Below are 99,016 nucleotides of genomic sequence, written 5' to 3'. Positions count from 1 at the left end.
GCCGAGGAAGCACGGCGACGACTGCCTGCAGGAATTGCGCTGGCTCTACGACCGGCGCGATCTCGCAGAGGCCAAGGCTGATCTTGCCGCATGGCTTGCCAAATGGTCGGCCCGCTATCCGCGCCTGACAGGCTGGGCCGAGGATGCCATCGAACAAACCCTGACCTTCTTCAGGCTGCCGAGACANTTGGCCGTCGAGACCAATGAAAACTGGATGGAGGCCAACCGATACATCAACATGGACGACCTGCGCGAGCACAAGAAGCTCGCTCTGCCCCAAGCCGCATGACCAGCATCATGGCTGCCCCATTTTGCAGAACTTGACGCACACAACCTGGGAGGGATTGAGGGTGGGGGTATTCGTAGGGCGCAAGCCTCCGCTATGGTCCCTGTGCAAACCAATCCCAGCCCTACGGATATTTCCCCGGCTTTGGTGCGTAGATTTGCGGATCGAAGTCCAAATCCTTCGGCAGCGGCAGGCTCGAGCACTGCAGATGCATCTGGCGCGCCAACAGCCTTCGCTGCTGCTGCTCATGCTCCTTGATCGCCGCCACGAGACCCATGCTGTAGGGCCCCAGCACGACGCCGGCGGCCCATCCCGGATGCTCCTTCTCGCGCCGGTCGTAGTTCAAGGCATCCGTGCGGGCCTGCTGGCATTCCGGCGTCGCCCATTTCGGGTCTTGGGTCGAGAGCGAGGCTCCATACTGGACTGGAGACGATACGCACCCTGCCACCGTCGCGGTCAACGCGACGACCATTGCAATTCTCATCCGCAAGCCCCTCCTAATGTAGGACGCGACTACAAGACGATTCCAGCGGGAAAAAGGCAGCTTCAGGATGCGGATTTTGCAGGGCCGCTCACCCCAGCAGGTTGCGCGCCGTGCGCATGAAGATCTTCGAGCCGATCGGGATCAGATCGTCGGGAAAATCATAGTCGGGATTGTGCAATGACGGGGTGCGCTCGCCCGCGCCGAGGAAGAACATCGCCGACTTCGCCTTGTGGCCGAAAATGCCGAAATCCTCCGAGGCGCGCATCGGCAGGGCTTCCTCGCTGCGCGGCACACCCTCTTCGTCCAACGCGCGGTTGAGATGCTCCACCGCATCGGGCGCGTTGACGCTGGCGACGAAAATCTCATGATAATCGCAGTGCACGGAAAGACGGTGCTCGGCCGCGATCCTGGTGGCCAACGCTTCCGCCGCCGCGACCAGTTCCGCCATGCGCTCGTCGCGCCTTGTACGCAGCGTCGCCCACACCTCGGCGTAGCCGGGCGCGATGCCGAACACGGCCTCGCCCATCGTCGCATGGGTGACGGTGACCATGCTGAAATCATCGTCGGCAAAGGTGCCGCGCCCCAGTGCCGGAAGCGCCGGCATCAGTTGGCTGATCGCCGGCATCGGCGACACGCCGGTTTCGGGCATGGAGGAATGCGCGGTCTTGCCCTCCAGCACGATGCGGATGCCGCGCGAGGCGCAGTTGACCACGCCGGGCTTGAGCCGCACCTCGCCGAACGGCACGCCCGGCAGATTGTGCAGCGAGAAGGCGAAGTCCGGCGCGATCTCGCCAAAGCGTGGATCGGCGACGACGCCGGCGGCACCATTGCCGGTCTCCTCCGCCGGCTGGAACATCAAGACGACGCGGCCGCGCGCCGGCCGTTCTCGTCCGAGCTGACGGCCAAGTGCGGCCAGGATCGCGGTGTGGCCGTCATGGCCGCACATATGCGATTTTCCCGGCACCTGCGAGGCATGCTCGACGCCCGAAAGCTCCTCGATCGGCAGCGCATCGATCTCCGAGCGGAACAGCACTGTCGGTCCCGCCTGGCCGCTGTCATAGACCGCCGCCACGCCATGACCGCCGAGGCCGGTCAGTACCTTGTCCGGCCCTGTATCGGCGAGGAAGCTGACGACTTCCTTGGCGGTCTGTTCTTCCTCGTTGGAGATTTCAGGCCGCTGGTGCAGCTTGCGGCGCCATGCCGTCAGCTCGATGATATCGCGATTGGTGAGGGTCATGGTTGGGCTCCGCTTTGGTGCTGCAGGTTACACAAACACGATAGGGTTTTTCTCACGCCGTGCCATACTGATCAATTCCACTAGTCCATCTGCCTGTCTTGTGTGAGCGTAGATGACGACATCCCATGACCACCACACAACCCAGAGAATTTCCAGCTCCGCACTGAGGCCGTCGATCTCATCTCCGACATCCGGTGGCTTCTCCTGAAAAGCGCCGCGTGCTCGCCTGTGCGACATCTTTGCTTCCATCCACCCGAAGGAACGTTTCGGAGCAACAATGGCCAGGCGGTTTGCGTTTCTCTTGGTTCGCGACTTCACGCTGTCGCCGCTGTCGCTGTTCATCGACACGCTGCGGCTCGCCGGCGATGAAGGCGACCGCAGCCGCCGGATCGAGTTCGACTGGGAGATCGTCGGCGAGCGTGGCCTGCCGATCCGCGCGAGTTGCGGTGTCGAGTTGCTGCCGACCAAGGCGATCGGCAATCCGCAGGAGTTCGACAATGTCGTCGTGGTCGGCGGTCTGCTCGACACCAACCGCAGCCTCAGCTCCGAAAAGGAGGCCTTCCTGTTGCGGGCGGCCGAAAAGTGCGTGCCGCTGACGGCACTCTGCACCGGCAGCTTCGTGCTCGCGCGCTACGGCCTGCTCGATGGCTACAGTGCCGCCGTCAGCTGGTTCCATATCAAGGATTTCCGCAGCCAATTCCCTGATGTGAACGCCCATGCCGACAGCCTGTTTTCCGTCGATAGGGGCCGCTCGACCTGCGCCGGAGGCACGGGTGCGGCCGACCTTGCCGGCCATTTCGTGTCGCAGTTCATCGGCCGCAAGGCCGCGGAAAAAGCCGCCAAGATCCTCGTGCTCGACCGCATCCGCTCGAGCCTGGATGTGCAGCCCGTCGGCGATCTCTTTCCGGCCGCGTCGAGCCGAGCGGTGAAACGGGCGCTGCTTCTGATGGAAAGCAATCTCCAGGAGACGCTGTCGGTCGCCGAGATCGCGGGCCGGTTGCATTTATCCCGGCGCCAGCTTGAGCGGCTGTTCGGCGCCGAGCTCGGCATCGGCCCGATGGCCGCCTATCTTGCGCTGCGCGTACATCAGGCCAAGTCGCTGCTGGAGGGGAGCGACTTGGCAATCGGCGACATCGCCTACCGCTGCGGTTTTCCCAATGCCGGCCATTTCAGCCGTGTCTTCCGCCAGCAGACCGGCATCACGCCGACCCATCTCAGGCATCCGAACCGAATGTCCGGTGTCTTTGCCGACGCCAAGGGGAGCGGTCCCTAAGCCTATATTGGGGCGTGCGATCTCGCCGTTGGTATGATAATATCATACCAACCTGATAGGAGGGATCCATGTCCGCCACCGAAAAACGCACCTTCAGCCTGCCGGCCGAGCAGGCTGCTTTCATCGACCAGCTCGTTCGGTCCGGCACATACGCGACCAGCAGTGAAGTGATCCGCGCCGGTCTTCGCGCATTGCAGGAACGCGACGCCGCTGTGGAGCGCTGGCTGCGTGAGGAGGTCGCGCCGACCTATGATAGGTGGAAGGCAGACCCCTCCCAGGCCATCCCGGCCGACAAGTCTTTTGACAGCATCCGCGCACATCACGCAGCTCGCCTCAAGGGGAACGTGTGAAGCGCCGGCATGTTGTCCTTTTGCCGGAAAGCCCAGACGGACCTGTTATGGATATACGATACGGTCGCTCACGCATCCGGCAACCTCACCGCCCTTCGCTACATCGAGCGGATCGAGCGATTTTGCCTGGGTCTCGACTATGCCTCGGAACGCGGAACCGTAAGGGATGATGTGCGGCCGGGGCTTCGCATCGTTGGCTTCGAGCGCCGCCTGACTGTGGCCTTCACCGTAGAAGGCGACCAGGTGGTGATTCTCAGGGTGTTCTACGGCGGCGTCAACTGGGAGGACGAGTTGGCGCCTATCGCTCCGTGAACGCCCGCGCGAACGAGTCCAGCATCGGCCGCGCCAGATATTCGAGGAAGGTTCGGTCGCCGGTACTGATAAACGCCTCGACCGGCGTTCCCGGGTAAAGCTGCTCGGCTTTCACGCCCTGCGGCAGCGTGTCGGTGATCTTCAGCGTGGCGCGGAAATACGCCTCATGCGTGGTTTCATCGATCAGCCGGTCGGCGGAAATTTGCGTCACCGTAGCCGGGACCTCAGGGGTGAGGCGCGCGTTCAGGGCGGACAGCCTGAGCTTCGCCGGCTGGCCGACGCGAACCAGATCCACGTCCTTCGGCCGCAGCTTCGCGTCGACGATGAGGCCCGACGCGGTCGGCAGGATCTCCATGATCTTCTGCCCCGGCGCAATCACGCTGCCTTTGGAGTTGTAGGTCGACGATACCACGATGCCGGCTGCCGGCGCCTTGATCGTCGTGCGCCCCAGCACCGCCTCGGCTGCGGTGATCTGTTCGCCGATGTCGGCCAGGCTGGTGCGGACCTCGTCGAGCTTGGTCAGCGCGTCCTCTACGCGTTGCGTCGTCGCCCGCTCGATCTGCGCCTGGGCTTCGACGATCTGCGTCTTGGTCGCTGCGATATCCGCCTCCAGCGCGCCGGCCTGGCCGACCAGATCGGCCTCGCTGCGCAGAAGCTGCGAATATTCGCTGCGGTTGGTGAGACCCTTGTCGAGCAGGCCGGTCTTGATGCCGAGTTCTTTCTTCACGATCTCGGCCTGTTGCTGGATGGCCAGTTTCTGCGCGTCCAGTCCCAGCGCCGACTCACGATGCATGGCGACGCGCTGCGCCAGGATCGACTGCTCGGAGCGGAACCGGGCGAGCCTGGCCTCGAACTCCTTCTGCTGTTCGTGCACCAGATTGTCGAAATCCCTCTGGAACGGCGCGGGTGCTGCTTCGGCGATCGGCGCCAGCCTGTCCGATCCGTCGCGCTCGGCCTCCAGCCGCGCGGCACTTGCCCTGAGCGCGATCGACTGTCTGGTCAGCCGGTTGAGGTCGGCCTCGGCCGCCGTGCGGTCGAGGAGGACCAGCGGTTCGCCTTGTTGCACGCGGTCGCCTTCATGCACCAGCAACTGCTCGATGATGCCGCCCTCGGGGTGCTGGATGAGGATGTTGCCGCCCGTTGCCGAGATCGTGCCGGAGGTGATCACCGCGCCGGAGAGCGGCGCGTTCGCCGCCCAATAGCCGAAGCAGCCGACGAAGAGCGCTATGGCCACGTAGCCGACGACGGCCATGCGGCGGAAGTCGGTGCGCGGTCGACCTTCGAAGGCGAGGCTCTGCTGCATCATCGTCTATGACCCGAAGCGGACGCTGTGCGGGCGCACGGTCGGCACGAACGAGCCTGTCACCACCGCGCTCCCGGCCTTGCCGGCCGCCGGTTGCCTCAGCACCTCGCTCGCAGGGCCGAAAGCTTCGAGCATGCCGTTGCGCAGGACCATGACGCGGTCGCAGGCCGCGGCGATCGAAGGGCGATGCGTGATGACGACTGTCGTGACGCTTACACTTCGCGCGGCCGAAAGCATCCCTTCGAGCGCCGCCTCCCCACTGCCGTCGAGATGGGCGTTGGGCTCGTCCAGCACCAGCATGCGTGGCTTGCCGTAGAAGGCGCGCGCCAGCCCTATCCGCTGGCGCTCGCCGCCCGACAGCACGGTATGCGACGGGCCTATCATGGTCTGATAGCCGTCGCGCAGCGTGAGAATCAGCTCATGCGCCTCGGCGCGCCTGGCCGCTTCGACGATCGCGGCGTCATCGGCGTTGGGTTCGAAGCGGGCGACATTTTGCGCGATCGATCCCGGGAAAAGCTCCACCTCCTGCGCGAGATAGCCGATATGCCTGCCAAGCTGGGTTTCGCCCCAGCTCCTCAGGTCGGCGCCGTCGACCCTGACCGCGCCGCCGGTCGGCTGCAGCGCGCCCACAAGCAATTTCGCCAGCGTCGATTTGCCGGCCCCGCTCGGGCCGACGATCGCCACCGCTTCGCCGGCGCCGATGGCAAAATTCAACCGCTTGAGGATGGGCTCCGTGCCGAAAGCCGCAGTCGGCGCGATGAAGAACAGATCCTGCACCGAAATCGCGCCCAATGGATCGGGCAGTGCGAGCTTGCGCCCCTGCGCTGGTTGCGCCGCAAGGGCGGTGTCCAGCCGCTTCCAGCATCGCTTGGCGTCGACGATCTGCCGCCAGGATCCGATCAGCTGGTCGAGCGGCTGCAGCGCGCGCGACGACACCAGCGACGAAGCGAAGATCATGCCGGCGGTCATCTGCCCTTGTAGCACCAGCCACGCGCCGGCGCCGAGGATCGCCAGTTGCAGCATCATGCGCAGCGCCCGCGACGTCGCGCTGAAGATCGCATTGGCGCTTCCGGAACGGTCATGCAGGGTCAGCGCCTCAGCAACGTGCCGTCCCCAGACCGCGGCGGCATTTTGCACCATGCCCATGGCGCGCAGCGTGTCGGTGTTGCGGGCGAAGGCCTGCTCCGCCTGGCTGGCCACCGCCGAGCGTTCCGCCGACATGGCATCGTTCCTGCCGATGGCAAGCTGGTTGGCCACGACCAAGAGAAACAGCAGCACGGCGCCGGCGAGCGTCAGCCAGAACAGGACGGGATGGATGAAATAGAGCAAGGCCAGGAAGACGGGCGCAAACGGCAGGTCGAACAACACCGCCACGCCGCGCGACCTGATGAAGGCGCAAGTCGTGGCAAGGTCGTTCAGCGGCGACAGCCCGCTGCCGGCATGTCTGGCGCCAAGCGAGGCGGCGAATGTCCGCGCGCCCAGTTTCTGGTCGACGGTGGCCGCAACACGTTGCGCGTAGACGGCGCGGACCGCGTCCAGCAGGCCGAGGAAGGCGAGCGCGAGGACCGCCATGGCCGAGAGATAAAGCAGCGTCTCGACGCTGGAGGACGGCAACACCCGGTCATAGACCTGCAGCAGATAGAGCGGGATCACCAGGAGCAGGATGTTGATCAGCAACGAAAAGATGCCGATATCGGCGATGCCGCGCAGGAAAACCGGGCGCAGGCCGATGGCCGCATCGCTGAGTGGCGCGCGGTCCCGTGACATCTAGACGGCGTGCTCGGCTGTCGTGCTCAGATGGCTCTGCTGCAAATCGTTCAGCGTATAGGCGTGGATATAGTCGATCTTCATTTGCGCGGGCGTCGCCAGATGGTCGGGCGGCGCGCCGGCTTGACCGCCGACCGCAAGGTCGACCAGCATATACATGGGCTTGTTCATATCGGACGGCGTCGCCGCTTCCGCGACCTGGACGCCATCATAGGTCCAGACCAGCTTGTCCGGCGTCCACAACAGGCCATAGGTGTGATAGCCGTCGGTGTTGGAGACATTCACCGTCGACCCGACCGTGGTGTGGGTTCCCGTCTCATTTGTGTGCGCGGTCATGAGAAGCGCATTCGGGTTCTGCCCATACATTTCGATCACGTCGAGTTCCGGGGGCCATGAACCGTCTTCGGGCAGAAGCCAGAAGGCCGGCCACGCGCCGGCATTTTCCGGGAGATCGGCCCGCATTTCGAAATAGCCATAGGTCTGCGAGAAGGTGTCGTGCGTCGTCAGTATGCCGGAAGTGTATTCGTAATTGTTGATCAGCGGCTTGATGTCGTCGGGCGCATGCGCCGCGGTTATGGTGAGCACGCCGCTTGCGACGCTGAACGGATGGACCGAGCTGGTCGGCGCATAATTGGCGTCGATATACCATTGCAGCTCGCCGTTCTGGGGCTGCGAGCTGCCGTTCTGCGCCCCCCACCAGAAATTGGAATCCCAGATGCCGCTCTGGCCGTTCCACAGGCTCAGCGTGTTGAAATCGTCGTTGAAGGACAGCGTCATGCCGGTCTTGTCGATCGGCAGCTCGAACTGGCCGGGCTGAAACTTGTCGATCGTGGTGTTGTGGAACACCAGCACCTCGCTCGAGCCGAGGTTCAGCTGCACGTTCGATCCCACCTGGACCATATTGGCGTGGACGGCCTCGAACGAGGTGAAGGCATAGCCGTTGAGGCGCACCGTGTCGGTCGCGCCGAAATCGGAGATAAGGTCGCTGCCATTGCCCTTGGTGATGATGAAGGTGTCGGCGCCGGCGCCGCCGATCAGCACGTCATTGCCCTTGCCGCCGTCCAGCGTCTGGCTGCCAGCGCCGCCCGTTATGATGTTGTCCTGAGCATTGCCGAAGGCATAGTGGCCGTCGCCGGTGACGACGAGGTTCTCGAAATTGGCGGGCAGCTTGTAGCTCATCCAGGTATCGATCGTGTCGACGCCCGCGCCGTAGTTCTCGACCGCTTTGTTGATCGTCGAATAGAGATGGTAATAGTCGTCGCCCGCGCCGCCATACATGGTGACCTTGACGTTGGTGTCGCCCCAGAAGGAATCGTTGCCCGAGGTGCCGTAGCGGTAAGGCGCGCCTCCAGTCGCCGAGAACCAATGGGTGGAAGCGCCGGTATAGGGAAGTGGAATGCCTTTGGCGTTGAGGACTGTGGTCATTCCGACACTCCTTGCGCGTGCTGCCTTGGTCGTTCGACAACCTTCGAGCGACCATTCGGATCAACTCTTAAATTGATCCGTCGTTCCAGGGAATCATTCTATAGTACACCAAGGAGATCGTCGCCCATCATTTAATAGATAATGCCGAAGGCGTTAAGCTGATCCTAATACAACTTTGTAGGAGAGACTTACAATTTTAATAAATTGTGAGATCCGCGCCGAAAGGTTAGGCAACCTGTCAATGATTCATGCAATTTGACGCGACACGACCGCCTGCCTGAGGCGGCGACTCGAAGTCGCGGGCGGATGGCTGCCGGCAAAGGGCTCAAGAAAATTTGACAGGCTATGTCGGACCGGGTGAGGTTCACCCGTCCTTGGGGCATCGAACAACGAAACCACAAAGGATACCGAAGAGATGCCAAGCACCGTACGTTTGCACCGCGTTCTGACGACCAGCCCGGAGAAGGTCTACCGCGCATTCACAGAAGCCGACGCGCTGGCGAAATGGCTTCCGCCGAACGGCTTCACTTGCACCGTGCACAGCTTCGACGCGAAAGTCGGTGGCGCCTTCAAGATGTCGTTCCGAAACTTCACGACGGGCGGCAGCCATTCCTTCGGCGGCGAATATCTCGAACTCGTTCCCGGCGAGCGCCTGCGCTACACCGACAGGTTCGACGACCCCAATTTGCCCGGCCAGATCGAAGTGACCGTGCTCCTGAAGAAAGTGTCGGTCGGCACGGAACTCGACATCACCCAGGCCGGCATTCCGGACGTTATTCCGGCCGAAGCCTGCTATCTCGGCTGGCAGGAGTCGCTGCGCAATCTGGCAAAGCTCGTCGAACCCGAGATCAATCAGTAGAGCCCACCGGATCGGCGGCGCCGCCCAGCCAGTCCGCGCCGCCGACAATGCCGAGCCGAGGACTCATCCCTCACGGCCCGGTGCAGATCGGCAACGGTTGTGGCGGCGGTGGCGGGTTGTCCTTGGCGTATTGCGCGATGATCGGCTCAAGGCTCTTTCGCGGCCAGAATTTCGGCTTGCCGATCTCCTTCAGGCAGGACGCATTCCAATAGGCGCCCGATTTACCAACGGCGGTGATGTCGCGCGATTCCGGGTAGATATAGAGCGTCGTCGGATTGCCCTTCACCATCGAAATGATCTGGTCGGCGTCGGACGGCGACCAGCTGGTGCAGCCATTGCTGCGGCCGCCGGCATAATCCACCAGCTTGCCGTATGGCACGAAGCCGTCATGGTCGGCATAGGAGCTGTTCGGGTTCTTGCGCAGGCACATGCCGCGCAACAGCCGCGCCGCGTGGCCACCGATCACCCGCTGCCTGGCATTCGCCGTCTCCCCCTCACCGTCGAACTGGATGAAGGTGCGCAGCAGCGCCTGGTCCTTTTTTGCGCCGATGCGGTAAAAACCCTTGAATGAGGTCTTTGCCTCGCCGGTCATATAGGCGCCACCGGTCGTCAAGGACGAGTCCAGGGCATTGCCGAAGTTTTTCGCGCAGCGTTTGCCGTTGGAGAAATCGACCACGCCTTTCAAATTGCGGCCGCCCCCATGGCCCGACGAGATCGCCCTGAACGACTGCTTGGCCTCGCAAATGACGTAGTAGCGCCGCCCCAGCACGCCATTGCCGAGATCGCCGGGGCGCGTCGCATCCATGGCGAAATAGCAGCCATTGTGGACCGCGCCTTGCGCGACCTTCTTCAGGTAAAGCGCGCGCGCCCGCTCCAGCACCACTTGCGAAATCTCGCCGTCGTCATTGCCGACATGGGCCTGCAGCCAGGCCGGTATATCGGAGGACGCGGCAAAAGACCGGGCAGACATCGTCAAGGCGATGCCGGCGATGGCGAGGAGGCCAAAGACAAAGACAGCCAGAGATTTCAACCGCACCGGACAACCCTCCCGCCCGAACCGTTCTGCGATTCTCGGAAACCCATCATAAATCGTCGCGCGCCGATCGGCGAAACACATCTTGTTCAGAACCGCGCAAGCAAGTCAGGTAGCTGCCTGTTCGCCTTTCAGAGCGCCAGGCTGCCCTGTTCCGCCTCCGCGGCATTGGGGTCGCCCGGCGCCGTCGCCCAGGCGAGCTCGACCAGCGTCACCGTGCGGCGGCCGGTGCCGTCGAGCTGGCAGACGATGAGGCCCTGCTCCTCGATATAGGTGAGCAGCCGCCGGGCGCGCCGCAGCGAATGCGAGCCGTAGGCGCGCGCGATCGCCGCGTCGCTCGGGCACGGCCAGCCCTCCTTGGCGGCGCGGGCGATCATCATGAACACGCCCTGCATGTCCTCGGGCAGCAGCGAGGCGCGCACGGAAACGTCCTGCCAGGCGTCATCTCCTGCCATGTCGGCGCCGAGCCCGGCGCGGGCACGCGTCAGCATGCGACGGAATTCTGAGAGGTCCGGCACCACCGAAGCGAGGCCTTCGATGCGGCAGCGGACGACGAACTCCTGATAAAGCACGCCGATGACGCGGAAACCCGCATCGGGCTGCGCCAGGATGGCGCGCAGGACACGGTCCACCCGCTCTCGCCGGTCGGCGATATCCTCGGCGCTTACCGCCGGTTCCGCAGGTTCCGGGCGGATCTCCATCGCCGCAGACTTCGCCGCCATCAGCTGGTCGAGCAAATCGGGCGACGCCATCCGGCGCGGCGCGCGCATCGTCTCGGGCGGCGGCGCTGCCAGGATGATGGCCCGTGCGTCCTCGAGCGCTGTTTCCGGCATTGCCATCAGCCGCGGCGTACCGTTGCGCGGGCTGGTCTCGGTCTGGCCGATGCGCACGCCGAGCGGGCGGCGCGACAGCGCCGGTCCCAGCGCCATGAAGTGCCCGCGCTCCAGATCGCGAAACGCCTCCGCCTGGCGCCGTTCCATGCCCAGAAGGTCGGCGGCGCGCGCCATGTCGATATCGAGGAAGGTACGGCCCATGAGGAAGTTGGACGCCTCCGCCGCGACATTCTTGGCGAGCTTTGCCAGCCGCTGCGTGGCGATGATGCCGGCAAGGCCGCGCTTGCGGCCGCGGCACATCAGATTGGTCATGGCGCCGAGCGAGAGCTTTCGCGCCTCGTCGGACACTTCGCCTGCCACGGCGGGCGCGAACAGCTGCGCTTCGTCGACCACCACCAGCATCGGATACCAATGCTCGCGGGCAACCTCGAACAACCCGCCGAGAAAGGCAGCGGCGCGGCGCATCTGGTTCTCGGCATCGAGCCCTTCGAGATTGAGCACGGTGGAGACGCGATGGATGCGCGCCCGCTCGCCGGCTGCCTGCAGGCCACGCTCCGTATGCTCCTCGGCATCGATGACCAGATGGCCGTAATGGTCGCCCAGCGAGACGAAATCGCCTTCCGGGTCGATGATGGTCTGCTGCACCCAGGGCGCGCTCTGCTCCAGTAGCCGGCGCAAAAGGTGCGATTTGCCGGAGCCGGAATTGCCTTGCACCAGAAGCCGGGTGGCCAGCAGCTCCTCAAGGTCGAGCGCCGCCGACGCACCCGCCGTCGTCTGTCCCATCTCGATGGCTACGGTCATGTCACGACTCTCCTTGCGGACAGGGCTTATCAACCCGGCCGCGAGCCGTCGAGCGCGCCATGGCAACTCGCCCGCTGTTCCACACCTATGCTGCCAAAGCGCCACACATCAGCCCATCTGCCCAAAGGGAAGGCACGTCAAGCGGAGTTGACCGGCGGCAGAAGCGGCGCTTCCAGCCCGTCGAAGGGATCGCGCCAGGCATCGATGGCTTCGAGCCGGCGATACCAACCCAGAACAGAGGGATAGTCCGCCAGCGGCAGGCCGGCTGCATCGTTGAACGGCAAAAAAGTCGCCATGCGGAAATCGGCATAGGAAAGCGACTTGCCCACAAGCCATGGCCGCTTGGCGAGCTCCGCCTCGAGAATCGCTGCCGCGATGCGGAACTCCGCTAGCCCCTCCTCGACCTTGCCCTGGTCGACAGGCCCAATCCCGTAGCGCTGCTTGGTTCCGCGCTCGAAATGCACGGTGTCGCAGGCCCGGACGAAATTTTCCTTGCCCCAGCTCAGCCAGCGGATCATGTCGGGTTGGTCGCCGCCGCCGCGCCAGAAATCCGAACCCGCTTCGCGCGACAGAAGGCAGGCTATGGCGTCGGCTTCCCACAGGCTGCCGCCCGGCCATGCCAATATCGGCAGGGTAAGATTGGGATTGAGCTGACGAAACCGCTCAGCCTGCCCGGGCGCCATGGGTGCCGCAAACTCACACTCGACCTTGGCCTGCAGATGACGTGCAGTTGCAACCGCGAGGCGCGGATTGGGATTGCGGCTGAAGTACAGTTTCATGTCCGGTCCTGGATGCTGTGGGCTCGATCCTATCAAACACGCAAACGTGCCATCTCGGCAATCTGGTCGGACCACGATTCCGCTGGCACACGCCGTCGTTCGGCGTATTATTTCCTTCGGGAGAGGGTTCTTGGCAGGAGGAAGCCATGAACGTAGTGCAGAGCGTACCTGTCATCGACGTGACAACCCAGAACCTTGTTTCCTCTGCGCTTTTCAGATTCCGCGCCGGCGATACCGTCTCGACCAGGGCGGCGCTCGACGCTATCCGCCGCATGGATCCAACCTGTGTCGACAGCGACGACGATCTCGTCGAACTCGTCGTCATGGCGGCAATTGGTAAGACCATGGCGGTCGTGTTCGACCACCGCTCCCGCTAGCCCTGTGGGACGAACCTGTGCCGTTCAACTCGCTTGAGCTCGAGTGGATCGGTTGGCGAGCTTTTACAACTGCAGCCCGGGAGGCGCACGTCTTCGTGCGCGAAGGCCGGCAATAGCATAAGCGGGCAAGACTCAGATCCCCAAGGGATGCGGCATGTAGCCGACGAAGCCGCCGATCTTCCAGTGGCCCGCCACCTTCCTGCAGAAATACAGCGTCTGCCATTTCAGCTTGTCGACGCTGCCATCGGCCTTGGCCACCGAGCCGTTGAACTTCTTGTGCAGCACGGCGCGGTCGCCATCGACGTCGATGTCGCGCATGTTGGTGACGCGAAACAGCGCCTCGCGCAGCGGCTCGGCGAATCTGGCCGCCGCCGTCTCCTTGGCCTGGCGCAGCCATTCGTCGCGATAGACGGCAAGGCTCGGGAATTGCAGACGCCAGGCGTCGGCATCGCTGAGGAAATGCGCATGCATGCCGAAGAAGCTGTCGGCGAGGAAATCATCCTCGACCATCGACCAGTCCTGACCGATAAAGGCGTCGATGTCGCGCCGCACCAGCATTTCCCAGAGCGCGTGACGATCGGCATCGCCCTCTGGAAACGGGTTCTTGTCGAAGGTCATTGAAATCTCCTGTCGGGAAAATGCGACGCGCAAGATGCTGGCGAGCCTGCGATAAAGCAACACGCGTTTGGAAAAATGTTGCTTTCCAAAAAGCCCCCTATGAGGATCACCGGGACAGGCGTAGAGCGGTCGTCGAAAACGGGGCGCGGCCCGCCATTCTGAACAGGAGTTTCCTTTGCCTAAAGAGTGTTTTGGAACATCCCACGTGCCGCTGTCGCCGGCCGTGCGCGCCGGGGATTTCGTCTACATCTCAGGTCAGGTGCCGGTCGACAGCGACCGCATCGTGGTCAAGGGCGGCATCACCGAGCAGACCGAGCAGGTGCTGCAGAATGTGAAGGCGGCACTCGCGCTGGCCGGTTGCACCATGGACGATGTCGTCAAGACCACGGTCTGGCTCGAGGACGCGCGCGACTTCGGCGCCTTCAATGCCGTCTACGCCAAGCACTTCCCGAAGAATCCGCCGGCCCGCACCACGGTCGAATCGCGGCTGATGATCGACATCAAGATCGAGGTCGAAGCCGTCGCCTACCGGCCGGTTTGACCAGCCGGGGCATGATCCCGAAAAGTGGAGACGGGGTTTTCTCGGACAAACGGAAATCGTTTTGTCCAGAGATCATGCCCCAAAACGAAGAGAGGCAGGCGCCGATGCAGTTCGATCTCCTGATCAAGGGCGGCCGCCTGATCGATCCGGCCTCGGGCCTGGACGCGCCGCGCGATGTCGCCGTTGCGGGCGGACGCATCGTGGCCATCGAGGCGGCGATCGATGCCGAGCACGCCACCAAGATAGTCGACGCTCGTGATTGCATCGTCACGCCCGGCCTCATCGACCTGCATAGCCATGTCTATTGGGGCGGCACCTCGCTGGGCGTCGACGCCGACCGGCTGGCGGCCAAGAGCGGCACCACGACCTTCATCGATGCCGGCAGCGCCGGCGCCGGCAATTTTCTGGGCTTTCGCCGCCATGTCATCGAGCGCTCGAAGGTGCGCATCCTGGCCTATGTCAACATCTCCTTTGCCGGCATATTCGGCTTCTCGCAAAGCGTCTCTGTCGGCGAATGCAGCGATCTCAGGCTCTGCGAGCCACGCGAGACGGTGGCCGCGGTGCGCGAGCACGCCGGTGTCGTCGTCGGCGTAAAAGTGCGCTCCGGCAAGCATGCCGGCGGCACCAGCGGCATCGCGCCGGTGGACCTCGCGCTGGAAGCCGCCGACCGGGCCGGCCTGCCGCTGATGGCGCATATAGACGAGCCGCCGCCCGGCCGTTCCGAGGTGCTGCCGCGCCTGCGCAAGGGTGACATCCTCACGCACTGTTTTCGCCCGTTCCCCAACGCGCCGGTCTTCGCCTCCGGCGCGGTGCGGCCGGACATGCGGCTGGCCCGCGAACGCGGCGTCATCTTCGACATCGGCCACGGCATGGGATCGTTCGACTTCGCCGTGGCGAAAGCGATGCTGGCCGAGGGCCTCGCGCCCGACGTCATCTCCAGCGACGTGCATCTCTATTGCGTCGACGGTCCGGCCTTCGACATACTGGTCTGCATGTCGAAGCTAATGGCGCTGGGCATGCCGCTGGTCGAGGTGCTGCGCGCCGCCACGCAAAGGCCAGCCGAGGCGATCGCCAGGCCGGAGCTTGGGACGTTGAAAGTTGGCGGTGTCGGCGATGTCGCGGTGCTGAGACTGCGCCCCGGGCGCTTTACCTTCGTCGATGCGGTCGGTGCGGCGCTGATCGCGGATCAGCGGCTGGTCTCAGAAGGCATTGTTATCGGCGGTGTCTGGTGGCCGAACGAAGCGCCCGACCACAACGAGACCGAGCGCTTCGCGCCGCATGCGGCACATACGCATGTCGAGGTCGCGGCACGGCATTTCGGGCGTGGATAATCTCCCTCCTTGAGGGGGAGATGGCCGGCAGGCCAGAGGGGGTCGGTTCGACCGGACGCGACCTTCCTTGCCGAGAATGAAGGTCAGCGCTCCACGCGTGGCGACCCCCTCTGTCGCCTTCGGCGACATCTCCCCCTCGAGGGGGGAGGAGATCGCTAGCGCCCTGCGTTACTCACCGCCCCAAACACCGGCGTCGCAATCCCTTCCATCCGCGCCTTGATCTGCAGCGCCACATATTTCGAGTAAAACCGCGACAGCGCCAGATTGCCGCCGTGGAACCACAGCGCGTCCTGCGCCGTCGGCTTCCACATGTTGCGCAGCTCGCCTTGCCAAGGACCGGGATCGCCCTTGACGCCGGAGCCGAGGCCCCAGCATGGCCCGACCTTGTCGGCGACCTCGCGCGAGACGATGGCCGCCACGGTCTCGTTCATCGACTGGTAGCCGGTACAGGCGACGATCGCATCGACGGCCAGCTCGCTGCGGTCGTCGAACAGGATGCCGGTCGGCGTCAATGAACTGATGCCGACGCCGCTCTTCACTTTGATCTCGCCATTGATGATCAGTTCGCAGGCGCCGACATCGATGTAGTAGCCGGAGCCGGTGCGGTAGGCCTTCATCAACAGCCCGGTCTCGTCCTCCCCGAAATCGATGGCGAAGCCGGCGGCGCGTAGCTGGTCGTAGAAGTCTGCGTCGCGTGCCTTGATCACCTCGTAAAGATCCCGCTGGCCCTTGGGTACAAGCGCGAACGGCGTGGACGCGACGATCAGGTCGGCCTTGTCGGTGCTGATGCCGCGCGCCAAAGCCTTTTCCGAGAAGATCTCGAAGCCGACTTCCATCAGAGTGTCGGATTTCACCACTGTCGTCGGCGACCGCTGGATCATGGTGACGTCTGCGCCGCTCTCCCAGAGGTCGACGCTGACATCGTGCCCCGAGCTTGCCGCGCCGATGACAGCGACACGTCTGCCGCGGAATTTCTCGCCGCTTGCATACTGGCTGGAATGCAGGAGTTCGCCCTTGAAGGTCTCGGCGCCGGGCAGCGCGATCTGGCGTGGCGGGCCATAGGCGCCGGTGGCAAAGACAATGTGCTTCGGCTTCAGCGTGATCTGCCGGCCGACGCGGTCGACCACCACAGTCCACACCTTCTCGGCCTCGTCATAGCTGGCGCTGAGGCATTTGGTGGCGACCCAGTAGTTGAGCTCCATCACCCTGGTGTACATCTCCAGCCAGTCGCCCATCTTGTCCTTGGGCGTGAACACCGGCCAGTTCTCCGGGAACGGAATGTAGGGCAGATGGTCGTACCAGACCGGATCGTGGAGCACGAGCGAGCGATAACGGTTGCGCCAGGAATCGCCGGGGCGCGCATTTTTCTCGATGATGATGGTGGGCACACCGAGCTGCCTCAGCCGCGCGCCGAGCATGATGCCGCCCTGCCCGCCGCCGATCACCAGGCAATAGGGCTGCTCGGTGGCGCCGAGGTCGCGCGTCTCGCGCGCCCGCGCCTCCGCCCAGGTTTCGCGCTTCGGATCGGCCTTGTGACGGATACCAAGCGGCCGCGCCGGTCCCTTTTGTTCCTCGAACCCCTTGAGCTCACGCACCGCCGTGAACAAGGTCCGGCAGCGGCCGTCCGTAAGGCGCACAATCCCTTCGCCCCGCGCGACCGCCGTTTCGAACGTGAACCAGGCCTCGACGGTGCCCTCATCCGAGGTCGCCTCGCCGGACAGCGTCCAGTGTGAGGGCTTCGTTTCCGCCAGCGTCGCTTGCAGCATGTCGCGGATCTCATCGCGGCCTTCCATCGTGGTGATGTTCCAGGTGAAAGCCAGCAGATCGCGCCAGTAGCAATCCTCGACGAACAGGTTGGCGGCCGCCTCGGCGTCATCAGCTTCCAGCGCCCGTGCAAGCGCGCAAAGCCATGTCGCCGCCTGTTTCGATGGTGCCATGTCGAGCATCTGTTTTTCCCTCGTTTTGCGTTCCCATTGTTTCGAAAGACGGAGCCGCCGCAAGAGGGGTCGCGATATCATGGCGTCGGTTTCTAGCGGCCCGGAACGGAGCCATCTCCCGGAAATCTTTATAGGAATTTTATATCTTTCCTCCCGGCCCCGTCTCGAACCTTTATGGCGATCGGGTCCATATTCCATCTCGAGCAAAACGCTGCGGACGCCGTGACCCCAGAGTTACGGCGGGCCGTTCTCATGGAATTTCTGGCTCGCCAGTCGCTGGCGCCAAATACAAGCAGAAGCAAGGACCAACACAAATGGACATCGTCGTCATCGGGATCGAGGTTTTGTTCTTCGGTCTTTCCCTCGCCTACATCAAAGCTTGCGACGCTCTTTAAGCGGAAGGATCGCACCATGCTTGTCGATTACATCCTCGGTGGCGGCGTGACCTTGTTCCTGCTCGTCTACCTGACATACGCCCTCGTTCGCCCAGAACGCTTCTGAAGCAAGGCACGGAAACCCATGACACTCAACGGATGGATACAGATCCTGGTTTATTGCGGGATCGTCGTTTTGCTGGTGAAGCCGCTCGGCGGCTACATGTACCGCGTCTTCAATGGCGATCGCACCTTTCTCTCGCCCATACTCGGGCCCGTTGAGCGCGGCCTCTACCGCATTTCGGGAACCAGCGAGCGCGAGGAGCAGCACTGGACGACCTACGCGGCAGGAATCATCTTCTTCAGCCTTGCCAGCTTCCTGGTGCTGTACTTTCTGCAACGCCTGCAGGGCGTCCTGCCTTACAATCCGGCCGGGATGGCATCGGTCGAACCCAATCTCGCCTTCAACACTGCCGTCAGCTTCGTCACCAACACCAACTGGCAGAATTACGGCGGCGAAAGCACGTTGTCCTACCTCGTGCAGATGGCCGGCCTGACTGTTCAGAACTTCATGTCCGCCGCCGTCGGCATTGCCATTGCGGTGGCGCTGATCCGCGGCTTCGCCCGCGCCTCGGCCAAATCGATCGGCAATTTCTGGGTCGATATGACCCGCTGCACGCTCTACATCCTGCTGCCGCTCAGCATCGTGCTCACCCTTGTCTATGTCTGGCTCGGCATGCCGCAGACGCTCGGGCCTTATGTCGACGCCACCACGCTGGAGGGCGCCAAGCAGACGCTCGCCCTTGGGCCGGTCGCCTCGCAGGTCGCCATCAAGATGCTCGGCACCAATGGCGGCGGCTTCTTCAACGCCAATGCCGCGCATCCTTTCGAAAACCCCGACGCCATCTCCAACATGATCCAGATGGTGACGATCTTCGCGCTGGGTGCTGCACTCACCAACGTCTTCGGCCGCATGGTCGGCAACCAGCGCCAGGGCTGGGCGATCCTGGCCACGATGGGTGTGCTGTTCATCGCTGGCGTCGTTATCTGCTACTGGGCGGAAGCCGCGGGCAATCCGCTGGTCCATGCGTTGGGCGTCGACGGCGCCAACATGGAAGGCAAGGAGAGCCGCTTCGGCATTGCCGCTTCGGCACTATTCGCCGTCATCACCACGGCTGCGAGCTGCGGTGCGGTGAACGCCATGCATGACTCGTTCACAGCACTTGGCGGCCTGATCCCGATGCTCAACATGCAGCTCGGCGAAGTCATCGTCGGCGGCGTCGGCGCCGGCTTCTACGGCATCGTCATGTTCATCGTCATCACCGTGTTCGTCGCCGGCCTGATGGTTGGCCGCACGCCCGAATATCTCGGCAAGAAGATCGAGGCCAAGGAGGTCAAGATGGCAATGCTCGCCATCCTCGCTCTGCCGTTGGTCATGCTGGTCTTCACGGCAATAGCGGTCGTGCTGCCAAGCGCCGTCGCCTCGAAGGCCAATGGCGGTCCGCATGGCTTCTCCGAGGTTCTTTATGCCTACACTTCGGCGGCGGCCAACAACGGCTCGGCCTTTGGCGGCCTTTCCGGCAACACGCCCTGGTACAACGTCACGCTCGGCATCTCCATGTGGGTGGGTCGCTTCTTCGTCATCATTCCAGCGCTTGCCATTGCCGGCTCGCTAGCGACGAAGAAGACGGTTCCGGCTTCCGCCGGCACCTTCCCGACCGACGGCCCGCTGTTCGTCGGCCTGCTCGTCGGCGTCATCCTGATCGTCGTCGGCCTGACCTTCTTCCCGGCACTGGCGATCGGACCGATCGTCGAGCACCTGGCTGCCATCAACGGCCAGACATTCTGAGGCTTGTCATGTCCTGGTTCTACCCAAAACGCATGAAGGCCCGGCCGCGAGCCGGCCCACGAGCCGGCAATGAGGGGGAGGAAACGCCCCCTCCCTTCCCCGGCGTGTCCACCTTCCTCGGCATTGCGGCAGTCATGATCGTGATCTGGCTGCTGGCCTATGGTCCGCCGCCCCTCTTTTCGGCATCCGATCGGTCGGTGCCGGCCAACAGTTCAGATACTGGAGCCACCAAATGAGCCAGTCCAAATCCGCGAGCATCATGGATGCCCGCATCCTGTGGCCGGCCATCGGCGGCGCCTTCAGGAAACTCGACCCCCGCACGCTGGTCAGGAACCCGGTGATGTTCGTCGTCGCCATCGTCTCGCTTCTTACCACGGTCCTGTTCGTCAAGGATCTCGCCACCGGCGGCGGCGATTTCGGCTTTACGCTGCAGATCATCATCTGGCTGTGGTTCACCGTGCTGTTCGCCAACTTCGCCGAGGCCGTCGCCGAAGGCCGCGGCAAGGCGCATGCCGATTCGCTGCGCAAGGCGCGCACCGAAACCCAGGCCAAGCTGCTTGCCGGCGAAGACCGCTCCAGGTTCAAGCTGGTGCCCGGCACCAGCCTGAAGGTTGGCGACATCGTGCTGGTCGAAGCCGGCGACATCATCCCGTCCGACGGTGAAGTGATCGAAGGCGTGGCCTCGGTCAACGAGGCGGCAATCACCGGCGAGTCCGCACCCGTCATTCGCGAATCCGGCGGCGACCGTTCGGCGGTCACCGGCGGCACGCAGGTTCTGTCCGACTGGATTCGCGTGCGCATATCAGCCGCCTCCGGCCACACCTTCCTCGACCGCATGATCTCGCTGGTCGAGGGTGCCTCGCGCCAGAAGACGCCCAACGAGATCGCGCTCAACATCCTGCTCCTCGGCATGACGCTGATCTTCGTGCTGGCCACCGCCACGATCCCGAGCTTTGCCTCCTATTCCGGCGGCTATATCCCGGTGACGGTGCTGGTCGCGCTGTTCGTCACCTTGATCCCGACCACCATCGGCGCCCTGCTGTCGGCCATCGGCATTGCCGGCATGGACCGCCTGGTGCGCTTCAACGTGCTGGCCATGTCCGGCCGTGCCGTCGAAGCGGCGGGCGACGTCGATACGCTTTTGCTCGATAAGACCGGCACCATCACGCTCGGCAACCGCCAGGCCACCGAATTCCGCCCGGTCAAGGGCGTCACCGAACAGGAACTGGCCGATGCCGCGCAGCTCGCCTCGCTCGCCGACGAGACGCCTGAGGGACGCTCGATCGTCGTGCTGGCCAAGGAGAAATACGCCATCCGCGCCCGTGACATGGCAACCTTGCATGCCAGCTTCGTGCCCTTCACCGCGCAGACCCGGATGAGCGGCGTCGACATCGATGGCTCGTCGGTGCGCAAGGGCGCCGTCGATTCGGTTCTCGCCTATGTCAGCCAGTCGACATCGGCCACTCACGGCACGCGCCCCGGCAGCGACACCGTCAAGGATCTCCAGGCGATCGCCGACGAGATCGCCAAGTCGGGCGGCACGCCGCTGGCCGTCGAGCGTGACGGCCGCCTGCTCGGCGTCGTCCACCTCAAGGACATCGTCAAGGGTGGTATCCGCGAGCGCTTTGCCGAACTGCGCAAAATGGGCATCCGCACCGTGATGATCACCGGCGACAATCCGATGACTGCGGCGGCGATCGCAGCCGAAGCCGGCGTCGACGATTTCCTCGCCCAGGCCACGCCCGAGGACAAGCTGAAGCTGATCCGCGACGAACAGGCCAAGGGCAAGCTGGTCGCCATGTGCGGTGACGGCACCAACGACGCGCCGGCCTTGGCGCAGGCCGACGTCGGCGTCGCCATGAACACCGGCACGGTTGCCGCCCGCGAGGCCGGCAACATGATCGACCTCGATAGTGACCCGACCAAGCTGATCGAGATCGTCGAGATCGGCAAGGCGCTGCTGATGACGCGCGGCTCGCTGACGACCTTCTCGATCGCCAACGACGTCGCCAAATACTTCGCCATCATCCCGGCCATGTTTGCCGTCTTCTACGTTGCGCCGGGACATACAATCGGCCCCCTGCAAGCGCTCAACATCATGCACTTGGCGACGCCGCAGAGCGCCATCCTGTCGGCCATCATCTTCAACGCGCTGATCATCATCGCTCTGATCCCGCTGTCGCTTAAAGGCGTCAAATACCGCGCCATCGGCGCCGGCGCGCTGCTCAGCCGCAATCTGCTGGTCTACGGCCTCGGCGGCATCATCGTTCCCTTCGTCGGTATCAAGGCGATCGACATGATCGTCACCGGCCTCGGCCTCGCTTAAGGAAATACGTCCATGCTCACTCAGATAAGACCCGCTGTTATCATGATCGTCTTTTTCACCGTTTTGACCGGCCTGATCTATCCCCTGGGCATGACCGGCATCGCCCAGGCGCTGTTTCCGCACCAGGCCAATGGCAGCTTGATCGAGAAAAACGGCACGGTCATCGGCTCCGAACTGATCGGCCAGGGCTTTGCCGACGACAAGTATTTCCATGGCCGCCCCTCGGCTGCCGGCGACGGATACAACGCCGCAGCGTCCAGCGGCTCCAATCTCGGTCCAACCAACCCCAAGCTGATCGACCGCATCAAGGGCGATGTTGCAAAGCTGAAGGCGGAGAACCCGAACCGGCCGGTGCCGATGGATCTGGTGACGACGTCCGGCAGCGGCCTCGATCCCGCCATCAGCCCGGACGCCGCCTATTTCCAGGTCGCTCGGGTGGCTAAGGCCAGGGGCTTCGACGAAGCCAAGGTCAAGGCGCTTGTCGACAGCCATGTCGAAGGCCGCGAACTCGGCTTCCTCGGCGAGCCGGTCGTCAATGTGCTGGCGCTCAACCTGGCACTGGACGATACCAAGCAGTGAGAGACAATCTCTGAAGCCAGGGGCCGGGGATCGACACGATCCTCGGCGCCGTTCATGATCGAGCCTGATGCCGGACGCCAGAAGCAACGATACCAGACCCTCTCCGGACGCGCTGCTCGAGCATGCGGAACGGGAAGAGCGCGGCCGTCTGCGGATATTTCTCGGCGCTGCCCCCGGCGTCGGCAAGACCTATGAAATGCTGATGGCCGGCCGCGCCAGGCTGGCTGACGGCGTCGACGTAGTGGTCGGCGTCGTGGAGACCCACGGCCGCAAGGAAACACTGGCGCTGGTCGAAGGCTACGAGGTGATCCCGCGCCAGAAGGTCGACTACAGAGGCCGCGTGCTGGACGAGATGGACATCGATGCCATTCTCGCCCGCCGGCCGGCGCTGGTGCTCGTCGACGAACTCGCCCACACCAATGCGCCCGGCAGCCGCCACCCCAAGCGCTATCTCGACGTCCAGGAAATCCTGACGCGCGGCATCGATGTCTACACCACGCTCAACATCCAGCATGTCGAGAGCCTGAATGACGTGGTGGCGCAGATCACCCGGGTCAGGGTGCGCGAAACGGTCCCGGACTCCATCATCGACCAGGCCGATGACATCGAGATCATCGACCTCACGCCCGACGACCTGATCAAGCGGCTGAAAGAGGGCAAGGTCTATTTCCCCAACACTGCCCAGCGCGCAGTCGAAAACTATTTCTCGCCGGGCAATCTGACCGCGCTTCGGGAATTGGCGCTGCGCCGCACCGCCCAGCGCGTCGACGAGCAGTTGCTCAACCACATGCAGTCGCACGCGATTCCCGGCCCTTGGGCGGCGGGCGAAAGGGTGCTCGTCTGCGTCGATGCGCGTCCGGGCGGAGCGTCTCGTGTCCGCTATGCGCGCCGGCTGGCCGACCGGCTGCGCGCACCGTGGACGGCGCTGCATGTCGACACGCCGCGTTCGGCCGCCATGTCGGAGGAAGACAAGGACCGGCTGGCCACGCTCTTGCGCCTGGCCGAGCAGCTCGGCGCCGAGGTGACGACCATTCCGGGCCAGAACGTCGCCCAGGACATCGTCCGCCACGCCACAGTGAACAATTTCACCCATATCGTCGTCGGCAGGCCGACCCGCTCGCGCTGGCGCGAACTGATCGAGGGTTCGCTCACCTACGATCTGATCCGCAATGCCGGCGATATCAGCGTCCATGTCATTTCAGGAACGGAGCGCGACAACGAGGCCACGTCGAGGGTCAAGGCGGCGGCCGAGCAGACGCCATTTCAAATCTGGCCTTATCTTTTCTCGACCGTCTATGTCGCCGGCGCGCTTGCCGTCAGCGCCGTCCTCGATCAGTTCCTCGACGTTCGCAACCTTGCCAGCGTGCTGCTGCTGGCGGTGCTGACATCGGCAGTGACCTTTGGCCTGTGGCCGGCGCTGTACGCCTGTTTCCTCAGCGCCATTGCCTTCAACTTCTTCTTTCTCGAGCCGCGCTACACGATGACGATCCGCGATCCGGAGAGCATCGTTGCCTTCGCCGTCTNCCGTCTTCCTCGTCGTTGCCGTCATCGCCAGCAATCTGACGGCGCGTGTGCAGCGTCAGGCAGCCGCCGCCCGTTCACGCGCCCGGGCGACCGAGGACATCTACCTCTTTTCCAAGAAACTCGCCGGCGCGGGCACGCTCGACGACGTTTTGTGGGCCACCGCGTTCCAGATCGCCTCGATGCTGAAGCTGCGCGTGGTGCTGCTTTTGCCGGAAGAAGGCACGATCACCGTCAAGGCCGGTTATCCCCCCGACGACACGCTGGCCGAGGCCGACATCGCGGCTGCACGCTGGGCTTGGGAACACAACCGGGCTGCCGGCCGTGGCGCCGATACCCTGCCCGGGGCAAAACGGCTCTACCTGCCCTTGCGGACCGGCCGTACCGCCATCGGCGTCGTCGGCCTCGACAATGACAAGCAGGGGCCGCTGTTGACGCCCGAGCAACAGCGCCTGCTCGACGCGCTGGCCGACCAGGCGGCGGTTGCCATCGAGCGCATCCAGCTGGTCGCCGATGTCGATCGCGCCAGGCTGGCGGCCGAGGCCGACCGCTTGCGCTCGGCACTGCTGACGTCGATCTCGCATGATCTGAAGACGCCGCTGGCGGCCATCATGGGCGCGGCCGGCACGCTCAGGGAATTTGCGCCGGCACTGCCCGAGAACGATCGGGCCGAGCTGCTGACCACCGTGCTCGACGAGTCCGAACGGCTGAACCGCTTCATTGCCAATCTGCTCGACATGACCAAGATTGAATCCGGCGCCATGGAGCCGAATTTTGCTCTCCACTATGTCGGCGATGTCGTCGGCTCGGCCTTGCAGCGGGCGCGCAAGATCACTGCCGGGCACAAGACCGAGGTTGATATTCCGGCCGACCTGCCGATGCTGAAGCTTGATCCCGTGCTGTTCGAACAAATGCTGTTCAATCTGCTCGACAATGCCGCGAAATACGCGCCACAGGGATCGACAATCCGGCTGCAGGGCTGGGCCGACAATGGCTCCGTCGCGCTGCAGATCATGGATGAGGGACCGGGCATTCCGTCCGCCGACCTGGAGCGCGTCTTCGACAGCTTCTACCGGGTGCGCAAGCGCGATCAGGTCCAGGCCGGCACCGGGCTCGGCCTGTCAATCTGCCGGGGCTTCATCGAGGCGATGGGCGGCACGATCATGGCGGCGAACCGCAGCGATCGCCCGGGCGCAGTCTTCACAATCCGCATGCCGAGGTTGGTACAATCGTCCGATACGGACGTATCAGGTGTGGACGAGCAAGCATCTGGTGATCCGGCATGACAAATTCCAACGTCAGCATACTGGTCGTCGATGACGAGCCGCCGATCCGCAAACTGCTGCGCGTCGGCCTCGGCAGCCAGGGTTATGCGGTCAGCGAAGCGCCCAACGCCAACGCTGCGATCGAACTCGTCGATGCACAAAAGCCGGATCTGATCCTGCTCGATCTCGGCCTGCCCGGCATGGGCGGCCTCGACCTCCTGCGCAAATGGCGCGGCGACGGCCTCGACGTGCCCGTGGTCATCCTGTCCAGCCGCACCGACGAAGCCGGCATCGTCGCGGCGCTCGAACTCGGCGCTGACGACTACATCACCAAGCCGTTCGGCATGAACGAGCTGGTCGCCCGCATCCGCGTCGCGCTGCGCCACAAATTCCACCAGCAGGGCGAAAAGCCGGTGTTCCACACCGGCGATCTCAGCGTCGACCTGGTCAAGCGCATCGTCAAGGTCGAAGGCAAGGAGATAAAGCTCTCCCCCAAGGAGTACGACATATTGCGCATTATGGTGCAGCATGCCGGCAAGGTGCTGACCCACCATTTCCTTCTGAAGCAGGTGTGGGGCGATTCGACCGACGTGCAGTATCTCAGGGTCTATGTCCGCCAGCTCCGGCAGAAGATCGAAAAATCACCCGACCAGCCGCGCTACATCACCACCGAGACCGGCGTGGGGTACCGGCTGCGCGAGGTTGAGTAGCCGCGCGCTCGCTGCTCAGTCCGCCGAGAGTTCCGCGGTCCGTGCCAGTGCGCCGCCGAATCCGTTGAGCGGGATGGTGAAACTCACCGCTTGACCGGTGTCGGCCGCGAAGGCGTCGATCTTCAGCGTGGTGGCTGCCTTGAGCAGCGGCGTGACGCTGGCATCGAACGCCACCGGCACCAGGCAGCCGACGGCCTGGCAGGTGTTGAACGGCAGGCTGCCTTCCAGCTTCTGGTCGTCGATGGTCAGGCTGACGCCTTTGGCGAGCGCCAGGCCGAACGGCAGCGCCAGCGTTCCGGCGGCATCCTCGCCGCTCTTGCTCGACAGCTCGATGGCCAGCAGGCGCTGGTTGGACTGCTTGTTGAACTGCTGATGCGACAGGCTGCAAACCTTGGCCGTGCCGGTTACCTGGCAATTGACCGTCCAGTCGCCATGTGTCTCGGACAGCGCCGAGGCGCCGCCAGGCAATGTCGGGCCGGCAGCAGGGGCGGGCGCTGCGGCGGCAGGCGCCGCCTTGTCGGTCTTGGTTTGCGCCGCGACTGCCACCGGGCCAAGAATACAGATGCTGCCCAGTAGCGCCGCGAAATATACTTGCCTGCTTTTCATCAATATGCTCCCGATTGTGCCTCGAGTCAGCCGCGATTGAGGCCGAGATCCGCGCCCGATAGAGCGGTCAATCGATCTTTTCTGTCAAGTGCGGCCGGGCCGCTTCCTCAGGGATTTCGCCAACCCGTGGCAGATCGGCCCATGGCAGACCGGCCCATGGCAGATCGAGACGAACGCCCTATATAGAGAGGAGGTTATATCTGTACGGGAATGAACTGATGTCGACGCTTCGCCTATCGACAGTTCTCATGTCGGCAATGCTGGCGGCGGCAACGCTCGCCGGCATCATGCAATCTGCTGCGGCTCAATCCGTCAATCCCAGCGCCAACCGGCTGATCCAGCAGAACCAGCTGCAGCAATTGCGCAACAGCCTGCAGCGGCAGCAGTTCCAGCAACAGCAGCAGCAATATCGCGAGCAGGACCGTCGGATCGTGCCGCAGCCGCGCCCCGAAGTGCCCGTCGTCCGGCAAGCTTGTCCGATTCAGATCGTCAACAACCAGATTGTGCGTGTTTGCCGTTGATATCGGTCGCTTGCGATTTACTTAGTCGACTTATTTACTAAAAATGCTCATTGCCTCGCGGGCATATCAGGGTTTGCAGGCGGCGTGCGGCGGTGCGCCCGCCGACCGGATTTTCAGCACATGGCGACGACGAAGAAAAAGGCGGTACGCAAGGCAAGGCGAGGCGAACGCATTCGCCAGGTCGCCGCCATTCCCTTTCGTCTGGACGTTTCAGGCAATTTCGAAGTGATGCTGGTGACGTCGCGAGCGACGAAGCGCTTTATCGTGCCCAAGGGCTGGCCGATGAAAGGAAAGAGCGGGCGCAAGGCCGCCACCATCGAGGCGCGCGAAGAAGCCGGCGTGCTCGGCAAGACCCGCAAGGCGCCGGCCGGCAGCTATTCCTATTGGAAACGGCTGGAGCACAATTTCGTGCGCGTCGACGTCGTCGTCTATCTGTTGGAGGTGTCCGAGGAACTGGCCAACTGGCAGGAGGCCAAGAGCCGCCAGCGGGCATGGCTCAAGCCGCAGGACGCGGCGTTGCTCATCGATGAGCCGGATCTCTCGACGCTGATGGCCAACCTGGCGCCGCCTCAGCCGGCAGTGCCGGACCCGGCCTGACCAACCTCACTTGCCCTCGTCCCCTTCAGCGGGACCCTCATCCCCCTCAGCGGGAAATGGCCGCAGCGGCGTGCCCGTATAGGCCCACAGCCATTCGCGCGGCAGCGGCCCTTTGTTGCGCTCGCTTTGCTGCGACTGTTCCCATGCATGCGCCAGGATGCCCACCGAGCGCGAGAGCACGAACAGGCCGCGCGTCAACGGCGGCGGAAAGCCGAGCTCGCCATAGATGACGGCGGTGGCGCCGTCGATGTTGAGCGGTATTTTCTTCCCCTTGCGCCGTGCCACCTCTGATTCGACGGCCTCGGCGATGTCGGCAAAGCGTCCGCTGACGACGCCGCGCGCGGCAAACTCGCGCGTCACTGCGATCAGGCGCGGCGCGCGCGGATCGACCGGGTGGAAGCGATGGCCAAATCCCGGCACATAGCCTTTCTCCTCGGCGAAGAAACGGTCGAGCCGTGCGGCTACGGCTTGGTCCAGCGCAACACCCTGGTCAAGTGCCACGGCAATGTCGCCATAGAAGGACAGCGCCTGTTCGCCGGCGCCGCCATGCACGTCACCCAGCACGTTGACGGCGGACGCCATGGCGCTGTTGATGCCGACGCCGCAGGTGATGGCCATGCGTGCAATGGCGATCGACGGCGCCTGCGGCCCGTGATCGACGGCCGCCCCCAGCGCAATGCCGAGCAGCGCCGCCTGCTCCTTGCTCGGCAATTCGCCGCGCAGCATCAGCCAGATCGTTGCCGGGAAGCTGACGCGGCCGATCAGCTCCTGGATTTCATAGCCGCGCAGCCGGATGATGCCGGGGCTCATCTCGATGATGCCGGTCTGCCACCATTCCTCGCCGCGCTCGCGGCCGGTTTTTCTCTCGCTCACGCGCTTCTCCTGGCGCGCGGCGGCAGGGTGGAAAAAACCTCGTCCATATGCTCACCCAGCACCGGTGGCGGCAGGACCGGCAAGGGTGCCGCGCCATCGACCATGAAGCCGCCGCGCACCACGGTCAGCGGCTGCGCCATGCCGGGCAGGCCCTGGAAACGCGTGGTCATGTCGCGCTCGACCACCTGGCGCTCGCCAAGCACCTGCGGGATCGTCAGCACCCGGCCCGCCGGAACGCCGGCGCGGTTGAACTTTTCTTCCCAGGCAGCCGCCGAGGCGCTCGCAAGCGCTGTCTCGATCAGCCCTTTCAAGGAGGCGCGGTTCTGCTTGCGCGTCTCGCGCTCGGCAAAGCGCGGATCGTCGGCCAGTTCCGGCTGGCCGATCAGCCGGCAAAGCGTGACGAACTGCTCCTGCTTGTTGGCGGCGATGTTGAGCAGGCCGTCGCCGGTGCGAAACGCGCCGGAGGGCGCAGCCGTCATGTTCTCATTGCCCATCGGCTGCGGCTCGACACCGGCGGTCAAATAGTTGGACACCGGCCAGCCCAGCGCCGACAGCGTGCATTCGAGCATCGAGACATCGAGAAACGCGCCCTCGCCCGAGGTCTTCTGCTTGACCAGCGCCGCGGCGATTGCGAAGGCCCCGACCAGCCCGCCCAGCGTGTCGGCGACGGGATAGCCGACCCGCAAGGGTGCTGTCTCCGGCGTGCCGGTGATGCTCATGATACCGGACAGCCCCTGGATGATCTGGTCGTAGGCCGGATTGTCGCGCATCGGCCCGCTCTGGCCGAAACCGGAAATGGCGCAATAGACGAGACCGGGGCGGACCGCTTTCAGCACCTCATAGCCGAGACCCAGCCGCCCCATCACGCCCGGTCGAAAATTCTCGACCAGCGCGTCGGCCGAGGCGACGAGATCGAGGAAGCGTTCGCGGTCGGCTTCGCTTTTGAGATCCAGCACCACCGATCGCTTGCCGGCATTCTGCGCCAGGAACGACGCGCCCATGCCGGCTTTGTTGAGCGCCGGCGAGGCGCCAAGCTGGCGCGCCAGATCGCCGCCTTGCGGCGTCTCGACCTTGATGACATCGGCGCCGAGCAGCGCCAGCTGATAGGCACAATAAGGGCCCGCCAGCACATTGGTCAGGTCGAGGATGCGGATGCCGGCAAGCAGATCGGTCATGATGCTCCAGGTTGCTCAGGCATCGCCCGGCACATGCTCCGGTCCGCGACGGCGCCGGTGCTCGATGAAGGCCCAGATATGCGGCCCGGCTAGGCCGATGAAGGCGAGGATCAGCAGCACCAGCGACAGCTTGTGGGTGTAGAACACCGACCAGTCGCCGTTCGAGATCGTCATCGCCCGGCGGAACTGCGTTTCGGCGAGCGGCCCCAGGATCATGCCGATGATGACCGGCGCTGTCGGGAAATCGAAGCGCCGCATCAGGAAGCCGGCGGCCCCCAGGAGATAGAGGATGACGAGGTCGATCGGCGATTGCGAGATGCCGTAGGTGCCGACGGTGGCGAACACCAGGATGCCGGCATAGAGCTGCGGCGCCGGGATTTTCAACAGCCGTACCCACAGCCCGATCAGCGGCAGGTTGAGGACGACCAGGATGACGTTGGCGATGAACAGGCTGGCGATCAGGCCCCAGACCAGATCGGCCTGCGTCGTCAACAGCAGCGGTCCCGGATTGATGCCGTAGCTCTGGAAGGCCGACAGCATGATTGCGGCGGTCGCCGAGGTCGGCAGGCCAAGGGTGAGCATCGGCACCAGCACGCCGGCGGCAGACGCATTGTTGGCGGCTTCCGGTCCGGCAACGCCCTCGATGGCGCCGACCGTGCCGAACTCCTCCTTGTGCTTCGACAGCTTCTTTTCGATGGCGTAGGACAGGAAGGTCGGGATCTCGGCGCCTCCGGCAGGCATGGCGCCGATCGGGAAGCCGATGAAAGCGCCGCGCAGCCATGGCTTCCACGAGCGCCCCCATTCGGCCGCGGTCATGTAGAGCGAGCCCTTGAGCGGCACGATCTCGTCCTTGCCGGCATAGCGGCGCGAGGCCATGTAGAGCGTCTCGCCGACGGCAAACAGGCCGACCGCGGCAATGATGACATCGACGCCATCGAGCAGTTCGTTCATGCCGAAGGTGAAGCGCGGCTGTCCCGTCTGCAGGTCGACGCCAATCATGCCGATGACGAAACCGATGAACAGGCTGGTGAGGCCGCGCACGGAGGACGAGCCGAGCACCGCCGACACCGTGATGAAGGCAAGCACCATCAGCGAGAAATATTCGGCCGGCCCGAAGGCGAGCGCGAACTTCACCACCACCGGGGCCAGGAAGGCGACGCCCATCGTGCCGATGGTGCCGGCGACGAAGGAGCCGATCGCCGAGGTCGCCAGTGCCGCGCCGCCGCGACCCGAGCGGGCCATCCTGTTGCCTTCCAGCGCGGTGACGATGGTGGCGCTTTCGCCCGGCGTGTTGAGCAGGATCGAGGTCGTCGAGCCGCCATACATGGCGCCGTAATAGATGCCAGCAAACAGGATGAAGGACGCCTCCGGCGCCACCTGGTAGGTGATCGGCAGCAGCAGCGCGATGGTCAGCGCCGGCCCGAGGCCGGGCAGCACGCCGATGGCCGTGCCGAGCGTGGTGCCGACCAGGCACCACAGCAGGTTCATCGGCGAGAAAGCGACGGAAAATCCGTGGGCGAGATGGCCGAGCGTCTCCATGGCGTCAGCCCCTCGCAGTGGCGATGATCGCGTCGATCACCGTGTTCAGCTGGTTTTCGATGAAGCCGGCGCCAATGTTGACGCCGAGCGCCCTGGCAAAGCCGAAATAGGCGGCAAGCGCCAGGATCAGGCCGGTCAGCGCATCGCGCAGCGTGTGCTTGCTGCCGAAGCCATAACAGACGAGCACGAACATGATGACCGAGGCGGCGGTGAAGCCGAGCGGCTGGATCAGCACCAGATTGGCGACCAGGCCGGCAACGACGATGCCCATGGCCTTCCAGTCGGTCGGCGTTTCCTTTTCCTCCTGCGGCTGCCAGCCGCCGCGCAGCGCGGCGACGATGAGCAGCAGCGAAAGCACGATCATGCCTGTCATGGTGATGTAGGGGAAGACGGTCGGCCCGACCTTGGAATAGAGCGGCGAAACCGGGATCGCCAGGGTCTGCCACGCCACGGCCGCGGCACAGGCGAGAAGCCCGATGCCGATCAACAATTCGGGCATGGCAAGGCGCGGGGGCGCCGGCTGCTGGTCGCTGGTGCTCATCGATGTCCTCCCGAGATGGCCGGCATCCTCCCGCCGGCCGCATCCGCAGTTTCACTCCCAGCGCATGATATGTCCATCTCGCAGGCTAATGTCGGAAGGGGCGGCCGTGGCCGCCCCTGAAGACATCAGGCGAGGCCGAGATCCTTGAGGATCGCGGTGATGCGGGCGGTGTCGTCGACGAGGAATTTCGCATAATCGTCGCCGGTCAGAAGGATGGGGGTCCAGTTGCGGTTCTTGCATTCGGCTGCCCAGGCATCGCTCTTGGCCATGGTCTCGATCATCGTGACCATCGCCGCCTTGTCGGCGTCGGAGACGCCTGGCGGTGCGAATACGCCGCGCCAGTTGAACAGTTCGACGTCGATGCCGGCTTCCTTCATCGTCGGTGCGTCGATGCCGTCCTGGCGCTTGTCGGCGGAGATCGCCAACAGCCGAAGCGCGCCCGCCTTGACCTGCTCGGAGAACTCGCCGAAGCCGGAAATGCCGGCTGCCACCTGGTTGCCGAGCAGCGCCGACAGCGCCTCGCCGCCGCCGGCGAAAGGCACATAGGAGAGGTTGGTTGCCGGAACGCCGACCGTCTTGGCGATCAGCCCGAACAGGATGTGGTCGGAGCCGCCGGCCGAGCCGCCGGCCACGGGAACCTTGGTCGGATCCGCTTTGAGCGCGGCGACGAAATCGCCGGCCGTCTTGAACGGCGAATCCGCCGGCACCACCAGCGCCTCGAACTCGCCGGTGAGGCGGGCGATGGGCGTCACTTCGGAAAGGTTGTTGGCCGATTTGTTGGCGATGATGGCGCCGACCATGACCATGCCGGCCACCATCAGCGAATTGCCCTTGCCCTTCCACTGGCTGATGAACTGCGGCAGGCCGACAGTGCCGCCGGCGCCGCCGACATTGGTGATCTGCGAGCCGGAGATCAGTTTTTCACTGCGCAGCACCTGGTCGATGGTGCGCCCCGTCTGGTCCCAGCCGCCGCCGGGCGCGGCCGGCACGAAGATCTGGATCTGCGGTGCATCCTGAGCGAAAGCGGGCGTCAAATGCGTTGCGACGAATCCGGCAGCGCCTGCGGCCGCGGTGCTCATCAAAAATCTGCGTCTGTTCAGCATGGGATTCCTCCAAATCACGACACCTCCTCCGGTGCCTGCCAGAAACGTAGCCTGAAAACAGACCCGCTCGGCAAAAATTCATGCCGATTTCGGTACGTTCTGTCAACAGGAACGCTGTTCTACTAGACAGAACCATGGATGTGCGGCACAGTCGCTTCGGTCGGCCTTTGTCCGAGCAGGTAAACTGGGATGAAACTGTTCATGAGATGACCGAAGCGCGATCCCAGCCCTTACAGGTAGATGGCGTCGCCGCACTCGACCGTGCGATCGCCATTCTCGATGCGTTCGCGACCGCCGACCGCTCGCTCAGCCTGGCCGAGATCGCGGCGCGCACCGGGCTCTACAAAAGCACCATTTTGAGGCTGGCGAACTCGTTGCTGCGCGGGCAGTTGCTGGAGCGGCTCGACGATGGCCGCTACCGCATCGGACCTGCCACCTTCAGGCTTGGCGCGCTTTACCAGCGGTCGGTCGTGGCGGTCGACATCCTGCTGCCGATCATGCGTGATCTCGCCGAGCGGAGTTGGGAAAGCGTCGCCTTCTATGTCCGCTCCGGCGACGCCCGCACCTGTCTCTACCGCGTCGAGTCCAAGCACCCGATCCGCTACACGATCCGGGAAGGTGACCTGCTGCCGTTGCTCGCCGGCTCTGGCGGCCGCGTGCTGGCAGCGTTTTCGGGCCAGCCGGGCGAACCCTACGAGACCATCCGCAAGGCCTGCCACTATCTGTCGATCGGCGACCGCGACCCGGAGACGGCGGGCGTCTCGGTGCCGGTGTTCGGACCGGGCCGCGTTCTGCTCGGCGCCTTGACGCTCGCCGGCCCGTCGACACGCGTCGATACGGCGTTCCTGCGCCGCATGACACCGGACCTGCTGGAGGCCGCCGCTCGCGCCACCCGCGCCTTCGGCGAGGATGGCTCGATGCTGGAGCAGGCAGCGCGCCTAGCCGGCGCTGAAACCGTGATCGGCCTCAGTTCGCCTTGACCAGCACCACGCGGCGGTTCTTGGCGCGGCCGGTTTCGTCATCATTGCTGGCGACGGGCGCCATCATGCCGGCGCCGGCGGCGGTCAGCCGGCCGCCATCGATGCCGTATTTCGAGACCAGCGCCGCCTTTACCGACTGCGCCCGCCGCGACGACAGATCGATATTGTAGTCGAAGGCGCCCTGGTTGTCGGTATGACCGACGACGATCACCGCCATGCCGGGCTCGTTGGTCAGAAGCGTCGAGATCTCCTTCAGCGTCGGTTCCGATTCCGGCTTGATGTCGGCCTTGTCGGTGTCGAAGAAGATGCCGTAGAGCGAGATGGAGCCGGTGGCCGACAGCGAATCCGCCATCTTGGCCGCTTCGACCACCACCATCTTCTTGTCGCGCGCCTTGGGCTCCAGCACCTGAACGACGGCGATGGTGCGGCCGTTGAGTTCCTTGCAGTAGAGGTCGTCGATCAGCGAATAGGCCTGAACCGTGACATAGGCGTCGCCGCCATCCTGCGGCACCTTGGCGGCGAAGAAGCGCTGGTCGTTGATACCGGTGGTTACCGCACAGGCGCCATTGGAAAAGGCCGCGTCCTTGACGTCGCTTTCATGGAAGAAATACATCATCAGGCTCATGTCGCCGCCGCCACCGCTCGACGACCGGTCGGCGGCGCCGCCGCACTCTTCCTTCTTGCATTCGAACAGGACTTCCCCGCCGGCGGCCGCGATCACATCCTGATAGTTGCGCAGCACTTCGAGCGGGGAGCGCTCGGCCGGCAGCACATAGGCGATGCGGGTCAGCGCGCCTTCGACCTCGGCCTTCTTGTCCGGCGCGAACACACGGTTGTTCATCGTGTCACGGGCATCCGGATCGGCGCTCGGCTTCAGCGGCGACAGCGGCACTGTAAAATCGGTATAGGCGAATTTTTCGTAGGAGACGATGAACGACCCCTCATAGCGCTTGGCCAGATGATTGTCGGCACCGCCCTCGATGTCGGCGGTCGGCACCGTCGCATCGGCGCCCGCCAGTTGCACGGCCGCCAGGAGCAGCAGCCCCGCCCAGAAAAGCTTCAGAAGTATCGCATTGATCGCACGCATGGTCGGCTCCCCCAAAGAGCAATTCCAGGAAAAGTGTGAGCGGTTTTCCCACAGGAATTGCGTAGCTAGATTAGAATAGCCAACCCTAGCAGAACGTGGAAATTGCGTCGATGAAGCGCTTCACACCCGCCGTTCGAGCAGGATCGTCGGCCCATCGTGATAAGTGGTTTCCAAGACCTTGGTGTAGCCGCACTTTGCCGCGACGTTCAACGAGCCGGTGTTTTCCGGATCGATGATGCAGACGGTTCTCGCGCCGGCAAAGGTTTCGTCGCCCCAGGCCAGGGCCCTTCTGACGACTTCGCTGGCAAGACCCTTGCCATGCGCTTGCGGCGCCAGCGCCCAGCCGGCTTCCGGAATGCCCTCGAGCGACGGCTCGATGTCGCGCTTCAGATCGTGGAATCCGGCCTCGCCGATGAAGCGACCGCTGGCCTTGTCCTCGACCGCCCAGAAGCCGTAGCCGAGCAGCGACCACAGGCCGGCATGCCGCAGGAACCGCATCCAGCTTTCCTCCCGCGTCCGCGGCTTGCCGCCGATGAAACGGGTGGTGACGGGGTCGGCCCACATGACAGCATAGTTGTCGAAGTCTTCGATCCGGTGCGCCCGCATGATGGTCCGTTCCGTTTCGAGAACCGGGACGCCGGCTGTTTTTGGACTGCCCATGAAACTCTGCCTCCGTTGACGGTCAGCGCTTAGCAAACCAGCGCGCCCGGACAAGGGCCAAGCCGGATCATCATTCAGCCAGGGAAGCTTCCGAACGGCCTGGCGCGACCAGGCGGTCGAAGCGAACAGCGTCGGCTTACTTTCAGCCGTGCCAGACCATCTTCATGTAGAGCCCACCGCGCCGCAATTCGTCCAGCATCTGGTCGAGCCGCTTCTGCCTGGTGTCGCTGCGTTTGGCGCGGGCGACCCAGCCGAGATAATCGTTCTTCTGGTAGTCCGGCCGCGCCTCGTAGGCCGCTGTCAGTCCTTTTTCGGTCAGGGCGATGCGGATGTCGTCCGGCATCGGGTACAGGGCGCGCTTCAGTCCGGTCATTTCAGAAAACCCCAGCTGTCAGGATGGCGACGCCGATGGTCCAACCCAGATCCGCCTCTGGGAATTCTGCCGAACGATGCTACCTTTCGCAACCGGTCCGGCAAGGGCCGGTCTCGATACCGCCAATGGGAGGAGAACGCCATGGACACCACCGATCTCGTGCTTGCCATTTTCCATCATCTGCTGGTGTTCTCGCTGGCCGGCATCATTGGCGCCGAATTTGTCCTGATCCGCGGCGACCTCTCCGCCGCCACGCTGAAGCGGCTTGCCGGCATCGACCGCCACTACGGCATCCTCGCGATGTCGATCATCATCGTCGGCATCGGCCGCGTCGTCTACGGCCTGAAGGGCTGGGAGTTCTATGTCTACAACTGGGTGTTTTGGACCAAGATGGCGGCATTCGGCATCGTTGGCCTGCTGTCGATCATCCCGACCATCCGCTTCATCTCCTGGAACCGGCAAGCCAGTGCAAATCCCGGCTTTCAGGTGCCGGTTGCGGAACTCGCCTCGGTGAAGACCTATGTGCGCGCCGAAGCCTTCATCTTCCTGCTGATCCCGATCTTCGCGGCGGCGATGGCGCGCGGCTACGATTATTGAAGCAACGCCAACACCAAACCCATCTCCTCCGGGCATACTCCCCACTGATCGCCATGGTTGCGCACGACTGTATTTTGCAGTTTGCGTCAGGCGACAATCTGTTAGCTTGCCTTTGTTGCACCCTCGCTGCCTGACCTGCACAGCGATCGGAGATTGATATCCTGGGAGGAGAATTACGATGAGGAAAATTGTAGCCGCCCTGGCCGCCGCCGCGGCCGTCACGCTTTATTCGTTCACCGCCAGCGCACAGACCTATCCCGAGCGCACCATCACCGTCGTCGTGCCGTTTGCGGCCGGCGGTCCGACCGACACGGTTACGCGGCTCGTCGCCGAAGCCATGTCGAAGGATCTCGGCCAGCAGATCATCGTCGAAAATGTCGGCGGCGCCGGCGGCACGCTGGGCGCCGGCCGCGTCGCCAACGCCGACCCGGATGGCTACACGCTGCTCCTCCATCACATCGGCATGGCGACCAGCGCGACCCTCTACAGAAAACTCGCCTACGACACGCTGAACGCCTTCGAGTATGTCGGCCTCGTCACCGAGGTGCCGATGGCCATCGTCGCCCGCAAGGACCTGGAGCCGGCCGACCTGAAAGGGCTGGTCGAATACGCCAAGACCAACAAGGACACCATCACCGTCGCCAATGCCGGCATCGGCGCTGCCTCGCATCTGTGCGGCATGCTGTTCATGAGCGCCATCGGCACGCCGCTGGTCACCGTGCCCTACAAGGGCACCGGTCCGGCCATGACCGACCTTCTCGGCGGCCAGGTCGACATTATGTGCGACCAGACCACCAACACCACCAAGCAGATCCAGGGCGGCACGATCAAGGCCTATGCCGTCACCACGCCGGAGCGCCTCGACGTGCTGAAGGACGTGCCGACGACCATCGAAGCCGGCCTGCCCGCGGTGCAGGTCGGCATCTGGCACGGCCTCTATGCGCCGAAGGGCACGCCGGCCGAGATCACCGGCCGACTGTCGAAATCGCTCCAGGTCGCGCTGAAGGACCCCAACGTCATCGCCCGCTTCGCCGAACTCGGCACCAAGCCGTCGTCCGAGGCCGACGCGACGCCGGCAGCGCTGAAGGCCAAGCTGGAAGGCGAGATCATGCGCTGGAAGCCGATCATCGAAGCCGCCGGCCAATACGCCGACTGAGGCTTGAACGGGGCGCTGCCGGCGCCCCGTTTTCGCTTCGACGTCCGTTTTCACATTTGCAACGGCAAGCCCGTTGCAAGGGTCAGGGGAGGACCGCCATGAAACCTTTCGCCATCGACAGGGCAAACGGCCTGTGCGCCGCGCTGTTCATCTTTTTCGGCGCCTTTTTCGCGATACAATCGCTCGGCCTCGAAATCGGCACCGCCTTCCGCATGGGACCGGGCTATTTCCCGCTGGTGCTGGCGATCGTGCTGATCGTGCTCGGCGCCATCATCCTCGTCCAGGCGGTGCGCGTCGAGGGCGAGCCGATCGGCCCCATTGCGTGGCGCGGCATGCTGTTCATCCTGCCGGCGCCGATCTTTTTCGGCATGACCGTGCGCGGCCTCGGCTTCGTCCCGTCGATCTTCCTGACGGCGTTGATCGCCTCTTTTGCCAGCGCCCGCATGAAGCCGCTGACGGCACTTCTGCTGTCGGCCGGCCTGACGCTGTTTTCGGTGCTGGTCTTCAGCTACGCGCTCGGGCTGCCATTCCAGCGCTTCGGCCCCTGGTTGCCCCAATGGCTGGCATTGTGAGGCGCTGAGATGGACCTCCTCAGGAACCTCGAACTCGGCTTTTCGACGGCCACCACGCCGGCCAATCTGGGTTTTTGCCTCATCGGCGTTCTGCTCGGCACGCTGATCGGCGTCCTGCCCGGCATCGGCGCCACCGCAACCATCGCCATGCTGCTGCCGATCACCTTCCAGATCGGCGACCCGGTCTCGTCCCTCATCATGCTGGCCGGCATCTACTACGGCGCCCAGTATGGCGGTTCGACCACCGCCATTCTCATCAACATGCCCGGCGAATCCTCCTCGGCCGTGACCGCCATCGACGGCTACCAGATGGCCAGGAACGGTCGCGCCGGGGCGGCTCTGGCGATCGCCGCGATCGGCTCGTTCTTCGCCGGCACGGTGTCGACCTTTCTCGTCGCCGTCTTTGCCCCGCCGCTGACGGCAATAGCCCTGCAATTCGGCGCGGCCGAATATTTTTCGCTGATGATCGTCGGCCTCGTCTCGTCCATCGCGCTCGCCCACGGCTCGATCGTCAAGGCGCTGGCGATGGTCGTGCTCGGCCTGCTGCTCGGCATTGTCGGCACCGACATCTACACCGGCACGCCGCGCTTCACGCTCGGCATCCGCGAATATGCCGACGGGCTGAACTTCGTCGCGGTGGCGGTCGGCGTCTTCGGCGTTGCCGAGATCCTGCGCAATCTCGAAAACGAGCACGAGCGCTCGGTGATGATCAAAAAGGTCTCCGGCCTGATGCCGACCCGCGACGACTTCAAGGCGATGGCCGCGCCCATCGTGCGCGGCACGATCATCGGTTCGGCGCTCGGCATCCTGCCCGGCGGCGGCGCGGTGCTTGCGGCCTTTGCCTCCTACACGGTCGAAAAGCGCGTGTCGAAACACCCGGAGGAGTTCGGCAAGGGCGCCATCCCCGGCGTCGCCGGACCGGAATCGGCCAACAATGCCGGCGCCCAGACCTCCTTCATTCCGATGCTGACGCTGGGCATTCCGGCCAATCCGGTCATGGCGCTGATGATCGGCGCCATGATCATCCAGGGCATCGTGCCCGGCCCCAATGTCGCGATCGAGCAGCCGGCGCTGTTCTGGGGCATCATCGCCTCGATGTGGATCGGCAATCTGATGCTGATCGTGCTGAACCTGCCGCTGATCGGGCTGTGGGTGAAGCTGCTGACGATCCCCTATTATGTGCTCTTCCCGATCATCATGGCGTTCTGCTCGATCGGCGTTTACAGCGTCAACACCAACGCCTTCGATCTCTACGCAGTCGCCTTCTTCGGCCTGCTCGGCTACATCCTGACCAAGCTGCGCTGCGAACCCGCACCCCTGCTGCTCGGCTTCGTGCTCGGCCCGCTGCTCGAGGAAAACCTGCGCCGCGCCATGATCCTGTCGCGCGGCGACCCCTCGACCTTCGTGACGCGGCCGATCAGCGCCGGCCTGCTGCTCGTCGCACTGGCCGTGCTCGTCGTCGTCTTCCTGCCGTCGGTCAAGAAGAAGCGCGAAGAGGTGTTCGTGGAGGAAAGCTAGTTGTCGGGACGCCGGGCGCCGCGATTTCCACGAGCGGCGCCGGCACGTCTGTCGTCTTCACCTCGGCCTTGCAGAGATCGGCGATGACGCAGGCCGGGCAATCGGGCTTGCGCGCCTTGCAGACATAGCGGCCATGCAGGATCAGCCAGTGATGCGCATGGCGCATATACTCGTCCGGGATGATCCGCAGCAGCCCTTGCTCGACCTGTTCGGGCGTCTTGCCTGGCGCCAGGCCGAGGCGGTTGCCGATGCGGAAAATATGGGTGTCGACCGCCATCGTGTGCTGGCCGAACGCCATGTTGAGCACGACATTGGCGGTCTTGCGCCCGACCCCCGGCAGCTTGACCAACTCATCGCGCTCGCTGGGCACCTCGCCGCCGTAATCGCGTATCAGCGCCTCCGAGAGCGCCACGACATTCTTGGCCTTGTTGCGCCAGAGTCCGATGGTGCGGATGTACTCGCCGACCCTGGCTCCGCCCAGCGCCAGCATCTTTTCAGGTGTGTCGGCGACCTTGAACAACGCCCGCGTCGCCTTGTTGACGCCGGCATCGGTCGCCTGCGCCGACAGCACCACGGCCACCAGCAGCGTGAAGGCGTTGACGTGCTCGAGCTCGCCCTTCGGCTCGGGCCGCTGCACCGAAAACCGCCGGAAGATCTCATGCACCTCGGCGGCGCTGTAGAGCGAACGGAGCCGCACCGGCCGCGGTCGCGGCTTGGCATTCGAGCCGTCGCACCGCCCGGGCGGCAGTTCACTTTTGGATAGGGAAAGATTTTTGGACTTGGGGCTGGCCATTCCCTTCCTATAATATCCTGGGATGAGCGACACAAACGCCTCGTTTCAGGCCGACGAGCCATTCTTCCAGGCGCTGCTGACACCGCACCGCTCGCTGGGCCGCACCGGCTTTGCCGTGCTGATGGGCGCGCTGCTGTTCGGCTGGGTGGTGACCGGGGCGTTTTTCCTGTCGCGCGGCGCCTGGCCGGTGTTCGGCTTCTTCGGCCTCGACGTCATCGCCGTCTACGTCGCCTTCCGCGCCAACTATCGCGCCGCCCGTGCCCGCGAGGAAGTGTCGGTGTCGCGCACCAGCCTCGACATCCGCAAGAGGGCGCCCTCGGGAAAGTCGGAAGCGCATCGCTTCAACCCGTTCTGGGCGCGCTTTTCCGTCGCTCGCCATGCCGAGATCGGCATCACCAGGATGACGGTGGAAGCACAAGGACAGAATGTGCCGATCGGATCATTCCTGGACCCAGACTCCCGCGAGAGTTTTGCTGTGGCCTTTTCGCGGGCACTGACAAAAGCCAGGACGCGCTAGAGCCGCCGCATTAGAACCGGTAGCGTAAAATCCTGCCGACCTTGCGCAATGCGGGAATGTGTCTCCACAGTCCGATGAACAGTTTCGCGGACCAGCCCATGTGCGCGGTGCGTTCGGCGCTGTAGGCCGAGATGTCATCGACAAAGCGCAGCTTCGGAACGGCACGCTCCAGTACCTGCGGGTCGTCGATCGCCCAGTGAACCTCGGCGCCCGTCGCCCTGATGGTCGGATTGAGGCGCAGCATCTTCAGGCCGAAGTGGCTGTAGGCGTCGAACATCAGCTCGCCGCCGGCAAGATGCGCGACAAGGCGGGACAGCAGCCGTGGCCCCTCCTCTACCGGGAGATAAGGCGTCAACCCCTCCATCACCACGACGGCCGGACGATTGCGCGGCACTTCTGCCAGCCAGTCTGGGTCGGTTACCGAAGAGCCGACGAGGTGGTAGTGGTCCCGGGACGGGTAAAGCTTGCGCCGGAGCGCGATGACATCCGGAAAATCGACATCGAACCACTCCACGCCTTCGGGTGGATCGACACGGAAAATGCGCGTATCGAGCCCGCAGCCGAGATGCAGCACGATGGCGCCGGGATTTCTGGCGATGAAGTCCTGAACGCGGACATCATACGTCTTGGCCCGGATCGCCAGGCCGATGCCGAGATTGGTGTCGACCTTGAGGCGCGAGAAATCATAGTCGATCTTGCGCACGGCCTCGTCGGCGAAGCGATCCCCGAGCAGCGAATGCGGCAGCCGGCTTTCCAGTGCCTTGCCATAAAGCGTCATCAGCAAGGTCTCCCTTGCTCCGCTCAGATTCACCCTTTCGCCGGCCATTGGCATCTCCCGGGGCGCAATCCAGTATTTATCTGGGAACAGGCGGCAACAAGGCAAGTTTCGGGTGGTTGCAAGGGGCGGAAAGACCGATATTCGCGGTCAAGGAGATATTGCCATGAACGCCCAGATGACCATGAATACGCAGATGAAACCGACAGCGATCCTGCAGCACGACATCACCCCCAACGGCAGCGACTACGAGGTCGTGCGCCGCGCCATCGAGAAGATCAGCCTCGACTATCGCGACCAGCCCTCGCTGGAAGCCTTGGCCGCTGATGTCGGCGAGACACCCACGGGCCTGCAAAAGCTGTTCACCCGCTGGGCCGGCCTGTCGCCAAAAGCCTTCCTGCAGGCGGTCACCCTCGACCATGCCCGCAAACTGCTCGATTCCGGCATGCCGCTCCTCGAAACATCGTTCGAACTCGGCATGTCCGGCCCCGGCCGGCTGCACGATTTGTTCGTCACCCACGAGGCGATGTCGCCGGGCGACTACAAGACGCGCGGCGCTGGCCTGACCATCCGCTACGGCTACCACATCTCGCCCTTCGGCATCGCCCTGATCATGGTCACCGACCGTGGCCTTGCGGGGCTCGCCTTCAACGATCCGGGCGGCGAGCGGGCGGCTTTCGCCGACATGTCGGGCCGCTGGCCGAACGCCACCTATGTCGAGGACATGAGCGCCACCCAGCCCTATGCGGCGCGCATCTTCGATCCGACATTGTGGCGCGCCGACCAGCCGCTGCGCGTGGTGATGATCGGCTCCGACTTCCAGCTGCGCGTCTGGGACGCGCTGCTCAGGATCCCGATGGGCAAGGCCTGCACTTATTCTTCGATCGCCTCCAGGATCGGCGCGCCAAACGCCAGCCGGGCGGTGGGGGCGGCGGTCGGCGCCAACCCATTGTCCTTCGTCGTCCCTTGCCATCGGGCGCTGGGCAAGTCCGGCGCACTCACCGGCTACCACTGGGGCCTGACCCGCAAACGCGCCATCCTCGGTTGGGAAGCGGGCCAGACCGCGTCCTGAAGCTGCCCGCATCAAACAACACCGGCGAAATCCCTTCGCCGGTGTTTTTCTTTGCGAGCTCCCGGCGCAAAACATCCGCACGCTCTGGCAAGCCGCCGGCTTACAGGTTAGCTTCCCGCGCATTCCGCAGGAGGCTTTCTTGATCATCGTTGTCGGCTCGATCAACCTCGACCTTATCGCCAATGTCGACCGCCTGCCTTCGCCGGGCGAGACGGTCCGCGGCTCCGGCTTCACCACCGCGCCCGGCGGCAAGGGCGCCAACCAGGCGCTGGCTGCGGCGCGCGCCGGCGCCAAGGTGCGCATGGTCGGCGCCGTCGGCAAGGACAATTTCGCCACTGAGGCGCTGGCTTTGCTGGTGGCCGGCAAGGTCGATCTCTCCGGCGTCGGCCAGAGCTTCGCCTCCACCGGCACGGCGCTGATCCTCGTCGGCGCCGATGGCGAGAATGTCATCGCCGTCGTGCCGGGCGCCAATGATTCGGTGCTGCCCGGCGATCTCGCCAAGGCTTTCCTTGCGAAGGGCGACGTCGTCCTGCTGCAGCACGAGATCCCGTTGCAGACTGTCGATGCAGCGCTTGACGCCGCACGCGCCGCCGCCGCGGTCACCGTGCTCAACACCGCGCCGTTCCGTAGCGAGGCGGCAGCGTTGCTCGGCAAGGCCGACTACGCCGTCGCCAACGAAACCGAATTCGACCTTTACGGCGAGGCGCTGTCGCTGAAAGGCCGCGACCGCCCGGCGCGCATGCGCGACTTCGCCCGCAAGACCGGCCGCACCATCGTCGTCACGCTCGGCGGCGACGGCGTGCTGGCGGCGACACCGGACGATTTCCTGACCGTGCCGGCGCTGAAGATCACCCCGGTCGACACCGTCGGGGCCGGCGATACTTTTTGCGGTTATCTCGCTGCCGGGCTGGCGTCCAACCTGCCGCTGGAGCAGGCTCTCACCCGCGCCGCAGCCGCCGGCTCGCTCGCCTGCCTGAAGCCCGGCGCCCAGCCGGCCATCCCGCTGGCCGAGGATGTGGACACCGCCCTGCGCAACAACGCCGGATGACAGCCCTGCGCCCCGCAACGAAGCACGCCGTGCCCCCCGCCGGCGACATCTGCCGGATGTCCGCTGTCGACCTGGCCGAGGCGATCCGGCTGCGCCGCCTGTCCGTGCGCGAGTTGGTCGCCGCATTCCTCGACCGCATCGACGCGGTAAACCCGCTGGTCAATGCCATCGTCTCGTTGCGCGAGCGCTCCGACATCCTGCGCGAGGCCGACGCGGCGGACGCGCATCTAGCGCAAGGCGGGCCGGCCGGCTCGCTGTTTGGCCTGCCGATGGCGATAAAAGACCTCGCCATGACGCGCGGCTTGAGGACCAGTTTCGGCTCGCCGATCTTCGCCGATTTCGTGCCGCAGGAGGATGATTTCTTCGTCGAGCGCATCCGCAAGGCCGGCGGCATCATCATCGGCAAGACCAACGTTCCCGAATTCGGGCTGGGATCCAACACCTACAATAATGTTTTCGGACCGACGCTGAACGCGTTCGATCCGGCGCTGACCGCCGGCGGCTCGAGCGGCGGCGCAGCCGTCGCCCTTGCGCTCGACATGGTTCCGGTCGCCGACGGCAGCGATTTCGGCGGCTCGCTGCGCAATCCGGCGGCGTGGAACAATGTCTATGGCTTCCGCCCGTCGCAGGGCCTTGTCCCCGGCGGGCCGGATCTTGAAGTCTTTCATGCCCAGATGGGCATAGACGGGCCGATGGGCCGCAGCATCAGCGACATGGCGCTGCTGCTCGACGTGCAGGCGGGCTACCATCCGCATGCGCCCTTGTCCTGGGAAAAGCCTGGTTCATTCCTCGAAGGGCTGGCAACGCCGGCAAGCGGCGGCCGCGTCGGCTGGCTCGGTGATCTCGGCGGTCACCTGCCGGTGGAGCCTGGCATCCTCGATCTGTGCGAGGCCGCACTCGGCCGCTTCGCGGAGGCATCCTTCCTGACCGAGCCCTTGCTGCCGGATTTCGATTTCGAGGCACTGTGGCAAGCCTTCGTGACGCTGCGGCAGGCGAGCAGCGGCTCGGCGCTGAAAGTCCATTATGACGACCCGCACAAGCGCGCCCTGCTGAAGCCGGAAGCCGTCTGGGAGGTGGAGAACGCCATGCGGCTGACGGCGCCGCAGATCCGCGCGGCCTCGGTCATCCGCACCTCCTGGCACCGGACGCTGCTGTCGCTGTTCGAGCACTTCGATCTCATCGCGCTGCCGACGGCGCAGGTCTTTCCTTTCGAAGTCGGCACGCATTGGCCAAGTGAGGTCGCCGGACGGACGATGGACAGCTATCATCGCTGGATGCAGGTTTCGGCCTTCGCCACGCTCGGCGGCTGTCCGGCGCTCAACGTGCCCGTCGGCTTCGACGACAAAGGCCGCCCCTTGGGCATGCAGCTGATCGGCCGGCCGCGCGGCGACCTCGCCGTGCTCAGGGCCGGAGCGGCCTATGAGGCGACCCTGCCTTGGCAGGTGGGGGCGTCCTGACGCGAGGGGCGGCACGGTCTGCGACCGGCTTGCACCAGCCCCGCCGCCATGCATTGATTGCAGCCAGCCGCCTAAGCGCATCCTCGAGGAAATCCCCATGTCGCTGGAACTCTACGCCGCCTATGTCCTTGCCTGCATCGTCATCATCCTGGTGCCCGGTCCGACTGTCACGCTGATCATCGCCAACAGCATCCGCCACGGCGCGCGCGCCGGGCTTGCCAATGTCGCCGGCACGCAGGCCGGGCTTGCCATCATGATCGCCATCGTCGGCATCGGCCTCAACACGCTGATCGCGGGCATGGGCCACTGGTTCGAATGGGTGCGTCTGATCGGCGCCGCCTATCTGATCTGGATGGGCGTGCAGATGTTCCGCGCCAAGGGCACGCTGAACGCCGACGGCACGGCGAGAAAGCCGCGTGGCGGCTTCTTCCTGCAGGGTCTGCTGGTGGCGCTCAGCAACCCCAAGACCCTGGTGTTCTTCGGCGCCTTCTTCCCGCAATTCATCGCCCCGCAGGGCAATTACACCCTGCAGATCGTCGTCATGGCCCTCACCGCCATGATCTTCGCCGCCGTCTCGGATTCCACCTATGCTCTCGCCGCCAGCCGCGCCGGCCGCCTGCTCTCGGCCAGCCGCATCAAGCTGATGTCCAGGATCAGCGGCAGCTTTCTGGTCGGCGGCGGCCTGTGGCTAGCTTTTTCGAAGGCGAAGTAACAACCGTGGACGGTCGTTTCCAACGGCAGAATGAGCCCGTACGTGAAGGCTGATTGAAAGTCAGTCTCCACGCCACCACATGACTTTGTGCTGGGGATTCTTTCAAATGTCATGGACTTATAGGGATTTGAAAAGGAACGCGCCCGGCGTGGTCCTGATCGTCGCCATGTTCGCGATGATGGTTCCTTCGGCGCTCTACAAATGGACGAATGATGCGAGCCCCATCCGGTCAGTCGAGCCAATCCACGCAACGGTCAAAAGCGCCCAATCGGACCACGACCACACCCTTTATCTGGTTTCGCTCGAAAGCGGTTCGTCCATTCTTGTCGATGACGACCGGCCGCATCTGATCGGCGCGACGGCAAACATGGAGCGCGTCACGCGCGAGAATGGAATGGTCTTCTATCGATTTGCAAAGTGAACGGCGGCGGCGCCTTCCTTCTCCCCTGTGGGAGAAGGTGGATCGGCGCGATAGCGCCGAGACGGATGAGGGGTGTTCCAGCGGAGTGAGACGTGGGCGTTCCCTGGAACACCCCACATCCGTCGCCTTCGGCGACACCGCCCGGGGGCGAGCCACTTGTCTCGCCCCGTCCCTTCGGAACCCACAATGGGGAGAAAGGAAAGACAGAGCTAAAGCCGAGCCAACCGCTCCACCAGAAGCGCGAAAAAGGCGTCATGGTCGATGTCGCGCATCACCATGGCGTTCTTCGGCCGCTTGGTCACGCCCCACCAGTCGATCACGGTCATGCCCATGGTGAGTTCGGAGGTGGTTTCGACGGTGACGTTGCAGTTGCGGCCCTTGAACAGCTCCGGCTTCAACAGATACGCGATGACGCAGGGGTCGTGCAGCGGGCCGCCATCGGTGCCGTATTTCTCCTCGTCGAAGCGCTCGAAGAACTCCAGCATCTCGGCCGTCGCGGTGCCGACCCGGGTGCCGAGCTGGCGGATGGCCTGCGTGCGCTTGGCCGTGGTCAGCGCCTTGTGGGTGACGTCGAGCGGCATCATGACGATCGGAATGCCGGATTTGAACACCAGGTCGGCGGCTTGCGGATCGACATAGATGTTGAATTCTGCGGTCGGCGTGACATTGCCGCCTTCGAAGAAACCGCCGCCCATCAGTACGATTTCCTTGATGCGCGGCGCGATCTTCGGCTCACGGATCAGCGCCAGCGCGACATTGGTGAGAGGGCCGAGCGCGCACAGCGTGATCGTGCCGGCCTCTTCCTTCATCAGCGTCTCGACGATGAAGTCGACCGCATACTGGCCCTGCAGCTTCATCTTCGGATCGGGCAGTTGCGGGCCGTTGAGGCCGGTCTTGCCATGCACTTCCTCGGCGGTGACCAGCTCGCGCGCCAACGGGCGGATGGCGCCTGCATAGACCTTGATGTCGGGCCGGCCGGCCAGTTCGCAGATTTTCCTGGCGTTCTTTTCGGTCAATTTCAGCGGCACGTTGCCGGCAACAGCAGAGATGCCGACGATCTCCAGCTCGGCGCTGCCGAGCGCCAGCAATATGGCGACGGCATCGTCCTGGCCGGGATCCGTGTCGATGATGATCTTGCGGGTCTGGGGCATTTCATTTCCTTATGCGGGGGAGTCTTTTTGGCGGGGGTGTTCGGCGGCTTGAACTTGGCCGCAGCGCGGACCATATCAAGACCATCGGGAAAAATGCCATCCGGGTTTTTCCAGTTTATGTCGCTCCAAAGAGGACAGTGTAACATGAGCCGAATGACGCCCTTCTCCAGCCCGCTTCTTCTTGGTTTCGATGCCATGGAAAAGACCCTGGAACGACTGGCGAAATCCGGTGACAGTTATCCTCCCTACAACATCGAGCGCCTCAGCGGTGCTGACGGCAAGGCCGAAAGGCTGCGCATTACGCTGGCTGTCGCGGGTTTCGCCGAAAGCGATCTCGATGTCACCACGGAGGAAAACCAGTTGGTCGTGCGCGGCCGTCAAACCGACGACACCGAGCGCGAATTCCTCCATCGCGGCATCGCCGCGCGCCAGTTCCAGCGCTGTTTCGTGCTGGCCGACGGCATGCGGGTGATCGCAGCGGAACTGAAGAACGGCCTTTTGTCGATCGATCTCGATCGGCCGGATACCGAACGGCTGGTACGGAAAATAAATATATCGGTGAAAGACTGATCTTTACCGATGGCTCTCATGCGGGATGGCCTTGAGCGGCGTCCTCGCGCCAAGGAGGCTTGAAATGACCAGAACTGACGAAACCATCACCATGACCAGCGGCGAATTCGCCCATCTCGGCGAAGGCTCGGTCGCTTATCTCCGCAAGGTCTCGAGCGACGAGCTGCTCGGGCGCTTCCCCAACCTCGGCGAAATAGCGCCTGGTATGGTCCTGTGGGCCCTGTTTGCCGCCAACGGCCAGCCGATCCTGCTTTCGGATGCGAAAGACCGGGCTTTGGCCGGCGCCATGGAAAACGACCTGACCACTGTCGCCATTCACTAAGGCGACTGCTGGCGGTTGAAATGGAGAGGGCCGCCTTCGGCGGCCCCTGGAAGACTTAAATCCGAAGAACTTCAGGCGGCGTGCGAGGCCTGCGTGTCCGAAAGCAGTGCGTGGATGGCGACCGCGTCGCGCGTGCCTCTGATCTTGGCCACCGTGTCGGCGTCGCGCAAAACCCTGGCGATGCGCGACAGTGCCTTGAGGTGATCGGCGCCGGCGCCTTCCGGGGCCAGCAGCAAAAACACCAGATCGACCGGCTGGTCATCCAAGGCCTCGAAATCGACCGGCGTCTCCAGCCGGGCAAAGACGCCGGCGATGCGCTTCACCCCGGCGAGCTTGCCGTGCGGAATGGCGATGCCGTTGCCGACGCCGGTGGAGCCCAGCCGTTCGCGCTGCAGGATGGTGTCGAACACTTCGCGCTCCGGAATGCCGGAAATCGCCGCCGCTCTCTCGGACAGCAACTGCAGAAGCTGCTTTTTGGAGTTCGCCTTCAACGCCGGCAAGATCGCCGGAACGTTGAGAAGATCGCTCAGATCCATATTTGAAATCCCTTATTCGCCTGCCGTCGCCAGTCCTCGCCCCTCGCGCGGCTGGCTATTATCCCTGTGCGACCATTGCCGTCACCTGTGCGACCATTGTCGTTGTCGTCACGCCTGTGCGACTTTGGTCGTCGACGGGTCGATCCAGCCGATATTTCCGTCCGGCCGCCGATAGACGATGTTGAGGTGGTCGTTTCCGGCGTTGCGGAATACGAAAACCGGGCTGTCCTTGGTGTCGAGTTCGATAACCGCCGACGCCACCGACATGGTCTGCAGCGTCATGGTTGATTCGGCGACGATGGCCGGGGCGTAGTCCTCCGGAATGTCCTCATCGTCATCGGTCAGCGGCGCCATTACCGTATAGGCGATGTCGGTGATTTCGCCATTTCCATTGCCTGAATTGTGCGATTTCAGACGGCGTTTGTAGCGCCGCAGCCTGGTTTCGAGGCGGTCCGCGGCCGCCTCGAAGGCAAGTGTCGGATCCTGAGAATCGCCGGTTGCCTGCAGCGAAGCGCCGGAATCCAGCCTGATCATGCAATCGGCCGAGTAACGCGACCCCGATTTGATGACCGTGACGTGCCCTGAAAAACCGCGATCGAAATATTTTCCAATCGCCTCGCCGACACGATCGGTAATGCGCGTACGCAACGCATCGCCGATATCCATGTGTTTACCCGATATGCGCAATTTCATCTGAAAACTGACCTTCCTTGCTCAGGCTTCAAACTGGCCAGAGTTTATACTCGTGATCCGTGCGCACAAGCTTTGCGGCGTCAACTCGCGCCGATTTTAGATCCGAACTTTCCGGTTGATCACAATCCGCCTTCTTGGCCGTCCCGTGGCCTTCATCGTGACGGACCATCCGCATGCGGGCCGCGAGCCCGTCTCATGCGGGCGGGCTTCTAGACACTTCATTGCAGCTTGTCAATTAATGCATGTCGCCCAGAAGTGCGCTGCGGTTCTGGGACAACGACATGCATCAAAACAAAGACTTAAAGCGCGTCGTATGAATCCGTTTCAGCGCGATGCGCTTTAAGGTCGGAAAGTTGTGGAATCCAGCCATAGCAAAAGCCTTGCCGGGCAAGCAGACCTAGCGCCCCGCGCTCGCCAGAGCGCGCTTTTCACGCCGCCGCTGCACCGACGAGGGAATATTCATACCCTCCCGGTACTTGGCCACCGTGCGCCGGGCAATATCGACGCCGCTTTCCTTCAACATATCGACGATTGCGTCATCGGACAGCACATCGGCGGGCTTTTCCTCGTCGATCAGCTGCTTGATGCGGTCGCGCACCGCTTCCGAGGAATGCGCATCACCGCCGCCCGACGCCGCGATCGAAGCCGTGAAGAAATAACGCAGCTCGAACACGCCACGCGGCGTCAGCATGTATTTGTTGGCCGTCACCCGGCTGACGGTCGATTCATGCATGCCGATGGCATCGGCCACCGTGCGCAGGTTGAGCGGCCTGAGCTGGCGCACGCCATGGACGAGAAAAGCGTCCTGCTGGCGCACGATTTCCGACGCCACTTTCAGGATCGTCTTTGCCCGCTGGTCGAGGCTCCGCGTCAGCCAGTTGGCATTCTGCAGGCATTCGGCCAGGAAATCCTTCTCCGCCTGATTCTTCGCATGCGGCGAGACCTGGGCGAAATAGATGTGATCGACCAGCACGCGCGGCAGCGTCTCGGCATTGAGCTCGACCGTCCAGCTACCGTCATTGGCGGCACGGACTTCGACATCGGCGACGATGGCATCGCTGGCGCCGCCTGAAAATGCCGTGCCCGGACGCGGATCGAGCGCGCGGATTTCGGCCAGCATGTCGAGAAGATCCTCCTCGTCAACCTCGCAAAGCCGCTTCAGCGTCTGGAAATCGCGCCGCGCCAGGAGTTCGAGGTTGCCGATCAGCGTTTTCATCGCCGGATCGAGACGATCGCGCATGGCAAGTTGCAGCGACAGGCATTCGGCAAGGTCGCGCGCAAACAGGCCGACCGGCTCGAATGTGTGGCAGGCTGCCAGCACCTTGGCCACCACCGCCTGATCGGCGCCGAGCCGTTTGGCGATCTCGGCGGGATCGGCGCGCAGATAGCCGGCCTCGTCCAGGCCGTCGGCCAGTTCGGCTGCGATCAGCCTTGCGGCCGGATCGGCAAAGGCAAGCGCGATCTGCTCGCCGACATGCTGGCGCAGCGTGATCGCCGCGGCGGCCATGTCGCCGACGTCGAAGCCTTCGGAAGAACCGGACGAACTATTGCCGGTGGCCGACTTCCACTGCGCCGTCAGGTCCGGACCGAGCCGCTCGCTGGTGCCGGGATCGTCGGGGAACAGATTTTCCAGCGAGCTGTCGAGCTTGTCGGAGATCGCTTCGGCGCTCCACGCCGTCTCGTTTTCGAACCAGTCGCCATCGGCGGCAGGCTCAGGAGCGGCATCGCCCTTCTGCACCTGGTCGCTTGCGGCGTCATCCTGGGGCTCGGCGCGCTCCAGCAGCGGATTGCGCTCGATCTCGTCGTCGATGAAGTGGTCGAGCTCGACATGGGTGAGCTGCAACAGCCTGATCGACTGCATCAGCTGCGGCGTCATCACCAGCGACTGGGATTGTCGTAGCTGTAGTTTCGCCGCCAACGCCATGGTTCGGTTTCAAACGCCCTTCTGCACCCGGAAGCCTACACATCAGAAGCTGCCGGAAAATGAATTTTTCCGACCTTCCATAGAAACTGGCCCGGCTTTTGCTTGTCAAGGCGAACGACGGCAAAAGGCCCCTACCGAAGCATTATCTCACGCAAAATCGGAGAAAAAAGCCCGGCGGGGCGGCAAAAATCACGTCAGGAAACAAATTTCACGCTCAGAGCGTGAAACCTTCGCCGAGGTAGAGCCGGCGCACATCGGGGTTCGCCACCACCTCGTCGGCACGGCCATGAGTCAGCACCTGGCCGGCATGGATGATGTAGGCGCGGTCGATGAGGCCGAGCGTTTCGCGCACATTGTGGTCGGTAATCAGCACGCCGATGCCGCGCGCCGTTAGATGACGAACCAGCTGCTGGATGTCGGCGACGGCAATCGGGTCGATGCCGGCGAACGGCTCGTCGAGCAGCATGTAGGCCGGGCGCGTCGCCAAAGCTCGGGCGATCTCAAGACGCCGCCGCTCGCCACCCGACAGCGACATGGACGGCGACTTCCGCAGATGGCTGATGTGAAATTCCTCGAGCAGTTCGTCGAGATTGCGCTCGCGCACCTTGCGGTCCTTCTCAACCACTTCGAGCACGGCGCGGATGTTCTGCTCGACATTCAGGCCGCGGAAGATCGAGGCTTCCTGCGGCAAATAGCCGATGCCGAGGCGGGCGCGGCGGTACATCGGCATCGAGGTGACGTCGAAACCGTCGATCTCGATCGTGCCCTCATCGACCGGCACCAGGCCGGTGACCATGTAGAAACAGGTGGTCTTGCCGGCGCCGTTCGGCCCGAGCAGCCCGACAGCCTCGCCGGCGCGCACGCCGATGGTGACACCGCTGACCACCTTGCGGCCCTTGTAGCTCTTGGTCAGACCCTTGGCGATCAGGGTGCCCTTGAACTTCGAGGAATCAACGGTGACTGTGGCCGGTGCTGCAAGTTTACTGGCCGCCCGTCCCGGAAGGCGGGTCAGCAGCGAAGACACGCCAGTCATTCGGGCTTCGGGGCCTCGGATTTCGGTGGCGGCGTCATCGACATGATGACGCGCCCGCCGCAGCCATCGACCTGAGCAAGGCCGCTTTTCATCTGCACGGTGAGCTTGCAGCCCTTGAGGACGTTGGGTCCTTGGGACAAGACGACCTCCTTGCCCGACAGAACAAGCACCTGCGTCTTCATGTCGAACGTGGCGTTGTCGCCGGTGGCGATCTGGTCATTCGACTTGATGTAGACTTTGTTCTTGACCACCAGATGGTCGATATTGGCCGAACCGGTCATCGCCGAAGCGCCGGCGGCAGCACCTTTGGCGGCGTTGGGGTCCTTGACGTAGTAGACCTCCATGCTGCCGGCCTTGAGCAGCGTCGGCCCTTGCGTGACGGTGACGTTGCCGCTGAACAGCGCCATGCTGTCGGCCTGGCGGACCTCAAGTTTGTCGCTCTCGATCTGGATCGGCTGGTCGCCCGACAGTTTGAGCCCGGATTGGCTGCTGGCGCTGGACTGAGCCCACGACGGCGCCATACCCAGCAACAGCAAGGCCGAAGCTGCGGCGACAAGCCGTGCCGAATTACTGGGACGCATTCGTTTCTCCGCTCTTTGCCTCTGCCGCCTTCATAGTGGCCGGATCGATGTGAACGCTTACCTTGTTCTCGAAAACGATGACCTTGCCATTGTCTTCGACCGACATTGAACCCGCGGTGATCCGCGAGCCGTTACGGCTGACATCGACCGCATCACCTGTCTTCATAGAGCCTTTGCCCATATCGAGGAAGACCGATTTGAAGATGGCAGCGACGCCGTCGGTGGTGGTGACGGTAACGTCGCTGGTCATGTCCATCGTGTTGGCGTTTCTGTTGTAGATCCCGCGCTTGGCGTCGACGGTCGCCACATTGTCGGCCGTCAGCGGCAATTTGGCATGGATGCCTTCGAGTTCGATGATGTCCTGCTTGCCGACATCCTGGATGGCGCGCAAGGCCGTCAGCGAATAGGGCAGCTTGTCCTTGGTGAAGCCGTTGAGCTTCGGATTGGCCATCACCAGCTTGCCATCCGCGAAAGCGGTGCCGTCTGCCTGTATCGAAATGTTGATCGGCGCCGCCAGATAGGAATAGACCGGAAACGCAACCGCGATCCCGGCGGCAAGCACCGGCACGGCGAACTTAAGCACGCGCACGCGGCGCGAGTGGCGCTGGGCGCGGTCGAAGGCGTCGCCGCGCGTACCCGCTGGCGCCGGGGGCGCCAAGGCCGCATCGGCATTGGTCGGTTCGTTCGATCGCGCAAGCATGACTGACTTCTAATAAACCCTTGTCCGCCAAAACACCTGCTATAGGTGGGTTGCCGGCCCCCGCAAGCAAGCACAAGCGGAGGAAAACCGCAAAAATGTGACGGCCGCTGTTTCACAGACGGAACTCAGGCGACACAATTTCGTCACTTCATAGCAGAAACGAACGCGCCGCGTCATTTTTTCCTGAAATGCCTCCGTCGTGAAGGTCGCTTCGTCGCAGGCTCTTGAGGAAGAGGTAGCCGGGCGCGGACGCTTGCTTTAAAAGCATCGCTTCCCACCGACTGTGAGGCAGACCATGGCACTGAGAGCCGACGACCTGATCGACCGCCGCCGCTTGCGGCGCAAGCTGACCTTCTGGCGCGGCGCCGCCATTGCCATCGTGGCCCTTGGGGTGATTGCGCTTGCAAGCTGGTTCTATGGGGGCGACCTCGGCGGTTCTTCCGTCGACCACATCGCCAAGGTCAGGATCGAAGGCACCATCACCGAGGACGAGGAACTGATCAAGCGGCTGGAAACCATCCGCACATCCCCGCAGGTCAAGGGCGTCATCCTGGCGATCGATTCGCCCGGCGGCACCACGGTCGGCGGCGAATCTATCTACGAGGAGGTGCGCAAGCTTGCCGCCGACAAGCCGGTGGTGGCCGAGGTCGGCACGCTGGCCGCATCGGCCGGCTACATGATCGCCAGTGCCAGCGACCATATCGTTGCCCGCAAGACGTCGATCGTCGGCTCGATCGGTGTGCTCATCCAGTATCCCGATGTCAGCGGTCTGATGGACAAGGTCGGCATCAAGCTCGAGGAAGTGAAATCCTCGCCGCTGAAGGCATCGCCCTCGCCCTTCAAGCCGACCAATGAAGACGAGCGAGCCATGGTCCGCAAGCTCATCCTCGACAGCTATGACTGGTTCGTCGGCATCGTCGCCGAGCGCCGCAAAATGACCCGCGATCAGGCACTGGCCCTTGCCGACGGCTCGATCTTCACCGGCCGCCAGGGCCTTGCCAACGGTCTGATCGACGCTGTCGGCGGCGAGAGCGTGGCGATCGACTGGCTGGCGACCAAGGGTGTCGACGCCAAGCTCAAGGTGGTGGAATGGAAGGACACCGAGCGGCGTGGCGGCTTCCTGTTCTCGAAAGCAATAGCGCGCAGCGTCGGCAGCGCGCTCGGCCTGTCGGAGGCCGGCAGCAACGTGCTTCACGAAATTGGCGCCGATCGCTTGTTTCTTGACGGTCTCGTTTCCGTCTGGCACCCTTGATCTGCCGGTTGGGGCGAGTAAAAAAGCAAATAAAATCATCCTGATAATTTGACCGCAGCGCTTTCACGGGGACCTTTCTGATGATCAAATCCGAGCTTGTGCAGATCATTGCCACCCGCAACCCGCATCTTTTCCTCCGCGACGTCGAAAACATCGTGGGAGCGATCTTCGACGAGATCACCGATGCCCTGGCGGAAGGCAATCGGGTCGAGTTGCGTGGCTTCGGCGCTTTTTCGGTGAAGAATCGCCCTGCCCGCACCGGCCGCAACCCGCGCACCGGCGAATCCGTCGAGGTCGAGGAGAAGTGGGTGCCGTTCTTCAAGACCGGAAAGGAATTGCGTGAAAGGCTGAATGGCGGCAAGTAGGCGCGGACCAACGCGCCGGCGTTATCAAGGCCTGCCTTCTCCAGGGAATTTCTATGTTGAACCGCTTCATACTTATCGTGGTCTTCGTGCCGCTCGCCGTCATCCTGATTGCGCTGGCCGTCGCCAACCGCGAGCTGGTCGCCTTCACGCTCGACCCGTTCAACCCCGGCAATCCGAAACTGACGCTGACCTTGCCGCTGTTCATCTTCCTGTTCGTGGCGCTCGCCATCGGCATGGTCGTCGGCAGCCTGGCGACCTGGGTCAAGCAGGGCCGCTACCGCAAGCTGGCGCGCCAGCGCGGCGTCGAGGCCGAGAATTTGCGCCAGGCGGTCAGCAGGGTACCCGCCGCACCGCAAGGCTCGGGCCAGGGGCCGGCGCTGCCGAAGCCAACGGCCTGAAGCCGGCGCTTTTATCTTCGCGGAGTTTTGCATGCTGACCATTTCGGCCGACGCTGTCGACCAGGCGCTGACCTTTCCCGGGCTGGTCGAGACATTGCGCGCGGCCTTCCGCGAGGGTGCTGTGCAACCCGTCCGCCATCATCACGGGGTCGAGCGGCCCGACGGTGCCACATCCACGCTGCTTTTGATGCCGGCGTGGACCGACTTCCATGCGGCCGGCACGTCGGTCGGGGGTCATATCGGCGTCAAGATCGTCACCGTATCGCCCGACAACAACGCCATCGGCAAACCGGCGGTAATGGGGCTCTACCTCCTGCTCAACGGCGCCACCGGCGAGCCCGAAGCGCTGATCGACGGCCAACGGCTGACACAGTGGCGCACCGCTTGCGCCTCGGCGGTGGCGGCCTCCTATCTCGCCCGCGAGGACGCATCGCGGCTTCTGGTGGTCGGCGCCGGCGCGCTGTCGCCGTTCCTCGCCAAGGCGCACTCCGCGGTGCGGCCGATCAAGACCATCCGCATCTGGAACCGCACGCCCGCCAATGCCGAAAAGGTCGCGGCTGATTTGCGCGCGGACGGTTTCAACGCCGAGGCCGCAAGCGATCTCGACGCCGAACTCGCCGAGGCCGACATCGTCTCATCGGCGACGATCACGACGACGCCGCTGGTCAAGGGTGCGCTGCTCAAGCCGGGCGCGCATGTCGATCTGGTCGGCGGCTTCACGCCGACCATGCGCGAGAGCGACGACGACGCGATCGCGCGCGCCCGCGTCTATGTCGACACCCGCGCCGGCGCCACCAAGGAAGCCGGCGACATCGTCCAGCCGCTCGCCTCCGGCGTGCTGAAGCCGGAAGCCATCGTCGCCGATCTGAATGAGCTGGCGCGCGGGGAAAAACAGGGCCGGCAGAGCCCCACTGAGGTCACGCTGTTCAAGTCGGTCGGCGCCGCGCTTGAGGACCTTGCCGCCGGCATTGCCGTCTACAACGCGCTCAAGCAGTAGCGTCTGCGCCGGTTCTGCGATCGAACTTCCTGATCGCTTCCGCGCTGACCGGGGTGAAGAAGTTCACCAGATTGCCATCGGGATCGCGCAGCAGCAGCGACCGGTTACCCCATGGCATCGTCGTCGGCGTCTGTACGAAATCGCCGATAATTTTCGCCAGCCTGCTGTACTCAGCATCAACATCGGCGACGCGAAACTCGATGATCGCTGAGCGATTGGCGGCCGGCTGCGCCACATCAGTTCCGAACAGGGCCAGCGTGCGGGTGCTGCCGATCGCCAGTGTGCAGGACGGCGTTGCCAGTTCGGCGAAATCGTCTGTGAACCAGGTTGCGGTAAGCCCGGTGATCGTGTCGTAGAATGCCACCAAGGGCTTGATCTGATCGGTAATGATGCGGATCGAGACGAAGTCCATCTTATTCTCCTGGGGCAAGCGCGACGCTATCTGAAGACAATCGCTTGTCGCACAAGGCTGCTGACAACTTGGTGTCAGCAGCCTTGTCACGGTGCCTTGCCGATCCGGCGGCTGGATGCTTCAGCCTGCCTTCATGGCAGCGCCCATCGCCTCGGCGATCAGCGCGAAATCATGCGCCGTAATTTCGAACAGGCCAAAGCGCAGTTGATAACCCCAGTTCGATTTGCCCGCGGTGAAGTCGAGCTGCTCGAGCAGCGGCTTGATCGGCGCCTCCTCGGCCTTGGCCCATTCGACATCCCTGCGGAACGGCGTGAAGCCACCGCCCATGTCGCCCTGGTAAGGCTCGCCTTCGCGCACGGTGCCGATTGCCGTGAAAGCCTGCAGGCCGTCCTTCTCGCGCAGAATTGTGGTCGGCGAGTAGTAGATGATGCCGTCGCCGGGCTTGATGCGGCGCAAAGGTGCCGCCTTGCCGTGGTTGACCTGCATGAAGCCGGCCTCGCGGCCGCGCCGGACATGTTCGGCGGAAGCGACCGCGATCCAGTGGGCACTCATTTCTGTTCTCCATTGGCCTGTTCCCCATTGGCCTGTTCTCCGTCGTTCAGCCAGTAGACGCGCAGCCGGTGCTCGTCGGGATCGAGCGCAACGAAGGTGCGGCCGAAGTCCATGTCGGTCGGCGTCTGCAGAATGGTCAAGCCGCGTCCTGCCCAGTCCGTGTAAGCGGCGTCCACCGCATCAGGCCGGTCCAACGCGACGACGAGCTCCGCACCGCCGCCCGCGGCTGCGGCCGCCGGCTCCACCGTGTGGCGCGACCACAGGCCGAGCTTGAAGCCATTGTCGAGCACGAACAGCACGAAGGTCGGCGACGTCTCCACCGGCTGGCGTCCCAGCAGCGCACCGTAGAAGGCGCCGCTCCGTTCCGGGCTGTCGACATAAAGGATGACGAAATTGGGGGTGTTCATGTCTGCTCTCCAGGGTTTCGATTGGAGGAGCATAGGTGACCCCACTGTCAGATTCTGGCAGCAGCGGCTTGCGAGGGCGTAGAAAGGAGCATTAAGCGCCGGGCTGGCGCTTCGGTGCGTCCAGCGTCGCGCGCCATTCCTTCAGCAGCGCCTGCCGACGACGTGGATAGCGGATATCCGTGGTGTTGAGCCCCGACATCCGGTCGGCGCGAAAATGTCTGAAATCCTGCCGCGTCTCGCACCAGGCCACCACCACCCGCACCTTGTCGAAAAAGCCGAGCGCGAATGGCCAGATCAAGCGCTCGGAGGCGGCGCCGCCGGCATCGCGGTAAAGAAAGCCGAGTTTTCTCTCGTTGCGGATCCCCTGGCGCACCAGGCCAAGGTCGATGCTTTCGACAGCATCGCCGTGCGGCCCGACCAAAAGCGCGGTCGCATCGAGGTCCTCGCGCAGATCATCCGGCAGCACAGCGGCGATCTTGGCCAGCGCGTCGGTGGCGGCGGCCGACAGCCGCTTGTCCGGTTGTCTGGCAACCCAACGCGATCCCAGAACGATGGCCTCGATCTCCTCGTCGATGAACATCAGTGGCGGCAGCATGAAGCCGGGTTTCAGCACATAGCCCAGCCCAGCCTCGCCCTCGATCGGCGCGCCTTGCCCCTGCAGCGTGGCAATGTCGCGGTAGAGCGTTCGGATCGAAACGTCCATCTCGCCGGCAAGCGTGCGACCGCTCACCGGCCGGCGATGCCGGCGCAGGATCTGGATCAGGTCGAGCAGGCGTTCGGAACGGGACATGATTCGAGATTTGCCTGTTTCCTCAGCGAGGTCCACCACCTCAGACATTCGCACGCTGGACCATTTTGTTTGCGCAGCCGGTGACCCTATGCCAAAAGCGGCCTGCCGCCTCCGGAGACGCTCCTGCTTGAAGTCTTTTCGCGACAAACGCCGCGACAACCGTCCGCCCGCAAAAGGCAGGACCGAACATGCGCGGCCGCAGCCGGAGACCGTACCAATCCGACCCGAAGCCAGACAGCAACGCCACGAAACAAAACCGGACGACCGGTCTGATCCGAAGCCCGCCCCCCGTATCCTGGCGCGTCGCGAAGGCATCCTGCCCACTGAGCGCCTGCCGGTGATCCTCGAAGTGGCGCCCAATCCGGATTATGCACTGCTCGACAGCGGTGCCGGCGAGAAGCTCGAACAATACGGCCCCTACCGCATCGTGCGGCCCGAGGGACAGGCGATCTGGCAAAAGGCCTTGCCCGCCAGGGACTGGGACCGAGCCGACGCCATCTTCACCGGCGACACCGACGAGGAAGGCATCGGCCGCTGGCGGTTCCCGAAGGTACCGCTGGGCGAGACCTGGCCGATGAAGCATGACGGCATCGACTATCTCGGCCGCTTCACCTCGTTTCGCCATGTCGGCGTCTTCCCCGAGCAGGCTTCGCACTGGGACCATATGGCCAGCCTGATCGCGGCGGCCAAGCGCCCGATCAAGGTGCTGAACCTGTTCGGCTATACCGGGCTCGCGTCTCTGGTGGCCGCCCGCGCCGGCGCCGAGGTCACCCATGTCGATGCCTCCAAGAAGGCGGTCGGCTGGGCGCGCGAAAACCAGGAAATGGCCGGTCTCGGCAGCAAGCCGATCCGCTGGATCGTCGACGATGCAGTGAAATTCGCCGAGCGCGAAGAGCGCCGCGGCAGCCGCTACGACATCATCCTGTTCGACCCGCCTGCCTATGGCCGCGGACCCAAGGGCGAGGTCTGGCAGTTGTTCGAGGACCTGCCCGGCCTGACCGACCTTTGCCGCGCGATCCTGACGCCGAAACCGGTCGCCATAGTGCTGACCGCCTATTCCATCCGCGCCTCCTTCTTCGCCATCCATGCCTTGATGCGCGACACCTTTGCCGGCATGGGCGGCACGGTTGAATCAGGCGAACTGATCATCCGCGAGCAGTCCGCCGGGCGGGCGCTGTCGACATCGCTGTTTTCGCGCTGGGTGGCCTGAATGCCCCGGAGACCTGAATGCCCGGGAGTCCCGAATGAATGAGCGGCACGCCGGCGCGCCCGGGCAGGTCAAGGAAGTCACCAGCCTTGCCAATCCGCTGATCAAGGACATCAAGGCGCTCGCCCAGAAGAAATTCCGCGACCAGCAGAACGCCTTCATGGCCGAAGGGCTGAAGCTGGTCATCGACGCCCTCGACCTCGGCTGGTCGATCAGGACGCTGGTTTTCGCCAAGGCCGGACGCGGCAATGCGGCGGTCGAAAAGGTGGCGGCGCGCACGGTTGCCGCCGGCGGCACCGTGCTCGAAGTGTCCGAAAAAGTGCTGGTCGCCATCACCCGCCGTGACAATCCGCAAATGGTTGTCGGCGTCTTCCGGCAAAAACTGCTGCCGCTAAGAGACATCCGCGCTCACGACGGCGACGTCTGGGTGGCGCTCGACCGGGTGCGCGATCCCGGCAATCTCGGCACCGTCATCCGCACCGTCGATGCCGTCGGCGCCAAGGGCGTCATCCTGGTAGGCGAGACTACCGATCCTTTTTCTGTCGAGACCGTGCGCGCCACCATGGGCTCGATCTTCGCCGTGCCGGTGACCAAGGCGACGCCGGAAGCATTTCTGGCTTGGCGAAACAGCTTCTCGGGCCTGGTCGTCGGCACCCATCTGAAGGGCGCGGTCGACTACCGCTCGGTCGATTTCTCCCGAGGACCGGTGCTCTTGATGATGGGCAATGAGCAGCAGGGCCTGCCCGACAATCTGTCCGAAAGCTGCGACCGGCTGCTGCGGATTCCGCAGGCCGGCCGCGCCGATTCACTCAATTTGGCGGTCGCCACCGGAATCATGCTGTTCGAGATCCGGCGCGGCGCGCTGAAACTTGCCCCCGAGGACGCCACATCGTGAAATCATGGTCTCCCTATGCGCTGCTGGTGGTGGTGGCAATCGCGCTCGACCAGTGGATAAAGCATCTGATCGAGACCGGCCTCGCCTTTCAGGAAAAGCTCGACCTGATGCCGTTCCTGGCGCTGTTTCGCACCTACAATACCGGCATCGCCTTTTCGATGTTCTCGTCTTTCGGCGACACCGGCCTGGTCGTCATCGCGGTCGTCGTCGTCGCCTTCGTGCTTTATCTGGCAACGCGTACGCCATCCGGCCATGTGCTGGCCCGCATCGGCTTTGCCCTGATCATCGGTGGCGCGATCGGCAATCTGATCGACCGCGCCGTCTACGGCCACGTCATCGACTATATATTGTTCCACACGCCGGTATGGTCCTTCGCCGTCTTCAACCTCGCCGATGCCTTCATTTCGGTCGGCGCGGCGCTGGTCGTCTTCGACGAGTTCATAGGCTGGCGGCGCGAGGCCAAGCCGCAAGGCCCAGAAGCTTGACGGCCCGACTCTTTTGACCAATTGACCTCGCCGGACGGTCGCCGCACAGTTCGGCCAGAGCCAGCCAATGCCGACCGCCAGCCTTTGCGAAGCCGAGGAGAAGAGATGCCTGAAACCTTCAAAGCCATCCTCGTTTCGCGCGACGCCGAAAAGAAACAGTCGGTGGAGGTCGTCGATTTCGGCGAAGCCGATCTGATGGAAGGCGACGTCACCGTCGCCGTCGAGGCGACGACGGTCAACTACAAGGACGGGCTGGCCATCACTGGGAAAGCGCCAGTGATCCGCCGCTGGCCGCTGGTGCCGGGCATCGATTTCGCCGGAACCGTCCTCTCCTCATCGCATGCCGACTGGCGCAAGGGCGACAAGGTCATCCTCAATGGCTGGGGCGTCGGCGAGACGCATTTCGGCGCCTATGCCGGGCGCGCGCGCGTCAACGGCGACTGGCTGGTGCCGTTGCCCGACGGCATCAGCGCGCACGATGCGATGGCGGTCGGCACCGCCGGCTATACGGCCATGCTGTGCGTCATGGCGCTGGAGCGGCACGGCATCCTGCCGGATCGCGGCCCGGTGGTGGTGACGGGTGCGGCCGGCGGCGTTGGGTCGGTCGCGGTCTCGATCCTGTCCAGCCTTGGCTATCACGTCATCGCCTCGACCGGCCGCAACGCCGAGAGCCCCTATCTGATCGACCTCGGTGCCGCCGAAGTGATTTCGCGTGAGGAACTCTCCCAGCCGGCCAAGCCGCTGGCCAAGGAGCGCTGGGCCGGCGGCATCGATGCCGTCGGCAGCCACACGCTGGCCAATGTGCTGTCGATGACTGCCTATGGCGGCGCGGTCGCCGCCTGCGGCCTGGCGGGTGGCATGGATCTGCCGTCGAGCGTCGCCCCGTTCATCCTGCGCGGCGTCTCGCTGCTCGGCATCGATTCAGTGATGGCGCCAAAGGCTGTGCGGCTGGAAGCCTGGCGCCGCATCGGCAGCGATCTTGATCTCAAGAAGCTCGCCGGCCTGTCGACGACCATCGGCTTCGACGGCATCATCACCGCCGCCCATGACATCGTCGAGGGCAAGATCAGGGGCCGCGTGGTTGTCGATATGTGAGGCTCCCGAAGCATGATCCCGAAGGGAATCAGGTTTCGGAAAAGATCAGGCGATGCGGAAAACCGCCAAAAATGCATGACCGCTAAAATTCGAACGATCCGCCGCGCTTTTCCATAATCTCTATCTGGCAAGGAGTTCCGAATGATCGCGGAGTCCGCCAGGAAAGAGAAGAGCCGTGCCGAAAGTGTCGACGGGCCGAGCCCGGCGACGGCGAAGCGGCAGCGTGTTGCGCCGCCGCCTCTTGCGCCGGATTTGCCGCGCGCCACGCCCGAGGGCCTGCCGTTCCTGACGGTCGTCGCCAGCGTCGTGCTGGCGGGCCTGTCTCACCTCACCGGCGCGCCGATCTTCATCACGTTCGGTCTGCTGGCGACAGGCGTTGCCGGCGTCGCCATGCACCTGCGCAGCCGGCGCACCGTACGTCGCGCGGCGGCCTTGCTCGACGAAACCGCGGCCCGCAGCCGCGCCGAGATCGAGACGCTGGCCGACCGCATGTGGGAGATGCAGGAGAGCGAGGAGCGTTTTCGCGGGCTGATCGATGCGCTCGGCGATCTCGTCGTCCACCGCGACCGCGACGGCCACATCGTCTATGCCAACATGGTTTTCGCCGGCCTCGTCGGAACCGATCAGCGCGACCTTGCCGGCAGGACTCTGGCCGACCTCGGCATCGATGTCGGTATCGTTCCCGACGCCGCCTTTTCGGATCACGAATGCCTGAGTTCCACCGACGTCTCCATCCGCACGCCGAACGGTCCGCGCTGGTTCTCGTGGATCGAACTGTCGGTGCGCGACAAGGATAGCGGCGCCGTCTCGCACCGGGCGATTGCCCGTGACATCACCGCCCGCAAGCGCGCCGAATCCTCGTTGATCACCGCGCGTGAGCGCGCCGAATATGCCAGCCAGGCCAAGTCGCGCTTCCTCGCCACCGTCAGCCATGAGATCCGCACGCCGATGAACGGCATCATGGGCATGGCCAAGCTTCTGGCTGACACCAATCTGTCGCCCGAGCAGCGCACCTATGTCGGCGCTGTCTCGACCTCGGCCAGCGCCCTTTTGGCGCTCATCGAGGATTTGCTCGACTATTCCAAGATAGAGGCCGGCCGTTTCGACCCGGAGCCGCAGCCGACATCGCTGCGCGAAATCGCCGACAACATCATCGAACTGATGGCGGCCAAAGCCTTCGCCAAGAACATCGGCCTCGGCTGTCATGTCAAGCCCGACGTGCCACAGATGATCATGGCCGATCCGGGAAGAGTCAGGCAGGTGCTGCTCAACCTGATCGGCAATGCGATCAAGTTCACCGACACCGGCGGCGTGCTGGTTTCGGTTGCACGGGCCCGCACCGAGACCAGCGACCGCATCTGCTTCACCGTCGCCGACACCGGCCCTGGCCTGCGCGAAGACGACATGGAGCGCATCTTCGAGGAATTCGAACAGTCCGACGGCACCTCGACCCGCACCCATGGCGGCGCCGGCCTCGGTCTTGCTATCTCAAGGCGGCTGGTGACCGCCATGGGCGGTGCCATTTCGGTGTCGAGCCGGCTTGGCGAGGGATCGGAATTCGTCTTCGAGATCCCGGCCGCAGGAGCAACCGAAGCACCGCAGAACCGGCAGAACATCCTGGCCGGCCGGCGCGCCGTGATCGTGTCGAAGAACGCCGTCGAGGCGGACGCCATCGCCCGCACCATCCGCGCCCATGGCGGCGCCGTCGACGTCGCCGCAACCGCTTCCCAGGCGACGCCCTTCGCCGAACATTGCGATGTGCTATTGATCGACGCGGCCCTGGAGGACGGCGACGGCAGACTGCTCAAGCGCCTGCGCCAGAGTGGCTTTGCCGATTGCGAGGCGATCACGCTGATCGCGCCGACCGACCGCGGCATGCTTGGCGAATTCCGCACCAGCGGCTACGCCACCTTCTTGGCGAGGCCGGTCCGCGGCGAAACCCTGCTGCGCGTGCTGCTGACCAGTCATGCCCCTGCCTTGCCGCCGCCCAAGCCGGAAAAGACCGGCGCGTCCTCGCTTCGTGCCCATGGCGGGCGCCAGCAAGGTTTGTCGGTGCTGATCGCCGAAGACAACGACATCAACGCCATGCTTGCCCGCGCCACGCTTTTGAAGGCGGGACATCGCGTGAAAGTGGTCGGCAATGGCAAGGCCGCGGTCGAGGCGGTGACCGAAGCCGGGCTGAAAAATCGCTTCGATGTGGTGCTGATGGATTTGCACATGCCGGTCATGGACGGGCTGGACGCGATCGCCGCCATCCGCCGCCACGAGGAGGAAATGGCTGTGCCGCCGGTTCCGATCATGGTGCTTTCGGCCGACAGCCAGGAAAAGACCCGCCACACCGTGCTCGCCCATGGCGCCAGCGGCTTTGTCACCAAGCCGCTCGATCCCGACGCGCTGGTCCATGCCGTCGAGGGCCAGGTGGCCGCCTGAATTCATGTCGCTCGAAAATGGCCCCGGTTTTGAGAAGACGACATGCACAAAACAAAGACTTGAAGCGCGTCGCGTGAATCGTCCCAGCGCGACGCGCTTCAAGGTGACGCTGGCGCAATCCTCGCGTCACGTAGGTAGCCGAATGAGGGTTTTCGCCAGCCGACGAAGTATTGCCCGTCGCGCCGTATCACGGTACTGTCACAATCCTGTTGCACCTACACCGTATCCCCGTGCCAAGAGGGATGGCTCGAAGGAGAATCACTCGTGCATACAGTTATGCCGGAATGTGACACTCGGCCCAGCGCAGGCGGCGCTTTGCTCGCCGCGCGGAACGCCGATGCCGTCGCAACAGGCGCACCGCTGGGCCGTATCGGCAATCTCGAAGTGCGGCTTGCCCGCAATGAGGCCGAGATCGCCGCCGCGCAGGAAGTGCGCTACCGGGTGTTTTATGACGAGCTTGGCGCCAGGAAGGACCTGTTCCAGGCGCAGGACCGGCGCGACGCCGACCGCTTCGACCCGCTGTGCGACCATCTCCTGGTGCTTGACACCTCGATCTCCGGCCCCGAGCATCGCCGCATCGTCGGCACTTACCGCCTGCTGCGGCAAGAGATTGCGGCGACCGCCGGCGGCTTCTATTCCGAAGGCGAGTTCGAACTGACCAAGCTGATCGCCCGCCATCCCGGCCAGCGCTTCCTTGAGCTCGGCCGCTCCTGCGTGCTGCCGGAATACCGCTCGAAGCGCACCATTGAGGCGCTGTGGCAAGGCATCTGGGCCTACATCAACCACTATGAGATCGGCGTGATGACCGGTTGTGCCTCGTTCCCTGGCACGGTGCCGGCTGCGCATGCCGAGGCGCTCACCTACCTTGCCCATCACTGCCGGACCAACTCCGCCTGGGATGTGCGGGCGGTCTCCGGCCGCTATTGCTCGATGGATCTGATGCCGATCGAGGCGGTCAACGCCAAGGCGGCGATCGCGGCCATGCCGCCGCTGGTCAAGGGCTATCTGCGCGTCGGCGCCCGCATCGGCGACGGCTGCGTCATCGACCGTGAGTTCTCCACCGTCGATGTGTTCGTGGTGATGCCGGTCAAGGAAATCGGCGCCCGCTACGTCAACTATTATGGCGGGGAAGCGCAGCGCTTTGCGGCGTGAGGCAGTAGGCAGTAGGCATTAGGCAGTAGTGAAGGCTGCCGCGAATTGCTGACTACCGACTATTCCCTATTCCCTATTCCCTATTCCCTAATCCCTCTCCCTACGGAATATCCTCCGGTCGCCGTCCCGGGCGGCTCTTGTAGGACGGAAAGGTCCAGCCGAATTTCAGCGCGCCGCCGCGCACCAGGAAAGCCGCGACGAAGCCGGCGATATCCGAGGCGAGCGGCGGCAGGCCGGCAAGATCGCCAAGTGTGTAGAGGCCGGCGCCCGCGAGTGCGGCGGTGACGTAGATTTCGGGCCTGAGCAGCACCGATGGCTCGCCGGCCAGCAGATCGCGCAGGATGCCGCCAAATGTGGCGGTCAACACGCCCATAACAACGGAGACGACCGGCGAGCCGGTGATGGCCAGCCCCTTGGCCGCGCCCATTACGGAAAAGGCCGCCAATCCGATGGCGTCGAGCCAGAGCAGCCATTTCCAGCGGGATTCGACGCGGTGGGCGATGAAGAAGACCAGCACCGCAACCGCCGCGCAAACCAGCACATAGCCGGAGTTGGCGACCCAAAAGACGGGCAGGTTGAGGATGACGTCGCGAAGCGTGCCGCCGCCAATGCCGGTGACGCTGGCCAGAAACAGGAAGCCGATAATGTCGAGCTGCTTGCGCGAAGCCGCCAACGCCCCGGTCGCGGCAAAGACGGCGACGCCGGCATAGTCGAGGAGGTCGATGGGTGTCAGGGACATGAGGTAGTAGGGATTGGGAATTAGGGAAAGTATGAATAACACGAAGCCGCGCGATTGATACGCCTGCCCCTATTCCCTATTCCCTATTCCCTATTCCCTATTCCCTACTGCCTACCCTACTCACGCATCCTTCTCGGCCTGCTCGTTCACCGGCCCCGGCTCGACCGGCGCTTCGGTGGCCGCGATCTTGGGGCCGCCCTTGGCGACCCCGACCATGGCCGGCCGCAGCACGCGCGCGCCGATCGAATAGCCCGGCTGCACGACCTGGACGACGGTGTTGGCCGGCACATCGGGATTGGGCACTTCGAACATCGCCTGGTGGAAATTCGGGTCGAACTTCTCACCTTCCGGTTCGAGCTTCTTCACCCCATGCCGTTCCAGCGTCGACAGCATGGCGCGCTCGGTGATCTCGACGCCGTCGATCAGCGCCTTGAAGCCGGCATCTCCGGCCGCTTTCGCCTCGGCGGGGATAGCATCGAGCGCGCGGCGCAGATTGTCCGACACCGACAGCATGTCGCGGGCGAAATTGGCCACCGCATAGGCGCGCGCATCATGCACGTCGCGGGCGGTGCGGCGGCGCAGATTCTCCATCTCGGCTGCGACGCGCAGCGCGCGGTCCTTCAGCTCCTCGTTTTCCTTCAGCAGCCGCACCAGCGCTTCATAGTCGCCGTCGATGCCGCCTTGCGTGCGCTCGGCCTCGGCCGTTTCGATATCCTCGGGCGCGCGTTCGTCTTTTGTCTGGTCGCTCATCGCCATTTCCCGTCATTCGAATGGTTTGGATTTGCGCCCGATATCGAGGTTTGGCGGCCAAAAATCAAGGGGCAAGCCCAGGAGGACGCCCCACAGCAGGCAATGTTGCGGGCTGCCCGTCGGACTTGGTGCGGGGCGCAAGGACGTTCAAAATTAATTCAAACTTTACCGTAACGGCAGCCTTTGCTTGCCAATACCCCGCTATGGGGAACCATTCAAAGCTTGGAGGAGTTTTGAAACCGACACAGGATTTGAGACAATGGACCGCAATACTGGCAACAGAAGCGAAGAGCTCGCCGCCGACATCAGGCGCCAGTTCGGCACCGAGGCGACGACGCGCTTCTTGCGCACCTTGCCGGCCTTCCGCACCGAGGCCGACATTCCCGCCCGTTTCCGGGATCTGCTCGACCGGCTGGACGGCATAGAAGCCAGCATGGCCGGCGGCCAACGCCGTCAATAGCGATGCTATCGCGCGACAATTACGCGCAGTAATTTTGCGTGAGCTTTTCCTTGCGGCAGCGGGACGCCCCGCCTATGCTTCCTGATGAACATGATTTCCCCCGAGACGGCCGCCAACAGCAAGCGCGCCTGGTTGAAGATCCTGGCGCGCTACAAGAAGCCCGACCGGCGACGCAGCACTCTTGAACTCGCCATCACCCTTATTCCTTTCGTTACGCTGTGGGCGCTGTCTTCGGCAGCCTATTCCTATGGCCACTGGTGGGGCTTGATCCTGATCCTTCCCGCCGCCGGTTTTCTGGTGCGGATCTTCATGATCCAGCACGATTGCGGCCACGGCTCCTTCTTCGCCAACCGCACTGCCGACGACTGGATCGGCCGCGCGCTCGGCGTGCTGACGCTGACCCCTTACGATTGCTGGCGGCGCGCGCACGCCACCCATCACGCCAGCGCCGGCAATCTTGACGAGCGCGGCATGGGCGATATCAGGACGTTGACGGTTGCTGAATACCGGCAGCTGTCTTGGCGGGGACGCCTTGCCTATCGTCTCTACCGCCATCCCCTGGTGATGTTCGGCCTTGGCCCGATCTGGCTGTTCATCTTCGAGCAGAGGCTGCCGGTCGGCATGATGCGCGGCGGCCTGACGCCCTGGGTGTCGTCGATGACCACCAATCTCGGCATCGCGGTCGCGGCAGCGCTGCTTATCTGGCTGGTCGGCCCCGGCGCTTTCCTGATCGTCCATTTGCCGATCGTGATCCTGGCCGGATCGGCCGGAATCTGGCTGTTCTACGTCCAGCACCAGTTCGAGGAGACGGAATGGGCGAAGGACGAAGAGTGGGAATTCCAGCGTGCCGCCCTGCACGGCTCGTCCTATTATGATTTGCCGCCGGTGCTGAACTGGTTCACCGGCAATATCGGCGTCCATCACGTGCACCATCTCTCGGCCAAGGTGCCGGGCTACCGGCTGCAGGAAGTGCTGCGCGACTATCCCGAACTGCGCGGCATCGGCCGCGTCACGCTCCTCGACAGCCTGCGCTGCGTCAAGCTTGCGTTGTGGGACGAGAACCGCCGCAAGCTGGTCTCGTTTCGCGAAGCGCGGGCCTTGGCCTAAAAGCAATTCCAGCAAAGTGTGAGGCGGTTTTCCGGGCTTTCGCTTGGGAATTCCGTAAGACAAANTCCTCGCGCATCCAGACCTTGCAGCCCTGATCATGTCAGGCGCCTTTTCGGCGATCATGATGGACGGTGCATTGGTGTTGCCGCCGATGAGCGCCGATTCCTCCCTCGCGCCCGGCGGATATTTCCGTCCGGACAGCCAGGAGAAGGCCCGATCACAGTCTTTGTAAAGACAGGCGGAATTACCGTCGCGTCAGCTGTTGCGAACGCGCCGCCAGGAGTATTTCGGCCCCTTCGGCTCCGACGCTTCGGTCGGCTGATAGTAAAGGCCCAGCCCGCCTGTGCGGCCTTCTTCGAGGCGCTTCAGCAGAACCGGGTTGGAGATCTCGAACTCGTCGAAGCCGAGGCGCAGCATATGCGGCAGCTGGTCGACGAGCACCTGGCCCGTGGCGCGGACCGCGCCCTCGAAATCGTAGCGGCTGCGCAGCAATTCGCCCTTGGAAAACGAGCGGCCGTCGCTGAAGGCCGGAAAGGCCAGCGCCACCAGCGACAGCTGGTCGAGCAGATCCACGATCTTTTCCAGCTGGTCGCCCGGCAGCAATGCGACGCCCAGCCGCTCCTTGGCCGAGCGCCGCACCTCGGCATCAAGGCCGAGAAATGCCTGCAACGGCAGGATGAAGCGGCCATTGCCCGCCAGTGCGTCCGCACTTTCGGCATGTGTCCACTCGTCTTCGCGAAACCCCGTCCGGGTCCAGAGGCGGGTCTCCGCTGTGGTCTGTTCAGTCATAGAAAATTCCTAAAGCCCTAAAAATCGAAAGTCCGCGAAAGCCGGTCCACACGAAACCGGCGGCCTCCGAGCGGAAGCCGCCGTTGCAGGCCAGCCTCACCTGAATATCACCATAGCTTAAAGGGATGCGTCGGTCAGCGATACTTCCAGTCCCGACAGATGGATGCCGCACTCGGTCTTGGCATGACCGGCCCAGCGTCCGCTTCGCGCATCCTCGCCCGGCTGCACCGGCTGCGTGCATGGGAAGCAGCCGATCGACAGATAGCCGTACGCAACCAGCGGATTTTCGCGCAGCGCATGCGCGCGCATGTAGTCAGCCTGGTCGGATGTCGTCCAGTGCGCCAGCGGATTGACGCGTACGCGCGGGCCGACCGCCTCGAACACCGGCAGCGCGGCTCGCGTCGCCGCCTGGAAGCGCTTCCGGCCGGTCAGCCAGGCGCGGAAGGGGGCGACGCCGCGCGCCAGCGGCTCGACCTTGCGCACGTCGCAGCAGGCATCGGTATTGCTCTGGTGCAGATTGCCGGTCGGATCGACCCGCTCGAGCGCCGCGTCTTCGGGCTTGATCACCCTGATGTTGGTCAGCCCGAAATCGGCGACCAGCGCATCGCGATAGCCCAGCGTCTCTCCGAAATGCTTGCCGGTGTCCAGGAAGATGACCGGCAGCGTGCGGTCGACCTTGGCGATCATATGCAGCAGGACGGCGGAATCCGCGCCGAAGGACGACACGGCGGCGATCTCGTCATGAAACAATTCGCTCGCCGCGCGTTCGATGATGTCGAGCGGGCTCAGATGTCCATACAGCGCGTCGAAGCCCGCCGCTTTGGCGGCGATGCTGTCGTCGACGTCGACGATGCGGTCAAGCGGCCTTGGTTTCGCCAGCATAGAGCGCCTCCTTGAACGGCGCGGGACCGACACGGCGGTAGGCGTCGATAAAACGTTCACTGGGACCGAGCCGAAGGCCGAGATAGGTGTCGACGATCTGCTCGATGGCGTCCGTGATCTCTTCCGAAGAGAAGCCGCGGCCGATGATTTCGCCAACCGAGGTGTTCTCGTCGGCCGATCCGCCAAGCGTCACCTGGTAGAGTTCGGAGCCTTTCTTCTCGACGCCGAGGATACCGATATGGCCGACATGGTGATGTCCGCAGGCATTGATGCAGCCGGAAATCTTCAGCTTCAATTCGCCGATCTCGCGCTGCCGCTCCAGCGAGGCGAAGCGAAGCGAAATCTCCTGCGCGATCGGGATCGAGCGCGCTGTCGCCAGCGCGCAATAATCGAGGCCAGGGCACGCGATGATGTCGCTGATCAGGTTGGAATTGGCCGTCGCGAGGCCAATGTCGACCAAAGCGTCGTAGACCGCTTTCAAATCGGCGCGCGCCACATGCGGCAGGATCAGGTTCTGCTCATGGCTGACGCGCAGTTCGTCGAACGCGTATTTCTCGGCGATGTCGGCGACCGCTTCCATCTGGCTGTCGGTGGCATCGCCCGGCACTTCGCCGATACCTTTCAGCGAAATCGTCACCGCGGCATAGTCGGGATGGCGATGCGTCACGACATTCTGGTCGAGCCAGTCCGAGAAGCTTTTGGAATCGAGCCGCGCCAGCTTGATCGCCGCGTCGCCTTCCGGCCGGGCGGTCAGTGCCGGCGGCGCGAAATAGGCGTCGATGGCACGGATGTCGGCTTCCGGCAGCTTCAGCTCGGCGTCCTTCAGCTCCTGCCATTCGGCCTCGACCTGGCGGGTGATTTCCTCGACGCCGGTCTCGTGGACGAGGATCTTGATGCGCGCCTTGTACTTGTTGTCGCGGCGGCCATAGAGGTTGTACACGCGCAGGATCGCGGTGCAGTAGGACAGCAGGTCGGCTTCCGGCAGGAAGTCGCGGATCTTGCGCGCCACCATCGGCGTGCGGCCCTGGCCGCCACCGACATAGACGGCAAAGCCGAGCTCGCCGGCGGCGCCCTTCTTCAGATGCAGACCGATATCATGCGTCTGGATGGCGGCGCGGTCGCGCTCGGCCCCGGTCACCGCGATCTTGAACTTGCGCGGCAGGAACGAGAATTCCGGATGCACAGACGACCATTGCCGCAGGATCTCGGCATAGGGGCGCGGATCAGCGACCTCGTCGGCGGCGGCGCCGGCAAAATGATCGGCGGTGACGTTGCGGATGCAATTGCCGCTGGTCTGGATGGCATGCATCTCGACGCTGGCGAGATCGGCCAGGATCGCCGGAATGTCGGACAGCGCCGGCCAGTTGAACTGGATGTTCTGGCGCGTGGTGAAATGGCCGTAGCCCTTGTCGTATTTGCGCGCGATGTGGCCGAGCATGCGCAGTTGCGCGCTGTTCAGCGTGCCATAGGGCACCGCGATGCGCAGCATGTAGGCGTGCAGCTGCAGGTAGACGCCGTTCATCAGCCGCAGCGGCCGGAACTGATCCTCGGTGATCTCGCCGGACAGCCGGCGTTCGACCTGGTCGCTGAACTCGGCGACGCGGGCCTGGACAAAATCGTGGTCGAACTCATCGTAGCGGTACATGTTTCGTCTTTCAGGGCGCGTCCGCCCGTATTTTGTTACGCTGCCCGCGCAGCCTGCTTGCCCAGATCTTCCCGGATGGTCGGGCCGGCGGCGCGGATCTTTTCGCGCAGCCGCACCGGCACGACGATGCCATTGACGACTTCAGCGTCGATCAGATTGACGTCGACAACCTGATTGTTGGCGTTGGCCTTGGCGCCGATTGCTTCCAGCCTGTCCTCTGCCGCTTGGTCATGGGCAAGGTCGGCATGGTCGACCGTCTCGGCCCAGCCGCCGTCGGCGTACCAGACGGCGATGCCGTCGGAGAGGCGGTTTGCGGTCAGTATCTTCATGGCTCGACCTCTGCGCCGGCCGCGTTGGCGGCGCCCTCATAGTTATGTGCCGCGAGCGGCTCGGAACGTTCAAAGTTGGCGCCGGCAACCGCGTCGCCGATGATGGTCATCACCGGACCGGCCAGATCGGCGCGCGCTTCCAGCGACGGCAAATCGGCCAGCGTGCCGTGGAAACGGCGGCGGTTCTGCAAGCTGGCATTCTCGACCACGGCAACCGCCGTGTCCGGCGACAGGCCGGCCTCGATCAGCCGCCCGGCGACTTCGGCGGCGACCGAGCGGCCCATATAGACGGCGACGGTGGCGCCGGAAATGGCGAGCTTGGCCCAATCCGGCAGCGAATTGCCCTTCAGATCATGGCCGGTGGTGAACACCATCGACGAGGAGACGCCGCGCAGCGTCAGCGGCAGCTCGAAGTCGGCGGCGGCGGCAAAGGCGGCGGTGACGCCGGGGACGACATCATAGGCGATGCCGGCATCGCGCAGTGCGGCCATCTCCTCGCCGGCGCGGCCGAACACCAGCGGGTCGCCCGACTTCAGCCGCACGACGCGCTTGCCCTGCCTGCCAAGCTCGACCAGCAGCGCATTGATCTCGGCCTGGCTCTTGGTGTGGCATCCCTTGCGTTTTCCGACCGGCAGCCGCTCGGCGTCGCGGCGGCCCATGGCGACGATCGCCTCCGGCACCAACGCGTCATAGACGATGACGTCGGCTTCCATCAAAAGCCGATGCGCGCGCAGCGTCAGAAGATCCTCAGCACCTGGCCCGGCGCCGACCAGGGCGATATGGCCCGAAGCCGGAGCCTTCGACAGCAACAGATCGGCGGCGGCGTCATGCGCCTGCGAAAGCTCGCCGGCTTCGACGGCGCGCGCCGGTGCACCCTGGAAAAAACTGCTCCAGAACTGGCGGCGGGCGTTGCCTTTCGGCAGCAGCTTTTCGGCGGCACCCCGGAACGAGGCGGCAAGCGCTGCCAGCGGCCCGAGCGACGGCGACAGCATGCGGTCGATGCGGCTGCGCAGCATCTGCGCCAGCACCGGACCCGCGCCTTCCGTGCCGATGGCGATGGCGACCGGGGCGCGGTTGACCAGCGCCGGGGTGAAGAAATCGCACAGCTCCGGCCGGTCGACGGCATTGACCGGAATGCCAAGGCGGCGCGCATCGTCGGCGACGCGGCGGTCGAGCCTCTCGTCGCCGCTGGCGGCAAACACCAGGATCGCGCCTTCGAGATGCGCGGCGTCGTAGGGGGCGTCGATACGGATGGCGCCGGTCGCGGCGATGAAGCTCAGCAATTCGGCGTCGGCAACATCGGCGATGATGCGAAGCACAGCACTTGACTGATCGAGCAGCCGCGCCTTGGCCAATGCTTCGCCTCCGCCGCCGACGATGGCCACGGCTTCGCCTTCGACCCGCATGAAGACCGGGAACGCGGTGAGCTTGGGATTGGCGTGCGGCATGACGAACAGATTCCGGAACAATTCGGCAGTTTTAGGCGCGGACGCGAAAAAGCTGAAGGAACCCACTCGCGCATCCCCTGACGGGAGGCAATCGGTTTTCCGCAAGCCAAGGGGCCAAGAGAAAAATATTCCACATCCGCATATCAGGCGGATTCAAGCTGCTGCCGCAGGCTTTGTTCTGCGGCTCTTTTATCCGGGAGCCGGCCAAGCTGCAAAATTATTTTTTCTAAATTCTACCAATCTAGTAGATTAAAGCCGTCACCTCGGACATTGCTCCGATGGACGATAGATCGGGCTTGATATGGCTGCGTGCGAACTCGGCGAACGAAGTGGAACGTTCCCGCTTCGCCACGCGTTCTGCCCCTGCCGTAACAGACAATCGTCGGCTGGATTTGAACCTTCAAACAGGAGCCCGCAAATGAGCAAGATCAACCTGAAACATGGCCTTTTGGTCATGGTGGCCGATGGCGAGAAAGCGCTGTTCCTGAAGAACGAGGGCGACAATCTCTATCCGAACCTGCAGCTCTTCCAGGAGATGAAACAGGACAATCCGGCAACGCGCGAACAAGGCAGCGACAGTCCCGGCCGCTACAATGACGGCCCCTCCGTGCATCGCAGCGCGGTTGAGGAAACCGACTGGCACCGGCAGGGCAAGGAACGCTTTGCCGAAGAGATCGCAGACCGGCTCTACAAGCTCGCCCATCACGGCATCTTCGACGACATCGTGCTGGTCGCGCCACCGCTGGTGCTCGGCACCATGCGCAAGAAACTGCACAAGGAAGTCACCGACAAGGTGCAGGCGGAGATCCCAAAGACACTGACCAACCGCCCGCTGATCGACATCGAGGCCATGCTGCACGCGGCGTGACGCTCATCGATCATTCGGTATTGGCGCGCGCAGCGGTTTTGCTGCGCGTGCCTTTCGTTTTCGGTGCCTCTGGCCACCAATTTACGTCTTGCGGGTTGCGTCGCCCGCACCCCCTCCACCATATTGAAAAAGGCGGCGGCTTCGGGCGGCGCACACCCGACATTTCCCGAAAGGCGCTCCACAGACAATGCCGCATGACACGCCCCTTATCGCCACCATCGTCGCCGGTCTGGGGCTGGCATTCATCTTCGGGGCGCTCGCCAACCGTTTTCGCATCCCGCCGCTGGTCGGCTATCTCGTCGCCGGCGTGCTGGTTGGACCGAACACGCCGGGTTTCGTCGCCGATGCCGGTCTTGCCAATGAGCTGGCCGAAATCGGCGTCATCCTGCTCATGTTCGGCGTCGGCCTGCATTTCTCGCTGAAGGATCTTCTCTCCGTCCGCGCCATCGCCGTACCCGGCGCCATCGTCCAGATCGGCTTTGCCACCGCGCTGGGCGCCGGCCTTGCCTGGATGCTCGGCTGGTCGATGGGCGCAGGCCTCGTCTTCGGCCTAGCGCTTTCCGTCGCGTCCACAGTGGTGCTGTTGCGCGCGTTGCAGGAGCGACGGCTGATCGAGACCGAGCGCGGCCGCATCGCCGTCGGCTGGCTGATCGTCGAGGACCTCGCCATGGTGCTGGCGCTGGTGCTTTTGCCGGCGTTGGCCGGCGTGCTCGGCGGCCAGCCGCAGGTCGATGACCATGCGAGCCTTTTGTCGCTGCCGGCCAGCTTCGGCATCTGGGGCGTCGTCGGCCTCACGCTGGCCAAGGTCGTCGCCTTCGTCATCGTCATGCTGGTGGTTGGCCGCCGCGTCATTCCGTGGATCCTGCATTACGTCGCCCATACCGGCTCGCGCGAACTGTTCCGGCTGGCGGTGCTGGCGATCGCGCTCGGCGTCGCCTTCGGCGCCGCCAAACTGTTCGGCGTCTCGCTGGCGCTCGGTGCCTTCTTCGCCGGCATGATCATGAGCGAATCCGAGCTCAGCCACCGCGCGGCGGAGGAATCACTGCCGCTGCGCGACGCCTTCTCGGTGCTGTTCTTCGTCTCGGTCGGCATGCTGTTCGATCCGTTCAGCCTGATGAGCAATGGCTGGCCGATCCTGGCGACGCTGGCCATCATCGTCATCGGCAAGTCGCTGGCCGCCTTCGTCATCGTCATCGCCTTCCGCTATCCGCTGGGAACCGCCTTGATGATCTCGGCCAGCCTCGCGCAGATCGGCGAATTCTCCTTCATCCTGGCGGAGCTCGGCGTCGGGCTGAAGCTGTTGCCGCAACAGGGACGCGACCTGATCCTGGCAGGCGCCATCCTGTCGATCCTGGCCAATCCGCTGATGTTCCTCGCCCTCGACTGGATGAAGCCATGGCTGGACGCGCGCGCCGCCAAGGCAGCACCACCGGAAGAGGCCAAGCCGGTCGGCCCGGCGACGCAGCCCGGACAAGTGGCCTCGGTGGCCGCCGCGGCAAAAGAGGATGGCCCACCGCCACGCACAACGCTTTCGGGCCACACCATCCTGATCGGCTACGGCCGCGTCGGCAGCCTGGTCGGCGCGGCGCTGAAACAGGCATCGCTGTCCTTCCTGGTCATCGAGGACGCCGACAAGACGCTGGCGAGGCTGAGAGACGACGGCGTCGAAATCGTCTCCGGCAACGCGGCCAATGCAGGTGTATTCGCCGCCGCCAATCCGCAGGGCGCCAGGCGATTGATCCTTGCCATCCCCAACGCGTTCGAGGCCGGGCAGATCGTGCTCAGGGCACGCGCCGCGAATCCCGGCATCAACGTCATAGCGAGGGCCCATTCCGATGCCGAGGTCGAGCATCTCAAAGGCCTCGGCGCCGACACCGTCATCATGGGCGAACGCGAGATCGCCCGCGGCATCGTGCAAGAAGTGCTGGAGCAAAAGCCGATGCCGCGCCCCGAAGCCATTGAGCCCTCCCCGGCCTGAGGCTTGCCACAGGCGCATCGATCATCCAACGAAGGCGGAGCCGCCATTGTGCGCGACGCTGGCGAGATACTTTGCCGGCGGCTTGCCAAGCGCCTTCTTGAACATGGTGATGAAGGCGGTGACGGAGGCGTAGCCGAGATCGCCCGAAACCTGCTGGACACTCGCACCGGAGGCCAGCTCCCTTATGGCGACGATCAGATGCAATTGCTGGCGCCAGCGGCCGAAGCTCAGGCCGGTTTCCTTCACCACCAGACGGGCAAGACTGCTTTCACTCAGCGCGACGCGATTGGCCCACTCGGCAAGCGTGCTGCGGTCGGCCGGGTCTTGCGCCAGCGCCTCGGCGATCCGCCGCAAGCGCGGCTCGGCGGAGATCGGCAGATGCAATAGCTGAACCGGCATGCGCGGCAGTTCGGAGAGCAGGATCGTGGTCAGGAGCACGTCCCTCGCCTCATCCTCCTCCACGCGATCGGCCAGCTCGATGATCAGTTCGCGCAACAATGGCGAGATCGACAGCGTGCAGCAGCGGTCCGGCAGATCGGCGGCTCCCGGCTCGATATAGACGAAGAAAATCCGCGCATTGGCGGTGGCGATATTGCTGTGTCCCATGCCACCGGGAATCCACACCCCGCAATGCGGCGGCACCATCCACAGACCGCTGGGCACGCGGCAGGTGACGCCACCGCCGAGCGCGAAGACGAGCTGGCCCTTCCGATGCCAATGGGTCGCCACTTCCGCTTTGGTTTCGGTGACATCGACGCGAACCGCAATTGCAGGAGCGATCACATCATCGACGTCGAAATTGGCCCAGGGGTAGCGGAGAGGCTGTCTCATGATTGACGGCTTTTAGCGACTATTCGCCATGATAGCTAAATTCTTTGATCCGGGAAGTCGATAGGCTCTGGTTCGTGGCTGGCATTTCACAAACCGGCAGGAAGGCTTCCCATGCGCGCCCTCGTCATCTCTCCCGACAGCCCCACCGGACTGACGTTTGCCGAGGCCAACGAACCTCAACCCCTCACCAACGAAGCGCTTGTCTGCGTCCACGCAACCTCGTTGAACCGCGGCGAACTGCGCCTGCTCACCATACGCCCAAAAGGCTGGATACCCGGCCAGGACATCGCAGGGATTGTCGAACGGGCGGCAGCCGATGGCTCCGGGCCTGCCGTCGGCGCCCGGGTTGTGGCTTTGGTCGACGAGGCCGGCTGGGCGCAACGGGTCGCCGTTCCGACCGACCGCTTCGCCGTCCTCCCGGATGAGGTCAGCTTCGTTTCCGCCGCCACGCTTCCCGTGGCGGGCACGACGGCGCTCAGGGTCTTGCGCCATGGCGGCGACCTCGCGGGACAGCAGGTCCTGATCACCGGCGCGAGCGGTGCGGTCGGCCGTTTCCAGATCCAGCTCGCCCGCGAGCAAGGCGCCGCGGTGACCGCAATCGCCGCTGCCCGGCATGCCGAGGATCTGCGCAGCCTTGGTGCCAAACAGGTTGTCGAGTCGATCGAACTGGCTGAAGGACCATTCTCGCTGATCACCGAGTCGGTCGGCGGCCAAAGCCTAGCACTCGCTATCGAGCGCGTCGCGCCGGGCGGTACCGTTGTCATGTTCGGTTCGAGCAGCGGCGAACTCACACCGGTTGGCTTCAGGCAGTTCGTTCCCGGCCACGAGGGTGCGAGGCTTCAGACCTTCGCCTACTACACATCCGGTCCAGCCATTGGCGCGGACATCGCCTCGCTGCTCGCTCTGGTCGCGGCTGGCCGGCTGGAAACCCGCGTGTCCATGACCGTGCCGTGGACAGACATCGCCCAGGCTCTGGACGCCCTGCGACAGCGCAGCTTCAGCGGCAAGGCTGTTCTCACCATCGCCGAATGAGCAGTCTGTCAGTGCTCAGACGTGCTGGCCGCCATTGATGTGGATTTCCGAGCCCGTCACATAGGACGCCTGCTGCGAGCACAGGAAGAAGATGATGTCGGCGACCTCAGCCGTGGCGCCGAGGCGCCTGAGAGGGATCGTCTCGACGATCTTGTCGGTGCCAGGCGACAGGATCGCGGTGTCGATCTCGCCCGGCGCAATCGCATTGACGCGGATGCCGTGCGGGCCGAAATCATGCGCCATCTCGCGCGTCAGCGAGCCGAGTGCCGCCTTCGAGGTCGCATAGGCGGTGCCGGCGAAAGGATGCACGCGCGTGCCGGCGATCGAGGTGACGTTGACGATCGAGCCTTTTGCTGCAGCAAGCTCCTTGAAGAGGCCCCGCGCGAGCATGATCGGCGCGAAGAAATTCACCTGGAACACATCGCGCCAGACATGCATCGGCGTGTCGATTGAATCCATGCGGCTGTTGCCGTCCTTGAGCTTCGGCGAGATGCCGGCATTGTTGACCAGCGCGTGTAATTGCCCGCCATGCGCTTCCAGCCGGTGACGGATCTCCGAGACGGCGATGCCGACATCCTCCTGGTCGGCGAGATCGACCTTGATGTGGTCCTCCGGGCCGGCCGGCCACGGGCAATCCTCGGCAAAAGCCTGGCGCGAACAGGTGATGACCCGCCAGCCCTCACGCGAAAAGCGCTTGACCGTGGCATGGCCGATGCCGCGGCTGGCTCCGGTCAGCACGATGGTTTTTCTGATGTCGGTCTCAGCCATGTCTGTCACTCCGGCCGGAGATGTAGCCGAATGCCGCGAAGGTGGCGAGAGGCCGAATTGTCACCGCAGCTCTCATATGAGGAACGGATTGCCAGCTCGCATTTGATTCGAAGCTAGAATGACGAGCCGCTCAGCCGCCGCCGAGAATATCCAGGATTGAGGTTTTCCGCTTCTTGGTCGGGCCGCCGACGCTGCCCGGCGGTACCGGATGCTTGATCGAGGCCGTGGTGCCGCCGTCGCCCGGCATGTCGAAACCGTCGGCATCGACGGTTTCGGCCGGACGGCGGACCGGTGCTTGTGCGGGTACAGCAGCAGGTGCCGGCGCGGCAGCAGGCTCAGAACGGCTGACGGCCACGGCAGGCAACGGCGCCGCCTGATTGTTATCGACTGACGGAATATCGTCGGGCACGATGGTGTCGGGCGGCGTCGACTTCCAGGTGCCGGGCAGCGGCTTGACCGGCACGCCTTCATGCGCGGCAACCATGAATTCGTGCCAGGCCTGTGCCGGCAGCGCGCCACCGGTGACCTTCTTCATCGGCGTGCCGTCATCATTGCCGAACCATACGCCGGTGGTGAGGTTTGCGGTGTAACCGACGAACCAGGCGTCGCGCGAATTCTGGCTGGTTCCGGTCTTGCCGGCAGACGGCCAGGCGAAGGCCGCCTTCTTCGCCGTGCCGATCTCGACCGTGCCGGTCATCATCGAGTTCATCATGCCGACAATGTTCTGCTTGACGACGCGCGGCGCGCTGCCGCCATTGTCGTCATAGAGCACCTTGCCTTCGGTCGTGGTGATGCGGCGGATGAAATGGATGTCGGGCTTGTAGCCGCCATTGGCGAACGGCACATAGGCCGATGTCAGCTCCAGCGGCGTCACCTCCGAAGTGCCGAGCGCGATCGAGGTGTTGGCGATCAGATCGGACTGGATGCCCATGCGGTGCGCCGCCTCGACCACCGCGTCGGGCCCGACTTCCATGGTCAGCTGTGCGGCGACGGAATTCAGCGACTTCGCCAAAGCGGTCGCCAACGTCACCTTGCCGAAATATTTGCCGCCGTAATTGTCCGGTGTCCACTTGCCGATCTTGATCGGTGCGTCGTTGCGCACGCTGTCGGGCGTGCGGCCGGCTTCCAGCGCGGCCATATAGACGAACGGCTTGAACGCCGAGCCCGGCTGGCGGCGTGCTTCGGAGGCGCGGTCGAACTGGCTGGTCGAATAGTCGTAGCCGCCGACCATGGCGCGCACGGCGCCGGAATTGTCGATCGAGACCAGCGCGCCTTGGCTGACATTGAGCTTCTTGCCGCTCTCGTCGATCAGCCGGCGGATCGACTCTTCGGCGAGCTTCTGCAGGTTGAGGTCGACGGTGGTGTCGACGACGATGTCGCTGCGCACGTCGCCGATCAGATCGGGCAGCTCTTCCATGATGGTGTCGGCGACGTAGTTTTCCGAACCGGTCCAGTAGGATGGCGCGCGCGTTGCCGGCGCGCTCATCGCCGAGGCCAGTTCCTTGGCGCTGATCTTGCCTTCGTCGCGCATGGCGGCCAGCACCAGCTGCGAACGCTCCTCCGCCGCCTTCGGATCCCGCGCCGGCGACAGTCGCGACGGCGCCTTCAAGAGGCCGGCGAGAAGGGCCGCCTCCGACAGAGTGACATCGCGCGCGCTCTTGCCGAAATAGCGGCGCGAAGCCGCCTCGACGCCATAGGCGCCGGAGCCGAAATAAACCCGGTTGAGGTACATTTCGAGGATCTGGTCCTTGGTATGCTTGTGCTCCAGCCACAGCGCCAGCAGCACTTCCTGCACCTTGCGCTCCAGCGTGCGGTCGGGCTTCAGGAACAGGTTCTTGGCCAGCTGCTGGGTCAGCGTCGAGCCGCCCTGCGAGAAACGCCGGCCCAGAACGTTGGTCACCATGGCGCGCGACAGGCCGATCGGGTCGATGCCGAAATGCGAATAGAAGCGGCGGTCCTCGATGGCGATGACGGCTTCCGGAATGTAGGGCGACATTTCGTGCAGGCCGACCGCCTCCCCGCCGCTCATGCCACGGTTGGCAAGCAGTTGCCCGTCGACCGAGACGATCTTGATGTTGGGGGCACGGTCGGGGATCGACCAGGTGGTGGCCGCCGGCATCTTGGCGCCGTAATAGACGACGATGCCGGCCACCGCGATGCCGCCCCAGATGCAGAGCACGAAGCACCAGTAGAACATCCGGGCCATCACGCCGAACAGCCCGCGCCGGGGTTTGCCGCGCCGGCCGCGTGAGGATGATTTTGCTCTGGAGGTTTTGCGCGCCGTGGAGGATTTGCGATTGCCCGGCACGACGCGATCCTCCTCGTTCACCGAGAAACCGGCCGCGGATTTCGTCTTTGGCGATCCCTCGAAGCTGGGTTCGATGCGACTGTCTCTGCGGTTCGCCATGCGTTGCGCTGTCTTCCCGGTGTCAATGGCGCTCGGGTTGGAGGGTAGATGCGGCGGTTTAAGGGCGCGTTAAAGCAGGGTTTATGCACCCTTCTGAAATTCCTTAAGAATTTCTAAATCCGCTGCCGCCAACTGGGTCCGAAAGCCGCATCCTCGCGGCCTGTCTGCCGCAAAAGGCAGAGGCCCTGGCTACCCGAATATTTCAATTCTGCTGGATCGAGATGCCCTTGTCGTCGATCTTCAGTTCGACGCCCTTGGGCTTGGTCTGTTCGTGATAGACATATGCACCGAGCGCGATGACCACGACAACGAGCGCGCCGACAAGGAGATAGAGAGTGTTCTGTTTCACGGCGCGCTCCTTTGGCAGCAATTCCAGGAAAGCACAGGCTTTCTCCTGAGGAATTGCGTTGAATGAAAACTTAGAGCGTCAAGCTCGCTTCAGAACCTTGACCAGCACCAGCAGGATGACGGCGCCGATCGTTGCGTTGATGATGGCAGCCAGAATGCCGCCGCCGATAGCGAAGCCGAGCCTTGGAAACAGCCAGCCGGCGATCAGGGCGCCGATAACCCCGACGATGATGTTGCCGATGAGGCCGAAGCCGAAGCCCGAGACGATGAGGCCGGCGAGCCAGCCGGCAATGGCGCCGATTATGATGAAGATGAGAAGGCTTTCGATGCCCATGACGCGTTCCTCCAGGAAGAGAGGCTACGGAGCGGAAGGCCCCGAATCGGCCTCGATATCAACGACTTCAGGGTATGCGAAAGCAGTTGCACCCGCCAGCGGCGCTCATTGATCGTCGTCATCGTCGCTGGAGACTGGCCGCCAGCTGGTCGGGTCGACCTTTTTCTGGGTATCGCTGTCGGTGTAGACCCACCAGGCGCCGTCGCGATATTGCCCGACGGATTCGCTGACGACGCCGGCGCCGTCCTTCCACAGAACAGTGACCTTGGATCCATCCGTCGGGGCGGTCGCTATCGGTTTGCGGTCTGCCACGTCATCCCCCTCATTGAGTCGACAGAACGCCACGACGCGTGTCTGGTTGCAAGGCTGCCGGAAGCGTTATCCGAAGGCCATCAGCTGTGGGCAAAAATATCCTCTTCGTCCCAACCCATCAAATCGAGCTTGGCACGCGTCGGCAGGAAGCGGAAGCAGGCGTCGGCTTCCTTGGTGCGCCCGTCCCGCGCCAGGCGTCCAGCCAGCACCTCGCGCAGACGGTGCAGATAGAGAACGTCGGAAGCGGCATATTCGAGCTGTTCGGGCGACAGGGTCTCGGCCGCCCAGTCCGACGATTGCTGCGCCTTCGACAGGCCGACGCCAAGCAGTTCGAAGCAGATGTCCTTCAAGCCGTGCCGGTCGGTATAAGTGCGGGTCAGCCGCGAGGCGATCTTGGTGCAGAACACCGGCTCCGGCATGACGCCGAAGGCGTTGTAGAGCACGGCGAGGTCGAAACGGCCGTAGTGGAACAGTTTCGATATGCCGCGGTTGCGGAGCAGGCTGACGAGGTTCGGCGCTTTCTTCTGGCCGGGCGCGATCTGGATCACGTCGGCCGAGCCATCGCCGGGCGAGATCTGCACCACGCACAGCCGGTCGCGGTGCGGGTTCAACCCCAGCGTCTCGGTATCGATGGCCACCGCGTCGACATTGTAGTGGGCGAGGTCGGGCAGATCGTTCTTGTGGAAGCGGATGTCGGGCATGGTTTTCTCCGGATCGCGGCGTAACTCGTCCTCGCCGCGATCCGCTGAAAAATCAACAAGAAAACTTCCCAGCCTCCTCAGCGCGTCAGCGCATCGAGAATGCGCGCCCAGGAGCGCTGGCCCTTGTGGAAGGAGGTCAGCTCGTATTTCTCGTTGGGCGAGTGGATGCGGTCGTCGTCGAGGCCGAACCCGACCAGCAGCGATTCCATGCCGAGATAGGTCTGGAAGTCGCCGACCACCGGTATCGAGCCGCCGCTGCCCGTCGTCACCGCTGGCTTCGGCCATTCATCCGACAGCGCAGTCTTGGCCTTGGCCAGGAATGGCGAGTCGTAGGAAAGCTGAATTGCCGGCCCGCCGCCATGCGGGTGGAATTCGACCGAACAGTCCCCGGGAATGCGCGCCTTGACGAATTTCCGGAAAGCGGCGCGGATCTTCTCGGGGTCCTGCTTGTGGACGAGGCGGAAGGAGATTTTGGACGACGCTTCCGCCGCGATCACCGTCTTGAACCCCTTGCCGGTATAGCCGCCGATGATGCCGTTGAACTCGGCCGTCGGCCGCGCCCAGGTCAGTTCCATCACCGAGCGGCCTTTTTCGCCCGACGGGATCGAGAGGCCGATCGGTCCGAGGAAGGTTTCGGCGGTCTCGCCCAGAGTTTCCCATGATTTCAGGATCTGCGACGGCGTTTCCTCGACCCCGTCATTGAAGCCGGGAATGGTGATGTGGCCGTTCTCGTCATGGATGTCGGCGAGGATTTTCGCCAGGATGCGGATCGGGTTGGCGGCGGCGCCGCCATAGAGGCCCGAATGCAGGTCGCGATCGGCGGCCTTGACGGTGACCTCCTCGCCGACCATTCCGCGCAGCGAAACGCAGATCGACGGCGTTTCGCGGTCCCACATGCCGGTGTCGCAGACCAGAGCGAAATCGGCCTTGAGCTCATCGGCATTGGCCTCGAGGAACGGCTTCAGCGACGGCGAACCGGACTCCTCCTCGCCCTCGAACAGGATGGTGATGCGGCAGGGCAGATTGCCATGCACCTGCTTCCAGGCGCGGCAGGCCTCGACGAAGGTCATCAGCTGCCCCTTGTCGTCGGCCGAGCCACGGCCGGTGATTACCTTGTGACCGGGCTCGATCTCCTTGACCGCCGGCGCAAACGGGTCGTTCTCCCAAAGCTCGATCGGATCGACCGGCTGCACGTCGTAATGGCCATAAAACAGCACATGCGGCGAACCGGCGGGGCCTTCATGGTGCGCAACCACCATCGGGTGTCCCGGCGTGTCGCGCACCGAAGCGTCGAAGCCGATCAGCTTGAGGTCCGCCACCAGCCATTCGGCGGCCTTGCGGCAGTCGGCGGCATAGTCTGAATCGGTGGAGATCGACTTGATGCGGAGCAGGCCGAACAGGCGCTCCAGGCTCTGGTCGAGATTTTTGTCGAGACGGTCGAGGACGGAGGAAATGGTGGACATTACTGCGGGCCTTTCTTTTCGGTGCCGGGACCGTAAAGGCAGCGCATCAAAACGAAAAGCCCGCGATCGTTGGACCACGGACCGTAAACACTTGTCAGAAGGCAAAAAAGAACCGCCGTGGTGGAGGGGAACCACGGCGGTCTTTTACTCGAAACGATGCGGCAGCCCGGAGAGGGGGGATAGGCTGCCGCAATTGTCCGGGATAGGCGGGGGACGGGCCTTGCTCCGGACTCGGCGAAAACTGCCGATGACCTTTATTTGTGTCTCGGATCGTGGCGTTTCAAGGGCACAAAAATTACACTTTTGTAACATAGCCGTGAGCGCCGAGGCAAACAGCAGCAGGACCTATCGGCAGGCAGGCTCTGTCAGCATGTCGCCGCAACACCTGTTGGAAGCCCGCCTTTGCCATGGACCGCGCCGTCCTGCCGCGCTATCCCTGCCGGCATGAAAAAAGGCGACCATCTCTTCCTTATCGACGGCTCCGGCTACATCTTTCGCGCCTATCATGCGCTGCCGCCGCTGACCCGCAAATCCGATGGGCTGCCGGTCGGCGCGGTCTCCGGCTTCTGCAACATGTTGTGGAAGCTGATGCAGGACGCCCGCAACACCGATGTAGGCATCGTGCCGACGCATTTAGCGGTCATTTTCGATTATTCGTCGAAAACCTTCCGCAATGATCTTTACCCGGAATACAAGGCCAACCGCAACGCACCGCCCGAAGACCTGATCCCGCAATTCGGTCTGATCCGCCAGGCAACCGTGGCCTTCAACCTGCCTTGCATCGAGATCGAAGGCTACGAGGCCGACGACCTCATCGCCACTTATGCCAGGCTGGCGTGCGAGGCCGGCGGCGACACCACTATCATCTCCTCTGACAAGGATCTGATGCAGCTGGTCGGACCCACGGTCGGCATGTACGACCCGATGAAGGACCGCCAGATCGGCATCCCCGAAGTCATCGAGAAATGGGGCGTGCCGCCGGAAAAGATGATAGACCTGCAGGCGCTGACCGGCGACTCCGTCGACAATGTGCCGGGCGTACCCGGCATCGGGCCGAAAACGGCGGCGCAGCTTCTGGAACAGTTCGGCGACCTTGACGGGCTGCTCGCCCGGGCCAGCGAGATCAAGCAGGACAAGAGGCGCGAATCCATCATCGCCAATGCCGACAAGGCGCGCATATCGCGCCAGCTGGTGACGCTGAAGAACGACGTGCCGGTGACCGACGGGCTCGACGATTTCGTGCTGCATGCGCCGGATGGGCCGAAGCTGATCGGCTTTCTCAAAACCATGGAATTCACCTCGCTGACCCGGCGCGTTGCTGAAGCGACCAGCACCGAAGCCGGCGATGTGCAGGCTGTCGCCGTCACCGTCGAGCGCGCCGACACCGCGCACGGCCCCGATGTCGGTTCCGGCATAGCGGCGCCTGCGGCAACACAGGATGAAGCCAAAACCGAAACCGCCAGGGCCGGCGACGCCCCTTCGCTGCTTGCCGCACTTCGCCTGGAAACGGCCGCTGCGGCCAAAATCGATCCCGCCGCCTATGTCGCCATCCGCGACACGGCGACGCTCAAGACCTGGCTGGCCCAAGCCAAGGAGACCGGGATCGTCGCCTTCGACACCGAAACCACGTCTTCCGATCCGATGCTGGCCGACCTCATCGGTTTCTCCCTGGCGATCGGCCCCGGCCGCGCCGCCTATGTGCCGCTCGCCCACAAGAGCGGCGCCGGCGACCTGCTCGGCGGCGGCACGCTGGAGAACCAGATTCCGGTCCGCGAGGCGCTGGCGCTGCTGAAGCCCTTGCTCGAAGACAAATCGGTGCTCAAGATCGCCCAGGACGCCAAATACGACATCGTCGTCATGAGCCGCCACGGCATCGATATCGCACCCTTCGACGACACGATGTTGATTTCCTATGTGCTCGACGCCGGCACCGGCCACCACACTTTGTCCTCGATTGCCGACAAATGGCTCGGCCATGCCACGACGCCGCTCAAGGACCTCGCCGGTTCCGGCAGAAGCTCGGTCGGGTTCGAGCAGGTCGACATCGACCGGGCGACCGCCTACGCCGCCGGCCATGCCGACGTAGCGCTGCGGCTATGGCAGGTGCTGAAGCCGCGGCTGGCCGCCAAGGGCCTGGTCTCGGTCTATGAGCGGCTGGAGCGTCCGCTGGTGCCGGTTCTGGCGCGTATGGAGCAGCGCGGCATCTCGGTCGACCGCCAGATTCTGTCGCGGCTCTCCGGCGAGCTGGCGCAAGGCGCGGCACGGCTGGAAGAGGAAATCTACGGCCTTGTCGGCGAGCGCATCAACATCGGGTCGCCAAAGCAACTCGGCGACATCCTGTTCGGCCGCATGGGCCTGCCCGGCGGCTCCAAGACCAAGACCGGGCAATGGTCGACCTCCGCGCAGCTTCTGGAAGACCTCGCCGCCGAAGGCCACGAACTGCCGCGCAAGATCGTCGACTGGCGTCAGCTGACCAAGCTGAAATCGACCTACACCGACGCGCTGCCCGGTTTCATCCATCCCGACACCAGGCGCGTGCACACATCTTATGCGCTGGCCGCAACGACGACGGGCCGGCTGTCCTCCTCCGATCCCAATCTGCAGAACATCCCGGTGCGCACCGCGGAGGGACGCAAGATCAGGACGGCCTTCATCGCCGACAAGGGCCAGAAACTGGTCTCGGCCGACTACAGCCAGATCGAACTGCGCGTGCTTGCCCACGTCGCCGAGATCCCGCAGTTGAAGCAGGCCTTCGCCGATGGCGCCGACATCCACGCCATCACCGCCTCGGAAATGTTCAACGTGCCGGTCGAAGGCATGCCGTCCGAAGTGCGCCGCCGCGCCAAGGCGATCAATTTCGGCATCATCTACGGCATCTCGGCCTTTGGGCTCGCCAACCAGCTGTCGATCCCGCGCGAGGAGGCCGGCGCCTACATCAAGAAGTATTTCGAGCGTTTCCCCGGCATCCGCGACTATATCGAGGCAACAAAGGCCTATGCGCGCGAACATGGCTTCGTCGAAACCATCTTCGGCCGCCGCATCCACTATCCTGAGATCCGGTCGTCAAACCCGTCGATCCGTGCCTTCAACGAGCGCGCCTCGATCAACGCCAGGCTGCAAGGCACCGCTGCCGATATCATCCGCCGCGCCATGGTGCATATGGACGAGGCGCTGGAAAAGGCCGGCCTGTCCGCCCGCATGCTCTTGCAGGTGCATGACGAATTGATCTTCGAGACGGTTGAAGCGGAAGTCGAGGCGACGATCCCCGTGGTGCGCAGGGTGATGGAGAACGCGCCGATGCCGGCCATCTCGATGTCGGTGCCGCTGCATGTCGATGCGCGGGCGGCGAACAACTGGGACGAGGCGCATTGAAGGTGCGATGATTGTCTTTGTCACGGGAGACCTGCTGGCCGCCAAGGAAAGCTATATCGCTCAAGGCGTGGCAGAGGGCAATCAAGAGGGCCTTGGCACCGGACTTGCGCTGAAGATTTCGAAAAAGTGGCCGAATGTGCAGGCTGCGTTCAAGAAATATGCTCGGACCGGCAGGTTTATTGGCGGTCATATCTGGACATTGGAGCCAGACGGCAATCGGCCGGGCTTCATTTATCTGGCAACCCAGCCAGATATGTATCACGCCACGCTTCCCTATTTACGGAAAGCAGTTCGCGGGCTTGTGAAATGGGCCGACAAAAACCGGGTAGAATCCATCGCCTTGCCAAAAATCGGGTCTGGCCTTGGCAAATTATCTTGGCTCGACGAGGTGAAACCCCTGCTTATGGAGCAGCTAACACCTGGGCCTACGCGGTACGTCGTCTATGAGACATTCTTGAACGAATTCGAGAATAGCGCACCGCCTCGGCTCAAGTAGGAAGCAAGCTAAGCCGCCTCAGCCAGGCACTTGGCACACGTCCCTCGAAACTCGATCACCGCCTTCTTCGCAGCAAACCCGGTCGAGCGCACCCATTCGTCCAGCCGATGGTCGACGTCATGGTCGGACATCTCCATCACCTGCCCGCATGTGTCGCAGATAGCGAAGGCTGTCATCGAATGCGTATGGTCGTGCGGTTCGGCGCAGGCGACGAAGGAGTTGAGGCTTTCCAACCGGTGCACGAAGCCTGACTTCACCAGGCTGTCGAGCGCCCGGTAAACCTGTAGCGGCGCGCGGAAACCGCGCTCGCGCAGCTGGTCGAGAAGCGTATAGGCGCTGAGCGGTCCGCTGGCGGCCTCGAGCTTTTCGAGCACGCTCAGCTGATTCTTCGTCAGCACATCCCTTGCCGCCATGATCCCGTTTTCCGATCGTTTAGAGCATGATGCCGAAAAGTGTGGAGCGGTTCTCGGACGACATCACGTTCCATCTGTTTGATCCAGCGCCGCTCGCAAATCATTTCTGCCATGCGACGGTCTCAATTCTCTTGAGATAGCGATGAAGCAGGCTTTTTGCCACTGTTTCCGTTATCGCCATCGACACCATGACCACCACCGCCGATTGACGGCACCGACCACATTCAAAATACTGACAAAATTCGCGACGAAAGGTGCCGCACTTGCAAATTCGATCGGGCTTGGGGAAGCAATTATGATCAAACTGACACGACGGACGCTGCTCGTCGGCACGTCGGCGCTTGTGGCTGCCGGTACGGTTTCGTTCCGCGCTCTCGCCGCCTCGCGCACCTATCACGCGCTGCTGGTTGCCTGCACCGACTATCCGAACCTGCCGCAGAAGAACTGGCTGATCGGGCCGAAGAACGATGCCGGCCTGGTGCGCGACTATCTCCTGAAGAACACGCCCGATCCGGTGAAGTTCTCGGCCGAGAATGTGATCCTGCTCGCCAAGGACGTCGAAGGCGCCAACGGCCCGCCGACGCATGCGGCGATCAAGGCCGCCCTTGCCGACCTCGCCGGCAAGGTGCAACGCGACGATTTCGTCTATCTGCATCTGTCGGGCCACGGCGCCCAGCAGCCGCAAGCCAAGGCCGGTGACGAGACCGACGGCCTCGACGAGATTTTCCTGCCGTCCGATATCGACAAATGGATCAACCGCGAAGAGGGCGTGCCGAACGCGCTGGTCGACAACGAGGTCGGCGCCGCACTCGACGCCATCCGCGACAAGGGCGCCTTTGTCTGGGTGGTGTTCGACTGCTGCCATTCGGGCACCGCGACGCGCGCCGCGGAAGTCGATGACGAACTGGAGCGCAAGGTCGAGTTCGCCGACCTCGTCGGCGGCGACAACGCGGCGAGAGCAGCGGCGGTGAAGGCCTATGACGACATCTCGGCAAGCGCATCGCGCGGTTTCGACGAGAATGGCGGCCGCAAGCCGGCCTTCAACCTGACGCCGACCGGCGCAGAGCCGATCGCCAGGGGCAAGCTGGTCGCCTTCTATGCCGCGCAGACGGTCGAGACGACGCCGGAAATGCCGCTGCCCAAGGGCACGCCCGACGCGCCGCGCTTCGGCCTGTTCACCTTCACCATCCTGTCGAAATTGGCCGAGAACCCCAACGTCACCTATCGCCAGCTCGGCCAGGCCGTGCTGCAGCAATATTCGGCCGACGGCCGCACAAGGCCGACGCCCCTGTTCGAGGGCGAACTGGACGCCCGCGTGTTCGGCACCGACAAGACCGACGCCGTCATGCAATGGCCGATTGCCGTCAAGGACGGCGATGTCGCGATCGGCGCCGGGCTGCTGCAGGGTCTGACCCCCGGCAGCAAGCTCGCCATTTTGCCTTCGGCGCTGTCGAAGCTCTCCGACGCCGTCGGCTATCTCGAAGTGAAATTGGCAAAAAACCTCGAAAGCCAGCTCGCACCGGTCGAATTCGACGGCAAGCCGGCGCTTGCGCCGACGGCGGTGCCCGCCGGCGCCTATGCGCGCGTTGCCGAACTCGCAGTCGACTACAAGCTGCTGGTGGCAAAGCCGGCGCCGACCGCAGGGCTCGATAAAGAAACCGAGCTGGTCAATTCGGTTCTGGACGAATTGGTGGCGAAGCCGAAGTCCGGCTTCCACATCGCGCTGGTCGAGCCCGGCAAGAGCGCCGATCTGCGGCTTGCGGTGCTGCGCGAAAAATCCATGGACGGCGCTGCCGCCAACGCCAGCGACGAACCGGCGCTGTGGTTCCTGCCGGCGTCCGGCGACATCAGCTTGAAGGACGGCAGCAAGCCGCCGCGCATCGTCATCCATCAGGATGGCCGCGACAAGCTTGCGGAAAACACAGCCAAGAACCTGACCACGATCTTCCGCGCCACCGGCCTGTCGCGGCTCGCCGCGGCGTCCGACTACCGGCCGGACGAGGTCAGCGTCCAGTTCCTGATCAAGCGCCAGGACAGCGATGTGCTGGAGCCGATCGAATCCTCGACGGTGCCGCGCGTTTCGCCGGGCGATCAGGTACACATTGCGGCCAAGAACGGGTCCGACGAGTTCGTCGACATCAACGTGCTCTACATCGGCAGCGACTATTCGATCACCCATATCGTCGCCGAGCGGCTGGCGCCGATCAACCAGCAGGCCGATCAGGGCCTGAAGGAAGGGCTGCTCGCCTTCACCGACACCAGCTTCGGCATGGAGCGCATGATTGCCGTGCTGACCGAGGCGCCGCCGCAGAGCGAGAAAGAGGATCTGAGCTTTCTTGCCCAGGAAGGCGTGCGCGCCGTGACGCGTGCCGCATCGGGAACGCCTGGTTTTTCCGACATGCTGGCCGACATCGGCATGGCGCCGGCGACGCGCTCGGTGATGCGGCTTGCCGACAAGAGCGGTCCCAAAGGCGCGGTGATGATCTTCCCGATGGAGACGGTGCCCCGCGCCTGACCTGACATCGCTTCGCCGGCTCTTGCCGGCGTGATATATGAACATTCCCGGCTCGCGACACTTCTATGCGCCGCGGCTGAATGCAACAGATGAGGACATCAGTGACTATCCCCGTGCTCTCCTGGCGTGCAGCGACGGCCGGCCTTGCCGGAAGCCTGTTGCTGGTTGCCAGCGCCTCGGCGGACGAGAATTGCGGCCTGTGCGCCAAGCAGATCGTCACCAACTCCGAGCTCGCCACCTGCTTTCTCGACCAGTACGACCAGATCGCCAAGACCGGCAACACGGCCGTTGTCGTCGATCTCTCCAGCTGCGCCTCGCGCGGCGTGGTCGAGCCCTTGCCGTCACCCAGCAAGGCGGCTGCCGAACCGGACGTGCAGTTCATGATTTCGCGCACGCAGCTCGATTGCCTGAAAAAGAAGCTGGAGACACCCGGCATCGTGCTCGATCCCACCGCCATTATCCGACTGGACAGCTGCGGATGAAAAAGCCGGGGGGCACTGCAACGCAAAAATCGCCAGCCACATCGGCGCCTCCGCCGGCCAAGAAGCCGGCGACCTTGCCCGAAACCACCGAAGGCTTTCCGTGGCCGAGCAGTCACGAGATCAAGAAGGAAGCCAACCCGTTCACCGACCGCGACTGGCGCATGCTGATCTATGCCTGGTCGGGTCTCGCCGTGCGCCTGGCGATCGTCTTCACCTTGGGCTTCTCGGTCTTCCAGTTTCTGGCAAACCAGGAACAGAAGCGCGTCGAGCAGACGATGTCGCTGGTCGAGCTTTGGGAAAGCAAGGATTTTCAGCAGGCGCAGCGCGCGCTCAAGGAGCGCCTCTCGTCGCTCAACGCCAAATACGACAATCTGCTCAGCGCCACGCCGTCGCCGACCGAGGAACGGGTCTTCCGGCAACGCATTGGCATTGAGGCGATGACTGCCGGCGGCGGCACCATGCCGATCGCCGATTTCAACGACAATTTTGATCGCATCGTCTATTTCCTCAATCGTCTCTCCATCTGCGTTGAGGGCAAGCTCTGTTCGCGCGATGTCGCCGATGCCTATTTCCGCGACTATGCGGTGTCGTTCTGGAGCTATTTTGCCGGCTACATCGAAAAAGAGCGCAAGGCCGGTTCCGCCAGTTATGCCCAGGCGATCGAGAATTATGTGCGTCACGGGTCGGCGCCGCCCGCCGACTCCAAATAGCGGCGCAACAAGGTGCCGGGCAGCTCCCATCCCTTGCGTGCTATCCGGTGGCTAATCCTGGTCGGTCTTCTGGCGTTAACGTCAACCGCCGGTGCCGAGGACCTCGATTTCCACCTCGATCTCAACACCGGCGGCCACAGCGCCAGGGTCACCGACCTTGCCTTCACGCCGGACGGCGAGGAACTGGTCTCCGCATCTGACGACAAGACCATCCGCATCTGGGACTGGCAGAGCGGGGTGACGCTGCGCACCATTCGCGGCTATCTTGGCAATGGCAATGACGGCAAGGTCTTTGCGATTGCCGTGTCGCCGGATGGCAAGACGATCGCCGCCGGCGGTTATTTCGGCGCCGGCATCGGCGACAAGCCCCCTTATGGCGATATCAGGCTGTTCGATTTCGCCACCGGCAGGATCAAAACCGTGCTCAAGGCCGCCGACTATGCCATCTATGATGTCGCCTTTTCACCCGACGGAAACACGCTCGCCGCCGGCGGTGGCGATGGTTTCGTCTACCTCTGGCGGGCGGACGACAAATCCGCGTCGGGCTGGACGCTGGCGGAAAAATTCGATGCCGATTCCTGGCGTGTGGAAAAGCTCGCCTTCGCCGCTGCGGGAACCCGGCTGGCAGCGACGACCACCGACAATGGCATCCGGCTCTGGGACGTCGCCAAGTCAGAGGAAATCGCTTTGCCCGCCGAGGCCGAACCGCTGCGCGATGTCGGCGTCGCCGCACTCGCCGTGTCATTGGATGGCAGGCTGTTCGCCACCGGCAGCAAGGACGGCGACGTCCAGCTCTGGCAGGCCAGCACGGGCAAATTCGTCCGCGCCATGCCGAAGCAGGATTTCCAGATCGGCGCTCTGAGCTTCGCGACGGGTTCGCGGCTTGTGGCGTCATGCAGCTATCGCTGCGCCGACAAGCATCGCTCGGTGGTCTGGAATACCGACAGCGGCGAGCAACTGCTCGACTATAACGGCCATGACGGCACGGTCTTTGCTGGCGCCGGCAATGCCGACGGCTCGCTGGTGGCGACAGCCGGCGGCACCCGCAACGCCATCCAGGTCTGGAACCCCATGACCGGCGAGCGCAAGGCGCTGCTGCAAGGGGTCGGCGAACCGGTGACGGCGATCGGGATCGATGCGGCGAGCAGCTCCATCGCTTGGGGCAACACCAACCCCTGCCCTGAACGCGTGTCCTGTCCCGAGCTGCAGGGCACGCTGGACAAGGTGCTGGCGCTACCGACGGCCGAGCGGTTCTTCGAGGACCCGGTGGCGTTTGCGGAACAGGGCGCCTATGCCCGCGCGGCACTCGCAGAGGGTGAGTGGTCGCTCCGTGCTGCCCCCGGCGGCAAGGACGGCCTGGAGAATGCCGTGCTCGAAATCGCGAGCGGCGGAAAGGTGATGCACAGCATCGAGAATGCCGCCACCAATGGCTTCGTCCATTCGGCTTACACGCTGATCGGCAATGGGCTTGGCCTGATCACCGGCGGCAGCGACGGCACGCTGTTGGAATACAAAACCGCGACCGCCGAGCTATCGGGTGAATTCACCGGCCACACCGGCGAGATCAACGCCATGGTTGCCGCCGAGAAGGAAGGGCTGTTGGTCACCGGCAGCGCCGACCAGACCGTGCGGCTGTGGAATTTGAAGACACACAAACTGATAGTGTCGATGTTCTTCGCCGGCTCCGAATGGATCGCCTGGATGCCGCAGGGCTACTATTATTCCTCCGCCGACGGCGACAAGTTGATAGGCTGGCACGTCAATCAGGGTCGCGACCACGAAGGGCGTTTCATCAGCGCCGGCCAGCTGAAAAAATATCTCTGGAGCCCGGAAATGGTGCGCCGGGCCATCATCCTGCGCAGCGCCGAACAGGCGGTTCAGGAAATGCGCCCCGGCGTCGACCGCCAGCTGGAAAAGCTGCTCGAGCGCAAACCGCCGGAATTCGGCATCAAGCTTGCCGCCGACCAGAGCAACGTCCGCGAGGGCTATGTCGCCGTCGAGATTTCGGGCGCGCAGGAAGCCGGCGCCGATGTCGCCGGATTTTCGATCCTGTCGAACAGCCGCAATGTCGGCAATGTCACGGCGCGCTCGGCCGATGGCGGCAAGAGCACCATCGTCGAAGTGCCGGTCGAGAATGGCGAAAATACCATTCGCATCACCGGCACCAACGAGTTCGGCTATCTGACCGAGCGCAGTGTCACAGCACTTGGCAGGAAAACCGAAAAGCCCGCCAACAAGGGCAAGCTCTACGTCGCCGTGATCGGCGTCGACAAATATCCTTTCCTCACCGATGCATGCGCCGGCCACGCCTGCGATCTGCGCTATCCCGTCGATGACGCCACCGAATTCCTCAAGGTGATCTCGCAGAAATCCGCGCCCTTGTTTTCGGCGATGGAGACGCTGGTTCTGGTCAACCGCGAAGCGCTGGATGAGGCGCCCGATTCCGGCAAGGACGTGTTCAAGGTCGCCAGCGCCGACACCATCCTGGAACCGGATTCCGACACGATCAACGACCAGCTCGCCGACTTTCTCGACAGACCCGGCGAGAACGACACCACCATCATTTTCGTCGCCGGTCACGGCATCAACATCGACGAAGATTATTATTTCATCCCCACGGACGGCCGCAAACAGGATGCCGACCGCTGGAAGCGCTCCTCGCTGGTCGACTGGGGCGACATCCAGAAATCGGTTGAGCGGGCCAAGGGCATGCGCTTCATGCTGCTCGACACCTGCCACGCCGCCAACGCCTTCAACCCGCGCCTGGAAAAAGACGCGCAGGACGCACGCATCGTCGTCTTCTCGGCCACCGCTGCCAACAACACCGCCGCCGAACTGCCCGAGCTCGGCCATGGCGTCTTCACCTATTCGATCCTCGAAGGCCTGCGCGGCCGGGCCAAGACCTCCGACGGCGGCGTGACGCTGTTCGGCCTCGCCGACTACATCTCGCGCGAAGTGCTGCGGCTGACCGCGTCCAAGCAGAAGCCGTTCTACTATGTCGGCGGCGTGGAGAACATTGTGCTGGCTGAGCCGTGAGAGGTCGGCACCCAGGCACCCGCCTCTGGCCTGCCGGCCATCTCCCCCGCAAGGGGGGAGATCAGTCTCTTCATTGCTGGAGATCTATTTTCAAGGTTGGTGATTGGCGAAAGTCGAGGCGACATCCAATCTCCCCCCTTGCGGGGGAGATGTCCGGCAGGACAGCGGGGGGTGCCTGGGCACGGACCAGCATTCTGATCTTTGCCACCGCCTTGCTTATCCTCTCAGTGCTTCAAGCGTCTGCCGCCCCCATCACCTGCCCGCCCGGCGACACAAACTTCCCGTCCTTCTACTCCGACCCCACACTCTTCACCGACGCCATCGCCGCCGTCGCCAGAATCGAGCCGTCCAACCAACGCCTCACCGGCATCACAGTCCCCCACCACCTGCTCGTCGCAGATCTCGTCGCACTCGGTTTCCACGCCGCGTCCGGCTTCCGCTACAAGCGCATCGTCATCCTGTCGCCGGACCATTTCCATAAGACGCAGAAACTCTTCGCCACCACGACGCGCGGCTTCGACACTGTGCTTGGCCCGGTCCTGGCCGACACGGCAGCCCTGCGCCTTATCCAGGCGAACAGCGAGATGGTCGAGGACTCCTGCCTCTTCGCCAAGGAGCACGGCGTTCAAGCCATGCTGCCCTTCCTGCACCATTATTTTCCCGAGGCAACCATCGTGCCGGTGGCGATGTCGGTCAAGGCGAAGCGCGGCGACTGGGACCGGCTGGCGCAGGCGCTGAAAGCGATCGTCGACAAGGACACGCTGATCGTCGAATCCACCGATTTCTCCCACTATCTGCCGCAGCACGAAGCCAGGCGTTTCGACCAGCAGACGCTGAACATGCTCGCCGCCGGTTCGCTCGACGGCATCGCGGCGCTGCGCCAGCCGGATCACGCCGATTCGGTCGGTGCGCTCTATATCCAGACCAGGCTGCAGCGCGAACTGTTCGGTGCTGCGCCGCTGGTCGTCGCCAACGAGAACTCGCAGGCGCATTCAAGCGACTATGTCGAGCGCACCACCAGCTATGTCGTGGCGCTGTTCGGCACCTTCGGCCCCGGCTTCAACAATCCTGCCCGTCCCGACGACAAGCTCTACTATTTCGCGGGCGACGTGAATTTCGGCCGCGCCATGAAGAAGATCCTGGTCCGCGACGGTGTTGCCGAGAAGATCGTCGAAAGCGTGCTGGCCCTGACCCGCTCGCGGCCGCTGATCGTCAATCTCGAAGGCGTGATCCTGCCCAACGTCCCTGAAGCGATCGACGACATGACGCTGGCCATGCCCGCAGACCTCGCCATCGACATGCTCAAGAAATTGCATGTCGCCGCTGTCAGCCTGGCCAACAATCACGCCTACGACCTCGGCCCGTCAGGCTATGCCGAGACGCTGGCCGCACTCGATGCGGCCGGCATCGCCCATTTCGGGCAGGGCGAGACGCTGGCGCTTGCCGATCTCGACCTGGTCGGGCTGACCGACATCGATACCAACGGCTCCAGGAACACCGACCTTCTGACGCCTGCTTTGCTCGACCGGCTGCTGCACGACAATGCCGAGCGGCCGGTGATTGCCTTCGTCCATTGGGGCCGCGAGTACAAGACGGAGCCGTCGCCGCGCGAGGAGATGCTTGCCGACCAGATGCGGCTGCGCGGTGTCACGGCAATCGTCGGCGGTCATCCACATGTATCGAGCGAGGCGATCCTGCCGCTCGGCGGCGGCGATGTTGCGGAGATCTATTCGCTCGGCAATTTCCTGTTCGACCAGAAAGCCGAACGATCGTCCGGGTCGATGCTGGAACTCAGGGTGTTCAGCCAGGACACGATCTTTGCCCGGCTGATCCCGCTGCCCAATTTTTTCGAGATGGGCTCGAAATGACGCGATTCCCGAAAGGACGTGACAGGACCTCAACAGCCTTGCAGATCTTCCGGCAGATAGCAGACCGCCGGCTTGGTGCTGGTTTCGAACAGCGACTGCTTCGGCCTGAAATAGAAGAACGTG

100 protein-coding genes and 1 pseudogene (1 of these 101 running past the window's edge) are annotated in these 99,016 nt (G+C 63.9%); 52 read left to right on the top strand and 49 right to left on the bottom strand.

From position 1 onward, the window contains the following. Window positions 1–289, top strand: a 289-nt coding sequence (locus X730_RS0133740; protein ID WP_031196912.1) for a transposase, incomplete at its 5' end; no start/stop codon positions are given. Between the two features lie 121 nt (window positions 290–410). Here X730_RS0133740 and X730_RS151220 read toward each other — a convergent pair. Next, window positions 411–770, bottom strand: coding sequence for a hypothetical protein (locus tag X730_RS151220; RefSeq protein ID WP_023826351.1), 360 nt, complete (start codon window positions 768–770; stop codon window positions 411–413). Between the two features lie 88 nt (window positions 771–858). Continuing rightward, window positions 859–2,007 carry an amidohydrolase gene (locus X730_RS151225; RefSeq protein ID WP_023826350.1) on the bottom strand — a complete coding sequence of 383 codons (1,149 nt, stop codon included), beginning with the start codon at window positions 2,005–2,007 and terminating at the stop codon, window positions 859–861. Window positions 2,008–2,284: 277 nt separating this feature from the next. On the opposite strand from X730_RS151225, the gene X730_RS151235 reads away from it, so the two are divergent. The 3 genes from X730_RS151235 (at window position 2,285) to X730_RS151245 (ending at window position 3,942) form a co-directional block, all read left to right on the top strand. Continuing rightward, window positions 2,285–3,280: a GlxA family transcriptional regulator gene (locus X730_RS151235; protein ID WP_023826349.1), complete on the top strand. Its 996-nt coding sequence runs from the start codon at window positions 2,285–2,287 to the stop codon at window positions 3,278–3,280. A 68-nt stretch (window positions 3,281–3,348) separates the two neighbouring features. After that, complete coding sequence (locus X730_RS151240; RefSeq protein ID WP_023669694.1) at window positions 3,349–3,630, top strand: type II toxin-antitoxin system ParD family antitoxin; 282 nt, start codon at window positions 3,349–3,351, stop codon at window positions 3,628–3,630. A gap of 9 nt (window positions 3,631–3,639) precedes the next feature. Continuing rightward, window positions 3,640–3,942 carry a type II toxin-antitoxin system RelE/ParE family toxin gene (locus X730_RS151245; protein ID WP_031196911.1) on the top strand — a complete coding sequence of 101 codons (303 nt, stop codon included), beginning with the start codon at window positions 3,640–3,642 and terminating at the stop codon, window positions 3,940–3,942. Here X730_RS151245 and X730_RS151250 read toward each other — a convergent pair. Genes X730_RS151250 through X730_RS151260 form a run of 3 tightly spaced genes read right to left on the bottom strand, consistent with a single transcriptional unit; the run spans window position 3,929 to window position 8,437 of the window. Next, window positions 3,929–5,248 carry an HlyD family type I secretion periplasmic adaptor subunit gene (locus X730_RS151250; protein WP_023826348.1) on the bottom strand — a complete coding sequence of 440 codons (1,320 nt, stop codon included), beginning with the start codon at window positions 5,246–5,248 and terminating at the stop codon, window positions 3,929–3,931. The two genes, X730_RS151245 and X730_RS151250, sit on opposite strands and share 14 nt — an antisense overlap. Window positions 5,249–5,251: 3 nt before the next feature. After that, entirely contained in the window at window positions 5,252–7,012 is a 1,761-nt protein-coding gene (locus X730_RS151255) for a type I secretion system permease/ATPase (RefSeq protein WP_023826347.1), read from the bottom strand. Beyond that, window positions 7,013–8,437, bottom strand: coding sequence for a family 16 glycosylhydrolase (locus tag X730_RS151260; protein WP_023669698.1), 1,425 nt, complete (start codon window positions 8,435–8,437; stop codon window positions 7,013–7,015). A gap of 415 nt (window positions 8,438–8,852) precedes the next feature. Here X730_RS151260 and X730_RS151265 point away from each other — a divergent pair, with 415 nt between their 5' ends. Beyond that, window positions 8,853–9,296 carry an SRPBCC family protein gene (locus X730_RS151265; protein WP_023683102.1) on the top strand — a complete coding sequence of 148 codons (444 nt, stop codon included), beginning with the start codon at window positions 8,853–8,855 and terminating at the stop codon, window positions 9,294–9,296. Window positions 9,297–9,366: 70 nt separating this feature from the next. On the opposite strand, the gene X730_RS151270 is transcribed toward X730_RS151265, so the two are convergent. The 3 genes from X730_RS151270 to X730_RS151280 form a co-directional block, all read right to left on the bottom strand. Further along, window positions 9,367–10,332 (bottom strand): hypothetical protein, encoded by a 966-nt coding sequence (locus X730_RS151270; RefSeq protein ID WP_023691929.1) that lies wholly within the window; start codon window positions 10,330–10,332, stop codon window positions 9,367–9,369. A 128-nt stretch (window positions 10,333–10,460) separates the two neighbouring features. Beyond that, a complete protein-coding gene (locus X730_RS151275) occupies window positions 10,461–11,963 on the bottom strand; it encodes an ATP-binding protein (protein WP_023683100.1) in 1,503 nt (500 codons plus the stop codon). A 137-nt stretch (window positions 11,964–12,100) separates the two neighbouring features. Then, complete coding sequence (locus X730_RS151280; RefSeq protein ID WP_023710834.1) at window positions 12,101–12,742, bottom strand: glutathione S-transferase family protein; 642 nt, start codon at window positions 12,740–12,742, stop codon at window positions 12,101–12,103. 146 nt (window positions 12,743–12,888) lie between these two features. Here X730_RS151280 and X730_RS151285 point away from each other — a divergent pair, with 146 nt between their 5' ends. Then, window positions 12,889–13,119, top strand: a complete 231-nt coding sequence (locus tag X730_RS151285; RefSeq protein ID WP_023826346.1) for a hypothetical protein — start codon at window positions 12,889–12,891, stop codon at window positions 13,117–13,119. A 132-nt stretch (window positions 13,120–13,251) separates the two neighbouring features. On the opposite strand, the gene X730_RS151290 is transcribed toward X730_RS151285, so the two are convergent. Then, window positions 13,252–13,737 carry a hypothetical protein gene (locus X730_RS151290; protein ID WP_023669704.1) on the bottom strand — a complete coding sequence of 162 codons (486 nt, stop codon included), beginning with the start codon at window positions 13,735–13,737 and terminating at the stop codon, window positions 13,252–13,254. A gap of 175 nt (window positions 13,738–13,912) precedes the next feature. Between X730_RS151290 and X730_RS151295 the strand changes: the two genes are divergently transcribed. Both X730_RS151295 and X730_RS151300 read left to right on the top strand, forming a co-directional pair. Continuing rightward, complete coding sequence (locus tag X730_RS151295; protein ID WP_023707576.1) at window positions 13,913–14,278, top strand: RidA family protein; 366 nt, start codon at window positions 13,913–13,915, stop codon at window positions 14,276–14,278. Between the two features lie 104 nt (window positions 14,279–14,382). Continuing rightward, window positions 14,383–15,609: an amidohydrolase/deacetylase family metallohydrolase gene (locus X730_RS151300; RefSeq protein ID WP_023704185.1), complete on the top strand. Its 1,227-nt coding sequence runs from the start codon at window positions 14,383–14,385 to the stop codon at window positions 15,607–15,609. A gap of 155 nt (window positions 15,610–15,764) precedes the next feature. On the opposite strand, the gene X730_RS151305 is transcribed toward X730_RS151300, so the two are convergent. Further along, complete coding sequence (locus tag X730_RS151305) at window positions 15,765–17,555, bottom strand: NAD(P)/FAD-dependent oxidoreductase (protein ID WP_023704186.1); 1,791 nt, start codon at window positions 17,553–17,555, stop codon at window positions 15,765–15,767. Between the two features lie 402 nt (window positions 17,556–17,957). On the opposite strand from X730_RS151305, the gene X730_RS16140 reads away from it, so the two are divergent. From X730_RS16140 to X730_RS151330, 7 genes and pseudogenes are all read left to right on the top strand, one after another. Further along, window positions 17,958–18,047, top strand: a complete 90-nt coding sequence (locus tag X730_RS16140; RefSeq protein WP_023669708.1) for a K(+)-transporting ATPase subunit F — start codon at window positions 17,958–17,960, stop codon at window positions 18,045–18,047. Window positions 18,048–18,065: 18 nt separating this feature from the next. After that, a complete protein-coding gene (gene kdpA / locus X730_RS151310) occupies window positions 18,066–19,769 on the top strand; it encodes a potassium-transporting ATPase subunit KdpA (RefSeq protein WP_023826345.1) in 1,704 nt (567 codons plus the stop codon). A gap of 8 nt (window positions 19,770–19,777) precedes the next feature. Continuing rightward, window positions 19,778–20,005: a hypothetical protein gene (locus tag X730_RS151315; protein WP_023710829.1), complete on the top strand. Its 228-nt coding sequence runs from the start codon at window positions 19,778–19,780 to the stop codon at window positions 20,003–20,005. Further along, entirely contained in the window at window positions 20,002–22,095 is a 2,094-nt protein-coding gene (gene kdpB, locus X730_RS151320; protein ID WP_023826344.1) for a potassium-transporting ATPase subunit KdpB, read from the top strand. The genes X730_RS151315 and kdpB overlap by 4 nt, the downstream gene beginning before the upstream one ends. Window positions 22,096–22,107: 12 nt before the next feature. Further along, window positions 22,108–22,674 (top strand): potassium-transporting ATPase subunit KdpC, encoded by a 567-nt coding sequence (kdpC, locus tag X730_RS151325; protein WP_023735106.1) that lies wholly within the window; start codon window positions 22,108–22,110, stop codon window positions 22,672–22,674. A 67-nt stretch (window positions 22,675–22,741) separates the two neighbouring features. Continuing rightward, window positions 22,742–25,481: pseudogene (locus tag X730_RS01000000164455) on the top strand (sensor histidine kinase KdpD). Further along, entirely contained in the window at window positions 25,478–26,170 is a 693-nt protein-coding gene (locus tag X730_RS151330; RefSeq protein ID WP_023699131.1) for a response regulator transcription factor, read from the top strand. The pseudogene X730_RS01000000164455 and the gene X730_RS151330 overlap by 4 nt, the downstream one beginning before the upstream one ends. A 15-nt stretch (window positions 26,171–26,185) precedes the next feature. Here the strand turns inward: X730_RS151330 and X730_RS0133730 are convergent, their stop codons facing one another. After that, complete coding sequence (locus tag X730_RS0133730; protein ID WP_023669715.1) at window positions 26,186–26,776, bottom strand: invasion associated locus B family protein; 591 nt, start codon at window positions 26,774–26,776, stop codon at window positions 26,186–26,188. Window positions 26,777–27,024: 248 nt separating this feature from the next. Here X730_RS0133730 and X730_RS151335 point away from each other — a divergent pair, with 248 nt between their 5' ends. Further along, complete coding sequence (locus X730_RS151335; protein ID WP_023669716.1) at window positions 27,025–27,297, top strand: hypothetical protein; 273 nt, start codon at window positions 27,025–27,027, stop codon at window positions 27,295–27,297. A gap of 120 nt (window positions 27,298–27,417) precedes the next feature. Continuing rightward, window positions 27,418–27,894: an NUDIX hydrolase gene (locus tag X730_RS151340; protein ID WP_023669717.1), complete on the top strand. Its 477-nt coding sequence runs from the start codon at window positions 27,418–27,420 to the stop codon at window positions 27,892–27,894. Between the two features lie 6 nt (window positions 27,895–27,900). Here the strand turns inward: X730_RS151340 and X730_RS151345 are convergent, their stop codons facing one another. From X730_RS151345 to X730_RS151360, 5 genes are all read right to left on the bottom strand, one after another. Next, window positions 27,901–28,767 (bottom strand): citryl-CoA lyase, encoded by an 867-nt coding sequence (locus tag X730_RS151345; RefSeq protein WP_031199646.1) that lies wholly within the window; start codon window positions 28,765–28,767, stop codon window positions 27,901–27,903. After that, entirely contained in the window at window positions 28,764–29,942 is a 1,179-nt protein-coding gene (locus X730_RS0133725; RefSeq protein WP_027049745.1) for a CoA transferase, read from the bottom strand. The genes X730_RS151345 and X730_RS0133725 overlap by 4 nt, the downstream gene beginning before the upstream one ends. A 15-nt stretch (window positions 29,943–29,957) precedes the next feature. Then, the gene (locus X730_RS151350) at window positions 29,958–31,481 is read right to left on the bottom strand and encodes a tripartite tricarboxylate transporter permease (RefSeq protein ID WP_023686551.1); all 1,524 of its coding nucleotides are present in this window, start codon (window positions 31,479–31,481) and stop codon (window positions 29,958–29,960) included. A 4-nt stretch (window positions 31,482–31,485) separates the two neighbouring features. Next, entirely contained in the window at window positions 31,486–32,022 is a 537-nt protein-coding gene (locus X730_RS151355) for a tripartite tricarboxylate transporter TctB family protein (protein WP_023683087.1), read from the bottom strand. Window positions 32,023–32,147: 125 nt separating this feature from the next. Next, a complete protein-coding gene (locus tag X730_RS151360; protein ID WP_023691946.1) occupies window positions 32,148–33,125 on the bottom strand; it encodes a tripartite tricarboxylate transporter substrate-binding protein in 978 nt (325 codons plus the stop codon). A 206-nt stretch (window positions 33,126–33,331) separates the two neighbouring features. Between X730_RS151360 and X730_RS151365 the strand changes: the two genes are divergently transcribed. Next, the gene (locus tag X730_RS151365) at window positions 33,332–34,105 is read left to right on the top strand and encodes an IclR family transcriptional regulator (protein ID WP_023826343.1); all 774 of its coding nucleotides are present in this window, start codon (window positions 33,332–33,334) and stop codon (window positions 34,103–34,105) included. Here X730_RS151365 and X730_RS151370 read toward each other — a convergent pair. From X730_RS151370 to X730_RS151380, 3 genes are all read right to left on the bottom strand, one after another. Then, window positions 34,092–35,192, bottom strand: coding sequence for an OmpA family protein (locus X730_RS151370; protein ID WP_023737547.1), 1,101 nt, complete (start codon window positions 35,190–35,192; stop codon window positions 34,092–34,094). The genes X730_RS151365 and X730_RS151370 overlap by 14 nt on opposite strands. Window positions 35,193–35,312: 120 nt before the next feature. Continuing rightward, window positions 35,313–35,852 (bottom strand): GNAT family N-acetyltransferase, encoded by a 540-nt coding sequence (locus tag X730_RS151375; protein WP_023726468.1) that lies wholly within the window; start codon window positions 35,850–35,852, stop codon window positions 35,313–35,315. A 142-nt stretch (window positions 35,853–35,994) separates the two neighbouring features. Next, entirely contained in the window at window positions 35,995–36,225 is a 231-nt protein-coding gene (locus X730_RS151380; RefSeq protein WP_023669726.1) for a YdeI/OmpD-associated family protein, read from the bottom strand. A gap of 141 nt (window positions 36,226–36,366) precedes the next feature. Here X730_RS151380 and X730_RS151385 point away from each other — a divergent pair, with 141 nt between their 5' ends. The 4 genes from X730_RS151385 to X730_RS151400 all read left to right on the top strand — a co-directional run bounded on the left by X730_RS151385 (window position 36,367) and on the right by X730_RS151400 (window position 40,068). Beyond that, on the top strand, window positions 36,367–36,822 hold the full coding sequence (locus X730_RS151385; RefSeq protein ID WP_023669727.1) for a DUF2214 family protein: 456 nt from the start codon (window positions 36,367–36,369) through the stop codon (window positions 36,820–36,822). Between the two features lie 178 nt (window positions 36,823–37,000). Continuing rightward, complete coding sequence (locus X730_RS151390; RefSeq protein WP_023683081.1) at window positions 37,001–37,978, top strand: tripartite tricarboxylate transporter substrate-binding protein; 978 nt, start codon at window positions 37,001–37,003, stop codon at window positions 37,976–37,978. A gap of 98 nt (window positions 37,979–38,076) precedes the next feature. Then, on the top strand, window positions 38,077–38,550 hold the full coding sequence (locus tag X730_RS151395; protein ID WP_023683080.1) for a tripartite tricarboxylate transporter TctB family protein: 474 nt from the start codon (window positions 38,077–38,079) through the stop codon (window positions 38,548–38,550). A gap of 9 nt (window positions 38,551–38,559) precedes the next feature. Further along, window positions 38,560–40,068 (top strand): tripartite tricarboxylate transporter permease, encoded by a 1,509-nt coding sequence (locus X730_RS151400; protein ID WP_023826342.1) that lies wholly within the window; start codon window positions 38,560–38,562, stop codon window positions 40,066–40,068. Here the strand turns inward: X730_RS151400 and nth are convergent. Then, window positions 40,028–40,861 (bottom strand): endonuclease III, encoded by an 834-nt coding sequence (gene nth / locus X730_RS151405; RefSeq protein ID WP_023700092.1) that lies wholly within the window; start codon window positions 40,859–40,861, stop codon window positions 40,028–40,030. The two genes, X730_RS151400 and nth, sit on opposite strands and share 41 nt — an antisense overlap. 22 nt (window positions 40,862–40,883) lie before the next feature. Between nth and X730_RS151410 the strand changes: the two genes are divergently transcribed. Continuing rightward, window positions 40,884–41,378, top strand: coding sequence for a DUF2244 domain-containing protein (locus X730_RS151410; RefSeq protein WP_023826341.1), 495 nt, complete (start codon window positions 40,884–40,886; stop codon window positions 41,376–41,378). Window positions 41,379–41,388: 10 nt separating this feature from the next. On the opposite strand, the gene X730_RS151415 is transcribed toward X730_RS151410, so the two are convergent. Further along, on the bottom strand, window positions 41,389–42,204 hold the full coding sequence (locus tag X730_RS151415; RefSeq protein WP_023683077.1) for a class I SAM-dependent methyltransferase: 816 nt from the start codon (window positions 42,202–42,204) through the stop codon (window positions 41,389–41,391). Between the two features lie 115 nt (window positions 42,205–42,319). Here X730_RS151415 and X730_RS151420 point away from each other — a divergent pair, with 115 nt between their 5' ends. The 5 genes from X730_RS151420 (at window position 42,320) to X730_RS151440 (ending at window position 46,863) form a co-directional block, all read left to right on the top strand. Beyond that, a complete protein-coding gene (locus X730_RS151420; protein WP_031192912.1) occupies window positions 42,320–43,225 on the top strand; it encodes a methylated-DNA--[protein]-cysteine S-methyltransferase in 906 nt (301 codons plus the stop codon). Window positions 43,226–43,364: 139 nt separating this feature from the next. Further along, the gene (locus X730_RS151425; protein WP_023826340.1) at window positions 43,365–44,273 is read left to right on the top strand and encodes a ribokinase; all 909 of its coding nucleotides are present in this window, start codon (window positions 43,365–43,367) and stop codon (window positions 44,271–44,273) included. Then, window positions 44,270–45,730, top strand: a complete 1,461-nt coding sequence (locus tag X730_RS151430) for an amidase (RefSeq protein ID WP_031196903.1) — start codon at window positions 44,270–44,272, stop codon at window positions 45,728–45,730. Before X730_RS151425 ends, X730_RS151430 begins: the two co-directional genes overlap by 4 nt. 97 nt (window positions 45,731–45,827) lie before the next feature. Further along, window positions 45,828–46,442 (top strand): LysE family translocator, encoded by a 615-nt coding sequence (locus X730_RS151435; RefSeq protein ID WP_023826339.1) that lies wholly within the window; start codon window positions 45,828–45,830, stop codon window positions 46,440–46,442. A gap of 148 nt (window positions 46,443–46,590) precedes the next feature. Then, window positions 46,591–46,863, top strand: coding sequence for a hypothetical protein (locus X730_RS151440; protein WP_245261353.1), 273 nt, complete (start codon window positions 46,591–46,593; stop codon window positions 46,861–46,863). A 209-nt stretch (window positions 46,864–47,072) separates the two neighbouring features. Here the strand turns inward: X730_RS151440 and X730_RS151445 are convergent, their stop codons facing one another. Further along, entirely contained in the window at window positions 47,073–48,014 is a 942-nt protein-coding gene (locus X730_RS151445) for a nucleoside hydrolase (protein WP_023698210.1), read from the bottom strand. 144 nt (window positions 48,015–48,158) lie between these two features. Between X730_RS151445 and X730_RS151450 the strand changes: the two genes are divergently transcribed. Both X730_RS151450 and X730_RS151455 read left to right on the top strand, forming a co-directional pair. Beyond that, entirely contained in the window at window positions 48,159–48,584 is a 426-nt protein-coding gene (locus X730_RS151450; RefSeq protein WP_023669741.1) for an Hsp20 family protein, read from the top strand. Between the two features lie 64 nt (window positions 48,585–48,648). After that, on the top strand, window positions 48,649–48,906 hold the full coding sequence (locus X730_RS151455; protein WP_023683072.1) for a DUF1150 family protein: 258 nt from the start codon (window positions 48,649–48,651) through the stop codon (window positions 48,904–48,906). Window positions 48,907–48,977: 71 nt separating this feature from the next. On the opposite strand, the gene ptsN is transcribed toward X730_RS151455, so the two are convergent. The 6 genes from ptsN to lptC form a co-directional block, all read right to left on the bottom strand. Beyond that, window positions 48,978–49,442 carry a PTS IIA-like nitrogen regulatory protein PtsN gene (gene ptsN, locus X730_RS151460; RefSeq protein WP_023669743.1) on the bottom strand — a complete coding sequence of 155 codons (465 nt, stop codon included), beginning with the start codon at window positions 49,440–49,442 and terminating at the stop codon, window positions 48,978–48,980. A 108-nt stretch (window positions 49,443–49,550) separates the two neighbouring features. Beyond that, window positions 49,551–50,135, bottom strand: coding sequence for a ribosome-associated translation inhibitor RaiA (gene raiA / locus X730_RS151465; protein ID WP_023751408.1), 585 nt, complete (start codon window positions 50,133–50,135; stop codon window positions 49,551–49,553). A 397-nt stretch (window positions 50,136–50,532) separates the two neighbouring features. Continuing rightward, window positions 50,533–52,059 (bottom strand): RNA polymerase factor sigma-54, encoded by a 1,527-nt coding sequence (rpoN, locus tag X730_RS151470; protein ID WP_023826338.1) that lies wholly within the window; start codon window positions 52,057–52,059, stop codon window positions 50,533–50,535. 214 nt (window positions 52,060–52,273) lie between these two features. Then, a complete protein-coding gene (lptB, locus tag X730_RS151475; protein WP_023669746.1) occupies window positions 52,274–53,092 on the bottom strand; it encodes an LPS export ABC transporter ATP-binding protein in 819 nt (272 codons plus the stop codon). Further along, window positions 53,089–53,673 carry an LptA/OstA family protein gene (locus X730_RS151480; RefSeq protein WP_023683069.1) on the bottom strand — a complete coding sequence of 195 codons (585 nt, stop codon included), beginning with the start codon at window positions 53,671–53,673 and terminating at the stop codon, window positions 53,089–53,091. Before X730_RS151480 ends, lptB begins: the two co-directional genes overlap by 4 nt. Continuing rightward, window positions 53,660–54,373 (bottom strand): LPS export ABC transporter periplasmic protein LptC, encoded by a 714-nt coding sequence (lptC, locus tag X730_RS151485; protein WP_023826337.1) that lies wholly within the window; start codon window positions 54,371–54,373, stop codon window positions 53,660–53,662. The genes X730_RS151480 and lptC overlap by 14 nt, the downstream gene beginning before the upstream one ends. Window positions 54,374–54,668: 295 nt before the next feature. On the opposite strand from lptC, the gene sppA reads away from it, so the two are divergent. From sppA to X730_RS151505, 4 genes are all read left to right on the top strand, one after another. Continuing rightward, window positions 54,669–55,625: a signal peptide peptidase SppA gene (gene sppA / locus X730_RS151490; RefSeq protein ID WP_023826336.1), complete on the top strand. Its 957-nt coding sequence runs from the start codon at window positions 54,669–54,671 to the stop codon at window positions 55,623–55,625. A gap of 80 nt (window positions 55,626–55,705) precedes the next feature. Further along, window positions 55,706–55,990 carry an integration host factor subunit beta gene (locus tag X730_RS151495; RefSeq protein WP_006200394.1) on the top strand — a complete coding sequence of 95 codons (285 nt, stop codon included), beginning with the start codon at window positions 55,706–55,708 and terminating at the stop codon, window positions 55,988–55,990. A 53-nt stretch (window positions 55,991–56,043) separates the two neighbouring features. Beyond that, a complete protein-coding gene (locus X730_RS151500; protein ID WP_023698203.1) occupies window positions 56,044–56,388 on the top strand; it encodes a lipopolysaccharide assembly protein LapA domain-containing protein in 345 nt (114 codons plus the stop codon). A 31-nt stretch (window positions 56,389–56,419) separates the two neighbouring features. Further along, on the top strand, window positions 56,420–57,385 hold the full coding sequence (locus tag X730_RS151505; RefSeq protein ID WP_023826335.1) for an ornithine cyclodeaminase family protein: 966 nt from the start codon (window positions 56,420–56,422) through the stop codon (window positions 57,383–57,385). Here X730_RS151505 and X730_RS151510 read toward each other — a convergent pair. The 4 genes from X730_RS151510 to X730_RS151525 form a co-directional block, all read right to left on the bottom strand. Then, entirely contained in the window at window positions 57,375–57,797 is a 423-nt protein-coding gene (locus X730_RS151510) for a VOC family protein (protein ID WP_023714120.1), read from the bottom strand. The genes X730_RS151505 and X730_RS151510 overlap by 11 nt on opposite strands. Before the next feature lie 120 nt (window positions 57,798–57,917). Continuing rightward, on the bottom strand, window positions 57,918–58,349 hold the full coding sequence (locus X730_RS151515) for an EVE domain-containing protein (protein ID WP_023714121.1): 432 nt from the start codon (window positions 58,347–58,349) through the stop codon (window positions 57,918–57,920). Beyond that, a complete protein-coding gene (locus X730_RS151520; protein WP_023754264.1) occupies window positions 58,346–58,756 on the bottom strand; it encodes a VOC family protein in 411 nt (136 codons plus the stop codon). The genes X730_RS151515 and X730_RS151520 overlap by 4 nt, the downstream gene beginning before the upstream one ends. Before the next feature lie 91 nt (window positions 58,757–58,847). Beyond that, window positions 58,848–59,546 carry a YafY family protein gene (locus X730_RS151525; RefSeq protein WP_023754263.1) on the bottom strand — a complete coding sequence of 233 codons (699 nt, stop codon included), beginning with the start codon at window positions 59,544–59,546 and terminating at the stop codon, window positions 58,848–58,850. A gap of 127 nt (window positions 59,547–59,673) precedes the next feature. Between X730_RS151525 and X730_RS151530 the strand changes: the two genes are divergently transcribed. The 6 genes from X730_RS151530 to X730_RS151555 all read left to right on the top strand — a co-directional run bounded on the left by X730_RS151530 (window position 59,674) and on the right by X730_RS151555 (window position 66,810). After that, window positions 59,674–60,756, top strand: coding sequence for a class I SAM-dependent rRNA methyltransferase (locus X730_RS151530; protein WP_023754262.1), 1,083 nt, complete (start codon window positions 59,674–59,676; stop codon window positions 60,754–60,756). A gap of 34 nt (window positions 60,757–60,790) precedes the next feature. Next, complete coding sequence (locus tag X730_RS151535; RefSeq protein ID WP_023754261.1) at window positions 60,791–61,648, top strand: RNA methyltransferase; 858 nt, start codon at window positions 60,791–60,793, stop codon at window positions 61,646–61,648. Then, entirely contained in the window at window positions 61,645–62,133 is a 489-nt protein-coding gene (gene lspA / locus X730_RS151540; protein ID WP_023754260.1) for a signal peptidase II, read from the top strand. The genes X730_RS151535 and lspA overlap by 4 nt, the downstream gene beginning before the upstream one ends. A 105-nt stretch (window positions 62,134–62,238) precedes the next feature. Continuing rightward, window positions 62,239–63,228 carry an MDR family oxidoreductase gene (locus tag X730_RS151545; protein WP_023754259.1) on the top strand — a complete coding sequence of 330 codons (990 nt, stop codon included), beginning with the start codon at window positions 62,239–62,241 and terminating at the stop codon, window positions 63,226–63,228. Window positions 63,229–63,369: 141 nt separating this feature from the next. Continuing rightward, the gene (locus tag X730_RS151550; protein WP_023754258.1) at window positions 63,370–65,658 is read left to right on the top strand and encodes a response regulator; all 2,289 of its coding nucleotides are present in this window, start codon (window positions 63,370–63,372) and stop codon (window positions 65,656–65,658) included. A 264-nt stretch (window positions 65,659–65,922) separates the two neighbouring features. After that, complete coding sequence (locus X730_RS151555) at window positions 65,923–66,810, top strand: GNAT family N-acetyltransferase (RefSeq protein WP_027049733.1); 888 nt, start codon at window positions 65,923–65,925, stop codon at window positions 66,808–66,810. Between the two features lie 100 nt (window positions 66,811–66,910). On the opposite strand, the gene X730_RS151560 is transcribed toward X730_RS151555, so the two are convergent. Together X730_RS151560 and grpE are read right to left on the bottom strand one after the other, a co-directional pair. Continuing rightward, a complete protein-coding gene (locus X730_RS151560) occupies window positions 66,911–67,543 on the bottom strand; it encodes a trimeric intracellular cation channel family protein (protein WP_023683056.1) in 633 nt (210 codons plus the stop codon). A 126-nt stretch (window positions 67,544–67,669) separates the two neighbouring features. Further along, window positions 67,670–68,299 carry a nucleotide exchange factor GrpE gene (grpE, locus tag X730_RS151565; protein WP_023826334.1) on the bottom strand — a complete coding sequence of 210 codons (630 nt, stop codon included), beginning with the start codon at window positions 68,297–68,299 and terminating at the stop codon, window positions 67,670–67,672. Between the two features lie 259 nt (window positions 68,300–68,558). On the opposite strand from grpE, the gene X730_RS151570 reads away from it, so the two are divergent. Next, window positions 68,559–68,759, top strand: a complete 201-nt coding sequence (locus X730_RS151570; protein ID WP_023669766.1) for a hypothetical protein — start codon at window positions 68,559–68,561, stop codon at window positions 68,757–68,759. Window positions 68,760–68,843: 84 nt separating this feature from the next. After that, window positions 68,844–69,866 carry a fatty acid desaturase gene (locus X730_RS151575; protein WP_023669767.1) on the top strand — a complete coding sequence of 341 codons (1,023 nt, stop codon included), beginning with the start codon at window positions 68,844–68,846 and terminating at the stop codon, window positions 69,864–69,866. 255 nt (window positions 69,867–70,121) lie between these two features. On the opposite strand, the gene X730_RS151580 is transcribed toward X730_RS151575, so the two are convergent. The 5 genes from X730_RS151580 to cysG form a co-directional block, all read right to left on the bottom strand. Beyond that, entirely contained in the window at window positions 70,122–70,655 is a 534-nt protein-coding gene (locus X730_RS151580; RefSeq protein ID WP_023669768.1) for a DUF934 domain-containing protein, read from the bottom strand. Window positions 70,656–70,772: 117 nt separating this feature from the next. Continuing rightward, window positions 70,773–71,537, bottom strand: coding sequence for a phosphoadenylyl-sulfate reductase (locus X730_RS151585; protein ID WP_023669769.1), 765 nt, complete (start codon window positions 71,535–71,537; stop codon window positions 70,773–70,775). After that, window positions 71,512–73,182: a nitrite/sulfite reductase gene (locus X730_RS151590; RefSeq protein ID WP_023826333.1), complete on the bottom strand. Its 1,671-nt coding sequence runs from the start codon at window positions 73,180–73,182 to the stop codon at window positions 71,512–71,514. Before X730_RS151590 ends, X730_RS151585 begins: the two co-directional genes overlap by 26 nt. Before the next feature lie 35 nt (window positions 73,183–73,217). Then, window positions 73,218–73,511, bottom strand: coding sequence for a DUF2849 domain-containing protein (locus tag X730_RS151595; protein ID WP_023691980.1), 294 nt, complete (start codon window positions 73,509–73,511; stop codon window positions 73,218–73,220). Further along, window positions 73,508–74,959, bottom strand: coding sequence for a siroheme synthase CysG (cysG, locus tag X730_RS151600; protein ID WP_023826332.1), 1,452 nt, complete (start codon window positions 74,957–74,959; stop codon window positions 73,508–73,510). The genes X730_RS151595 and cysG overlap by 4 nt, the downstream gene beginning before the upstream one ends. A gap of 418 nt (window positions 74,960–75,377) precedes the next feature. Here cysG and X730_RS151605 point away from each other — a divergent pair, with 418 nt between their 5' ends. Both X730_RS151605 and ybaL read left to right on the top strand, forming a co-directional pair. Beyond that, on the top strand, window positions 75,378–75,827 hold the full coding sequence (locus X730_RS151605; protein WP_023726453.1) for a host attachment family protein: 450 nt from the start codon (window positions 75,378–75,380) through the stop codon (window positions 75,825–75,827). Between the two features lie 187 nt (window positions 75,828–76,014). Beyond that, window positions 76,015–77,805, top strand: a complete 1,791-nt coding sequence (ybaL, locus tag X730_RS151610) for a YbaL family putative K(+) efflux transporter (RefSeq protein WP_023686587.1) — start codon at window positions 76,015–76,017, stop codon at window positions 77,803–77,805. 21 nt (window positions 77,806–77,826) lie between these two features. Here ybaL and X730_RS151615 read toward each other — a convergent pair whose 3' ends face one another. Beyond that, on the bottom strand, window positions 77,827–78,636 hold the full coding sequence (locus X730_RS151615) for a helix-turn-helix transcriptional regulator (protein WP_023686588.1): 810 nt from the start codon (window positions 78,634–78,636) through the stop codon (window positions 77,827–77,829). 111 nt (window positions 78,637–78,747) lie between these two features. Here X730_RS151615 and X730_RS151620 point away from each other — a divergent pair, with 111 nt between their 5' ends. After that, on the top strand, window positions 78,748–79,668 hold the full coding sequence (locus X730_RS151620) for a zinc-binding dehydrogenase (protein ID WP_023826331.1): 921 nt from the start codon (window positions 78,748–78,750) through the stop codon (window positions 79,666–79,668). 15 nt (window positions 79,669–79,683) lie between these two features. Here the strand turns inward: X730_RS151620 and X730_RS151625 are convergent, their stop codons facing one another. The 7 genes from X730_RS151625 to X730_RS151655 form a co-directional block, all read right to left on the bottom strand. Further along, window positions 79,684–80,436 carry an SDR family oxidoreductase gene (locus tag X730_RS151625; RefSeq protein WP_023826330.1) on the bottom strand — a complete coding sequence of 251 codons (753 nt, stop codon included), beginning with the start codon at window positions 80,434–80,436 and terminating at the stop codon, window positions 79,684–79,686. Between the two features lie 130 nt (window positions 80,437–80,566). Further along, window positions 80,567–82,843 carry a transglycosylase domain-containing protein gene (locus X730_RS151630; protein WP_023826329.1) on the bottom strand — a complete coding sequence of 759 codons (2,277 nt, stop codon included), beginning with the start codon at window positions 82,841–82,843 and terminating at the stop codon, window positions 80,567–80,569. A gap of 202 nt (window positions 82,844–83,045) precedes the next feature. After that, window positions 83,046–83,192: a hypothetical protein gene (locus tag X730_RS1000000166185; protein WP_023686592.1), complete on the bottom strand. Its 147-nt coding sequence runs from the start codon at window positions 83,190–83,192 to the stop codon at window positions 83,046–83,048. 78 nt (window positions 83,193–83,270) lie between these two features. After that, window positions 83,271–83,525: a GlsB/YeaQ/YmgE family stress response membrane protein gene (locus tag X730_RS151640; protein WP_023814764.1), complete on the bottom strand. Its 255-nt coding sequence runs from the start codon at window positions 83,523–83,525 to the stop codon at window positions 83,271–83,273. Window positions 83,526–83,630: 105 nt separating this feature from the next. Then, window positions 83,631–83,837 carry a hypothetical protein gene (locus X730_RS151645; RefSeq protein WP_023683046.1) on the bottom strand — a complete coding sequence of 69 codons (207 nt, stop codon included), beginning with the start codon at window positions 83,835–83,837 and terminating at the stop codon, window positions 83,631–83,633. Window positions 83,838–83,917: 80 nt separating this feature from the next. Further along, a complete protein-coding gene (locus X730_RS151650) occupies window positions 83,918–84,538 on the bottom strand; it encodes a ribonuclease D (RefSeq protein WP_023698188.1) in 621 nt (206 codons plus the stop codon). A gap of 77 nt (window positions 84,539–84,615) precedes the next feature. After that, complete coding sequence (locus X730_RS151655) at window positions 84,616–86,001, bottom strand: M20/M25/M40 family metallo-hydrolase (protein WP_023826328.1); 1,386 nt, start codon at window positions 85,999–86,001, stop codon at window positions 84,616–84,618. Between the two features lie 444 nt (window positions 86,002–86,445). Between X730_RS151655 and polA the strand changes: the two genes are divergently transcribed. Then, window positions 86,446–89,373 carry a DNA polymerase I gene (gene polA, locus X730_RS151660; RefSeq protein WP_023744079.1) on the top strand — a complete coding sequence of 976 codons (2,928 nt, stop codon included), beginning with the start codon at window positions 86,446–86,448 and terminating at the stop codon, window positions 89,371–89,373. 7 nt (window positions 89,374–89,380) lie between these two features. Beyond that, complete coding sequence (locus X730_RS151665; RefSeq protein ID WP_023728547.1) at window positions 89,381–89,869, top strand: macro domain-containing protein; 489 nt, start codon at window positions 89,381–89,383, stop codon at window positions 89,867–89,869. Between the two features lie 8 nt (window positions 89,870–89,877). Here the strand turns inward: X730_RS151665 and X730_RS151670 are convergent, their stop codons facing one another. Then, window positions 89,878–90,282 (bottom strand): Fur family transcriptional regulator, encoded by a 405-nt coding sequence (locus tag X730_RS151670; protein WP_023669789.1) that lies wholly within the window; start codon window positions 90,280–90,282, stop codon window positions 89,878–89,880. A gap of 295 nt (window positions 90,283–90,577) precedes the next feature. Between X730_RS151670 and X730_RS151675 the strand changes: the two genes are divergently transcribed. The 5 genes from X730_RS151675 to amrB all read left to right on the top strand — a co-directional run bounded on the left by X730_RS151675 (window position 90,578) and on the right by amrB (window position 98,893). Beyond that, complete coding sequence (locus X730_RS151675) at window positions 90,578–92,797, top strand: caspase family protein (protein ID WP_023704223.1); 2,220 nt, start codon at window positions 90,578–90,580, stop codon at window positions 92,795–92,797. A 101-nt stretch (window positions 92,798–92,898) separates the two neighbouring features. Next, a complete protein-coding gene (locus X730_RS151680) occupies window positions 92,899–93,279 on the top strand; it encodes a hypothetical protein (RefSeq protein ID WP_245261352.1) in 381 nt (126 codons plus the stop codon). Then, entirely contained in the window at window positions 93,276–93,989 is a 714-nt protein-coding gene (locus tag X730_RS151685; protein ID WP_023826327.1) for a hypothetical protein, read from the top strand. The genes X730_RS151680 and X730_RS151685 overlap by 4 nt, the downstream gene beginning before the upstream one ends. Window positions 93,990–94,001: 12 nt before the next feature. Next, window positions 94,002–97,025, top strand: a complete 3,024-nt coding sequence (locus X730_RS151690) for a caspase family protein (RefSeq protein WP_031196898.1) — start codon at window positions 94,002–94,004, stop codon at window positions 97,023–97,025. 149 nt (window positions 97,026–97,174) lie between these two features. After that, window positions 97,175–98,893 carry an AmmeMemoRadiSam system protein B gene (amrB, locus tag X730_RS151695; protein ID WP_023826326.1) on the top strand — a complete coding sequence of 573 codons (1,719 nt, stop codon included), beginning with the start codon at window positions 97,175–97,177 and terminating at the stop codon, window positions 98,891–98,893. A gap of 29 nt (window positions 98,894–98,922) precedes the next feature. Here the strand turns inward: amrB and X730_RS151700 are convergent, their stop codons facing one another. Then, window positions 98,923–99,016: the end of a hypothetical protein gene (locus tag X730_RS151700; RefSeq protein WP_245261351.1), read on the bottom strand. 1,709 nt of this gene lie beyond the right edge of the window; only the last 94 of its 1,803 coding nucleotides appear in the window; the start codon falls outside the window, past its right edge; it ends in the stop codon at window positions 98,923–98,925.

The organism is Mesorhizobium sp. L103C131B0 (assembly GCF_000502275.1).
Taxonomy (GTDB): domain Bacteria; phylum Pseudomonadota; class Alphaproteobacteria; order Rhizobiales; family Rhizobiaceae; genus Mesorhizobium.
The sequence above is the reverse complement of the archived record's forward strand: the minus strand, read 5'-3'. Positions and strand labels throughout refer to the sequence as shown.

Bases quoted from the DNA above. Each gene is read 5' to 3' on its own strand.
- X730_RS151510 (WP_023714120.1), bottom strand. From the start codon at position 57,797: ATGGACTTCGTCTCGATCCGCATCATTACCGATCAGATCAAGCCCTTG.
- cysG (WP_023826332.1), bottom strand. From the start codon at position 74,959: ATGCCGCACGCCAATCCCAAGCTCACCGCGTTCCCGGTCTTCATGCGG.
- X730_RS151625 (WP_023826330.1), bottom strand. From the start codon at position 80,436: ATGGCTGAGACCGACATCAGAAAAACCATCGTGCTGACCGGAGCCAGC.
- grpE (WP_023826334.1), bottom strand. From the start codon at position 68,299: ATGAGCGACCAGACAAAAGACGAACGCGCGCCCGAGGATATCGAAACG.
- X730_RS151225 (WP_023826350.1), bottom strand. From the start codon at position 2,007: ATGACCCTCACCAATCGCGATATCATCGAGCTGACGGCATGGCGCCGC.
- raiA (WP_023751408.1), bottom strand. From the start codon at position 50,135: ATGAAATTGCGCATATCGGGTAAACACATGGATATCGGCGATGCGTTG.
- X730_RS151445 (WP_023698210.1), bottom strand. From the start codon at position 48,014: ATGCCCCAGACCCGCAAGATCATCATCGACACGGATCCCGGCCAGGAC.
- ptsN (WP_023669743.1), bottom strand. From the start codon at position 49,442: ATGGATCTGAGCGATCTTCTCAACGTTCCGGCGATCTTGCCGGCGTTG.
- X730_RS151265 (WP_023683102.1), top strand. From the start codon at position 8,853: ATGCCAAGCACCGTACGTTTGCACCGCGTTCTGACGACCAGCCCGGAG.
- X730_RS151620 (WP_023826331.1), top strand. From the start codon at position 78,748: ATGCGCGCCCTCGTCATCTCTCCCGACAGCCCCACCGGACTGACGTTT.
- X730_RS151500 (WP_023698203.1), top strand. From the start codon at position 56,044: ATGTTGAACCGCTTCATACTTATCGTGGTCTTCGTGCCGCTCGCCGTC.
- nth (WP_023700092.1), bottom strand. From the start codon at position 40,861: ATGGCCAGCCCCAAGTCCAAAAATCTTTCCCTATCCAAAAGTGAACTG.
- X730_RS151290 (WP_023669704.1), bottom strand. From the start codon at position 13,737: ATGACCTTCGACAAGAACCCGTTTCCAGAGGGCGATGCCGATCGTCAC.
- X730_RS151450 (WP_023669741.1), top strand. From the start codon at position 48,159: ATGAGCCGAATGACGCCCTTCTCCAGCCCGCTTCTTCTTGGTTTCGAT.
- X730_RS16140 (WP_023669708.1), top strand. From the start codon at position 17,958: ATGCTTGTCGATTACATCCTCGGTGGCGGCGTGACCTTGTTCCTGCTC.
- X730_RS151535 (WP_023754261.1), top strand. From the start codon at position 60,791: ATGAATGAGCGGCACGCCGGCGCGCCCGGGCAGGTCAAGGAAGTCACC.
- X730_RS151380 (WP_023669726.1), bottom strand. From the start codon at position 36,225: ATGACCGGACTGAAGCGCGCCCTGTACCCGATGCCGGACGACATCCGC.
- X730_RS151340 (WP_023669717.1), top strand. From the start codon at position 27,418: ATGGCGACGACGAAGAAAAAGGCGGTACGCAAGGCAAGGCGAGGCGAA.
- X730_RS151630 (WP_023826329.1), bottom strand. From the start codon at position 82,843: ATGGCGAACCGCAGAGACAGTCGCATCGAACCCAGCTTCGAGGGATCG.
- X730_RS151430 (WP_031196903.1), top strand. From the start codon at position 44,270: ATGACAGCCCTGCGCCCCGCAACGAAGCACGCCGTGCCCCCCGCCGGC.
- X730_RS151455 (WP_023683072.1), top strand. From the start codon at position 48,649: ATGACCAGAACTGACGAAACCATCACCATGACCAGCGGCGAATTCGCC.
- X730_RS151300 (WP_023704185.1), top strand. From the start codon at position 14,383: ATGCAGTTCGATCTCCTGATCAAGGGCGGCCGCCTGATCGATCCGGCC.
- X730_RS151280 (WP_023710834.1), bottom strand. From the start codon at position 12,742: ATGAAACTGTACTTCAGCCGCAATCCCAATCCGCGCCTCGCGGTTGCA.
- X730_RS151550 (WP_023754258.1), top strand. From the start codon at position 63,370: ATGATCGCGGAGTCCGCCAGGAAAGAGAAGAGCCGTGCCGAAAGTGTC.
- lptC (WP_023826337.1), bottom strand. From the start codon at position 54,373: ATGCTTGCGCGATCGAACGAACCGACCAATGCCGATGCGGCCTTGGCG.
- kdpB (WP_023826344.1), top strand. From the start codon at position 20,002: ATGAGCCAGTCCAAATCCGCGAGCATCATGGATGCCCGCATCCTGTGG.
- X730_RS151570 (WP_023669766.1), top strand. From the start codon at position 68,559: ATGGACCGCAATACTGGCAACAGAAGCGAAGAGCTCGCCGCCGACATC.
- X730_RS151275 (WP_023683100.1), bottom strand. From the start codon at position 11,963: ATGACCGTAGCCATCGAGATGGGACAGACGACGGCGGGTGCGTCGGCG.
- X730_RS151385 (WP_023669727.1), top strand. From the start codon at position 36,367: ATGGACACCACCGATCTCGTGCTTGCCATTTTCCATCATCTGCTGGTG.
- polA (WP_023744079.1), top strand. From the start codon at position 86,446: ATGAAAAAAGGCGACCATCTCTTCCTTATCGACGGCTCCGGCTACATC.
- X730_RS151595 (WP_023691980.1), bottom strand. From the start codon at position 73,511: ATGAAGATACTGACCGCAAACCGCCTCTCCGACGGCATCGCCGTCTGG.
- X730_RS151250 (WP_023826348.1), bottom strand. From the start codon at position 5,248: ATGATGCAGCAGAGCCTCGCCTTCGAAGGTCGACCGCGCACCGACTTC.
- X730_RS0133730 (WP_023669715.1), bottom strand. From the start codon at position 26,776: ATGAAAAGCAGGCAAGTATATTTCGCGGCGCTACTGGGCAGCATCTGT.
- X730_RS151655 (WP_023826328.1), bottom strand. From the start codon at position 86,001: ATGTCCACCATTTCCTCCGTCCTCGACCGTCTCGACAAAAATCTCGAC.
- X730_RS151505 (WP_023826335.1), top strand. From the start codon at position 56,420: ATGCTGACCATTTCGGCCGACGCTGTCGACCAGGCGCTGACCTTTCCC.
- X730_RS151585 (WP_023669769.1), bottom strand. From the start codon at position 71,537: ATGCTGGCGAAACCAAGGCCGCTTGACCGCATCGTCGACGTCGACGAC.
- lptB (WP_023669746.1), bottom strand. From the start codon at position 53,092: ATGACTGGCGTGTCTTCGCTGCTGACCCGCCTTCCGGGACGGGCGGCC.
- X730_RS151255 (WP_023826347.1), bottom strand. From the start codon at position 7,012: ATGTCACGGGACCGCGCGCCACTCAGCGATGCGGCCATCGGCCTGCGC.
- X730_RS151395 (WP_023683080.1), top strand. From the start codon at position 38,077: ATGAAACCTTTCGCCATCGACAGGGCAAACGGCCTGTGCGCCGCGCTG.
- X730_RS151400 (WP_023826342.1), top strand. From the start codon at position 38,560: ATGGACCTCCTCAGGAACCTCGAACTCGGCTTTTCGACGGCCACCACG.
- X730_RS151520 (WP_023754264.1), bottom strand. From the start codon at position 58,756: ATGAACACCCCCAATTTCGTCATCCTTTATGTCGACAGCCCGGAACGG.
- X730_RS151370 (WP_023737547.1), bottom strand. From the start codon at position 35,192: ATGCGTGCGATCAATGCGATACTTCTGAAGCTTTTCTGGGCGGGGCTG.
- ybaL (WP_023686587.1), top strand. From the start codon at position 76,015: ATGCCGCATGACACGCCCCTTATCGCCACCATCGTCGCCGGTCTGGGG.
- X730_RS151675 (WP_023704223.1), top strand. From the start codon at position 90,578: ATGATCAAACTGACACGACGGACGCTGCTCGTCGGCACGTCGGCGCTT.
- X730_RS151305 (WP_023704186.1), bottom strand. From the start codon at position 17,555: ATGCTCGACATGGCACCATCGAAACAGGCGGCGACATGGCTTTGCGCG.
- X730_RS151580 (WP_023669768.1), bottom strand. From the start codon at position 70,655: ATGACTGAACAGACCACAGCGGAGACCCGCCTCTGGACCCGGACGGGG.
- X730_RS151365 (WP_023826343.1), top strand. From the start codon at position 33,332: ATGACCGAAGCGCGATCCCAGCCCTTACAGGTAGATGGCGTCGCCGCA.
- X730_RS151515 (WP_023714121.1), bottom strand. From the start codon at position 58,349: ATGAGTGCCCACTGGATCGCGGTCGCTTCCGCCGAACATGTCCGGCGC.
- X730_RS0133725 (WP_027049745.1), bottom strand. From the start codon at position 29,942: ATGACCGATCTGCTTGCCGGCATCCGCATCCTCGACCTGACCAATGTG.
- kdpA (WP_023826345.1), top strand. From the start codon at position 18,066: ATGACACTCAACGGATGGATACAGATCCTGGTTTATTGCGGGATCGTC.
- X730_RS151575 (WP_023669767.1), top strand. From the start codon at position 68,844: ATGAACATGATTTCCCCCGAGACGGCCGCCAACAGCAAGCGCGCCTGG.
- X730_RS151360 (WP_023691946.1), bottom strand. From the start codon at position 33,125: ATGCTGAACAGACGCAGATTTTTGATGAGCACCGCGGCCGCAGGCGCT.
- rpoN (WP_023826338.1), bottom strand. From the start codon at position 52,059: ATGGCGTTGGCGGCGAAACTACAGCTACGACAATCCCAGTCGCTGGTG.
- X730_RS151355 (WP_023683087.1), bottom strand. From the start codon at position 32,022: ATGAGCACCAGCGACCAGCAGCCGGCGCCCCCGCGCCTTGCCATGCCC.
- X730_RS151245 (WP_031196911.1), top strand. From the start codon at position 3,640: ATGTTGTCCTTTTGCCGGAAAGCCCAGACGGACCTGTTATGGATATAC.
- X730_RS151670 (WP_023669789.1), bottom strand. From the start codon at position 90,282: ATGGCGGCAAGGGATGTGCTGACGAAGAATCAGCTGAGCGTGCTCGAA.
- X730_RS151420 (WP_031192912.1), top strand. From the start codon at position 42,320: ATGAACGCCCAGATGACCATGAATACGCAGATGAAACCGACAGCGATC.
- X730_RS151650 (WP_023698188.1), bottom strand. From the start codon at position 84,538: ATGCCCGACATCCGCTTCCACAAGAACGATCTGCCCGACCTCGCCCAC.
- X730_RS151415 (WP_023683077.1), bottom strand. From the start codon at position 42,204: ATGGCCGGCGAAAGGGTGAATCTGAGCGGAGCAAGGGAGACCTTGCTG.
- X730_RS151665 (WP_023728547.1), top strand. From the start codon at position 89,381: ATGATTGTCTTTGTCACGGGAGACCTGCTGGCCGCCAAGGAAAGCTAT.
- X730_RS151335 (WP_023669716.1), top strand. From the start codon at position 27,025: ATGTCGGCAATGCTGGCGGCGGCAACGCTCGCCGGCATCATGCAATCT.
- X730_RS151525 (WP_023754263.1), bottom strand. From the start codon at position 59,546: ATGTCCCGTTCCGAACGCCTGCTCGACCTGATCCAGATCCTGCGCCGG.
- kdpC (WP_023735106.1), top strand. From the start codon at position 22,108: ATGCTCACTCAGATAAGACCCGCTGTTATCATGATCGTCTTTTTCACC.
- X730_RS151615 (WP_023686588.1), bottom strand. From the start codon at position 78,636: ATGAGACAGCCTCTCCGCTACCCCTGGGCCAATTTCGACGTCGATGAT.
- X730_RS151685 (WP_023826327.1), top strand. From the start codon at position 93,276: ATGAAAAAGCCGGGGGGCACTGCAACGCAAAAATCGCCAGCCACATCG.
- X730_RS151390 (WP_023683081.1), top strand. From the start codon at position 37,001: ATGAGGAAAATTGTAGCCGCCCTGGCCGCCGCCGCGGCCGTCACGCTT.
- X730_RS151480 (WP_023683069.1), bottom strand. From the start codon at position 53,673: ATGCGTCCCAGTAATTCGGCACGGCTTGTCGCCGCAGCTTCGGCCTTG.
- X730_RS151350 (WP_023686551.1), bottom strand. From the start codon at position 31,481: ATGGAGACGCTCGGCCATCTCGCCCACGGATTTTCCGTCGCTTTCTCG.
- X730_RS151545 (WP_023754259.1), top strand. From the start codon at position 62,239: ATGCCTGAAACCTTCAAAGCCATCCTCGTTTCGCGCGACGCCGAAAAG.
- sppA (WP_023826336.1), top strand. From the start codon at position 54,669: ATGGCACTGAGAGCCGACGACCTGATCGACCGCCGCCGCTTGCGGCGC.
- X730_RS151375 (WP_023726468.1), bottom strand. From the start codon at position 35,852: ATGGGCAGTCCAAAAACAGCCGGCGTCCCGGTTCTCGAAACGGAACGG.
- X730_RS151330 (WP_023699131.1), top strand. From the start codon at position 25,478: ATGACAAATTCCAACGTCAGCATACTGGTCGTCGATGACGAGCCGCCG.
- X730_RS151285 (WP_023826346.1), top strand. From the start codon at position 12,889: ATGAACGTAGTGCAGAGCGTACCTGTCATCGACGTGACAACCCAGAAC.
- X730_RS151590 (WP_023826333.1), bottom strand. From the start codon at position 73,182: ATGTACCGCTACGATGAGTTCGACCACGATTTTGTCCAGGCCCGCGTC.
- amrB (WP_023826326.1), top strand. From the start codon at position 97,175: ATGTCCGGCAGGACAGCGGGGGGTGCCTGGGCACGGACCAGCATTCTG.
- X730_RS151605 (WP_023726453.1), top strand. From the start codon at position 75,378: ATGAGCAAGATCAACCTGAAACATGGCCTTTTGGTCATGGTGGCCGAT.
- X730_RS151495 (WP_006200394.1), top strand. From the start codon at position 55,706: ATGATCAAATCCGAGCTTGTGCAGATCATTGCCACCCGCAACCCGCAT.
- X730_RS151220 (WP_023826351.1), bottom strand. From the start codon at position 770: ATGAGAATTGCAATGGTCGTCGCGTTGACCGCGACGGTGGCAGGGTGC.
- X730_RS151240 (WP_023669694.1), top strand. From the start codon at position 3,349: ATGTCCGCCACCGAAAAACGCACCTTCAGCCTGCCGGCCGAGCAGGCT.
- X730_RS151235 (WP_023826349.1), top strand. From the start codon at position 2,285: ATGGCCAGGCGGTTTGCGTTTCTCTTGGTTCGCGACTTCACGCTGTCG.
- X730_RS151315 (WP_023710829.1), top strand. From the start codon at position 19,778: ATGTCCTGGTTCTACCCAAAACGCATGAAGGCCCGGCCGCGAGCCGGC.
- X730_RS151410 (WP_023826341.1), top strand. From the start codon at position 40,884: ATGAGCGACACAAACGCCTCGTTTCAGGCCGACGAGCCATTCTTCCAG.
- X730_RS151435 (WP_023826339.1), top strand. From the start codon at position 45,828: ATGTCGCTGGAACTCTACGCCGCCTATGTCCTTGCCTGCATCGTCATC.
- X730_RS151640 (WP_023814764.1), bottom strand. From the start codon at position 83,525: ATGGGCATCGAAAGCCTTCTCATCTTCATCATAATCGGCGCCATTGCC.
- X730_RS151260 (WP_023669698.1), bottom strand. From the start codon at position 8,437: ATGACCACAGTCCTCAACGCCAAAGGCATTCCACTTCCCTATACCGGC.